107 protein-coding genes and 1 pseudogene (2 of these 108 cut by a window edge) are annotated in these 115,343 nt (G+C 38.6%); 82 read left to right on the forward strand and 26 right to left on the reverse strand.

Translation table 11 applies throughout. The features are described 5' to 3' along the window. The 10 genes from speB to ACIPK1_RS10580 all read left to right on the forward strand — a co-directional run. Positions 1–756: the 3' portion of an agmatinase gene (gene speB / locus ACIPK1_RS10535; RefSeq protein WP_400450781.1), read on the forward strand. Its footprint begins 156 nt before the window's first position; the window shows 756 of its 912 coding nt (coding positions 157–912); the start codon falls outside the window, past its left edge; the stop codon is at positions 754–756. Positions 757–811: 55 nt separating this feature from the next. Continuing rightward, positions 812–1,621 (forward strand): MerR family transcriptional regulator, encoded by an 810-nt coding sequence (locus ACIPK1_RS10540; protein ID WP_400450783.1) that lies wholly within the window; start codon positions 812–814, stop codon positions 1,619–1,621. A 560-nt stretch (positions 1,622–2,181) separates the two neighbouring features. Then, on the forward strand, positions 2,182–2,508 hold the full coding sequence (locus tag ACIPK1_RS10545; RefSeq protein ID WP_400450785.1) for an LPXTG cell wall anchor domain-containing protein: 327 nt from the start codon (positions 2,182–2,184) through the stop codon (positions 2,506–2,508). Next, positions 2,505–3,314 carry a WxL domain-containing protein gene (locus tag ACIPK1_RS10550; RefSeq protein ID WP_400450787.1) on the forward strand — a complete coding sequence of 270 codons (810 nt, stop codon included), beginning with the start codon at positions 2,505–2,507 and terminating at the stop codon, positions 3,312–3,314. Before ACIPK1_RS10545 ends, ACIPK1_RS10550 begins: the two co-directional genes overlap by 4 nt. Positions 3,315–3,409: 95 nt before the next feature. Beyond that, entirely contained in the window at positions 3,410–4,456 is a 1,047-nt protein-coding gene (locus ACIPK1_RS10555) for a DUF916 and DUF3324 domain-containing protein (protein ID WP_400450789.1), read from the forward strand. A 5-nt stretch (positions 4,457–4,461) separates the two neighbouring features. Further along, the gene (locus ACIPK1_RS10560; RefSeq protein ID WP_400450791.1) at positions 4,462–7,029 is read left to right on the forward strand and encodes a WxL domain-containing protein; all 2,568 of its coding nucleotides are present in this window, start codon (positions 4,462–4,464) and stop codon (positions 7,027–7,029) included. 63 nt (positions 7,030–7,092) lie between these two features. Then, complete coding sequence (locus ACIPK1_RS10565) at positions 7,093–7,494, forward strand: HTH domain-containing protein (RefSeq protein ID WP_400450792.1); 402 nt, start codon at positions 7,093–7,095, stop codon at positions 7,492–7,494. Continuing rightward, positions 7,485–8,387, forward strand: coding sequence for a hypothetical protein (locus ACIPK1_RS10570; protein WP_400450793.1), 903 nt, complete (start codon positions 7,485–7,487; stop codon positions 8,385–8,387). Before ACIPK1_RS10565 ends, ACIPK1_RS10570 begins: the two co-directional genes overlap by 10 nt. Before the next feature lie 36 nt (positions 8,388–8,423). After that, positions 8,424–9,884 (forward strand): helix-turn-helix domain-containing protein, encoded by a 1,461-nt coding sequence (locus ACIPK1_RS10575; RefSeq protein WP_400450795.1) that lies wholly within the window; start codon positions 8,424–8,426, stop codon positions 9,882–9,884. Between the two features lie 116 nt (positions 9,885–10,000). Then, positions 10,001–10,381 (forward strand): DUF7006 family protein, encoded by a 381-nt coding sequence (locus tag ACIPK1_RS10580; protein WP_400450796.1) that lies wholly within the window; start codon positions 10,001–10,003, stop codon positions 10,379–10,381. A gap of 805 nt (positions 10,382–11,186) precedes the next feature. Here the strand turns inward: ACIPK1_RS10580 and ACIPK1_RS10585 are convergent. Continuing rightward, a complete protein-coding gene (locus ACIPK1_RS10585; protein WP_400450798.1) occupies positions 11,187–11,864 on the reverse strand; it encodes a response regulator transcription factor in 678 nt (225 codons plus the stop codon). 26 nt (positions 11,865–11,890) lie between these two features. Then, positions 11,891–13,024 (reverse strand): cell wall metabolism sensor histidine kinase WalK, encoded by a 1,134-nt coding sequence (locus tag ACIPK1_RS10590; protein WP_061054530.1) that lies wholly within the window; start codon positions 13,022–13,024, stop codon positions 11,891–11,893. Positions 13,025–13,242: 218 nt separating this feature from the next. On the opposite strand from ACIPK1_RS10590, the gene ACIPK1_RS10595 reads away from it, so the two are divergent. The 5 genes from ACIPK1_RS10595 to ACIPK1_RS10615 all read left to right on the forward strand — a co-directional run bounded on the left by ACIPK1_RS10595 (position 13,243) and on the right by ACIPK1_RS10615 (position 18,368). Beyond that, positions 13,243–14,493 carry an efflux RND transporter periplasmic adaptor subunit gene (locus tag ACIPK1_RS10595; protein ID WP_400450912.1) on the forward strand — a complete coding sequence of 417 codons (1,251 nt, stop codon included), beginning with the start codon at positions 13,243–13,245 and terminating at the stop codon, positions 14,491–14,493. Next, complete coding sequence (locus tag ACIPK1_RS10600) at positions 14,477–15,151, forward strand: ABC transporter ATP-binding protein (protein ID WP_061054529.1); 675 nt, start codon at positions 14,477–14,479, stop codon at positions 15,149–15,151. Before ACIPK1_RS10595 ends, ACIPK1_RS10600 begins: the two co-directional genes overlap by 17 nt. After that, on the forward strand, positions 15,148–16,353 hold the full coding sequence (locus tag ACIPK1_RS10605; protein WP_400450800.1) for an ABC transporter permease: 1,206 nt from the start codon (positions 15,148–15,150) through the stop codon (positions 16,351–16,353). The genes ACIPK1_RS10600 and ACIPK1_RS10605 overlap by 4 nt, the downstream gene beginning before the upstream one ends. A 16-nt stretch (positions 16,354–16,369) precedes the next feature. Next, positions 16,370–16,924 carry a hypothetical protein gene (locus tag ACIPK1_RS10610; RefSeq protein ID WP_400450803.1) on the forward strand — a complete coding sequence of 185 codons (555 nt, stop codon included), beginning with the start codon at positions 16,370–16,372 and terminating at the stop codon, positions 16,922–16,924. A 1,240-nt stretch (positions 16,925–18,164) separates the two neighbouring features. Beyond that, positions 18,165–18,368, forward strand: a complete 204-nt coding sequence (locus ACIPK1_RS10615) for a hypothetical protein (RefSeq protein ID WP_061054526.1) — start codon at positions 18,165–18,167, stop codon at positions 18,366–18,368. Between the two features lie 75 nt (positions 18,369–18,443). On the opposite strand, the gene ACIPK1_RS10620 is transcribed toward ACIPK1_RS10615, so the two are convergent. Beyond that, positions 18,444–18,593: a hypothetical protein gene (locus tag ACIPK1_RS10620; protein WP_016612421.1), complete on the reverse strand. Its 150-nt coding sequence runs from the start codon at positions 18,591–18,593 to the stop codon at positions 18,444–18,446. A 295-nt stretch (positions 18,594–18,888) separates the two neighbouring features. Between ACIPK1_RS10620 and ACIPK1_RS10625 the strand changes: the two genes are divergently transcribed. From ACIPK1_RS10625 to ACIPK1_RS10655, 7 genes are all read left to right on the forward strand, one after another. After that, entirely contained in the window at positions 18,889–19,089 is a 201-nt protein-coding gene (locus ACIPK1_RS10625; protein WP_042890045.1) for a cold-shock protein, read from the forward strand. 67 nt (positions 19,090–19,156) lie between these two features. Then, a complete protein-coding gene (locus tag ACIPK1_RS10630) occupies positions 19,157–19,372 on the forward strand; it encodes a DUF2187 domain-containing protein (RefSeq protein WP_074934834.1) in 216 nt (71 codons plus the stop codon). Positions 19,373–19,458: 86 nt separating this feature from the next. Next, complete coding sequence (locus ACIPK1_RS10635) at positions 19,459–19,764, forward strand: hypothetical protein (protein WP_400450807.1); 306 nt, start codon at positions 19,459–19,461, stop codon at positions 19,762–19,764. 819 nt (positions 19,765–20,583) lie between these two features. Continuing rightward, complete coding sequence (locus ACIPK1_RS10640; RefSeq protein WP_400450809.1) at positions 20,584–21,003, forward strand: MerR family transcriptional regulator; 420 nt, start codon at positions 20,584–20,586, stop codon at positions 21,001–21,003. A gap of 76 nt (positions 21,004–21,079) precedes the next feature. Then, positions 21,080–21,946 (forward strand): aldo/keto reductase, encoded by an 867-nt coding sequence (locus ACIPK1_RS10645; protein WP_400450810.1) that lies wholly within the window; start codon positions 21,080–21,082, stop codon positions 21,944–21,946. Further along, positions 21,943–22,323: an NAD(P)H-binding protein gene (locus tag ACIPK1_RS10650; protein ID WP_400450811.1), complete on the forward strand. Its 381-nt coding sequence runs from the start codon at positions 21,943–21,945 to the stop codon at positions 22,321–22,323. Before ACIPK1_RS10645 ends, ACIPK1_RS10650 begins: the two co-directional genes overlap by 4 nt. A 77-nt stretch (positions 22,324–22,400) precedes the next feature. After that, entirely contained in the window at positions 22,401–22,565 is a 165-nt protein-coding gene (locus ACIPK1_RS10655) for a hypothetical protein (protein WP_258185864.1), read from the forward strand. A gap of 606 nt (positions 22,566–23,171) precedes the next feature. Here ACIPK1_RS10655 and ACIPK1_RS10660 read toward each other — a convergent pair. Next, positions 23,172–23,516 carry a Crp/Fnr family transcriptional regulator gene (locus ACIPK1_RS10660; protein ID WP_400450813.1) on the reverse strand — a complete coding sequence of 115 codons (345 nt, stop codon included), beginning with the start codon at positions 23,514–23,516 and terminating at the stop codon, positions 23,172–23,174. On the opposite strand from ACIPK1_RS10660, the pseudogene ACIPK1_RS10665 reads away from it, so the two are divergent. Together ACIPK1_RS10665 and ACIPK1_RS10670 are read left to right on the forward strand one after the other, a co-directional pair. Further along, positions 23,484–23,800, forward strand: a pseudogene (locus ACIPK1_RS10665) (DUF6176 family protein). The gene ACIPK1_RS10660 and the pseudogene ACIPK1_RS10665 overlap by 33 nt on opposite strands. A 445-nt stretch (positions 23,801–24,245) precedes the next feature. Then, the gene (locus tag ACIPK1_RS10670) at positions 24,246–25,580 is read left to right on the forward strand and encodes a reverse transcriptase/maturase family protein (protein WP_400450815.1); all 1,335 of its coding nucleotides are present in this window, start codon (positions 24,246–24,248) and stop codon (positions 25,578–25,580) included. A gap of 93 nt (positions 25,581–25,673) precedes the next feature. Here the strand turns inward: ACIPK1_RS10670 and ACIPK1_RS10675 are convergent, their stop codons facing one another. The 3 genes from ACIPK1_RS10675 to ACIPK1_RS10685 all read right to left on the reverse strand — a co-directional run bounded on the left by ACIPK1_RS10675 (position 25,674) and on the right by ACIPK1_RS10685 (position 27,755). Next, positions 25,674–26,114 carry a hypothetical protein gene (locus ACIPK1_RS10675; RefSeq protein ID WP_400450817.1) on the reverse strand — a complete coding sequence of 147 codons (441 nt, stop codon included), beginning with the start codon at positions 26,112–26,114 and terminating at the stop codon, positions 25,674–25,676. A gap of 201 nt (positions 26,115–26,315) precedes the next feature. After that, positions 26,316–27,509, reverse strand: a complete 1,194-nt coding sequence (locus tag ACIPK1_RS10680) for a tyrosine-type recombinase/integrase (protein WP_400450819.1) — start codon at positions 27,507–27,509, stop codon at positions 26,316–26,318. Between the two features lie 48 nt (positions 27,510–27,557). Then, positions 27,558–27,755 carry a hypothetical protein gene (locus ACIPK1_RS10685; protein ID WP_400450821.1) on the reverse strand — a complete coding sequence of 66 codons (198 nt, stop codon included), beginning with the start codon at positions 27,753–27,755 and terminating at the stop codon, positions 27,558–27,560. Positions 27,756–27,908: 153 nt separating this feature from the next. Between ACIPK1_RS10685 and ACIPK1_RS10690 the strand changes: the two genes are divergently transcribed. After that, the gene (locus ACIPK1_RS10690; RefSeq protein ID WP_400450823.1) at positions 27,909–29,129 is read left to right on the forward strand and encodes a hypothetical protein; all 1,221 of its coding nucleotides are present in this window, start codon (positions 27,909–27,911) and stop codon (positions 29,127–29,129) included. Positions 29,130–29,658: 529 nt separating this feature from the next. Here the strand turns inward: ACIPK1_RS10690 and ACIPK1_RS10695 are convergent. Further along, the gene (locus ACIPK1_RS10695; protein ID WP_231477818.1) at positions 29,659–30,318 is read right to left on the reverse strand and encodes a RadC family protein; all 660 of its coding nucleotides are present in this window, start codon (positions 30,316–30,318) and stop codon (positions 29,659–29,661) included. A 286-nt stretch (positions 30,319–30,604) separates the two neighbouring features. Next, the gene (locus tag ACIPK1_RS10700; RefSeq protein WP_010738891.1) at positions 30,605–30,925 is read right to left on the reverse strand and encodes a helix-turn-helix domain-containing protein; all 321 of its coding nucleotides are present in this window, start codon (positions 30,923–30,925) and stop codon (positions 30,605–30,607) included. 151 nt (positions 30,926–31,076) lie between these two features. Here ACIPK1_RS10700 and ACIPK1_RS10705 point away from each other — a divergent pair, with 151 nt between their 5' ends. From ACIPK1_RS10705 to ACIPK1_RS10755, 11 genes are all read left to right on the forward strand, one after another. After that, positions 31,077–31,700 carry a hypothetical protein gene (locus ACIPK1_RS10705; protein ID WP_400450825.1) on the forward strand — a complete coding sequence of 208 codons (624 nt, stop codon included), beginning with the start codon at positions 31,077–31,079 and terminating at the stop codon, positions 31,698–31,700. A 17-nt stretch (positions 31,701–31,717) separates the two neighbouring features. Beyond that, positions 31,718–32,638 (forward strand): hypothetical protein, encoded by a 921-nt coding sequence (locus ACIPK1_RS10710; protein WP_400450826.1) that lies wholly within the window; start codon positions 31,718–31,720, stop codon positions 32,636–32,638. A 177-nt stretch (positions 32,639–32,815) separates the two neighbouring features. Further along, a complete protein-coding gene (locus tag ACIPK1_RS10715; protein WP_400450828.1) occupies positions 32,816–33,424 on the forward strand; it encodes a DUF5710 domain-containing protein in 609 nt (202 codons plus the stop codon). A 543-nt stretch (positions 33,425–33,967) separates the two neighbouring features. Next, positions 33,968–34,237 (forward strand): ImmA/IrrE family metallo-endopeptidase, encoded by a 270-nt coding sequence (locus ACIPK1_RS10720; RefSeq protein ID WP_400450913.1) that lies wholly within the window; start codon positions 33,968–33,970, stop codon positions 34,235–34,237. A 388-nt stretch (positions 34,238–34,625) separates the two neighbouring features. Beyond that, positions 34,626–36,284, forward strand: coding sequence for a nucleotide kinase domain-containing protein (locus ACIPK1_RS10725; RefSeq protein WP_400450830.1), 1,659 nt, complete (start codon positions 34,626–34,628; stop codon positions 36,282–36,284). Continuing rightward, a complete protein-coding gene (locus ACIPK1_RS10730) occupies positions 36,281–37,291 on the forward strand; it encodes a thymidylate synthase (RefSeq protein ID WP_400450832.1) in 1,011 nt (336 codons plus the stop codon). Before ACIPK1_RS10725 ends, ACIPK1_RS10730 begins: the two co-directional genes overlap by 4 nt. Next, the gene (locus ACIPK1_RS10735; protein WP_400450834.1) at positions 37,281–37,730 is read left to right on the forward strand and encodes a TIR domain-containing protein; all 450 of its coding nucleotides are present in this window, start codon (positions 37,281–37,283) and stop codon (positions 37,728–37,730) included. The genes ACIPK1_RS10730 and ACIPK1_RS10735 overlap by 11 nt, the downstream gene beginning before the upstream one ends. A gap of 17 nt (positions 37,731–37,747) precedes the next feature. After that, entirely contained in the window at positions 37,748–38,386 is a 639-nt protein-coding gene (locus ACIPK1_RS10740) for a hypothetical protein (RefSeq protein ID WP_342081625.1), read from the forward strand. Positions 38,387–39,303: 917 nt separating this feature from the next. Further along, positions 39,304–39,777: a hypothetical protein gene (locus ACIPK1_RS10745; RefSeq protein ID WP_400450837.1), complete on the forward strand. Its 474-nt coding sequence runs from the start codon at positions 39,304–39,306 to the stop codon at positions 39,775–39,777. Then, positions 39,774–40,409 (forward strand): hypothetical protein, encoded by a 636-nt coding sequence (locus ACIPK1_RS10750; RefSeq protein WP_400450839.1) that lies wholly within the window; start codon positions 39,774–39,776, stop codon positions 40,407–40,409. The genes ACIPK1_RS10745 and ACIPK1_RS10750 overlap by 4 nt, the downstream gene beginning before the upstream one ends. Positions 40,410–40,813: 404 nt before the next feature. Beyond that, positions 40,814–41,752: a hypothetical protein gene (locus ACIPK1_RS10755; protein WP_400450842.1), complete on the forward strand. Its 939-nt coding sequence runs from the start codon at positions 40,814–40,816 to the stop codon at positions 41,750–41,752. Positions 41,753–42,881: 1,129 nt separating this feature from the next. Here the strand turns inward: ACIPK1_RS10755 and ACIPK1_RS10760 are convergent. Beyond that, a complete protein-coding gene (locus ACIPK1_RS10760; protein WP_086299077.1) occupies positions 42,882–43,190 on the reverse strand; it encodes a hypothetical protein in 309 nt (102 codons plus the stop codon). Between the two features lie 893 nt (positions 43,191–44,083). Here ACIPK1_RS10760 and ACIPK1_RS10765 point away from each other — a divergent pair. From ACIPK1_RS10765 to ACIPK1_RS10840, 16 genes are all read left to right on the forward strand, one after another. Continuing rightward, positions 44,084–45,778: a DUF2075 domain-containing protein gene (locus ACIPK1_RS10765; RefSeq protein ID WP_101698830.1), complete on the forward strand. Its 1,695-nt coding sequence runs from the start codon at positions 44,084–44,086 to the stop codon at positions 45,776–45,778. Further along, positions 45,741–46,076 carry a nucleotide pyrophosphohydrolase gene (locus tag ACIPK1_RS10770; RefSeq protein ID WP_034857870.1) on the forward strand — a complete coding sequence of 112 codons (336 nt, stop codon included), beginning with the start codon at positions 45,741–45,743 and terminating at the stop codon, positions 46,074–46,076. The genes ACIPK1_RS10765 and ACIPK1_RS10770 overlap by 38 nt, the downstream gene beginning before the upstream one ends. 482 nt (positions 46,077–46,558) lie before the next feature. Next, complete coding sequence (locus tag ACIPK1_RS10775) at positions 46,559–47,302, forward strand: hypothetical protein (protein WP_008377866.1); 744 nt, start codon at positions 46,559–46,561, stop codon at positions 47,300–47,302. A gap of 707 nt (positions 47,303–48,009) precedes the next feature. Then, positions 48,010–49,290: a PTS cellobiose transporter subunit IIC gene (gene celB / locus ACIPK1_RS10780; RefSeq protein ID WP_077453683.1), complete on the forward strand. Its 1,281-nt coding sequence runs from the start codon at positions 48,010–48,012 to the stop codon at positions 49,288–49,290. Position 49,291: 1 nt separating this feature from the next. Continuing rightward, entirely contained in the window at positions 49,292–50,191 is a 900-nt protein-coding gene (locus ACIPK1_RS10785; protein ID WP_140966202.1) for a WecB/TagA/CpsF family glycosyltransferase, read from the forward strand. A 178-nt stretch (positions 50,192–50,369) separates the two neighbouring features. Then, positions 50,370–51,188 (forward strand): MerR family transcriptional regulator, encoded by an 819-nt coding sequence (locus tag ACIPK1_RS10790; protein WP_101698831.1) that lies wholly within the window; start codon positions 50,370–50,372, stop codon positions 51,186–51,188. An 86-nt stretch (positions 51,189–51,274) separates the two neighbouring features. Continuing rightward, on the forward strand, positions 51,275–51,751 hold the full coding sequence (locus ACIPK1_RS10795; RefSeq protein WP_101698832.1) for an SAM-dependent methyltransferase: 477 nt from the start codon (positions 51,275–51,277) through the stop codon (positions 51,749–51,751). A 167-nt stretch (positions 51,752–51,918) separates the two neighbouring features. Continuing rightward, complete coding sequence (locus tag ACIPK1_RS10800; RefSeq protein ID WP_101698833.1) at positions 51,919–52,500, forward strand: GNAT family N-acetyltransferase; 582 nt, start codon at positions 51,919–51,921, stop codon at positions 52,498–52,500. Between the two features lie 344 nt (positions 52,501–52,844). Beyond that, positions 52,845–55,082: an excinuclease ABC subunit UvrA gene (locus ACIPK1_RS10805; protein ID WP_101698834.1), complete on the forward strand. Its 2,238-nt coding sequence runs from the start codon at positions 52,845–52,847 to the stop codon at positions 55,080–55,082. Between the two features lie 235 nt (positions 55,083–55,317). Next, positions 55,318–56,793 (forward strand): helix-turn-helix domain-containing protein, encoded by a 1,476-nt coding sequence (locus tag ACIPK1_RS10810; RefSeq protein WP_101698835.1) that lies wholly within the window; start codon positions 55,318–55,320, stop codon positions 56,791–56,793. A gap of 373 nt (positions 56,794–57,166) precedes the next feature. Further along, entirely contained in the window at positions 57,167–61,744 is a 4,578-nt protein-coding gene (locus tag ACIPK1_RS10815; protein ID WP_400450848.1) for a hypothetical protein, read from the forward strand. A 39-nt stretch (positions 61,745–61,783) separates the two neighbouring features. Next, positions 61,784–62,302: a hypothetical protein gene (locus tag ACIPK1_RS10820; protein ID WP_034871937.1), complete on the forward strand. Its 519-nt coding sequence runs from the start codon at positions 61,784–61,786 to the stop codon at positions 62,300–62,302. Between the two features lie 24 nt (positions 62,303–62,326). Further along, a complete protein-coding gene (locus ACIPK1_RS10825; protein WP_008377887.1) occupies positions 62,327–62,890 on the forward strand; it encodes a hypothetical protein in 564 nt (187 codons plus the stop codon). 34 nt (positions 62,891–62,924) lie between these two features. After that, positions 62,925–63,254 (forward strand): LPXTG cell wall anchor domain-containing protein, encoded by a 330-nt coding sequence (locus ACIPK1_RS10830; protein ID WP_008377889.1) that lies wholly within the window; start codon positions 62,925–62,927, stop codon positions 63,252–63,254. Positions 63,255–63,427: 173 nt separating this feature from the next. Continuing rightward, a complete protein-coding gene (locus tag ACIPK1_RS10835; RefSeq protein ID WP_086299089.1) occupies positions 63,428–63,823 on the forward strand; it encodes a hypothetical protein in 396 nt (131 codons plus the stop codon). A gap of 125 nt (positions 63,824–63,948) precedes the next feature. After that, positions 63,949–64,296 (forward strand): DUF7006 family protein, encoded by a 348-nt coding sequence (locus ACIPK1_RS10840; RefSeq protein ID WP_016611346.1) that lies wholly within the window; start codon positions 63,949–63,951, stop codon positions 64,294–64,296. A 373-nt stretch (positions 64,297–64,669) separates the two neighbouring features. Here the strand turns inward: ACIPK1_RS10840 and ACIPK1_RS10845 are convergent, their stop codons facing one another. After that, positions 64,670–65,413 carry an EAL domain-containing protein gene (locus ACIPK1_RS10845; RefSeq protein ID WP_061053741.1) on the reverse strand — a complete coding sequence of 248 codons (744 nt, stop codon included), beginning with the start codon at positions 65,411–65,413 and terminating at the stop codon, positions 64,670–64,672. Positions 65,414–65,549: 136 nt separating this feature from the next. Between ACIPK1_RS10845 and ACIPK1_RS10850 the strand changes: the two genes are divergently transcribed. The 3 genes from ACIPK1_RS10850 (at position 65,550) to ACIPK1_RS10860 (ending at position 68,052) form a co-directional block, all read left to right on the forward strand. After that, on the forward strand, positions 65,550–66,674 hold the full coding sequence (locus ACIPK1_RS10850; RefSeq protein ID WP_223273077.1) for a GGDEF domain-containing protein: 1,125 nt from the start codon (positions 65,550–65,552) through the stop codon (positions 66,672–66,674). Between the two features lie 459 nt (positions 66,675–67,133). After that, complete coding sequence (locus tag ACIPK1_RS10855) at positions 67,134–67,451, forward strand: hypothetical protein (protein ID WP_005232089.1); 318 nt, start codon at positions 67,134–67,136, stop codon at positions 67,449–67,451. A gap of 58 nt (positions 67,452–67,509) precedes the next feature. Beyond that, positions 67,510–68,052, forward strand: a complete 543-nt coding sequence (locus ACIPK1_RS10860) for a DUF3267 domain-containing protein (RefSeq protein ID WP_086299091.1) — start codon at positions 67,510–67,512, stop codon at positions 68,050–68,052. A 194-nt stretch (positions 68,053–68,246) separates the two neighbouring features. Here the strand turns inward: ACIPK1_RS10860 and ACIPK1_RS10865 are convergent, their stop codons facing one another. Together ACIPK1_RS10865 and ACIPK1_RS10870 are read right to left on the reverse strand one after the other, a co-directional pair. Further along, positions 68,247–68,666: a DUF2000 domain-containing protein gene (locus ACIPK1_RS10865; protein WP_005232083.1), complete on the reverse strand. Its 420-nt coding sequence runs from the start codon at positions 68,664–68,666 to the stop codon at positions 68,247–68,249. After that, complete coding sequence (locus ACIPK1_RS10870) at positions 68,659–69,492, reverse strand: AraC family transcriptional regulator (protein WP_101698837.1); 834 nt, start codon at positions 69,490–69,492, stop codon at positions 68,659–68,661. The genes ACIPK1_RS10865 and ACIPK1_RS10870 overlap by 8 nt, the downstream gene beginning before the upstream one ends. A 367-nt stretch (positions 69,493–69,859) precedes the next feature. On the opposite strand from ACIPK1_RS10870, the gene ACIPK1_RS10875 reads away from it, so the two are divergent. After that, positions 69,860–69,976 (forward strand): putative holin-like toxin, encoded by a 117-nt coding sequence (locus ACIPK1_RS10875; RefSeq protein WP_080646931.1) that lies wholly within the window; start codon positions 69,860–69,862, stop codon positions 69,974–69,976. 505 nt (positions 69,977–70,481) lie between these two features. On the opposite strand, the gene ACIPK1_RS10880 is transcribed toward ACIPK1_RS10875, so the two are convergent. Continuing rightward, on the reverse strand, positions 70,482–71,906 hold the full coding sequence (locus tag ACIPK1_RS10880) for a glycoside hydrolase family 1 protein (RefSeq protein ID WP_086299094.1): 1,425 nt from the start codon (positions 71,904–71,906) through the stop codon (positions 70,482–70,484). Between the two features lie 167 nt (positions 71,907–72,073). Between ACIPK1_RS10880 and ACIPK1_RS10885 the strand changes: the two genes are divergently transcribed. After that, on the forward strand, positions 72,074–72,787 hold the full coding sequence (locus ACIPK1_RS10885) for a GntR family transcriptional regulator (protein ID WP_086372609.1): 714 nt from the start codon (positions 72,074–72,076) through the stop codon (positions 72,785–72,787). A gap of 144 nt (positions 72,788–72,931) precedes the next feature. Further along, positions 72,932–74,260, forward strand: a complete 1,329-nt coding sequence (locus tag ACIPK1_RS10890) for a PTS sugar transporter subunit IIC (protein WP_400450854.1) — start codon at positions 72,932–72,934, stop codon at positions 74,258–74,260. A 206-nt stretch (positions 74,261–74,466) separates the two neighbouring features. Here the strand turns inward: ACIPK1_RS10890 and ACIPK1_RS10895 are convergent, their stop codons facing one another. Then, the gene (locus ACIPK1_RS10895; protein WP_005232077.1) at positions 74,467–75,219 is read right to left on the reverse strand and encodes a MurR/RpiR family transcriptional regulator; all 753 of its coding nucleotides are present in this window, start codon (positions 75,217–75,219) and stop codon (positions 74,467–74,469) included. A 145-nt stretch (positions 75,220–75,364) separates the two neighbouring features. On the opposite strand from ACIPK1_RS10895, the gene ACIPK1_RS10900 reads away from it, so the two are divergent. The 8 genes from ACIPK1_RS10900 to ACIPK1_RS10935 all read left to right on the forward strand — a co-directional run bounded on the left by ACIPK1_RS10900 (position 75,365) and on the right by ACIPK1_RS10935 (position 84,603). Continuing rightward, positions 75,365–76,690, forward strand: coding sequence for a 6-phospho-beta-glucosidase (locus ACIPK1_RS10900; protein WP_016619912.1), 1,326 nt, complete (start codon positions 75,365–75,367; stop codon positions 76,688–76,690). Between the two features lie 2 nt (positions 76,691–76,692). After that, positions 76,693–77,418, forward strand: a complete 726-nt coding sequence (locus ACIPK1_RS10905; RefSeq protein WP_034878070.1) for a glucosamine-6-phosphate deaminase — start codon at positions 76,693–76,695, stop codon at positions 77,416–77,418. Positions 77,419–77,432: 14 nt separating this feature from the next. Continuing rightward, the gene (locus ACIPK1_RS10910; RefSeq protein ID WP_086299097.1) at positions 77,433–78,695 is read left to right on the forward strand and encodes a PTS sugar transporter subunit IIC; all 1,263 of its coding nucleotides are present in this window, start codon (positions 77,433–77,435) and stop codon (positions 78,693–78,695) included. A 363-nt stretch (positions 78,696–79,058) separates the two neighbouring features. Next, on the forward strand, positions 79,059–81,098 hold the full coding sequence (locus ACIPK1_RS10915; protein WP_086299098.1) for a BglG family transcription antiterminator: 2,040 nt from the start codon (positions 79,059–79,061) through the stop codon (positions 81,096–81,098). After that, positions 81,095–81,376 (forward strand): PTS sugar transporter subunit IIB, encoded by a 282-nt coding sequence (locus ACIPK1_RS10920; protein ID WP_005227537.1) that lies wholly within the window; start codon positions 81,095–81,097, stop codon positions 81,374–81,376. Before ACIPK1_RS10915 ends, ACIPK1_RS10920 begins: the two co-directional genes overlap by 4 nt. A 16-nt stretch (positions 81,377–81,392) precedes the next feature. Beyond that, entirely contained in the window at positions 81,393–82,757 is a 1,365-nt protein-coding gene (locus tag ACIPK1_RS10925) for a PTS ascorbate transporter subunit IIC (protein WP_086299099.1), read from the forward strand. A 22-nt stretch (positions 82,758–82,779) separates the two neighbouring features. Continuing rightward, positions 82,780–83,637 carry a transketolase gene (locus ACIPK1_RS10930; protein ID WP_005232060.1) on the forward strand — a complete coding sequence of 286 codons (858 nt, stop codon included), beginning with the start codon at positions 82,780–82,782 and terminating at the stop codon, positions 83,635–83,637. A gap of 3 nt (positions 83,638–83,640) precedes the next feature. Further along, the gene (locus tag ACIPK1_RS10935; RefSeq protein ID WP_086299100.1) at positions 83,641–84,603 is read left to right on the forward strand and encodes a transketolase family protein; all 963 of its coding nucleotides are present in this window, start codon (positions 83,641–83,643) and stop codon (positions 84,601–84,603) included. Between the two features lie 112 nt (positions 84,604–84,715). Here the strand turns inward: ACIPK1_RS10935 and ACIPK1_RS10940 are convergent, their stop codons facing one another. Both ACIPK1_RS10940 and ACIPK1_RS10945 read right to left on the reverse strand, forming a co-directional pair. Further along, positions 84,716–86,185, reverse strand: a complete 1,470-nt coding sequence (locus tag ACIPK1_RS10940; RefSeq protein ID WP_061053748.1) for a PH domain-containing protein — start codon at positions 86,183–86,185, stop codon at positions 84,716–84,718. Further along, positions 86,175–86,666: a PH domain-containing protein gene (locus tag ACIPK1_RS10945; RefSeq protein WP_086299101.1), complete on the reverse strand. Its 492-nt coding sequence runs from the start codon at positions 86,664–86,666 to the stop codon at positions 86,175–86,177. Before ACIPK1_RS10945 ends, ACIPK1_RS10940 begins: the two co-directional genes overlap by 11 nt. A gap of 260 nt (positions 86,667–86,926) precedes the next feature. Between ACIPK1_RS10945 and ACIPK1_RS10950 the strand changes: the two genes are divergently transcribed. The 4 genes from ACIPK1_RS10950 (at position 86,927) to ACIPK1_RS10965 (ending at position 90,459) form a co-directional block, all read left to right on the forward strand. Further along, positions 86,927–87,631 (forward strand): ABC transporter ATP-binding protein, encoded by a 705-nt coding sequence (locus tag ACIPK1_RS10950; RefSeq protein WP_176285407.1) that lies wholly within the window; start codon positions 86,927–86,929, stop codon positions 87,629–87,631. A 1-nt stretch (position 87,632) separates the two neighbouring features. Further along, on the forward strand, positions 87,633–88,373 hold the full coding sequence (locus ACIPK1_RS10955) for an ABC transporter permease (RefSeq protein WP_016611321.1): 741 nt from the start codon (positions 87,633–87,635) through the stop codon (positions 88,371–88,373). 21 nt (positions 88,374–88,394) lie between these two features. Further along, positions 88,395–89,228: a MerR family transcriptional regulator gene (locus tag ACIPK1_RS10960; protein ID WP_016611320.1), complete on the forward strand. Its 834-nt coding sequence runs from the start codon at positions 88,395–88,397 to the stop codon at positions 89,226–89,228. Between the two features lie 388 nt (positions 89,229–89,616). After that, positions 89,617–90,459, forward strand: a complete 843-nt coding sequence (locus ACIPK1_RS10965; protein WP_400450857.1) for a class I SAM-dependent methyltransferase — start codon at positions 89,617–89,619, stop codon at positions 90,457–90,459. A 120-nt stretch (positions 90,460–90,579) separates the two neighbouring features. Here the strand turns inward: ACIPK1_RS10965 and ACIPK1_RS10970 are convergent, their stop codons facing one another. The 3 genes from ACIPK1_RS10970 to ACIPK1_RS10980 form a co-directional block, all read right to left on the reverse strand. Beyond that, positions 90,580–91,041: a GNAT family N-acetyltransferase gene (locus ACIPK1_RS10970; protein ID WP_005232035.1), complete on the reverse strand. Its 462-nt coding sequence runs from the start codon at positions 91,039–91,041 to the stop codon at positions 90,580–90,582. Between the two features lie 98 nt (positions 91,042–91,139). After that, positions 91,140–91,709 carry a helicase gene (locus tag ACIPK1_RS10975; protein WP_400450858.1) on the reverse strand — a complete coding sequence of 190 codons (570 nt, stop codon included), beginning with the start codon at positions 91,707–91,709 and terminating at the stop codon, positions 91,140–91,142. Then, positions 91,699–92,607 (reverse strand): YafY family protein, encoded by a 909-nt coding sequence (locus tag ACIPK1_RS10980; protein ID WP_086299107.1) that lies wholly within the window; start codon positions 92,605–92,607, stop codon positions 91,699–91,701. Before ACIPK1_RS10980 ends, ACIPK1_RS10975 begins: the two co-directional genes overlap by 11 nt. Before the next feature lie 93 nt (positions 92,608–92,700). Between ACIPK1_RS10980 and ACIPK1_RS10985 the strand changes: the two genes are divergently transcribed. The 5 genes from ACIPK1_RS10985 (at position 92,701) to ACIPK1_RS11005 (ending at position 98,550) form a co-directional block, all read left to right on the forward strand. Beyond that, entirely contained in the window at positions 92,701–93,117 is a 417-nt protein-coding gene (locus tag ACIPK1_RS10985) for an effector binding domain-containing protein (protein WP_086299108.1), read from the forward strand. 27 nt (positions 93,118–93,144) lie between these two features. After that, the gene (locus ACIPK1_RS10990) at positions 93,145–93,657 is read left to right on the forward strand and encodes a ClbS/DfsB family four-helix bundle protein (RefSeq protein WP_005232023.1); all 513 of its coding nucleotides are present in this window, start codon (positions 93,145–93,147) and stop codon (positions 93,655–93,657) included. Between the two features lie 273 nt (positions 93,658–93,930). Next, on the forward strand, positions 93,931–94,662 hold the full coding sequence (locus tag ACIPK1_RS10995) for a bifunctional 2-polyprenyl-6-hydroxyphenol methylase/3-demethylubiquinol 3-O-methyltransferase UbiG (RefSeq protein WP_176285388.1): 732 nt from the start codon (positions 93,931–93,933) through the stop codon (positions 94,660–94,662). A 366-nt stretch (positions 94,663–95,028) separates the two neighbouring features. Beyond that, positions 95,029–97,392 carry an HAD-IC family P-type ATPase gene (locus tag ACIPK1_RS11000; protein WP_086299110.1) on the forward strand — a complete coding sequence of 788 codons (2,364 nt, stop codon included), beginning with the start codon at positions 95,029–95,031 and terminating at the stop codon, positions 97,390–97,392. Positions 97,393–97,623: 231 nt separating this feature from the next. Next, positions 97,624–98,550 (forward strand): LacI family DNA-binding transcriptional regulator, encoded by a 927-nt coding sequence (locus ACIPK1_RS11005; RefSeq protein WP_008377949.1) that lies wholly within the window; start codon positions 97,624–97,626, stop codon positions 98,548–98,550. A 413-nt stretch (positions 98,551–98,963) separates the two neighbouring features. On the opposite strand, the gene ACIPK1_RS11010 is transcribed toward ACIPK1_RS11005, so the two are convergent. Beyond that, positions 98,964–99,152, reverse strand: coding sequence for a hypothetical protein (locus tag ACIPK1_RS11010; RefSeq protein WP_005227564.1), 189 nt, complete (start codon positions 99,150–99,152; stop codon positions 98,964–98,966). A gap of 954 nt (positions 99,153–100,106) precedes the next feature. Here ACIPK1_RS11010 and ACIPK1_RS11015 point away from each other — a divergent pair. From ACIPK1_RS11015 to ACIPK1_RS11030, 4 genes are all read left to right on the forward strand, one after another. After that, positions 100,107–100,631: a hypothetical protein gene (locus tag ACIPK1_RS11015; RefSeq protein ID WP_016619925.1), complete on the forward strand. Its 525-nt coding sequence runs from the start codon at positions 100,107–100,109 to the stop codon at positions 100,629–100,631. Between the two features lie 231 nt (positions 100,632–100,862). Further along, positions 100,863–102,170, forward strand: coding sequence for a DUF3440 domain-containing protein (locus ACIPK1_RS11020; protein WP_008377955.1), 1,308 nt, complete (start codon positions 100,863–100,865; stop codon positions 102,168–102,170). Between the two features lie 36 nt (positions 102,171–102,206). Continuing rightward, the gene (locus ACIPK1_RS11025; RefSeq protein WP_050790962.1) at positions 102,207–102,698 is read left to right on the forward strand and encodes a hypothetical protein; all 492 of its coding nucleotides are present in this window, start codon (positions 102,207–102,209) and stop codon (positions 102,696–102,698) included. Then, positions 102,625–103,158: a ParB/RepB/Spo0J family partition protein gene (locus ACIPK1_RS11030; RefSeq protein WP_005232014.1), complete on the forward strand. Its 534-nt coding sequence runs from the start codon at positions 102,625–102,627 to the stop codon at positions 103,156–103,158. Before ACIPK1_RS11025 ends, ACIPK1_RS11030 begins: the two co-directional genes overlap by 74 nt. 51 nt (positions 103,159–103,209) lie before the next feature. On the opposite strand, the gene ACIPK1_RS11035 is transcribed toward ACIPK1_RS11030, so the two are convergent. The 3 genes from ACIPK1_RS11035 to ACIPK1_RS11045 all read right to left on the reverse strand — a co-directional run bounded on the left by ACIPK1_RS11035 (position 103,210) and on the right by ACIPK1_RS11045 (position 106,695). Beyond that, positions 103,210–103,362, reverse strand: a complete 153-nt coding sequence (locus ACIPK1_RS11035; RefSeq protein WP_008377957.1) for a hypothetical protein — start codon at positions 103,360–103,362, stop codon at positions 103,210–103,212. Positions 103,363–103,855: 493 nt separating this feature from the next. After that, positions 103,856–104,731, reverse strand: coding sequence for a LysR family transcriptional regulator (locus ACIPK1_RS11040; RefSeq protein WP_086299111.1), 876 nt, complete (start codon positions 104,729–104,731; stop codon positions 103,856–103,858). A gap of 458 nt (positions 104,732–105,189) precedes the next feature. Further along, positions 105,190–106,695, reverse strand: a complete 1,506-nt coding sequence (locus ACIPK1_RS11045; protein WP_400450863.1) for a helix-turn-helix domain-containing protein — start codon at positions 106,693–106,695, stop codon at positions 105,190–105,192. Positions 106,696–106,992: 297 nt separating this feature from the next. Here ACIPK1_RS11045 and ACIPK1_RS11050 point away from each other — a divergent pair, with 297 nt between their 5' ends. Next, entirely contained in the window at positions 106,993–109,653 is a 2,661-nt protein-coding gene (locus tag ACIPK1_RS11050) for a bacterial Ig-like domain-containing protein (protein WP_086299112.1), read from the forward strand. A 166-nt stretch (positions 109,654–109,819) separates the two neighbouring features. Here the strand turns inward: ACIPK1_RS11050 and ACIPK1_RS11055 are convergent, their stop codons facing one another. Continuing rightward, on the reverse strand, positions 109,820–110,395 hold the full coding sequence (locus ACIPK1_RS11055; protein WP_005232006.1) for a recombinase family protein: 576 nt from the start codon (positions 110,393–110,395) through the stop codon (positions 109,820–109,822). Between the two features lie 180 nt (positions 110,396–110,575). Here ACIPK1_RS11055 and ACIPK1_RS11060 point away from each other — a divergent pair, with 180 nt between their 5' ends. After that, positions 110,576–112,066 carry a helix-turn-helix domain-containing protein gene (locus tag ACIPK1_RS11060; RefSeq protein ID WP_142437668.1) on the forward strand — a complete coding sequence of 497 codons (1,491 nt, stop codon included), beginning with the start codon at positions 110,576–110,578 and terminating at the stop codon, positions 112,064–112,066. A 196-nt stretch (positions 112,067–112,262) separates the two neighbouring features. Here the strand turns inward: ACIPK1_RS11060 and ACIPK1_RS11065 are convergent, their stop codons facing one another. Further along, complete coding sequence (locus ACIPK1_RS11065; protein ID WP_005232004.1) at positions 112,263–112,466, reverse strand: hypothetical protein; 204 nt, start codon at positions 112,464–112,466, stop codon at positions 112,263–112,265. Positions 112,467–113,126: 660 nt separating this feature from the next. On the opposite strand from ACIPK1_RS11065, the gene ACIPK1_RS11070 reads away from it, so the two are divergent. Beyond that, positions 113,127–115,343 carry the 5' portion of an immunoglobulin-like domain-containing protein gene (locus ACIPK1_RS11070; protein ID WP_144330646.1) on the forward strand. Its footprint extends 1,392 nt past the window's final position, so only the first 2,217 of its 3,609 coding nucleotides appear in the window; it begins with the start codon at positions 113,127–113,129; its stop codon lies off the right edge, out of view.

A 115,343-nucleotide genomic window follows, 5' to 3' on the forward strand; every position in this document is an offset into this window, starting at 1 on the left:
AATGCTGTAAGAAATATGTCTCGTTTAGTTTTCGGCTTTAATTATATGTGGGAAGGAGAACTTGATCTTGATGAAGTCTGTCCCAATATAATCGACTATGGCGATGTAGGTCAAGCCTATGGAAGTACAGCAGTAAACTCCATGATTGAAGAAACTTTTAATCATGCAGACAAAATTATTCAATCCGGTGCAAAACTTCTGACAATAGGCGGTGACCATACGATTCCTTATGTTCCAGTTCGTGCGGTACACAAAAAATACGGGAAAGTGGCGTTGTTGCATTTTGACAGTCATCAAGATACTATACCTAGTAATGGAATCATTAGTCATGCGAATTTTGCCTATGATTTAGTCGAAGAGGGCTGTGTAGATCCGAGTAAGTCAGTTCAAGCATGTATCCGCACACCACTAGATAACATTGGGTATAATATAATTTATTCTCGGGATGTAATGGAAATGAAACCCGAAGAATTAGCTGGAAAAATCAAAAATATTATCGGAGACACACCTGTATACCTAACCTTCGATGTGGATTCTCTTGATCCTGCTTATGCACCTGGTACAGGAACACCAGTTGTTGGAGGTCCTTCAACGCATTATATGCGGACTGTCTTAAGAAATCTAGCAGGTTTGAATGTAGTAGCAGGGGATATTGTGGAAGTTTCTCCACAGTATGATCATGCGGATATCACTGCTCTAGCAGCAGCTTCTGTTGCTCAGGATATTATGTGCCTAATGGCTCATACAAAGAAATAAATCAATTTGGTACAAAAGGGTAATTCATAAATACCGTAGAATCAAGGAGCTTACAATGGATGAGATATTGAGTATTACAAAATTAGCAAGATTGCGTAATATTTCGACAGAAACACTTCGACATTACGATAGAATTGGCTTACTAAAGCCTGATAAGATCAGTGAAACGTCCAGAGAACGCTACTATTCTATTTATCAATATGAAAAACTTGGAACAATAAAAGAATTAAAGCAAATGGGACTATCCTTAAAAGAAATAAAGGCTTACTTTGAGAATAGAAATATCGATACGACGAGGACGATCATTTCTGATGGGCTAATCTCTATTAATGAAAAGATTGAAGAGTTAACGCTTTTAAAAAAATCTCTTGAAAATAAATTAGATTTTTTAAATGGAATCGAGGATAAAATCGTCCAACCAGAAATAAAAGTCAAAATGATTTCTGAGGATCGGTACTATCTTGTATCTGATAATACTATAAGTAATGAACTGGAACTCAGCTACGCGGCGATAAAACTAGAAACTGCAGTCAGTAAGAATGAGCAGTTTCTACCAATCTTCGCATCCAACAGATTCATGGGGATCTATGTGGAACAAGATAATAATCCGAAGTTGTGTATTCAAGTAGAAAATATGTCGGAGGCAGATTTTGGGATGTTGAAGATTTCAAAAGGAAATTATCTCTGTTTGGCGTTCAAAGGAGAATTCTTCGAAGGCACTTCATATATAAAGAAGATAATGAACTACGCAAAAAGAAATGGGTTCATGCTTGAAAAATCAATACTTCAAGTACAGTGGTTAGATTATACGTTTATAGAGAATCGAAATGAAGTCATTTATGAAATCCAATGCAAATTATGTTGAGTAATTTTCAACGAGAGGGAGAATAGGAGTCAAAACTAATTTAGTTTTTGGTTCTTATTTTTTATTTAAACTCGTCAACAAATCATTATTAGTAAGAAATCTTATTTTTGAATTTCAGAATAATAATTGAAAGGGGTCAGAAACTTAACAGTTTTTGACCTCTTTTAAAGTTCCAAAATATAAAATCACTGCCAGGAAAATGTACTCCGGGGAAAATTCAAGCCATGAAAATATTTTTTATTGAACACCGATAAACAAAAAACTAACTTAAAATTTTAGCAATCCCAAAAAATATACATAACTGTTTAAGCAAGAAAGTTTAATGAAATAATTAATTTATCCAATCACCATCCCCTCTTTTATTTAGAGGGTTTCTAATTAACACTATTATATCAAGGTTTATTTGTGGGTTCACTACGATGTGCAAATTGTGGTTTCAAATTCAATTACGATTCAGGTAAGGTTATACGTGTCAGAGAGATAGTGTATAATCACTTCTCAATGAATAAAAAATTTCAAAACTGATGGATTTTGAACCACTTCACAAGAGGGGGAGGGAAATGAAACAACACACATGGCTTATCACAGGCTGTTTATTGGGAATCTTGATTATTGGTTCAGCGGTTAATACACAAGCGTCGTCCATTCAATCAGCTGATACCGAAGGAACCATCCACTTTTCAGGTCGCTATGAACCGATTGGTACACCAGATCCGCCGCCGACAGATAGTGTCAAGCCACCATCGGGAGGAACACTCCCACAAACAAATACGGTTATGCACTATCAGTGGATTTGGTTAGGTGGACTATTCACTGTTCTAGCGGTAACTATCGGTATCAAACGAAATACACTAAACTTAAAAAATGAAAGAGGGAATTACACATGAAATTTATTCGATTAGCAACTGTAGCTGCATTATCTACTACTATTTTTGCAGGAGGCGTCCAAGGCTTTGCTGAAGAAGCAGGAGAGTCAAAGGAAGTACGCGATACAACAACAGAAGGAAAGATCACTTTCACTCCCGGAGATGATGATACCATCGTTGACCCAGGAACAGAAGGTCCAGACGTAGAGATTCCTGTAATCACGGACCCAGACGGTAATAACAAAGGACCATTGACGATTTCCACAGTTCCGACAATGAACTTTGGTTCTCAAATTATCTCTACAACAGATGAGACATACAATATGGTTGCTGAAAGACAACAATTGATAGGGACAACGGGTGATGAAAACAAAGTCCCTTACGTGAGTATGGCTCAAGTTGATGATACACGCGGATCAAATGAAGGTTGGGTACTAAACTTAAGTTTGACTGAGTTTGAAGCAGCAACAGATACTCAAAACAAGGTTTTAAAAGGCGCACACATTAGCTTACATGATCCGTCAATTCGTTATAGCCTTGATGATGCTGCACAAATGCCAGCAGCACATGCGACTGGATTGAAATTGATGCCAAATGAAGCAGGTGTAGCGGTTATGACGGCGGCACCAGAAAAAGGCGCTGGGAAATCTACTGTTGAATGGGGCGATCATGCGGCACTTGCACAACAAATTGAAGATGGTAAAGAAGTAGTAGAAAACACGTCCATTAAATTATTTGTTCCAGGATCAACCGCAAAAGATGCTGTAACGTATACGTCTACTTTGACTTGGGAGTTAGAATCAACACCAGGTAACGAGGAAGAGTAAAGCGATACAATTCAGATCGATTTTCTAGGTCATTTGTATTAGGCAGCGTTACAGACCTCTGTAGCGCTGCTTTTTTTAAGAAAGGATAATGCTCGATGAATCGAAAAAACCAGGTACAGCCTCTTGTTTGGCTACTTACTGTCTTCTTCTTTTTTTTACCGATATCGGTTCAAGCGGAAGAAACGAGCTTGAACATTTATGCCACTCCACTTTTTCCAGAAAGCCAAGTAGAAGGAGGCAAAGGATACTATGATTTGAATCTAACACCGAACGAACAAGAAATACTAAAGATTGAAATTGGGAACACGAGTAATGATCCTATAAGGATCCAAGTCACCCCTCATACGGCATTTACTAATGTGTTAGGAAAAGTGGAATATGGCAAAGATGATTTGAAACCTGATCCAACGTTGACCCATTCAATGGCAGACTTAATCGAACCTTCCGGAGTAATTGAGTTAGCTGGGAATGAAACGAAAATTATCGAGCTTCCTCTACATATGCCGGAAGAAGCTTTTGAAGGTTTTTTAGCTGGCGGTCTGCGGATTGCCGAATACAAAGAAGATTCTGCAGAAGCTGACGAACCTGATGGCGAAGGTGTTGCGATCAAAAATGAATTTGCTTATGTGATCGGTGTAGTGGTAAGTAATTCACGCGATTCGGTTCAACCAGAGTTAGAGCTTTTAGATGTCTTTGCAGATCAACTAAATTACCGAAATGTGATCAGTGCAACTTTGCAAAACTTCACCCCGACTTTCGTTAACCAGCTAGCCGTAGAAGCAACTGTCAAGCGAGAGGGGGAAACTGAAGTTCTCTATGAGGCTAAACAGGAAATGATGCAGATGGCCCCAAATTCCAACTTCAATTTCCCGATTTCTCTAGAAGGGGATCGCTTCCGAAGTGGCAATTATATCTTAGAATTGACAGCTACTTCAGGAAAAAATGAATGGTCTTGGACGCGTGAATTCACCATTGAAGCAGATGAGGCGCGCAAACTAAACCAAGAAGATGTGATGATAGATACGAGTATCAATTGGTGGATAGTCGGTACAATAAGCTTAATCATAATTCTAATCGCACTTTTGCTCTACATTTTTGTAAAAAGAAGAAGTGAAGAAAAAAGGAAAAATAGTAAGGAGTGAGTATTGTGAAAAAATTTTGTAAAAATATAACTTATTTTTGTAGTATCCTACTTCTTATACAGTTAGTTCCATTTTCTTATCATTATTCTTATGCTGCCGAAGTAAATAAACCTGTAGACGAAAAAATGGTAAATTCCTTCCAGTCCCACAAACCCAATTTTATGTCTTTAGGAAATACAAATACTGAAATGCCACCCAGCGATCCGCCTGAAGTCGGTCAAGAATTTTCTTTTGTGGCAAAAACATTCCGAACGGTTGCTACACAACCGGTAATTGTACAATTTACGAGTCGGTTGGCTACAAATGAAGTAATCGTTCGGATTCCAGAAAATGGTAAAATTATGGAAGAATTTTTCTCGAATGGAGAATCGATTCAACATTTCTATGGAGAGTATTGGTTCATTCAAACTGAAGGAGATCAAACTAACTTTGAACTTCCGGTAGTATTTAACGAACCAGGAAATTACTTTTTGACGATTGATCAAGATGCGGATCATTTTTACTTAGAAGTTGACGAGGCAGTTCAAGAAATAGAGAATGAGATTAATCAAAGTTCTGAAGAGTATGATGTATCTGATGAAAATCAAGAGCCAAACAATGAGCAAAGAGAAAACAAAACCAGAAATTCTAACGCTATACAGCCAGTTAAAGCAACCGAAAAACATTTGACAATTTCATCAGAAGTTGTTCGATCTGAAGAAGAACGAATTTTGGAAGAAACACTAGATATTGCGACAAGAAGGTCTAGTTCTGTTAGCAATTGGTCCCAATTTAGAAGTGCTTGGAACGATTCAAGAACCACTGAGATAGTACTTACTTCAAATGTATCGTATTCAAGCTCAATTTTGGGAAGTTCATTAAATACAAGAAATTCTTATATAGGGATTAGCTCTGGAAATAACCATATTATAAATTTTAGAGGTAATGAAAGTCAGACAACTAATAATTTAGAAATGAGCGGAACGGCTAATTTACATATAACAGGGATTACACTGTCTCCTGGTGTTAGCACTATTCCCATTATTAAGCACAATGGAAGTGGTCTAGTTAGATGTAATGGGATTGAGGCTAGTTTCAATGGTAATGGAACAATAATTGAGGCTCAAAATATTGATCTAAGGGGACGCATTGAGCTTCGTGCTGTGCAATCGTCTTATTCGGCAATATCTGTTGTTCGAGGTGGAACTTTATCAATTACACCGAACTCTCAACGCGGTTTTATTTCTGCTGGAACCAATCTGAATAATTCAAAGCCTATTCGATCTGACGCCACAAGCAAAATCATATTAAATACAAATCGATTAACGATGGCAGATGGATTTAGTACTTCAATAAGTAACGGTACCTCATGGTTCAAAGTGAATGCTACACTTACAGGAGTAAATGGATCGCAAGTTGTAGATAGTGATTCGGATCCAAATGATTTTAAAGACAGGTATACCGAAAACTTTAATACTACATGGTACAATACTTTAGTATTTAATGGGAGCGGATCAGGTTTTGAACCGCCTATTCAATTAGGAACTGTGACGGCAAATTACATTGATATTTCAGGAAAAGAATTAGCTCCGTCTGAATCTCTTACAGGTAATATTGGAGCGAGCTATGAGACAGCAGAAAAAGAAATTGATGGATGGACTTTAACTGAATTACCTTTGAATGTGATTGGTGTCTTTACACAGGAGCCAATAACAGTGAACTATATCTATAAACAAACTGAACATCCCTTGTCTTTTCAAGTGAGCCCATTAACAGGGGGAGAGCCTGCAGCTGATAAGGATTTACTAGTTAATGGAGAAAGTACTACGATTCATGCAAATCCTAATGAGGGGTACCGCTTTGTTTCTTGGGAAATTCTTTCAGGAAAAGACGTAAGGATCGAAGATGAAAATTCAGAAGTAATAATGTTTACTATGGGTAACTCGGGAGCGGTTATACGAGCAGTTTATGAAAAACAAACATTTATTGTCAATCCACTAGACCCACTAGATCCGGAAAAAGAAGTCAGCCCTGAAAACCCACCCCAATTGCCAAACGATCAAGGATTGTTTAGTATCGATTTTGTCTCTCAGTTTTCCTTTGGGGAACAAGGAATCTCTACCCGCCTTATGCATTATCATGCGAACCCCCAGAACTTGTTAGATGCAGAGGGAACGGTGATTGAAAATGAAGAACGGCCAAATTATGTTCAAATCAGTGATCGACGAGCAGAAAATGAACGGCATGGCTGGGTACTTGCCGTGACACAAAATAGTCAGTTTAAAAATAGTCAAAATCATGAACTATCAGGGGCGCGACTACACTTGTCCAACCAACAATTTGCGTCAACACAGAATGGTAACGAACCCCAGCTGACTCATAAAGAAGGCGTCGTTTTGATTCCAGAACAAAAGACCGAACTACTTACTGCTAACGAAGATCAAGGAACAGGCACATGGATCTATCGGTTTGGTGATGGAAGCAGTGCCGGAGAAAGTGTCACATTGGAAGTGCCGGAAACTGCTGCACCTAAAGCTACCACTTATCAGACAACATTAACCTGGGAGTTAAGTGCAGTTCCGGAAAACAAATGATTAAAAAGAAAGGGAGGGATCTTCAGTTCTTTCCTTTCTTCATATAAAGAAAGGGTGTATGTAATGAATCCTTTGTTTGAACAACTGATTTATAAACCAAGGACCCGACGTCAGTTTACTCTTTTAGAAATTTTAGAACAAAATGAACATGTGACAGGTAAAACATTTGTTGAAAAAACACGATACACCCGCCGGACAATTCTAAAAGATATCAAAGACCTAAAAGCACTCTTTGGTTCGTCAGTCCTATGGATCGGTGATGAGACCGGCTATCATTTTTCCTTGAAAGACCCGTACGCTTATGAACAGAAAAAGCAGTCCTTGTTAGCAGAAGAGCCGCTCTTTGTTCTTATTGATCGCGTTGCTAGTGGGCACCGCTTGTCTAATACTCACTGGGCACAAGAAATGGGGGTATCCTCCGCCAGTTTTGGCCGGATGAAGCACACCAGCTCCAAATGGTGTTAAACGCATATTACAAAGTACAACTGACCCCTGAGACCAATGTGTTTGGAGGAGACGAGGCAGATATTCGCCAACTGCTCTATGACTTTTACTTTACCTTGCCAGTATATCCAGATAGTCTAACAGAAAAGATCAATCAGATGAGAAGAGCCCCCTTGCATGTTAAAATAGGGACATGGCGGATAGATAAGCAGCAATTAAATGAATGGGGAAACATTGCAAAGTTGCGAACGGAGCAAGGACATGAGCTACCACAAAGAAATGATTTCACTTCGCTTCAAACATCGCTTGCCCAAGCGTTCGATCGTCAAATTACTAGCTCATTACCCAATCCAGAAAAAGCAGCACTGTTTCTTTTGACTTTAGACGAGAATCAATTTCTAGATCCACTGATACAAGAGATGTTTTTGAGAAATTTTCCCATGACAGATGCCTTGTCCTTTTTAGTACGAGAAAACGAAGGAATCGCTTGTCAGTTTCTAGAGCATTACTTAGCTTTAATGCGCCACTTTTTTCGATTAACCCCCCTTTATAACAAAGAATGTGATAAAGAAATAGCCCAGGATGAATCACTGATTTTCACACAGCTTATGAATGAATTTCTATCAGAAAAAGAGCACTACAAAAGAGCGCTCTACATCAATTATCATTTAAAAGGCTCTACGGTACTAAAACGGTGGATTCAAGAAGAAGTCGAAGCAGAGCTGAGCAAAGCCGGCTTGGAGGTTGTTGAAACTCAAAAGATTGAAAAGAATCTATACCGTCAGCTGGAAGTAAGCAATTACCCTAGAACACAGCTAACGAAAGATACAGTAATCTTATCAAAAATCCCTCGGAAACAGGAGATCCAACAAGCACTTGGTCATTTTTTTAGACAAGAAGAGGGAGAAAATTAAAGATAGAAAAAAATTCAAACTAAAGGAGAAATAGCAATGCGTCAACTCCAATTGGATTTTATGATGAACTCTATGAATACTCGGTGGATTCGAATTTTAAATCATATCGAAAAGGAACCGAGTTTCACACTTGTTGCTTTGTCAGAAATATTGACTGTATCACAGCGAACGTTAGTGAAGGATGTTTATGGAATCAAACAATATTTTGGTAGCACAATCAACTTACAATCAAAACAAAATGGCTTCCAATTCGAAGAAGTTCATCATTTTAATTACATGGAAAAAAAAGCAACTTTATTGGAGTCAGAAATTTTGTTTGATATGATTGGCCAGATCTTCAAAGGAAAGTTAAAGTCGGTGCAGGACTTAGCGCACGAATACAACTATGGAGAAACTACGTTTCGCCGCTTTTTACTTCGGGCGGAGAAGGCAATAGATGAATATGGCTTAAGTTTTAGCTTAAACCCAGTCGACTTGATTGGTGAAGAAGAATGTATTCGAAAATTTTTTTATGACTTTTATTCTGGAGGGGATTACACGCCTTATACGATTCGTCCAACTAATACACTCCAAACGGTTATCCGTAACCAATTGCTTGGTCGAGGGAACAACTATGAAATCGGGACAGGCGCATCTGCGTCGGGATTTTATTTTCTTGTGTATCTCATGATGAATCGTTTCCAGGAAGGAAAAAAAGTGACCGTTTGCCCTCTGATCGTAGAGCAGGTGGAAAAAGAACAGGACTTCGATGTCCTTTATTCACTAAAGGACGCAATAGCAGATGAGTTTGAGGTGAGTATTCCAAAAGAAGAATTTATTTGGCTGTATTTGGTTTTGGTGACCCAACGTAGCATGAATCGGCTAGAACAAGAACGACTCTTTTATATGCGGTTTAATCAGTGGCCATCTACCACAGCAATCGCTGAGAAGTTCTTTTCTGATTCCCAATTTGAAGAATGGGATCAGTCGCTTCTCAAGGAGTTTATGGCTTCTTTTTTAGTCTCAAAAAGCTTAGCTCATGCTATTCATCCTGTCTGGAACAAGCAGCAAGCTGAAGAAAAAGAAATGGCGCTGAAGAGATATCCAAAAACTTATTATAAGAACTACAAATTTTTGTATCAGAACCAGCAGCTTCTTGGGCTAGGAGATCTATATTTTGAAGACGTTGTAGTTGCATTCACACTTTTTACCAATCTTTTATTAGAATCGTATCGTCCGAAAAAGTCGATTCTCTTTTTACTGGAAGGGGACGCGATAGTGGTCCAATCAATTCAGCATCAGGCTAAGACCCGTTTCGGGAGCCAGCATCGACTTCTTTTTCTTCAATTACAGGAATTAACCTCAGATCGGATCGCCAATGAAAAAATCGACCTGATTGTGACTAACTACCGACCGTACCTTTGGGATTTCCCTTTTGAAAAAGATTATTTTTTGGTGAATACCATCCCGAATGAAGCTGACTGGTCTCGTGTGAAGCAAGAATTAAATCATTCTTAGATTCGAGTACCTACTAATCAAGTATCTAAAGAGAACATAGAAACTGAAGTGGAGAAGCAAGTAGGTGTTGGAGAAGTCAGAATATAAAATACTAGATATGAGAGAAGGAAATATAAGTGGAAGATATAAAGACGATGCAAGAATACTTTACTTGCATAGATAAAAAATTTGGGCCAACATTTGCCGACCGATACCCTCAATTAAATGGGTACTACCAGGAATTGAAATCTGCTTGTTTAAAAATCAATCAAGACCCCAGAAAAATTTTTTTTGATTCAGTAAAAGAGCTTTTAATTTTGGATGCTCAGCTTCAATTGTTGCTTGAATATGAGAAACTGACCCAGTCAAATTTTCATGAGGTCTCAAGTGAAGAAGAGATGATTTCACAAATAAGAAAAGATAGTCATTCCTTCTATCGAGAGTTAGTAGGACTGAAAACTACATCGGAAATTCCGATTGGAATCATGTATCTAGGTGATCGCATGAATGAGTGTTAGTAAGCAAAATACTAATAAATAATATTATGAAAGACTGTAAATAGCATCTATTGCTTTACAATCTTTTTTTGACATTATTTGAATAATCAATCGCTTTATAGTTGCGTGTATGAGGGATCAGACGACGGACCGGTGACGATGAAATACAAAGATTTCGAAGGGAATCAACGATCTTGATTGGAAAAGTCGTTTTGCCATATTAAAAGAGATTCCAGATTTGTGTGTAGTAGAAACACCAAGAAATTCTCAGCAATACAAAAGATAACAACAATTCTGATGGTAATTTGCCAAAGACTGAAGAACAGATTCTTGGTCAATTAATTATGACTACTGCTGGAGCTTTATTAGTTACTCTTGCGTTAATAGTAGTTAAAAAACGCAGAAAAAGTAAGCAATAAAATTAAAAAAGAGTGTTCAGAAAATGACAATTTCTGAACACTCTTTTTAGATACCACAATTGGAGTGTATTACTTTATTTTTGTGCCCATAAACTCGTAAACAAATCATTGTTCATTTAAAAATTGGTTTAATAAGTATTAGGACAATTCTTTGGTGTGATCAGTAACTTAAAAGTTTTTGATTCTGAATTAAGTTAGATAATTTACTACCTTGAGACAAATTTACACCTTATAAACGGTGATCTTTCCATATAGTTGAGTGTTACGAGAAAACAAGGGAAATCTGGGGTATTATTTGTAGTTATTCTAATTTTCAAGAAATGTTATTGCAGGGGCGAATGCTGTCAATTAGTCAATCCAAAATGTCGAAGAGTCATAAAATATAGAAAACAAAAAATCATTTTATATCATATTTTATAGCCGATTCCCCAAACGGTTTTAATATAAGAAGACTTCTTGTGGGTATCGTGCATTTTTTCCCTTAGATTTCGGACATGGACCATGATGGTATTATTGGAAGAAGTATAATACTTTTCGCCCCAAACTTCTTGAAACATTTCCTCAGAGCTTACCACTTGGCCTTTTCGCTCCATCAATAATCTTAAAATGGAAAATTCAATGGGCGTCAAGGAGATTTCTTCTTCTTGCAAGAAACATTTTCGTTTATTGACATCTAATTCCAACTCCCTCACGATCAATTTGTTTTGATCTGAGCCATTGTATTGGGTCGAGCGGCGTATCTGAGCTTTCACCCGAGCGATCACTTCCAATGGACGAAAGGGCTTCGTGATATAATCATCAGCACCAATTGTCAAACCAGTGATCTTATCGATTTCCTCAGATTTAGCTGTCAACATAATAATTGGGTAATGATGCTTTTTTCGGATGATTTTACAAAGGTCAAAGCCTGTGATATCCGGCAGCATTACATCAAGAATTGCCAAAGAAAAGCTGTTTTTTTCAATCTGCACCTGAGCATCTTTACCATCTGCACAAATGATGACGGAAAAATTTTCGTTTCGTAAATAAAAGGCAATCAAATCTGCAATTTCTTTTTCATCTTCAACTAAAAGTATCTTTTCCACTCGTATAGACCTTCCTTTTCAGTTGGCTAACTTATTTCTTGATTTTGATTTGTCGCTAAAGGCAGTGTAATGACCATTTGAATCTCATTGTTTTTGCTAGTAGCTCGAATCGTTCCCTGATGCGCCAAAATAATTTCTTTAGCGATCGCCAATCCCAGACCTGCTCCACCTGTCTTGGTTGAACGAGCTTGATCCAGACGATAAAATTTTTCAAATAAAGCCTCCAACTGTTCTTGTTCGATCGGATCACTTTGATTCGCTAGGATGAAAGTTGCTGCTTGTTCGCCAACGGTTAGATGCATTGTGATCGTGGATTGATCAGGTGCATAGGCAATGGCATTTTTTAACAGATTATTTAACACTCGCGCCAACTGTTCACTATCGGCATTTAATTTCAAGTTCTCTGGTCCTGTGTAGCAGATAACTTGTTCTTTTTCTTTCAGCAGCGGATAGAATTCTTCTTGGATTTGTTTTAGTAAGAAGACGAAATCAAGGTCCCGTTGATACAATTGGATATCTTGCAGGTTAAAACGAGTAATATCGAAAAATTCATTCATTAGTGTTTCCAAACGCTCAGACTTTTCTAAAGCAATCGTTAAGGATTGCGTCATCTGTTCATTGGTCAAGTTTTTCGTATCCAACAATAGATTGAGATAGCCGATCACTGAGGCTAAGGGCGTCTTCAAGTCATGAGCCAAATACGTGATCAAGTCTTTGGTTCTTTGCGTTTCTTCCTTTAAAAGGGTCTCATTTCGGTTCATTGTCTCTTTTATTCTTAATAATTCATGATCGATCGCTAAGCTGCCAGTGGAACATTTTTCCGATTGAGAGAAAAAGAGCTGAATTCCTTCGGCGATCCTTGCAATTTTTTTCCTTGAAACATAACGATAGATAAGATAGCAAATCAAGGTAACGGCAAAAACTAGAAAGAGGGAGAATGCCAAGAACAATTGTTTAATGGGGCGCCAGTCGACAAATGTGCCAAGGATCATCCCGCCATCGCCATCGCTTGTTTCCACAACGCCATCTGTGACAAGGTTTGACAAAAAATTATCTAGCACCATCTGAATGATTCTCGATTCTTTTAATAACCATACGGCTCCTACCAATAAACAAAGACCAAGTAAAGAAATAATAAAAAAAGAAGTTTTCGTACGCATCAAACGGTCCTTTCTAAGTGTTCTCGATTCTTTTTGATTATAGCAAAGAGGTGAGGATACTAATAGGTTTTAACTCTTAAGAATTCTTTATAGGAAAGAAACGTATTGATTACAAACTCTCTATTCTTAAGGAATCTTCATAATATCTTAAGAGAATCGTTTTAAACGCTGCCTGAATCAATGATTAAATAAAGATGGTCAAACAATTAATCAGGAAGGTGAAATATTTGAGAAAACACATAAGAAAAACAAAATGGATCATTCCAATCATTAGTGTTCTACTGATCATCGGTAGTTTAGGATGGATAGGTGCTTGGGCATTTAATCGCCAAGATGAGCCCTTTATCACCCGCATACATTTACAAGATTTACAGCCCAAAAATGATTTTCAGTTAGTAGGATCCATTGAGCCAGCAAAAACTATTGAACTAAAAGTAGATAGCAAGAGAGGCGCTGTCGTTGAAAAGAAAGTAGAGGCAGGGGATCAAGTGAAAGCAGGGCAAGCTCTTTTTGTTTACTCTAACCCTGAGGGTGCTTTGGCCATCAAAGAAGCAGAACAGGCGACGGCTAATCGCACGAGAGCTGTGGAACAAGCAAGACGGCAAACGAATCAAAAATGGGAGCAATACAATAAGGTGACGAATCAGCTGGAAGAGACAAAACAAAAAATTGCCAGTGTGGAAGAAGATGAAAAAGAAGGGCTGGAAGATCGTAAAACCGATTTGGAAATGCAGCAAAGTCAATTGTTGCTGGAAGCGCAAAACTTGGAAAGCAGCATTGGCGATGCCGAATTAGAGCTGGAACGGGCAGAATTAGAACTACGTTCAGTCAAAGAGCAGCATGGCTCAGATGTCGTGGAAGCCGAAATTGACGGAATCGTTAAAGACGTGGATGAACGACAAATGAACATGAGTTCTAGTGAATCAGTTCCAGAAAATCCTTTTATGACAATTGTCGATACCAGTCGACTCTTTTTAAAAGGAACTGTGGATGAATTTCGCCGCAATCAACTTGAGCCTGGTCAAAAGGTTGAACTTAGAGACCGTAATGGCGGCAGTCAACGATGGACTGGAAAGATCACCCGAGTTGGGGATATGAAAGAGCCTTCCGTAGTGGTTGAAGAACAAGGCGCAAACCCCAATTTGTCGCAATTTAGTTTTGAAGTCGTTTTAGATGAAAGTGAAGAGCCACCTAGCATTGGCATCCATTGTTTCGTAGAAGGCATTGAGGAAGAGCAAACCGCGATCAAACTGCCCAAATCTTTCGTGTTTTATGAAGAAGATAGGCCCTTCATCTATGTCGTTGAGGACCATAAAATCAGTAAACTGTCCGTGGAAATCATGGAAGATGAAACAGATGAAGCCATGTATCTGTTAGAAAGTGAACTGGATATGCAAGTGGAGCTCGTTTTTCCAAGAAACGGTATCAAAGCGGGAATGGATGTGAAACCAAATGATCCAACTGATTGATGTCTGCAAAACGTTCCCGCAAGGCACTAGCGAGATTCAAGTTTTGAAAAAAATCAACTTAACAATCAATGCCGGCGAATTTGTTTCCATCATGGGCCGATCAGGATCAGGCAAGTCGACCTTGATGAATATTATTGGCTGTTTAGACACGCCAACAACGGGCAGCTATCTACTTGATGGTAAAAATACCAGTCAATTGAGTGAAGATGAACTGTCCGAGATCCGCAATCAAAAAATCGGCTTCGTGTTTCAAAATTTTGAACTGTTGCCGAAATTATCCGTTTTACAAAATGCTGCCTTACCGCTCTTGTATGCCGGTGTCAATCAGGAAGAACGAACAACTCGAGCCATTCACGCCTTAGAAAGTGTCGGATTGAGGGATCGGATCGATTTTAGGATCAATCAGTTGTCCGGGGGGCAAAAACAACGAGTAGCGATCGCTCGGGCATTAGCAGGAGAAGCAAATGTGATCTTAGCGGATGAGCCGACGGGTTCTTTAGATACCGCTAATAGTCATGAGATCATGGCGCTATTTACTAAGCTGAACCATCTAGGAAAAACAGTGGTTTTGATTACCCACGAACAAGAGGTTGCGGACTATGCAAAGCGGCAAATCGTCATTAAAGATGGTGAAGTTGTTGAGGAGGGCCAACTATGACCGAAAATATTCGCTTAGCCATTCAAGCAATCTACCAGCATCGTTTGCGTTCCTTGTTGACGATGCTAGGAATCATTGTCGGGATTGCCTCCATCATTTCCATTGTGAGTATCATCAACGGAAATACTGAGAACATGAAAAAGCAGCTAATTGGTGGTGATACTAACTCGATGCGGATCGAATATGACGCCAGAAGTGCTTTTTTAGCGGGCGAAAGCGGCAGAAATGATCGTTTGCCTGATTACGCCCCGCAACTATCAGAAGGAGAGCTGCAAAAGCTGCTGACCATTGATCACGCCAAGAACGTTAGCTTGTTCTATGAAGCCAATCTGACAGTTTTCCAAAGAGACCAGCAAACCGATACAACAGTGCTAGGCATGGATCGCGGGTTCTTTGAAATTTTGCCCCATACGATCCTTGCTGGCAGAGGAATGACTGAAACCGAATTGCAGACACAAAAACAAGTTGCGGTGATTACGAAAGATTTGGCGGAAATTTTTTTCTCGTATCGTGATCCTATTAATCAACTGATCGAAATCAATGGGGCGCCCTTTCGCATCGTTGGCGTAGCTGTTTCTGACACGGATCAACTGTCGGGGAAATATGTCTTCATTCCTCGAGGCAGCCAAAGTTTCGTCGAAGGAAAGCTCAACCAAAGGCCAACAGTGCTGTTTCAGGCGACGAATGCGGACGTCTTAGAATCAGCAGTCGTCCAAGCCAGCCATGAATTGACCAAGAGTATTCCGCCTTCAGATTTTGTTTTTTCCATCCGCAACTATGATGAAGTGAAGAAAATGACCGATGATATCAATCGATCGAATATGATTTTACTTGGGGGAATTGCTAGCATTTCCTTACTCGTCGGTGGGATCGGAGTAATGAATACGATGCTGGTCAGTGTGACAGAGCGTACCAGAGAGATCGGTTTGAAGAAAGCATTGGGTGCCAAACGTAAAGTGATTTTGCAGCAATTTTTGACAGAAGCAATCGTTTTATCGGTGATCGGCGGGCTGATTGGCATCTTCGTCGGTCTGCTCATCAGTCTGATCGCTTTGCGTCTGTTAGAGTATCCGATGACGATCTCATTGTTATCCATTCTGATCAGTGTGTCATTTTCAATGCTGATCGGTACCGTTTTTGGTTACTTACCCGCTTATAAAGCGTCGAAATTAAAACCGATCGAAGCATTACGCTATGAATAAAAGGAAGGTGTTTTTTATGATAAGAAAACAAACAGCAATTATCTTTTTTGTGGCATTACTTGGTGGTTGCGGTGTTGCTGCGAATGACCCACAGACAAACAACGACAACGTACCAATCAATAACCAAATCAATACGCCACAAAAGCAAACGAGTCAAAGTGGAGACGAGACGCAAAATAGTGACGATCAAACCGATCAGTCAGAAGCGCAACCTGTGACTCAAACAGATGCAGAGCGAGCGAATGAGGAACTGGCACAAGCAGATGAAACGGGCACACTCATTAGTATTGATGGTGATCGCTTTGAGATGGAGTTGACGAACATTTCTCAAGGAACAGGGGAAGACGGCGAAGTCTTTGATATGGCGATCGCATCTGAGGAAACATTATCCTTTATGATTACTAGCGAGACCGAGATAAAAGTGATTCAATATGATGTACAATCGCATAATTCTCGAATCGTGGAAGGGTCACGTGCGGATCTGCAGCTTGAACGATCGGTAAGTCTTTATGGGCAACGAGTAGGTGATACATTTATCGCAACAAGAGTTATCGTCATGCAAGTCAACTAAATATAATTTTAGCTATTTTGCAAATATAAGTGAAACCCGCTCATTTGAAATATAATATTTACTTCTAAAAAATATATAGAAATAAATAAAAATTAATCCGTTATCAAAATAGTTAATAAAATGTTGGTGATCAAAAAAATTAGTCTATATCTGTGGTAGCGATTGTTGTTTTTGTTGCGTAGATTTTTTTATAATAAAGATAAATGTATAGAAAGTTATTGATGAAAGATATAGATAAAGAAGTTGAATGAGTAATACCAAGGCGATGTACTCTTTCCAACTCAGATTATAACTGTGGAATTTAATCTTCATTAAACAGAAAAAAGATCTCTCTTAAATCTGAGAGATTTTTTTCTGAGGAATAAAGTATGGAAACGTACTGTGTCGATTAATAGTTCATAGGAAAAAACTCAAAGATTTTTTGGTCTTCTTAAATAATTTTCATGATATTTAAGCAATAGAAGAAAAAAATTTTTGGAGGTAGTCATTCTGGAGGAAAAATAGGCGCGAATATTTTAGATAGCTGCGCTTAACACATGAATTATCAAGATGCAAATGGAATAAGAGTTACTGATCATAAGAATGATGTCAGAAACTATATAACAATCAACGAGTGCGCAGTCAAGAAACGGTTGCGTCGAGTAACTATAACGAAGCACATTAAGAATAAAAGTTCAGCAAAAGATGGCAGAACATTTACTACTACATAAGTCTTTCATATTTGTCTGTTACGCTAAGCTTAGATCTACGTAAAATGTTGATGAACTGATGGAGAAGTTGAATTATGACGATAAGAATAGATTATGAAGTATAAACATCATGCTCTGCAAGGTAAACTGGTAAAATTATTGAGATTTACTTATACAGCCGGTTTAGTTACTAGTTAATAAAATAGATAATAGGAAAATAATTATTGCATTAGTTAGAACTGATAGTGACGATAAAATTCTATAATAATTGAATCTGTGGTCATAAACTTAATAGTTTTTGACCCTCTAATATTTTATTGATATACTTGGTTTTGATATGGATCAGAAACTTGTGTTCATAATAAATGATTTAAGCTGATTATTCACGAGTGATCAAAAATAATCAAGTGAATTTGAACAGCACTACAAAAATCGGAAGAATCAAGATCTGCTTATCAATTTAGGAATAATGAAAAAGGCACGCTAGAATCATTAATTAAATAGATTGGTTAGCTGGGTGTATGGTTGATCTTTATTTTGGAGGGATCGATATGGAAGAAAATGAACGCTTTGAACAACACTGGCTATCGGCATCAAGCGACCAACGTATGCGTTATGACAAACTTGTATCCGCCTATCCCAAAATCACTTGGACAGAGAAAGAAAAGACGGTATTGCTTTGGTTATGTCAGATGGATATCGATACACTAGAAACAATGGAAATCATTTTTGACAAATTTGCGCATACAAAATGAAAAAGGCAGCTACCTATAAGAAGGAATAGCTGCCTTTAGTATGAATAGAGCTTGGTCATTAGAGAATTTCACTCCTTATGCAAGTTTTTCTAATTCATGTAGCGCATTTTCAATTGTTGTACCAGTTGCGACTTTGGTTTCATCGTTTTTAGAAAAAACAATAAATAAGTTTAAGTTAGTGTCCAAAGTAACACGATAATCAATCGTTTTGTTAGTGAATGTCATAATACATTCTCCTCTCTCAAATAGTGACGAAAGGTAACGATAACGTTCATAGCGAAATTCTATATAGATAGTATAGCACATAAAATATAAAATAGTGTATCATGGGTGAAATGTTTATGAAAAAATAATATATTTATGTAAATTTGCAACATAAGGGTTTGTGTGGTATACTACTTGTAGTGATAACCTTTGAAACGTATTAAGAGTGCTATGCTTCCATTTATACTCTCCTTTTGCTTATCAAATAATTATTGCAACAAAACGCATTTTTAAAGATGCACTAGGAGGAAACAGTATGAATAAAGGTACAGTAAAATGGTTTAATGCAGACAAAGGTTTTGGTTTTATAACCGGAGAGAATGGACAAGATGTCTTTGCTCATTTTTCTGCGATTCAAGCGGATGGATTTAAATCTTTAGATGAAGGTCAAGCAGTTACTTTTGATACTGAAGAAGGTCAACGTGGCTTGCAAGCTGCTAATATCTACAAAGCATAAAAGTGTCTTTTAACCCGTCTCAACATGTGTGAGGCGGGTTTTTTCATACTTCAAAGGAGGGGTAAGAATGAGTTTTTCACAATGGAAACCACAACAACTTTCAATAGAAGGTCAAGCTTTTCATATAGATCAACAGGTCATATTTAGATATAGAAAAAAACAAGTAGCTGGAACAATTATAAAGCTACTCAGTAATTCGGCAGTTGTAACCCTTTCAAATTTAGAAGTGACGAATACTACAGAAAGAACAGTTATAAATTATAAAAATTTAATGGGTAACTGAAATCAATGAAGAATAGTTTGAGTTTTTTGATGACGTACTATGTATATGTAAACTAGATAGATGATTGGTTTAAGTGGAGGAATAAAATGAAAAAAGAAGCTATTCATCAGTTAATCGTAAAATTGAAACTTAACAAAAATTGGCTTAATGATCCAAGGATTGTTAATCAGGTGAAATATCTAGGAGATCAACTTTCTTGTACACGACGTTCTCCGATTAATTATAATCAGATTCAGGGAATCAATGTTTATTATCTGGATGGTTCTAAAAAAATGTATCCTTCTTTAAAAAGTTGCTGTGAAGGAGAAAAACTTTTTAAAGGAACCATCCAGAAATATATTTTATCTGATTCACCCATAGCAGATGGAAGATATTTCCGTATCATTCGATAATCTATAAACTTCTAAAACCGCCGCCATAAGTGTAGCGATAAATATTTCTTTTTATCAAGCAGATGAAGGGTGAACATATAGTTAATTAGATACAGATAAAAAAAACTAGCTATGATCAGCTAGTTAAATTATTTATACATAAGAGAGTTACATCTAGATTTAGCTTCCTCTAAAGTAGAAAATTTTTCGATATCAATATCGTAAATAAATAATTTGAGTTGAATATTGCGCAACTCTTTCAAATTTAAAACAGCAAATGACGTGATCAAAGGTGGTCTCGATTGAAAATCATATAAACTTGTTTTTGCTTTTGATGAATATAAACGGTAGTCCGAACTAAAAACTTCCACTGGATAAAAATTAGTATTCATATTTGAACACCTACTTTCATGGTACTTGTCCAGTATAGCACTTAAAAGAAGCCAAATGTAAAAATAGAAAAAACATAAGGGATTCCTAAGTATTGGTTCAACACCTTAATTGCTTGCAAAAAAAGAAATTATAACGTAGGCTGAATAAGCAACATGCATTAATCTAAGAAGAGTACCGGCACAGAAAACTTGGGGAAGTTTTTCTGGACTGCGCCGAGTACTCTTCGTTTTTTTATTTTAACATTATTCTTACTTAATAAACATTAGAATATGAAAAATTATATTCAACTAATTTGATCTATTGCTAAATCTTTTAAATGAATGTTTTTAAGTGTTTACGAAATACAAGTAGTTATTTTGTTTATTATTTTAGGGAGAAGAGTTTTCTGCTTGCCTTAGAGTTAACTTCAAGGATTATTATAAATAAGAGGAATGAGGAGGAGATTTGATGAATATAAAAAAAGCAGCGGAAATGTTTGATTTGAGCGTAGACACATTGCGCTATTATGAGCGTGTTGGTGTTATACCACCCGTTCACCGCAACGAGAGTGGCTACCGAGATTATACTACAAATGATTTGAATTGGATTTATTTAGCAAAAAACTTACGAAATGCTGGATTATCGATCGAATCTTTAATTGATTTTGCTCAACTAGCTCAATTACGTGAAACACAGAATGTAGAAAAAGCGCAGAAACAAATTTTATCTGATCAATTAGAAGAATTAGACAAAAAATTAGCGGAAATGCAGGAAGTCCGAGCTTTACTTATTTATAAGATCGAAACGTATGATGAGCACATCGCAAAATTTAAAGCCGGTGCATGGGAGCCTGATAAAGTTGAAAAACTATGGGAACGAAAAAAATAAAACTTTTTTCTTGCTATGGACTTAACTCCAAGGTATAGGATAGAACATGTAAAGAAAGTTAGAGGAGGAAAACACTATGCAAACAATCAAACTGAATAATGGTGTCACAATGCCGCAACTAGGATTCGGGGTTTATCAAATTCCTTTGGAAGAAACAGCTGAGGCGGTCTATCAAGCAATTAAAACAGGCTACCGTTTGATTGATACAGCTTCTATTTACGGAAATGAAAAAGAAACAGGTGAAGGAATCAAACGTGCAATCAATGAAGGGCTAGTCACTCGAGAAGAACTTTTTGTTACCTCTAAATTGTTTATCCTTCAAGCACCAGAAGAAAAAGCTGCGGAAACGATTGAACATTCTCTTAAAGTTATGGGAGTGGATTATCTTGATCTTTATCTTATTCATCAACCATATGGAGATATTTATGGTGCATGGCGATCAATGGTTGCTGCTCAAAAAGCAGGGAAATTACGTGCCATTGGGATTTCAAATTTCAAATCAGCTAAGATGATCGAGTTTGTTGGGTTGAATGAGGTGAAACCTCAAATCAATCAAATCGAAGTAAATCCTTGGAATCAACGAGTGGAAGATCAAGAATGGCATGGAAAATATGGCATACAAGTGGAAGCTTGGGCACCATTTGCAGAAGGTCGTCACGAACTATTTACCAATCCTGTATTAGCAGAAATCGGTAAACAATACGGAAAGACAGTAGGACAAGTTGTATTACGTTGGTTAATGCAAAGAGGGATTGTTGCTTTAGCAAAATCAGTTCGTCCCGAACGAATGGCTGAAAACATTGATATTTTTGATTTTGAGCTTTCAAAAGAAGATATTAAAAAGATAGCGGCTTTAGATAGGGAAGAATCTGCGTTCTTTGATCATGATGCACCCCAACAAGTAGAATGGTTTATGAATCGGATGTTGGAGACAGAAAAATGAGCAAAAATATCCTAATTATTGGTGCTGGTGGTCAGATTCCACAGGTATTAATCCCGCTTTTGCAAGAGCAACCTGATTTACATTTAACTTTATTTGGACGTCATGCCGCTGACTTGTCTTATACAAACGTAACAAAGGTTTCTGGAGATGCTGGAAATTTACCTGAGTTGATCAAGGTTATGGAAAACCAAGAGGTTATTTATATGAATTTTGATAATAAAAAAGTAACAGAGATTGTGATCGATGCGATGCATAAAACGGGTGTGAAACGAATCATTCAAGCAGGTGTACTTAGCGTGTATGGTGAAGTTGCAGAACCGTTTGCCGTATGGAATAGTCGTATGATGGAGGATCAGTCGCGCATAATCGAGGTGTAGAAGCACTAGAAGTAAGTGATTTGGATTACACATATATGCGCATGACTTAGCTCTATAATGGGACACGAAAGGACTATATGGCAAGTCCTAAGGGAGAACCGTTTTTAGGCGCTCAAATTACGAGACGTGCCCCTGCTCAATTTGTAATGGACAATGTCACAGAAAAAAGAAATGACATTCGAGCAAGTATGGAGTTGTGGGAACCTGGTTCAGAAAATAAATCAAAACTTGTTTTTTATTGATAGAGGGACATAAGTTTAACAATTTAGCCAAGATTTGGGAATATTGTCCATTCCGAAAAAATATTGACAGAAAGAATTTATTTCTACTGGTATTTCGACGTTTTCGCTATAAGTTTTTTGCATATTAAGATTTTATTCAAAATTATTCAAAGCTTATCCTTATTGGACCAGTTCAAAACAAGATCAACAAAACTAATAGTCATTTTAACCAGTTCATCTAGAGAGTCATTGGCTTTTCAGCAATCTACTTTCAGACTATGTTGATAAAACCACTTGCTTTAGAAGCTGTTTGATATCCTTCTTTTGATGAATCCAGTAGGTAAATCAGAAATAATTTTGTTAAATGCTTCATATACTGGTTCTAAGATTCAAGTAGAAAACCAAATAGTTGTTTCTGCTTTAATAATTTTATAGTTAAGAGCAAAATAGTTACGTGTCTAACAAACGCTGTATCCCATATTTACCAGTGGGTTCGGTGTATAAAGCTATAAAGCATATCTGATTTGATAAAGTAGATATTTACTTTATTCAATTCATCAGTCCTTATTGACAATCAGTCCCCCTTTTTAGGTTAAGAAAGGTCACTGTTATTTTTTTGGATAACAGCTATTCTAATAAGCTAAAGGTATTTTTTCTGTAATCAATCAACCGATCGTTTTTCATCTTTGCGAGTTCTCTGGAAAGAGCGCTTCGATCAACGCCGAGATATTCAGCTAACTCCTGACGTGAGATAGGGATGCTGAAGTGTGCTGCATTGTTCTTTCGTGCTTGTAGCTCTAAATAATAGAGAAGTTGCTCTCTTAAATTTTTTTGAGCGGCCAAATCGATTTTCTGATATAACGACTGGTTATTTAACAACAATAGATGGAATAGATTTTCTATGATCCGTTGTCGCAAAATACATGTCGTTTTCTCAGGATGAAAAAAATAATTTGTACTAATGATAAACATGTTAGAAAAGTTATTGACCTAATAAGAGATACAAATATAAACTTAGATAGTGGATGTAGGATAGAAGTTGAGACAATTTTTAGAGAACAGCTCAACGGGGAAGAATTTTTGTACTGGTATTCAATACAAGGAGAAGGTGGAATTTCTGTTGAGGATTCTGAGAGTTGGATTGATAAAAACATTTAGAATATTGGGATGAATGCATAGATTCTACATACAAAACAATCGATTTGGCAACTGAAGTGGTGATGATTCCTGAAAAAATACGTAGTAATATGAAATAAATATGGCTTCAGATTAAGCCAATAGATTTTATTGCATTTTTCTTTGTAATAGATTGAATATAGTGAATTTCAATCTAATATATTAAAAGGTATGTATGTTTTTTTGTCACGATGACAAATCAGATGAGATATGATAAAATTAGTCTGCTCTATATGTAGTTATAGAGGGATAATGTTTGCTAAAGTCAAGCACCAGCAATATTACAATAAGTAATAGGTCTGTGTGGTCCAAAGTTGACATAAGTCTGAACAGTTTCATAGCCGTCTCAGCTCCTTTCGTTAATCCAATGACTTTACCAATATTATACAGGAACAGTTTGATGTTCTTTGGGCGCTGTGAGTATAGAAATATACCACTTGTAAGGTTTGTGTGCAGGAAAAGTAGTATCCCATTGGCCCTAAATGGTACTTTTCCTCATCCAAGAAATAAAAAGGAGATGTAGGTTTGAAAGACTTTATCACAAAATCTTATCTTCATTTTGACTATAGAACAAGATATAATTCCGTAAAAGACTATGTAGAAGATCCAAAAAGGATTGTTAAGCATGGTTTTTTTCCTTTTATACACAAAAAAAAGGTGTTAGTAAAATATAAGGTTAACGATGTAGGGAGCAGGCCTGTCAAAATCAAACCGCGGGAACTTTACAGAGCTTCACATTTAGATTCTTGCATCTACAGATACTACGCAGATTGTCTAAACAAGGATTATGAAAAAGTAGCAGAAATAAGAGGAATTGATGATAATGTTGTTGCTTATAGGGTTGGAAAAGGTAAATCAAACATAGACTATGCGGCTGAAGCAATAGATTTTATCAAAAGAAGTAATGATGGCTGTTATATTTTTTTAGGAGATTTTGAAAAATTTTTTGATACTTTGGATCATGAATATTTAAAGTGCAAATTAAAAGAAGTCTTAAGTATGAGCACATTGGAAGAAGATTGGTTTAAAATTTTTAAAACAATAACTAGTTTTTCTTGGGTTGAACAAAAAGATTTAAATGATTTATTCGGTTCAGAAAAAGAACAATATAAGAATGGTTTAAAATCTTATTTTGATACGTGGGAAGAATTTAGAAATTTTAAAGCAGATGGTCATGTATGTAAAAATACTAACAGTTTTGGAATTCCTCAAGGAACCCCAATAAGTGCTTTGCTATCAAATATATATATGATAGATTTTGACGATTGGTTAAATAAATTATCATCCAAATATGGTGGGAAATATTTAAGATATGCGGATGATTTCATTTTGATACTGCCCTTTAGTACAACCTCTAAGGATATTTTTCTTGAAATTGTTCGAGAGATTCTGCAATACGCATCCGAGGTCACTAAGTTAAAAATTGAGAGAAATAAAACAGAGAAGTATCTTTTTACAAATGATACAGTATATTTGTTTGAGTCAAATAAAAATAGTACATCAAGTCTAGTAAAATCAAAATTGGATTACTTGGGATTTGTATTTGATGGAAGTCAAGTAAAGATGAGACAAAAAAGTGTTTCAAAATTTTATAGAAAAGCTGATAAAGCAATCAGAGCTGCTAGAGAAAAAAGTCGAATTAAGAGATCGAGTTATCTAATTGGTAAAAGGCATATTTATAGATATTTTTTTGATGTGGGTGTAAGGGATAGTAAAGGGAGTAAATTTGGAAACTTCATTTCCTATGCTAGAAGATGTCAAAAGAAATTTGATCAAATATCTCCTCTGACGGAGAATTTAATGATGGAACAAATAAAAAACAGACGTAAAAAGCTATTAAAGAAAATGTATAAGAACTGATAATCAAATGATATGCTCCTATCATAGTAGGCGTTAGAAAAAAATATTGATAATCTACTATGATGAGAATTTATCAAATCGTGACTTTCATATCTATCGTCCATTAACCGCTGAAACAAACACCAAGTAATTCGCGAAATCGCCAATCCGTTGTCGGTGGTCATTCACATCACTTCTTGTACGTTGTTCTTGTTCTTCTTGTAAAAATAAGCGTGATGTCCAAGAATGACTGTCCCAATGCTTTAATTGAAAGATGCGTTCCAATAGGATGAACTGGTCGATAATGGTATTGTGAATATTCGTTCGTTCGGGATCTTTTTCCAGTTTTTGTTCCCTAGAAAATTGAGGCCATTCTGCACGAATGACTGTATAACGAATAGCAGCACCCATTAACTCTTCCCAAATTTCGATAAAATCCTTATCATTCATATCAACATTTTTCAATATTTCTTGATAGATAGTGGTCATTTCAGTAAAAGATAACGCTTCTGGTTGTTGTAAATAATTTTCGTATGTTTGATTCAATTTGGACATTAAATCACTCCTTGAAATGTTTTTTGGTTTAACTAGTTTACTACAAGCAATAAGTTAGTGCATCAAAAGAAAAATAGGTAAGCATACCATTTTGGTAGTTTGTTCTCGTTGAGTTGGTAGAAATTTGATGAGACAAATAGGCTAGTATCACTTTATTCAGTGGTACTAGCCTATTTTATATCCAAAAATTTATGAAAATGATTAAAACAAATCTTTTTCTTGCTCAATAAATTGAGCAAATTTATCAGCACTTCGTTCTTCTCGTTCTGGATAAAAATAGTTGTAGACTTGTTTTGTCATTTTTGAATCTTTATGGCCAACACGATACATAATATCCTCTAGTTTCATGTCTGCCATTGCGCACAAGGAAACGTGAGTTTTTCTAAATTCATGAAGAGTTATCCGTTTTTCAAGCTGATATTTATTAGCGATCATATCATACCAATCATTTGGTTGGCCAGGACGACAAAAGTTATTTGAGCGATTGGGGAAGATTAGCTGTTTATTGCTTTGATGGCTTAAACCTAGTATAGAAAGCTCCTTTTTTTGACGTTGTTGCCAGCTTTTTAAAAGTTGTAAGGTTTGCCAGTCAAGAGAGATTGTTCTTTTCCCTGCACTTGTTTTCGCTCGATGACTAACAACTTTCGTTTTTTTAGTTGTTGGGTTCTGTTCAACTTCCGCAAGAGTTTTACTAATCGTTAGTTTATTTGTATCAAAATCGATGTCTTGCCATTCTAGTGCGAGAATTTCTGATTTTCGAGCACCTGTATAAGCAAGGACGCGAAAATAAGTTTCAATCTTCAAGTTTCCATGTAAGTGACAGCAAGATAAGAACTCTGATAATTCTTTCGGTGTGTAAACAGTGATCGTTTCTGTTGCTACCAAATTTTCATCAATTTCAGTTCTTTTAATTGGTGCGGTTTTACGCATAGCATTTTCAAGGATCAATTCCTGTTGCACCCCATATTGAAGTATTTGAGCGACAGCTCTTCTAAAGTAATAAGCTTGCTTGAATCCAGCTGCTATCCATTCGTCATTCAGACGTGTACAAAAACGAACGGTGATATCACTGATTTTCTTTTTGCCAATATAAGGTAGTGCATGATCTTCAATTGCTCGGCGTAAAATCATAATTGTTGATGGTTTGACTTTATTACGATAACTTTCCAAAAACTCATCATAAAGATGTTCAAAAGTCATATGACCGCTTTGACGATGCAATTTGTTATCGAAATTCATCTGGAGTTGTCTGTAGGCTTGTTGCGCTTCTTTTTTTGTTTTGTAGCCACTACGAGTAGTACGAACATCTTTTCCAAATTCATTCTTGCCTAAATAGCATTTAAATCGCCACAATTTTTGTTTTCGTTTGTCGTATTGCTCGTAGATGGCTGACATCATTTCACCTCTTTTCATAACAAACAGACGGTGGCAAAAGCAATTGGATTAATTCAATTTTAGAGTTGTTAGCACTTGCTTTAGCTCTTCTACATCATAGAGACGCTGACGACCAATAATGATAGGTTGCAGTCCTTGATCATGCAAATCTTTTAATGTATCAAATCCAATGTGCAATTCTTTCATTAATGTCTTTTGATTCAAATATTGTCCCAGAATCAAGGATTCGTTTTTTGGATTTTTCATACAAGGTACTCCTCTCTTTAGTTATAGTGAATTCTAATAGCAGAACAAAAAGTTCTTGCTATAAGAACACTATAAGCTAGCAAAAAAAGTGAGGGGTGGTATAATTTTAGTGGAAAAAAAAGAAAAATCTACTACATTCATAAAGGAGAAGCAATGATCAATTTTCATTATTACTTGTATAAAAGTATCGGAAATCGGGTTCGATTTTATCGGAAAAATGTAATAGGACAAGCACAAGCCGATTTTATTGAAATGTTGAAAGGAGAAGGATTGTTTATGGATAGACAGCGCCTTTCTCTCATTGAAAACGGTAGAAATATTGAGGGGAAAAATCCTTATTTACTTTCAGAGACGCAAATTGATTTATTTCAAAAGATATTTAAAATAAGCCGCACAAAACTGTTATTTGGTGAATATGAAGAACGTATGCGATTAATCAAATTAATTTTATTGTCTTTACTTATGAACGGGGTAAGTAATACAAAAACGAATCAACAGTGGCATCCTTTTTTTGTTGATCCGATTGAAGATGAGTCCGAATTTATACGAACCTCAATGCTTAATTTGACTAATCAATCCTTAAAAGAAGAAGCAACAATAGTATTTATTGGACATAATAGAGCGAAAACGAAAAAAATCGTAGCAAGAATCAGTGATTATCTGCATGAGGAATATCCATTCTTCTTCAATAAAACAAATAGAAGAGATTATCAATTATTGGCATCAGAGTATGAACATGAATTTGAGAAAAGTTCTAACTTGTTCTTAAAACTACTGTTTGGAAATTTGGATTACTCAATGGATTTTTTTGATAGTTTGTTGAACTTGAGTCAGCAACTGGATGAATATAAGCAAGCACCGACACAACTTTTATTAAATAGAGGTCAATATGGAGATTTAGCTATTGGCTGGTTAGAGATTCGTTTCCCACTTTTTATTAAAGCTTTTAATGAAGTTTGGGAAAGGCATGGTAAAAGATTTTGTGATTTTTTTCAATCCCAGTTGTTTGATTGCCGAACCGAACATTTTTCAAGCAATAATGTTATGAAGGATTTAACATCTGACTATGTCCATTCCTTATTGACTTCGGAAGAATTTATCAGTTTATTAGAAGAGTTGTTAACAATAGATGAGTATACAGAAGAAACAATGATTGGTCATAACTACGCTAGAAACCTTTTGCAAACCACGATCAATGAGAATTTAAAAGATAACCGCATCTATTCAAAAGATATCTATGATGAGGAAAAATATTTTTATGATGTCAGACAACTTAATTTTTTAGTAAAACAAAGTAACAAACTAAACGCAAAACAATCTCGTCTTGCGCTGTTTGCCTGCAACTATGTAGAAATAAAAAAAGTCAGTGAATGAGTTTGTCAAAATAAGTTATACTTGTTATATAAAGAAATAAGTGTTTTTTTTTCAGAGGGATAGGCGTCGGATAAATTTCTGTTTTTACTTCTAGCCAGACAAAAAAATAAACGAGTGGGCTCAGCTATGCTGAGTGGCAAAAATCATCGCAGATAATTTTTGTCATACTCACTCCTTATGCTCTTGTTGAGTGTCCCCTCGATATTACAGGAGATGGGTCCTCATTAATGAACTATAGTTGTTACAAGGGGTTAAGCGATTAAGAAATTGAATGCAACGCATTCATGAGGGCCCAGAGGGCCCTCGTTCGCCAAAACCACTTGTTGTTATCACGAACAGGTGGGCCCAAAATCATCTATCATCATTAATTAATGTATACCGAGGGCCCACTAGGTAAAGGTCGGAAAAAAAGTTGGAAAAAGATTTTGTTAAAGAAACATTGATGATTTCGATAGAATCTTTTGAACGGATCATTTTTCTTTGACATCTCTTTTTTTGTCGTTATTTTATTATGCGGATAAACAGAGTGCTATTGCAAATAATCTGTTTCTTCGGCATATGAGAAATAATGATTGTCACCGATAATCAGATGATCTAATAAAGGGATTCCTATTTCTTGACCGACAATATTTATTCTCTTTGTTACAGCATGATCATTTGTGCTGGGTGCGGGATGACCGCTAGGATGATTGTGCACACAAATTATACGCGCAGCATTATCTAGTAAAGCTTGTCGAAAAATATCTCGCGGATGAACAATTGCTTGATTTAATGTTCCAATGAATAAAGTGTGCTGTTTAATCAGCTTATTTTTTGTATCAAGAGTGAGCAAGAGAAAGTTCTCTTGTGTCAAATGATTCATTTCACCAATTAATCTTTGTGCTAGTTCAAATGATGAAGCGATTGGAGCGCTCTTTTTTAATGAACTCAGACAATAACGACGACAAAGTTCGAACATTGCTTGCATCTGAACAGAATTAGGCTTATCGATATCATCAATCAACCATGTGATTTCTTGGACATTGTTGATTGTAAGAGCGACTTCAGCAGCTTCAATTGGTGACAACTCTAAAGCAAGTTCAATGAGTTCTTTGTTCGATAATTGGTCGGCTGTCGCAGCTAATAAATGCTCTTGTGCATTCATTGCTTCATAGGATTGAATTCCGTCTTTAATTTGATAATTTGGCATTTTTATTCCTCCATTTTAGCAGTTATTTCAAGCTTTTTATCGGCAAACGTAGAACGTTTGCAATTTTTATAAACCTTGTTTGACACAGTTTGTCATATAACACTTGACGTTTCTTGACAGGAGGTTTAAAATTAATTTAACAAAAATTTTTATTAATTACGAAATTAATTCATGATACTTTGAGGTATTTATTTTTAAAATTGAATCGTGTATGATAGCTTTAGCCCCGAGGGTTAAGGCTTTTTTCTTGTTCAAAATAAAAAAGAATTGGCATAAGACCAATTCTTTATGGCTCAGATAGATTAACAATCTCTTGTGCGATAGAGGTTAATTGTTTTTGTTTAGGTGATTTTTGAATCTGATCAATTACCTTAACTAACTCGGGGTTATCTGATTCAAATTCTAGAAAGCCAAAGAACTGTGCAGGTGTCATGTGAAGACCTTTGATAATTTTCTCAAGTGTATTGAGGGTGATATTGATTTCATTACGCTCAACGCGTCCTAAATACGTATCATCAATTTCTGAGGTACGAGACAAGTCAGCTAATGTCATCTTTTTATTGATGCGATAATGACGGATTTGGTCCGCAACCATTTTGTTTAGCATAAATGCCACCTCCTTACTCTTTAATGATAGAGCTTTAAGGAGGAAAAAATCAGATGACAAATGTATTTTCGTTGTGTAAAATAATACATATATGTATTTGTGAATTTGCTGAAAAGATAGATAAGTATTTTTTGAAGAAAGAAGGATGAGAATGGTTTATGTGAATATGGTACAAAAAATGTTGGTAGTTCGAAAAAAATTTTTCTTAAATGTGGGTACATTGATTGCAATATTCTTTGTTGCGATGGGGATTTTAGCATTTATTGTAGGGATTCTTGAAACGCTCTTCACCTTTAGCATGATTTATAGTTTTGCAGAAGCTATTGCTCTAATTTTTCAGTTGGTTTATGGACTGTTAATTGCAATATATTTTCCTTTTGTGAAACTCTGGATCGAAAATAATCCTATGTATGATGCATTTTTTGCAAAGAAAAAAGTGTCAAAACATATCTCGGAAGTTTTAAGTGGGTGTAACCATATTGATCGGACGACAACTGACGATGTGAAACGAATGGTTTCTGGAACAGTTGATCGATTTGGTAACTTATATAATGCGGATCTCAATGAATATCGATCAAGAAAGACAGCGGAGATAAAAAAAGGTGAGTACACTGATATGTACATCCTTAGATATATGGTATTAAAACCAACACTCTTTCTGCTTTCTTGGTTATTGACGCCATTCATTGGATTAATTGCTGTTCCACGATTGAAAAAAATTGGATTAGAGAGTATTTTAGATGAACAATTGGAAAATGAGCATTTGACCAACTAAAAGGAGAGAATTTATAAATGAGAAGAAGATTGAAACACTTAGTTTATATGTTACCAATAACCGTATTGATTTTAGTAGCGGTTACAGGATGTAAAAGTAACAGCAAGAATGAACAAAATCAAGGCTCTCCAGTAGAGCCCATGGTTCAAGAGAGCGTATCCTATACGTTTGCTGACTATATGAATTATAAAGGTAAAGAGACAAAACTATGGTATGTTACAAAAAATGATTTTGGAAAAGATACAGCAATTGAGTCTGTTTTAGTATTTGATAAGGATAATAAAATTAGCAGATATAAGAATACTAAGTTAACTATCGGCGAAGTCTCTAAGATGACAGATGAAGAGATATTAGAAAAAGTTAAGCAAGATGAATTTGATTATCAATCAGTTAGAATTCAAGGTATACGAGAAGATATTGCAATGGCGGAGGAGCTGTTAGAGAAAAGCGACAGTTCCATAGTAAAATCAGGAAAAGAATTCCTATCCAAGATGAAATCAGATAATAATTTGAACCCAATTGATATCGAGCCATCAGATTTTTATTTCAATATTATCACTGATTCATCAGGAAATCAGACGGAGAAGGAAGAGTTTTCATTTATTATTCATGAAGTGAGTTACCCTGATTCTAGTTATACAGGATTATATAATGTGGAAGGAGATTTGTATGCGATTGGGGACAATTATGTAAATGATGAGACAATCAATGATGCAATCTCCAAAAAAGAATATCAAATGCGTACAGTGCAAAACGAGGTAACTTATGAAATTACGGCTCCGACTGTAGTGCGAGCACCCCAAGTTTATGAAAGTACGTATAATTATTTTCCTATTGATCCTCTGGGATGGTCTATAGCCTTCAGAACAAAAGATTTAGCCTCACTTAAATTTGATCAACCAGATACGGATATTGAGAATATTACCATTGATGAATAGTCTTTTGCTCCTTATTTTTTATGAATGAGGAGCTTTTTTACTTTTTCTACAAGAAAACGTATTTCTAAAATTATAGAATATATTTCCGCGATTTTTAATCGAAAAGCTGGAAAATAGACAGTGTGACTAAAAAAGTATGGTATCATAAGTGAAAACGCTCACTAAGGAGGTTGTATTATGCTTTATTTAACTGTTCCATTTGAACAAAAAGAGTTGGCTAAACAATTAGGTGCGAAGTGGGATCCAAAAGAAAAAAAGTGGTATGTTGAAAATCAAAATGACTATGTAAAGTTCACAGAGTGGGTTGATGGATGTATTATCGTCAAAGACAACTTTTTAATTGTTGAAGGTCAGCAGTCATGTTGGAAGTGTCATAAAAATACGAAGGTTTTTGCTGTAGGTGTTTTATCAGATAATATTATTGATTTAGATAGACCAACAGTTTCAGTTCAAAAAGATACTGGTTATGATCTCCAGTTATGGGCATTAAATGATGAAATTCCTAAAAAAATAAGAGAAGAACTTTCGACAAAGTTTGGATGTAAAATTAAATACTCCTACACAGAAAAGAGAAACTACTTTGCTAATGTTTGTTCTCATTGTGACAGCTTACAGGGAAATTTCTTTTTGTATAATGAACCAGATAGTCCGTTTGGATATATGAATGACAGCGAATTGACACTATATAAGTATGACTTGAAGGAAGATGTGGGCTCTTGGTTGATGTTGGATAGGAGCATTTCACCAGATTATTTTTATTTGAGACGATGTAGTTATGCAATCTAAATTTAGATTTGGTTGTTTTATATATTGAAAAAATAGTTTTTATGAGAAATAATGGAATAAGAAAATAAATTTTTGATTACAAGATATATCACAAATTAATTGATAGGAACTTTTCTTATCTTAGTCGAAGTGTGATATTTTCTGTGATATAGTTCGAATCTATAAAAGTAAGAATTACAATGAGTATCTTATATCATATGCTTGTAAAATTTTTTCATAAGTGGACTTTATATAATAAACTAGACAATAAATTAGGGAAAAGCGATTGGAATGTCAAGGCTTTTTTGGATAAAAAGATAAGAAATATGTTACAACAATTCGAGATTATTTTGAAGCATCTATTTCTTTTCCAGAGCTTATAGAAAGCCAAAATATTTCAGATTTAGATGATGTAGAGTCAATTACTTTGGAACTCCGTAAAAACTGGGGATTAGAGGATTCACCAATTGTCGATATTATGAGATTAATGGAAGAGAAAGGGTTTGTTATTTCGGTCGTAAAAATGATTATAATAAAGGCGATGCTTCAGGCGGAAGCGCCAATATAAATGATCGTGAAAACTATATTGTTATGATTGAAGGAGACGATTATTCATTCTATAGGGAACAATTTAGTTTAACTCATGAGCTAGGACATTGGATTTTAGATAAGGGGAACAACGATCCTGAAGAATTAGAAAAAGATGAGTACAAGGAAATGGAACAACGTGCGAATAACTTTGCTTCTTCATTTCTACTACCAAAAGATGCATTTATTAAAAGCGTTCAAGGGCTAGATTTAGCCAAAATTGAATCGTATCTAGGTTTGAAGTGAATATGGTTTGTCTCAATAGGTACATTAGTTATACGAGCTAAAGCACTAAAACTAATTTCTTCTGATGAGTTTGTAGTTTGTAAAGCTTCATAAATAAATTAATTATCGGAAATGGAGAAAAATTGAACCATATGACGATACTAAGCGAGCTATGCGACCAGTGGCATTAAAGCAATCACTGGATCGTTTAGTAGATAATGATATTATCAATCGAGATATTTAGGAAATATGGTGTTTTTTTGTCCAATGAGATTATCGAAAAATTTTATGGCCTAGAAAAAAATTATTTAGTAAACTCTGCTGGTGTTGGAGTGAAAATGGATTTGAAGTAAAATACTAGGCCTGACTATTAAAAAATGAAGTTAGTATTGAAGAAGGAGTAACTATTTTGAATGAAAATGGTGGTCAAATTTATATTTTTGAAGGAATTGACAACGTCGGTAAGTCAACAGTAATGGATAAAGTTTCAGAGAAGCTAGAGCTAAAGGGATATGATATTTCTAAATACAGTTTTCCTAGCAAAGAAGAGGGGACTTTAGGTAGCCTTGTCTACGATATACATCATGAACAAGGCAAGTATTTTAAAGAGGAGCTCAATCCTATCAGCTTACAAATTTTGCATATTGCTGCTCATATTGAGTTACTTCAAAAGAAACTTATTCCAGATTTGAAGAATGGAAAATTAATTTTATTGGATAGATTTTGGTGGTCGACCTTTTGCTATGGTGTAGTTTCTGGGATTGACAAAGAAGAATTAAATAACTTGTTAATTCCAGAGCTTAAATATTGGGAGAATATACACATAAACAAGGTATTCTATTTGGAGAGGAAGCCTTCTGAACAAGTTATTACCGATGAAAAGAAACGATTAATAGATGAATATAGAAAAATTGTTAGTAACTCCCAAGAATATTTGGTTCATAATATAAGTAATGATTCTACGATAATTCAGACTTCGAATAAAATCGTGAATGAGATTTTGAAAAATTGTAAAGGGTTACAGATGGATCTCTTTGGTGATATTGCTCCCAAAAAAAGTAAGACCATTAAAAAAATTCATACATCTTCTACTTTAATTAAATCACCAATCTACTCAGAATATTGGAAATTTACTGCAGAAAGGCAAAAAATTTTTTTTGCTCGATTTAACAATGAAAATTTTCCTTGGTCACAGGATTATATCTTGAGTAAATACAAATTTACCAACGTGTATAGAGCTTCAGATAGAGTAAGTCAGTATCTAATTAGAAATGTTATATACCAAACTGGACAGGCACATGATGAAGAGGATATTTTGTTTAGAATATTGCTATTTAAATTGTTCAATAAGATTGAAACTTGGGAAACTTTAGAAGGAAAATTAGGTAAAGTTTCATACAAAACATACTCATTTGACGTCTATAATAAAATCTTTCTGGATGAATTGAAACAAAATAAGAAAATATACTCCGCAGCATATATTATGCCATCGGGAGTTAGTTCTTTTAACCATTCTAAAAAACATCAAAATAACCTTAAATTATTAGAATATATGTTAAAGGATGATTTGTTAAATAAAGTCAAAGAATGTAATTCATTGGAAGAGTTGTATCATTTACTGTTAAACTACCCTACTTTGGGAAGCTTTCTTGCTTTTCAACTAGCAATTGATATAAATTATAGTCCAATTTGTGATTTTGATGAGATGTCTTTCGTGATAGCAGGACCGGGTGCCAAGAAAGGTATTGACAAGTGTTTCGAGTCTCGAGGTAATTATACCTATGAAGATGTCATTAAGTGGATGGCAGATAAACAGGAAAAAGAAATAAGTAGGTTAAACCTTGATTTTTCAAATTTATGGGGACGAAAATTACAATTGATTGATTGTCAGAATATATTTTGTGAAACTGATAAATATACTCGAGTGAAACATCCAGAATACAATCATGGGAAAAATACTCGTATTAAACAAATTTTTAGAGCTAGTAATAGAGAAAATATTGAATACTTTTTTCCACCTAAATGGGGGATTAATGAAAGTATAAAAAGGGAGAGGATGGATTGGTGAATTCTTATCAAGGGAAGACGGTAGATGATGTGTGGATTCAAGCAGAAAAAGAATTGAAAGAAACTCATAATAGTGTGAAAAGTCGTACTGGTGAGACAGCCGAACTTTTACATGTAATTATGCAAGTTGATAATCCGAAACAAAGATGGGTATCTAGTCGAGTACCTGCAATAAGCATTGGATTTGCTTTAGCAGAAGTGATTTGGATACTGGCTGGTAGCAATGATTCAGAGGTTATTAATTATTGGAATCCTGCGTTGAAACAGTACGCTGGTATGGGAGATACTTATTATGGAGCATATGGCGAAAGAATTAGAAAATCCTATGGTTTTGATCAGTTGAATAGTGCGTATGAGGCACTAAAAAATAATCCAGAAAACAGACAAACAGTGATTTCTATATGGAACCCTGATAGAGACTTCCCAGATTCTGATGGACAACCCAGGGCTGATGATATCCCGTGTAATGTCTGTTCCCTATTAAAGGTGAGAAATGGAAAGTTGGAGTGGACTCAGATTATGAGAAGCAATGATCTCTTACTTGGATTACCATATAATTTTGTTCAGTTTACAAGTATTCAAGAAATAATGGCTGGATGGTTAGGCTTGGAAATTGGATCATATTGTCACTTTAGTGATAGTTTACATTTGTATGATAGAGATAAAGAAAAAGTTGGTGCACAGATTCCTCTACATGTGAAAAATACAGATGACTTAAGAGTATCAAAAGAAAAATCAGATAAATTAATTTCACAAATTTTTGATAATATGAAACTTCTTACTCAAAAAAATCTAAGTAAGAAAAAGTTACTAGAACTTTCTGAGCTCAATCAACCAGAAGAAGGATACTGTAATATGATGCGCATTATAAGTTCGTATGTAGCTGATAAACTTGGATATAGTGAAATATGTGAGCATATTTTATCTAATTGCTCAAATGAATTGTTTGTAAAGCTTTGGGAAAATTGGAGCCAAGAAAAAAAGGAGATAAGAGAAGATGGGAAATAAAATTTTTGTAGCATATAGCAGAGAAGATAGAAAAGGTATCAATCAGTTGCCAAGGACTTTAGGCGTTGAACATACTTTTCGTAACAGTGATGAAGTCTATAGACTATTCTCTTCAAACGGTAATATTTCAGATCAAATGAAAAAAGTTATTGAAAAAAATGCAAAATGGTCTGATCTTGTTGTGGTATTAATAGGGAAAAATACTGCTGAAATTAAATGGATTGATTGGTGCATAGAAAAAGCAAGTATGTTAGGTAAAAAAGTTATTTTCATATACTTGGATGAAGCAGGTTCATTACCAGATAGCAGTAAGAATTTCGGATATGCTGCAGTTGGAATGGATAAAGCAGGAGAAGCTATTAACGGATCAACCCCTATTTGGGAAACTTCGACTGGAGAACCTTTTCCTAAATACAATATTGATAGATCAAGTTGCTAATATGAGGGGGGAAATGAATGAAATTATCGTATTATGTTGTAACCAGAGATTATGGATTCGCTCCAAATCCATTCCATGGTTTTTGTACTTTGGCTACGTGTAAGCCCACACTTAGGAAACATGCGAATGTTGGAGATTGGATAGTTGGCATGGGTTCTTCTAGAAAAGAAAGTATTTACAAAGGGAAAATGATATATGCTATGCAGGTTGAAGAAATATTGACTTTTGATGATTACTGGAACGATATTCGATTTCAAAATAAAAAACCAGTTATGAATGGAAGCACACAACTAAAGTACGGTGATAATATATACTATACTGATGAAAATGGTTATATAATTCAAGTCGATTCTCATCATAGTTTAGAAAATGGAAAGGAAAATCTTCTGAATTTGGAACGAGACACCCGAGGTGAAAAAGTTCTAATCTCAAAAAAATTTTGGTACTTTGGAAAAGATGCAATTGAGATTCCGGAATCATTAAGTACTTTAAAAAATGTTGGAAGAGGCTACCGAAATATACATGATCATAATAATCAAAAATTTATTGATAATTTTGTTGAATGGATATATAGTTTGGAAGGATATCAGTGGATAGGGCATCCTGAAAAATTTGAATCAGGATTTCATAGATATGATGGTCGAAGTAGTTTCTAATTCTTTTATAAAAAAACTAACACCCAAACTAGGACCAATCACGAAAAATTATCAGAATTTCATGGCATCGCTCAAAACAGCAGATGTTGATCTAATAACATTCAGAAGCTGTTAGAATTTGTAGAAGACACTATCCCTTTGCTGGAAGGTAGTGTGGGGTAACACCTATTATATGAGCTAGAACCCTTGATGTATAAGGATTCTAGCTTTTTTGTTTTGCCTTGATAGTAGAAATGACCAGCTTTTGATCAGCTTTTTTACTGATGAGCCATCATATCAGCAAACTCTTGACCAGTTTTCTTAGGGGCGCTGTTCGCAATATTTGTATAGATAGATTACGTTACTTTTCTAGTTATGTTGATGGGTCTATTCCAAATGATAGGCAAGCTATATCAGAAGCAATTGAACATCTGAAAGCAATTAGCCTATCTGTTCAGCAGAAGGTGGGAGAAGGAATTACAGTAAGCTTAAAAGAGCCGCTGGAAACGGAGTACACTTTTATTATAATTGATGGACAACCAACTCAAGCTAATGATATCTTTGGTAGGATGATACAAGGAATTGAATGAATAGGATAGAGAGCCTAACTCCGTTGTTATTTGACCGTAGTACTAAGGGTTACCCTTTAAGTGAGCTACAGTGCTCACTAGGGTACTTTTTTTGTAATTTGCAAAAGATTAATTAGTTTTGATACATGAAACGAAATGAAATAAAGCTTTATAAACATTGATATGCAAGGGTTTCTATATTTTATATGTAAATGAAACGAAAATTTTTTTTTGCTGAAAATCCTTGGAAAGTACTACATAGTTGTGGGAGTTATTGCAGATTAAACAGACCTATAAATGTTTCATATAGCTTCTATGTGGTTATCGTTGGCTAAAGAAGGATGATATAATAAGAAACGAGGTGATTGAATGGGAGATAAGATAGCTAAAAATGAAACTATACATGATTTAGAAGAAAGTATACAAGGAGCTAAAATTCTAAGCAGTATTTCCTCATTGTTTGGTATTAAAATTGATGAAGATTTTGATTTGCTAGAAAAATTGATATTAGAAATTAAAGAATTACCAGATAAGTTTAATGAAATATTTTCTTCTAGAGGATGGATTGCGCATGATTCTTTAGATGTTAAAGTAATGAAAGAGTGTGTGGAACAGGGAATAGATGGGGAAAGTCTTCTTATGAATTATTATGAAGGAAAACTAGAATGGCTAATTAACATATTATCTTATAGACCTATATTCAAAGAAAGAGCTGAGTTACTAAATTTGGCTAAAAAAGACTATTTTGAAGAAAGATATCATAGCTGTATCCCAATTGTATTAATGTTGGTTGATGGTATAGTAAATGACATTAAAACAACATACTACATGGTAGGGAATTGAAGTATAATAACAAGATAGTTGCTATTAAAACATTTGCCATTTTATTTTATGTGAATGACTGGATTCAGTCTTTAGAAAGTGAAGAAAAAAGAAGAGAAGAGTATTTAGAAGAGAAAAAGAAAAGTAAAGAAACAAGTTTTTTTGATATAGCTAGGAAATACACTGATCACAAAAAGAAGTTACGAAAAATGGATAAGCTACTTGAAGAATGGCAACCAAGAAAATTTGAAAATGGTTATGAGCACTTTACTATTAAAGATGGGACACCAGAAGCCAATGCTATTAAATTTTTAGAATGCATTAAGAAAGGAAACTTTGGTACACCAGTTAGTTTGTACTTTGAAAATATATTTGGAAAAGTTTCAGTGAAAGAAAAAGCTGGACTATTTAGAAAAGAATATGAGGATATCACATTGGATAGTTATTCTATAACTAAAATAGATGACAAAGGTGCGTCAGTGACTCATGTATATATTTCTATGGTTTATAGCCTTGATGGTGTATGCAAAAATAAAGAATTAGTTTTTAGGATGATATATGAAAAACAAGGAGAAGTTGAAAACAGGCTGATAGAGGGAGGAGAATGGAAAATAGTGAATATAGAAGGGATAATAGATCAATTGAAATCTTAGTACATTTTTTACATACTATATGTAGGGGGGATGATCTTTAATTTTTATGTTCAGAGGATTTGGTAGCGTTCTACAATTAATTTTTCGTATTCAATATATAGTTTGTTTACAATCTATATAAAAGAATGAGACACAATATATAGTGTTATAGATTTGACTGTATAAATACATTGTGATATTATCAAGTAATAGAAAAAAGGGCATAGATTGCAGTCTATCCCCGTGGTTGATATTAGTTAAACTAGTTGCAGACACAACACAAAAATTAATTACCTAACTAAAATGTTAACTCTTAGAAGTTTATCAAATGTTTTTGAAAATGTAAAGCTTTTTTGCTTAGAGTATCCAAGACTAGAATTAATTTCGACCTTTTCTATAAAATATTATAGATAGGGAATGATGTAATGGTAAAATTTAGCCAAGCTTTGTATTCAAAGGAGGGTGAATCAAGATTTATCGAAGTTAAAAGGATTCCGCATCAAAATAATTATGATGATTTCGTGAACCACTTGTTTTGTCCAGATGAAAATTGTGATGCGAAATTAATTTATGTTAGAACTCGTGAAGGCGGTTACTTGAAAAAACCACAAGGTTTTGAACATAAGGAAGAGTGTGATTATGCTGATGACTCAATTAGGGTTGTACCTGAAACTGTATATATTGAGATTAATGGAAATATATCAGATGATGGTATTTCTCGTAGAAATAAAAACATGGGTAAAAAGCTAAGAGATTTTTTAAATCCTCCAGAGGAAAAAAAAGTAGCCAAGTCAGATAAGAAAAAGACTACTAGGTCTAAAAAGGATTCAGATGATCCTAACTCCAAAGATGTCAAGACAGGGGTTAGAATAAAGTATGATCCCAATAGTATAGTAAGTAAAGAAGAATTAGATCAAAATGGTACAAAAACAAGAGAACCAGCGTTTATATCGGTTCTTCTTCACCAAATATCAGAGAGAGATTCCAATAAGAATCTGTCGACTGTTGGCTTAATTAAAAATGTAGTTCTTAACAAAGAACAATCATCTGCTTCTATACAAGTTGTGTTTGAAAATGTTAAAGCGACTATTTATCTACCACAAGCTTTTTTTAGTAATTCTATACGTGGACTATCTAAAGAACAACTTTTTGAATATGTTGAAATGTTGGGGAAATATATAAGGACAAATCCTGATAGTCTATATATAAACACCATGTGTCAGACTCATAAGATAGATATAGAAAATTTAGCTCTGTATGTGTATGACCCAGACTTTCCAAGTTTTATACTTGCTTCTAATACTAATAGAGAATTTAGAAGTTTAAGTGTGTTGGCTTCTATGATATCTACAAATGCAATTTAAACGAAATTTAATTGTGAGGAGAGAGGCTTTAATGTTTCTCTTCTTTGTTTCAATAATATGCCTTAAATTGGCAAATATATAAATACTTATGTATAAATGGGAAAACATTTCTGCTTGACAACGATATGAGACTTCTGAAAGCTTGAGAAGAGCATGTTACATTTTTGTTCAGGTAATGGTTACTATTATAAATAAACATTTAAAATAGCAAGAAAAATGTAACTGATTTTATTGAAGAAAACTGCGAATAAAAAAGTTGAATTCTTTAACAAAACAGCTTTTTAAATTGCTCCCAATAACATATACAAAATTGACCAGATTTTGACCATCTTAATTTGACAATCAATGATAAATATTGAGTCTCTAAACTACTATAAGAACTCTTAAAAACTTGGTTTTATAGTTAATGACACTGGTTGAGAAGCCGTTTCCTATATGGAAGGGTCTGTGGGGTAATAGGTGTATACCACTACTTTCAGAGCTCTGTTGACTTGACTAGTATCTTACTGTTTTCCATTAAATAATGAAAAAGGAGTACTCTAAGGAGTGCTCCTTTTTGTATCTTCTTTAGGCTTATTGTTATTAAATTCCTTCAAGAAAAAGGTAGTAATGTCCAACCTACAAAATATAGATTGAACATTACTACCTTTTTCTTAGAGTTTTATCAATTAATAGTTTTCCGAGTTCATATATTGCTGTTAAAACTGCGATACAAAAAAGTAGTGCAGTATATTGTACAAGAAAAACTATGTTGAACCATAGCCCATAGACCATTGGGAAAACGACTAAAAGACAAACATATAATTCTATTTTTCGTCTTTTTCTTATTTGGAACCATCTTTCGTCTGTCAAAACTAAAACCCCTTTAAGTTAAATTAAAACCGTTAGCCCGTATTCGATCATTGAATTTTTTGGTCAAGCAAGTGATGCCCTCAGCTAAGTATAAGAATAATTGAGAGCTACCAAATAAATATTACCTTATTATCTATATTGGAATAATTTTATCGCAAAAGAATAAATTTAGAATATTCGGACTGTTTTCTCGTCCCAAAATAAGTTGACAATCCGACGAAAAAACTGATTGATAACGGTATCAATCAGTAAGGGCGAAAAACGATCGAGGATAGTATTACTTAGCATCGTTTTCTTTAAAGTAGTCATCAATGTACGCCTTAATTTTTTCAAAGTCTTTAGTCAGAAAAAATTTTGAAGGAACTTTTATGATAGGGAGGTTATTTTCATTATCAAAAGGAGCGAATGGCTCAGGAAGGACTAAGTAATCAACAGTATCTTTATCTCTCAGATAATTGATTGAAACGTCGTAATACGGTGAAAAATAGTCTTTGAGGCTTGTGTCTCTTTGATAAAGAACACCTGGAGTTAATGGTGTGTAAGATAACCCGTTGCTCAACACTAAGACAAAACAAATTCTTTTCATAAAAAATCACCTTTCTTTTCGATTAGATACTAGCATTATTTCAACAGCGAAGGGTTCGTTATTCATCTGGTAAATCCATTTTAATAGACAAATGGATAAAAAAGTAGTGAGTAATAGAAAAATGATTCAGTTGTTGGGTAAAAGGGAACTAGCAATCACAAATTGTTCCTTTACTTTAAAAAACAAGAGATAAAAAAATACCAAGAACAATTATGATTAAGATTTCTAATGCTCTTTCCAGAAACAAATTGTTGCTTTTTAAAAATATTGTTTTCTTTTTATAAGGAAACCAAAATGACTGGTTTGCGTAGTCTGGCGGGTACACGAGATCTAAAATACCACTGATAAACAGTAATGGAATTGCTTCGAAAATATTGTCATGGACGGCTAAATAAATATAGTATGTTAACAAAGAAATTTGAGCGATCCGCAGATATCTTAGGCTGGTAACTGTATGGTCCATCAAATCATCCTTTCGTAAATGATTATCTCATATTGAATGATTTGGTCAAATTAAAATTATAAAATATTTATTTATTTTCAGATTGCAAAATAAATTCTTTTGATTTAATAAACAATTTATAAATATCCTAAACAGAGGATATTTGGTGAATTGTCAAAGGGGATTTTCAGCTATTTATTTTAGAACGTCTTAGAGAGTTTTCGTTTGAAAAGAGTTTCAGGATAATAAGTTAGTCTATTAAATCAGTAGCAAAGTATGCACGTTGGACGAAATTAGTAGATTAATCAATAGCGATTTTTTTAGATAATGGTTATTTTGCTAAAACAAAAAATTACCAATTTTGTCTTTAATGCTTTAAGAGCAAAATATGCAGTGATATACTAAAATAAATAAACTTAATGGAATAGACACTAAACGGAGACTTTAAAAAATGACCAACCAACTAATCATAGAAGATCATCATTTCAAGAAAGGTGAGCTATCTAGCATAACGACGGCATATATCGATCAGTACCCAGTCGTTTACATACTCTACAACCGAAATGAAAAGAAAAGGCCTGTTGCGTACATTGGTCAAACGGTTCAAGTGAACAAACGATTGAAGCAGCACTTGAATAACTCTAAGCGCAGAGAAATTAAAGAAGTCTTGCTGATTGGACATGAAAAATTCAATCAATCAGCGACCTACAATATCGAAACCAATTTGATCAATCACTTCATTGGGGATGAGCAGTTTCAGTTACAAAATGTCAGTCAAACAAGACAGGTGCAGATGCATCAGTATTATGAAAAAGAGTATTATGATGAAGTGGTCTTCCAAGAGTTATGGGAAGAATTGCAAAGGCGTCAATTGGCGAAGCACTCAATCGATACGATTCGCAACAAAGATGTATATAAATTATCCCCTTTTAAAGAACTGACGCCAGAACAGTTAGATATAAAACTTGAAATCATTGAGTACTGTAAACAAGCGATTCAGCAGGATGAGACACAAAAAGTCTTGATGATCGAAGGAGAAGCTGGAACGGGAAAGAGCGTCCTTTTGGCATCTCTCTATAACACCCTTCAAGACTATACAAAGTCAGAGCCTGTATTAAAAGGCACCGATAACTATTTGTTGGTCAACCATTCAGAAATGTTAAAAACCTATCATACAATGGCAGAAAGTTTGCCAAATTTAAAAAAGAATCATATGTTAAAGCCAACTTCCTTTATTAATAAAACAGATAATCAGAAGTTGCACCCAGACATCGTTATTGTGGATGAGGCCCATTTGCTTTTAACGAAGAAAGACAGCTATAACAGTTTTCACTATGAAAACCAACTAGAAGAGATTATTAAGCGAGCAAAAATCACGATTTGTATCTTTGATCCGAAGCAAGTATTGAAAATCAAAAGTTATTGGGATCAGGACAAATTGGATCAGTTTCAGAAAAGGTACAATGCTTCTCTCTTTAAGCTAAAAGATCAATTAAGAATGAAAAGTAGTCCACAAATAATTCAATGGATCGATGATATCGTAGAAAAACGTGTAACATCGATTCCAGAATCAACAGCATCTTTTGAGCTTCAGATTATGGAAACCCATGATGCGTTGAAGAATAAAATCTTTTCTCTCGATAAAAAGGAAGGTCTGTCACGGATCATCTCAACATTCGATTATGTTCATAAGAAAGACGGAGCTTCTTATCTTGTAGATCCTGGTGGGATCAACCTGCCTTGGAATACGACCGATACGAAGCGAACATGGGCGGAGCGACCAGATACAATCAGTGAAGTCGGTTCAATCTACACCGTCCAAGGGTTTGATTTAAACAATGTAGGAGTCGTCATTGGCCCTTCCATTGATTACGATCCAGAGACCGACCAGCTTGTCATCGATATCGATAAATATGAGGACAAAGGGGCGTTTACGGGACGTGACGATATGAACCAAGAATTGACGAAGAAAGCCAAAGAAACGATCATCCTTAATTCATTGAATGTATTAATGAAACGAGCAATCAAAGGGCTTTACATCTATGCAATCAATCCCAATCTGCGCCAAAAACTCTTAACCCTACAAAACGAAAGGAGCCAGGCCTACCATGCAAAACCAACCCTCTTCAATGGAACGGATCAATAAATTCCGAGATGATCGCAATTGGCGACAATTTCATAATGAAAAAGATCTAGCTATTTCTATCTCCATCGAAGCCGCCGAATTGTTGGAGATTTTTCAATGGAAAACACCTAAAGAAGCCACTCAAGATTTCGAACATCTAAAAGAAGAAATTGCCGATGTTCTGATTTATTCTTATATGCTGGCAGACAATTTGGGTCTTGATATTGATGAGATCATCAAAGAAAAGCTGGAAAAAAACAACATGAAGTATCCGGTGAAAGAAAGTAAAGATTCGAAAAAGAAGTATAATGAATTGTAACAAAAAAGAAGCAAGGACGCTGCAAGTTCTTGCTTCTTTTTTTGATGGGATAGGAGCAACAATGGCTTTCTGAATTCATCAGTGATTGGTTACGAACGTCAAAAATCTGACATAATTGAGAAAGTTGAAGATAACTTCAAATTGGTTACAATTTTTCGGAAATTTGAAGTTAACTTCAAATAAGCCCAATTTTTATAAAAAACGAAGTTAGACCTACTGTCTGCAAGAACAAAAACAAGATTATCCTTTCCTAAAAATGAAGGCAAGGTCATCGGTAAAAAATCGGCAATAATGAAGGTCGTTTTCTATCAAAAATATTTCTCCCCAAAAACCTAAAAAACCTATTGCCCCCCAAGCCCACTTACTGTATAGTAAACAAGAATATTTCATGAAAATAACCAAAAATAACTAATTAAAAAGACTTTGTTATTGAAAATTGCGATTAAACGATGCTGTAAACGGAATGTAAGAAGGAGAAAACAATGACGTATTTAACAAACAATTTTGTGAATTGCATGATCACTTTAGGGTTTATCTTCATCCATCTATTTTCAAATGTTATCTCATCCAGAAAACTAAACGTGCAATACATGAGCTCCTTTGCCGCTGGGGTAGGAATCTCCTATGCGATCGTTCATCTATTGCCCCATTTGGCGTATTTTCAAACGGTGTTGATTGATGAATTTGGCTGGGACTCGGGGATTTTTTATAGTCATGGGGTCTATGGCATCGTTTTGTTTGGCTTAGTCTTCAGTTACGTGATCTACAAAATCGATGAGCGGACGTTTATGGTGTTAGAAAAGAAAGACATCACCAGTGCCAAAAACGCCTTTTTTTGGTCGGATATCGCTTTTCATGTGATCTACAATATCATGATCGGCTATATCGTGATTGCCAATACGCTATCAGAGCGTTTTTACATTTTGACCTACTTTATTGCTTTTGGTTTGCATTTTCTCATGAACGATTGGCTGCTCTATCACCATCATGGTGCCCTTTATAACAAATATGGCCGCTTTGTGCTTTCCTTTAGTATTTTCGCGGGAGCGGCGTTCTCCCTCTTTGTTTCATTGCCCTACTATTTGGTGGTCATCATTGAAGCCTTGATCACCGGCGCTTTGCTGGTGAATATCATCAAATTTGAGTTACCTAATGAAGGCGAAGGCAGTATTCGTGGGCTATTGGTAGGCACGATCTGCTCTGGAATTTTATTTGTATTTGTCTAGCGCGAAAAGGAGGACTGAATCATGGATGATTCGGTCCTCCTTTTTTGATAAATACGCAAAGCAATTACTATTTTCTATTTCAATCGAACAAATCACAATAGTTTTTTATTTTTTTGACCATTATTTACAATTTTGTTGCAATGTTCGCTTGCTTTTCCCAAAGACATTCTATAGAATGTAAGCGAATAGAAACCAAAAAAATAGGCACCTCGTAATTCTGTTGGCGCAGATTTACGAGGCCCTGATCAGTCACACCCTTAAGACAGTTGACCAATCAAGTTGCCATAGTTGATCGCCAAAGGCATCAACGTGTTTATTGTACCCGATTTCCTTGTCGATTTCTAGTAGATTCAGGCAGGTTTTTGGGCAAAAACCGTGGGATGCTGGACGCTTATTTTGCTATGCCAAAGGCATTGGACAATCTTGTCCAATGCCTTTTTTGTCGTTTGAAACGGTTCATGCGCAGGATCGTTTGCGGCAAATAAAAGGTGTGAAGATCAGTTGAGGACAGTTGCAGGGAAAATAGGCAGTCATAGTTGAGAAATCCAATGCCTTGCTTTCTTACTGTATTCATAGCAATAGCGTTTTGGCGATCAGGACTTCAATCCTAGGTTCTTGAAGGTGGCAAGCCTTGGTTTCTATTCACACTTCGAAAAGATACCTGAACGCACTCTTTCAGCGATCTTTTAAGTTTAAGGAGGAAGCTTATGAAGGATTCGTTAAAGAAATTTATGGAAGAAAAGATGCTACCATGGGGAATGAAAATTGGCGGTGAAAAGCATCTAGTTGCTATCCGTGATGGACTTGTCACCACGATGCCTTTGATTATTATCGGTTCTATTTTTGTTATTTTATCCAACGTTCCATGGGAAGGCTTTAACCTATTTGTTACTAGTATTTTTGGCGGGGAATGGCGCAGCAAATTAGACTTTGTCGTCCAAGTGACCTTTGGTGTGATGGCGCTGTTCAATTCCTTTGCTATTGCGTATAGTTTAGCAACCACATACCGCGTCAGCGGTTTATCTGCCGGTGTATTGGCAGCGTCGGTTTTTCTTTTAGTCACTCCGATTGAAGACGGCGGCATTCAAATGTCTTATCTTGGTAGCCGCGGGCTGATCGTAGCAATCATCACCAGTTTGATCACGGCGGAGATTTTCCGATTATTCGTACAAAAGAATATCGTGATTCGCATGCCAGAAAACGTTCCCCCGGCGGTCAGTCGCTCCTTTATTGCATTGATCCCCTCATTCTTTTGCCTCTCGCTTTTCTGGGTGATTCGTTTATTAGTGGAATCATTCGGCAACACGAATGTTCATGATCTGCTGTACAGCCTTGTGGGACAACCTTTATCGATCATTGGCGGAGGCTTTATAGGTGGTCTATTTGCCATTATGTTTACGTCATTGTTTTGGTCAGTGGGCATCCACGGTTGGGACTTGGTCTTGAGCGTCCTGCAGCCGACATGGATTCAAATGATCGATGAAAATCGGATCGCTTTTCAAAACGGCGAAACGATTCCGCATATCATCAATTATACCTTTATGAATACCTTTGTCTGGATTGGTGGGAGTGGCGTGATTTTGGGCTTGGCGATCTTACTCTTAGTCAGAAGTAAAAGCAAGTATTTAAAAGAGTTGGGGAAACTCGGATTTCCATCAACGGTTTTTAATGTCAATGAACCCATCATGTTTGGGTTGCCCGTTGTCATGAATCCATTGATTTTGTTCCCATATATTCTGACGCCGGTCGTTTGCTATATTATCTCTTATACGACAGTTGCCATGGGGATCGTCCGACCTGCCGTCGTTTTGGTGCCCTGGTCGATGCCGCCAATCATCGGCGGTTATCTAGCTACAGGCGGACATATTTCGGGGGCAATCTTACAGCTGGTGAATCTGACGGTTTCTATCGCCATCTATTATCCATTCTTCAAAATGCTGGATAATCGGACATTAGCCAGTGAACTCGGTTCAGAAAGTGGGGCGTAAAATGAAGACAAAACGATTATTGAATTGCACGGCAGCTGATTTTAAATCATTTGATAAAGACCAGCTATTGGAAAGTATCCGAGGAAGTGCGGGACGGACGATCGTAGCAGAAAATGATGTCCAAATCGATCCGATGTCTAGAGGAATCACCAATGCTGAATTCGTCGCTGCATTTGGGGCGGATTTGATTTTGCTGAACCTATTTGATTGCGAAAACGGCACTATCAAAGGATTACCGACAACTGATGACCCCATTCGCTTTTTGCAATGCTTGACGGGGCGGCCTGTTGGGGTCAATCTTGAGCCTGTCGACGATTGTGCGGAGCAGATGGAACAGTTGACAACTATCGCTACAGGGCGTTTGGCAACAAAGAAAAACATGGCTCGTGCAGAAGCACTTGGATTTGATTTTATCTGTCTGACAGGAAATCCTTCCACTGGCGTTTCAAATAAAGAGATCACAGCGGCAATCAAACAAGCAAGAGCCGTTTTCTCTGGGATCATTATTGCTGGAAAAATGCACGGAGCTGGTGTCAATGAACCTGTGTTGGATGAAGAAATTGCGTCTGCATTCATTCAAGCTGGAGCCGATGTTATTCTTGTACCCATTGCGGGCACGATTCCTGGGCTGAGTGAACAACACATGAGTGATCTAGTGGCCTTTATCCACCAAAAAGGGAAGTTGGTCATGGGCACCATTGGCACTACACAGGAAGGTGCAGATACAGGTACGATCCGTGCCTTGGCATTGACTAGCAAACGTGCCGGCTGCGACCTTCATCATATCGGAGATGCAGGTTTTTCTGGGACCGCTGATCCCGAGAACATCTTGCAACTATCCATCGCCGTCAGAGGCAAGCGCCATACCTATCACCGGATGGCCGTCTCAGTGAATCGATAGGTGGAACAAATGGGCACATGCCTATGAAAGGCAAGAATTGTTAGAAGAATTTTTCGTTGAATGTTGAATAATGAAGCAAGACCGAAACAGAGAGTGAGTTCTTTGTTTCGGTTTTTTTATAGTGAGTAGCATTGAAGTGTGGATAAAGTGTTTTATAATACATCTATCGGAGGTGCATATGTTTAAGATAGGTGAATTTTCAAAGCTCTCTCAAGTGAGTATCAGAATGTTACGTTACTATGATGAGATGGGCCTATTAAAGCCCAATAGGATTGATACGTTTACTGGTTATCGACTATATTCGGCTGCTCAATTGCCTGAACTCAATAAAATACTCTATTTGCGTGATAGCGGCTTTAGTGTAGCAGAAATTGCGGTGTTGCTGAAAAACAAAGAGCAGGACTTCCTTGCAGAACAATTAGAAAGAAAAGGAGATGAGATTAAGACGACTATTGAAGCGGAAAAACAAAAATTAATCAAACTAGAAGTGGCTAAATTAGAATTGACGAAGAAACGAATAGAGCGCCATTATCAGGTTACAATGAAAGCAGTCCCGAGTTATCATGTGCTCTCCCTTCGCAAAGTCATACCAAATTATTTTGCTGAAGCGGAACTGTGGAGAGAACTAGCCACTTTTATGGAAAATCAGAAAATAAAGAATTTTGGACAATCATTTTCGATTTATCACGACCAAGAGTTTAAAGAAAAAAATGTCGATGTTGAATTGTGTGTGCAAGTGAAAGCAGGCCTGCAGGTAGATTCCAAAGTATTTTCCAGCTACGAAACGGAGGCAGTGCCAATTATGGCGTGCACGATGGTGTACGGTGCATTCTCCAACATAGCCAACGTCTATTTGTCCTTGGCTGAGTGGCTACAAGAACATCCTTATTACCAAATGGACGGACCAGACAGGCAAATCGTGCATCGCGGTCCTTGGAATGAGCAGGAAGAACGTAATTATTTGACTGAAATACAAATACCGCTCATAAAACGTTGAGTAGCAGATTTTTTCTGTTTTTTCTTGACTCTCACACTGTGTCAGGCACTATTCTGAGAGCACAAAGAGGAAATGGAGGAAAGAAAATGACAGAATATAAACTACAACCGATCGGGATCATTCAAAACAATGAGGACGGATGCTTGCTCAAGCTTAAGAAAGAATATATTCCAGCTTTAGCAGGGATTGAAGGATTTAGTCACCTTCAATTAGTATGGTGGTTCAGTGATTTTGCGGATGCAAAGTATCGAATGATTTTGGATGCTGAGCAACCCTATAAACATGCGCCTGAAAAAATGGGGATTTTTGCTACGAGATCACCCATCCGACCAAATCCAATTGCATTAAGTGTTGTTCAAGTATTATCAGTCGATGTTGAGAAAGGAATTCTTTCTATTCCTTATATTGATGCAAACGACCAAACGCCACTAATAGATATCAAACCGTACACACCAAGTTTGGATCGAGTAGAAGTGCCCAGAGTTCCTTCCTGGTGCCATCATTGGCCGAACAGTTTAGAAGAATCTGCTGATTTTAATTGGGAAAATGAATTTAATTTTTAGAGGATGAAAAAAATAGAGGAATCAATCGGAAGATTGTTGGCGCAACAATGAAAATTTAAGCAATGTCGATGTTCGATTCAAGTAAAGAAAAAACGCGGTTTGTTTTTAAGGGACATCCTCCGCTATAATTGGGGGGAACATTAGGAAGAGCGAAAGGAGTACACCACATGCTAACAGGCAACAAAGTCACTTTAATCCCTGCGGAAATCAAAGATAAAGAAGCGGTCTATCAATGGTGTTTTCACTCTGAAACCACAAAATATCATTCCGGACCACCTTCTTATCCTAATGCACCGATCGCCATTGAAGCAGAGTTTTTTGAGGACTATCAAGAGTATTACTTTACTGGTGCTCAACCGCAAAATGGCAGAGGCTTTTTGATTCTACATGCAGGTGAACCGATTGGCTTTATTAGCTACTCCTCGTTTCATCTAAAAGACGGCATAGCAGAACTGGATATCTGGTTGAACCGGGAAATTCATTGCGGCAAAGGATTTGGCACCGATGCGATCGTCACCCTCGGTGATCATTTACATGAAACATTCGGCATTCAAAAATTGATGATGCGGCCATCGAGAAAAAATATTGCTGCAGTCAAATCTTACGAAAAGGCTGGTTTTACGCAATCTTCCCAAGACCTTGCTGACTATTTGTTGGAAGAGTATCTTACTTTATATGCCGAAGGGGATTACGGGGCAGAAGAAACGGTAACATTAATCAAAACGTTTCCGTCAACTGCATTGAGTTGATCTATAATAGTCGGCTTTAAACGGTTAAAGGTTATTTCATGAAAACAGTCCATTTCACTTTGCAAGCAAGGGGAAATGGACTGTTTTTTTACCTTTTAGCAATTTAAGGTCATTCAAAATACTCGTTCTTCGCTCTGGCTTCTAACTTCGTTCGCACGCTAAATTCCTTCCTATGCAACAGTTATCGAAAAATTGCATAAGCCCTCTATCCTTGCTATTCCAACATTGAGAACAAAACATAAAATAAACATAGTTTTTTTGCAAAATTCCGAGAAACAGCGAGAATGTTTGTGCTATAATGGTCGCTCACTGTAAAAATTCAATAGAATCTGGGAGGGTATAGCATGCAGGAATACATTACGATCCACAACGCCAGGCAGAACAATTTGAAGGGCTTTGACTTGAAGATTCCCAAAAGAAAAATCACGATTTTCACGGGTGTCTCTGGTTCTGGCAAGTCATCGATCGTCTTTGACACGATCGCACAAGAAGCTGGTCGACAGCTGAATGAGAACTTTTCGAAATTTGTCCGCAACTTTTTGCCAAAATACAGCCAGCCCTATGCGGATGCCATCGACAATCTTTCGATGGCGGTAGTAGTTGATCAAAGCCGTTTAGGCGGCAATTCCCGCTCTACATTAGGGACGATCACGGATATCAACCCCTTGATCCGCTTGCTTTTTTCTCGTCTTGGTCAACCGTATTTAGGTCCTGCATGGAATTTTTCCTTCAATGACCCTCATGGGATGTGTCCCACTTGCGAAGGGATTGGGCGGATCGTCGGGTTAGATTTAGAAAAGGCACTGGATCTTGAAAAGTCCTTGAACGAAGGGGCGATCCTGCTTCCTGGCTACAAAGTCGGCTCTTGGCTACTGAAGTCCTTCACCAATACGGGCTTTTTTGACAATGACAAGCCGTTGGAAGAATATAGCGAAGAGGAAATGAACCGCTTTTTGTATGCCCAAGGAGAAAAAATCGATTCCTTGTATATGGAAGGCATGAGTTCCACCTATGAAGGCTTAGTCGCTCGTTTTAATCGCTCCAATATCAAAGGTGGCAATGAAAGCTCCGCTGCTACGCAGAAGAAAATCGCTTCTTTCATGAATGAGCAGAAATGTCCTGACTGTCAGGGAAAGCGATTCAATCCACAAGTACTCGCGTGTAAAATCGCGGGCTATTCGATTGCGGACGTTTTGGCGATGCAAGTGGATGAACTATTGACGGTTCTTCAAGAAATCTCGGAGGAGAGTGTCCAACCCCTGCTTCAAAACATCCAAGCGAGAATCACTGATCTGATCAATATTGGGTTGGATTATGTTTCCTTAGACCGTGAAACAACGACGCTTTCTGGTGGGGAAAGTCAGCGGGTAAAAATGGTCAAACACTTGTCTTCTAGCTTGAACGATGTGATCTACATTTTTGATGAACCGAGTATTGGGCTGCATCCAAGGGATGTCCATCGATTGAATGAATTGTTAGTCAAACTACGGGACAAAGGGAACACCGTCATCGTAGTGGAGCATGACCCAGATGTCATTAAAGCAGCCGATCACATTATCGATGTTGGTCCTAAAGCTGGAAAAAATGGCGGCTATATTACTTACGAAGGAACCTTTGAAGGTTTGCTGCGATCAGATACACTGACTGGCAAAGCCTTTGGACAGATGGTGGATTTCAAAGAAGCCCCTCGCAGAAGCCAACAGTTTATCGAAACGAAAAAATCGACGCTGCATAACTTGAAAAATACAGCACTGCGGGTGCCATTAGGGGTATTTACGGTGGTGACCGGTGTCGCTGGTTCTGGAAAGAGCAGTTTGGTAAATGGTGTTTTTGCCAAAGAATACCCTGAAGCCATTACGATCGATCAATCAGCGGTGGCGGGGAATATTCGCTCTAATCCTGCAACCTATTCAGGAATCATGAATGACATTCGCAAGTTGTTTTCGCAAGAAAACAAGGTTTCAGCAGGTCTTTTTTCCTACAATTCCGAAGGTGCTTGTGAAACGTGTAAGGGCCACGGGACCATCAAGATGGAGCTGTCCTTTATGGATTCCGTCGAGGTTTTGTGTCAGGCATGCGGCGGCAAACGGTTTAAAGAAGAAGTCTACCAGTATCGCTTGAAAGGCAAGTCGATCGATGAAGTCCTTGCCATGAGTATCACGGAAGCGGTGGAGTTTTTTGAGGAAAAAGCGATTCAAAGAAAACTAAAACAGATTTTGGCTGTAGGTCTAGGATACATGACCCTCGGACAGCCATTAAATACCTTGTCTGGCGGTGAATGCCAACGACTGAAGTTAGCAAAAGAATTAAGCAAAAAAGGCAATATCTACATTATGGATGAACCAACGACCGGATTGCACATGGCAGACATCAAAAGCATCTTGGCGATCATCGAACGATTAGTAGAAAAAGGCAACACGGTGATCGTGATCGAACACAACCTTGAGGTCATGAAAGCAGCGGATTGGCTGATCGATGTCGGTGTTGATGGTGGGATTCGCGGTGGTGAAATCTTGTACGAAGGAACCCCAGAACAACTGATCAATTGTCAATCGTCGATTACTGCGCAGTATTTATTTTAACGAAAAAGCCAAGACTAGCCGTAAGCAGCTCTTTTCATCGAGTGTTGCTTGCGGCTTTTTTTCATTCCATCGAAGAAGCGATTATAAGTTAGAAAATAAAATTCAGAACGCTATTTTTTTCATTATTAGTAGGTTTTTTGATAAAAATACTGTAAATTTGAGTATATAATTACCAAATAGTGGTCTATTTATGTAATAGTATAGAAAAGAATCTCTTGAAAAAGGAGTGGAGTGGATGAGAGAGCTGCAATTGGCCTTCATCAGCAACCGCACAACCGCGCGGTTGTTTCGGCTGTTGAGTACGATTGAGCGAGATCGGGTGTTTACGATTGGCGACTTAGCTGAGCGCAATCAGGTAACTCAGCGGACGATTGCCAATGATATCAAATACATGAAAGAATATTTTGGGGACAGTATAGTTCTTGTTTCCGGCAATAGCGGGTTTGTTTTCGAAGAGAAAAAGCCTACAGAATATCAAAAAAGAAAACAAAGTTTGTTAAAAAATGAATGCTTATTTGAAATTATCGGGAATATCTTTCATGGCAAGTTAGCTAAGGTGGATGAGCTAGCACATCATTACCATTTTTCAGAGAGTACATTTCGGCGCTTACTTAATCAGCGCAACCCTATTTTGAAATGCTATGGCTTACAATGGACCTCCAATCCTTTAACGATTGAAGGAAGCGAAGCCAACTTACGTAAGTTTTTCAAAGATTTTTACTATGAAGGGGTCGAAACGATCTATACATTGGTCCCAGACCAAGCATTGCATGACTTGATTTTAGGGCAATTGGATGACAAGTTCGGCTATTATGAAATCGGATCTGGGGCGACCCCCGCAGCGTTTTACTATACGTTTTATATTGCCATCAAACGCGCGAGCCTTGGCTATCATATCACTGTGCCCAAAGAACTGGTCAGGCAAGCGTATAAAGGGAATAGTTTCGCCAAACTTTATTCCTTGAAAAAAGGCATTGAAGAAATCTATCAGACCCAGTTGCCCAAAGAAGAATTTGCTTGGATTTACTTGGTCACCCTGTGTAAGCGAACCTTGGATCAAGGAGAACGAGAGCAAAAATTTTACCGTCAGTTTCATCAAGGTACAGCGATTGCAAACGTGGCCGAATTGTTTCTGCAGAACCATGATGTGCCCAAAGAGCAAGCCATTACGGTGGCGACGTTTTTACGTTCTTTCTTTTTATCGAGGAAAATAAACCATGCGATTGCGCCGGTTTTGAACAAGGAAATGGATGATATCAAAGAAGTGATCATGCGTTCCAACAGCGAGAATTATCAAAAGAACTTACAATTTCTTAAGGAGCAGAGCAAAAAACTCTCTTTGTCTAGTGCTTACTTAGAAGACATCTGTGTCAGTTTAACAATTTATAGCGAGTTGATTTTCGATTATTACGCACCAGCAAAAACCATTTATTTTCTCCTAGAAGGAGATCATTTTGTGTGCCAGCACATTCAAACTCGAGCAATCCAGCGGTTTGGCAGCAAGCACGAGTTGACCTTTGTGCAGCTGCAATATTTAACAAAGAAGACGCTAAATGGATCACATATTGATTTGATCGTGACCAATTACAATCGCTATCTCGTCGATTACAAAGTCAAAACAGATTATTTATTATTAAAATCTCTTCCAGATGATCGAGATTGGGAACATCTCGAACGGAAAATAAACCCGTATCAAAAACCGCTTTTTTAAACCCATTCCCGTACCTTTCACACAGTGAAAGAGGTAGGTTATTTATTCATCTATTTCAGGTGTTTATGAAAATAATGATTTTCTTTTGCTAAAGGACCACGCTATTCTTAGTTTAGTAAGGACCACGCGTGATACACTTACAGTTTTTTTCGTCTCAATAACCTTCGTTTTTAAGAAATCGGAACTCGTATGTAGATATTATTTTACAAAAACCCAATCTAACAACTTTCTTCAGACATTTGATTCGTCCAAATGTCTTTTTTTGTCGTTCCCCCAAAAACGAAGAATATTGAGACAACTTTGTGCGAAAAGGAGGAGGCTGTTTCTTAGCTTCAACCTTCTTGATGCACCAAAGACTTGAAGAAAGGAGGATATGATGAAACTACTTACATTGTTTTCTGCAGTATTCCTACTAAGCAGCACGGCGGTCAACACGACGCTGGCGTTCCAGCAAGTTGCTTATGCAGAAACAGAGTCACTTTCTGAAGAGACGCAACACTCCTCAACTGAGGAAACCACTAATTCTGCTGATCGATCGGAAGACCAAGAAACAACCGAAGAAAGCAGTGAAGAACAATCTTCTTCGGAAGCCACGGATGATTCCACGACAGCTAGCCAAGAAGAAGCAGAGGAAAATGAAGCACTGCCCGAAGCAGAAACGCCAGATAGCTCAGAAGATGAAGCGGAAACAGAAGCTGAGAATGAGCAAGTCGAAAGGTTTGATGCTGAAGCTTCAGCGGTCGCATTGACTGTAGCAAGTGAGGCGCAATTGCGGGCAATTTTACTTGGGGAATCCTTCACCGATGAAGATGGCACGGAGTATCATTACGAAGAAATCGCCAATGATCAATCCTTGGTGCTTACTTTTGCCAACAACTTGGCATTAACTGAGCCAATCAGTGGTATCCAACGGACAGACGTTACTTTTCGTAGTCAAGATACGCCTGTGATCCTTTCGCAGACGGCGGCAGAGAACCTGATGCAGTTTGCGGCACCCGTTCAACTGACTTGGCAAGGGGTGCAACAACAAGGCATTCAGTCGGCGCAAGGGCTGGCTCAAACAACTGGGGCATCAACGATCACTTTTGAAGATACCCAACTGGAGCTGACCACTACCGCAGGACGCGTGGTGAATAACAACCAAGCACATCTTCATTTCAAAGGAACCAATGTGGTGACGACAGCGACGTCTTCCATTCCAACGTTATTCACGGCTGAAGGACTCTTGGTCGAAGGGCAATTGACGGTCAATCATCGCTCATCAAATGCCACACCAATCTTTGAAATGAATCAAGTAGCAGTGGCTAGCCAAGCTGAAATTTCTGTCACCCGAAGTACCAACAGCAATACTGGCACTGTCTTTCACATGACAGGTACCGCAGCAAGCCTTGATTTTGGTCAAGGAAGTATGACCACGATTCGCCAATCTGGCGCAATGGTTTCTCTACCAAATGCCAATCAAGATAGTCGGTTGACGCTAGCAACCGGGGCAACACTAGATGTTGGCACGGGACAGGGGCTTTCTGGTAATTCCACCAGCACGCTAGGCGAAGTAAGGTTACAAGCAGGGAGTCAGTTAAAACTATCTGAGTACGGGACGGTCAGCGGGACGCCCGCCATCAATGTCGGACACCGCTTCATCGTTGAAAATAGTACCGCGGACCAACCTACCATTATTGAAGGAACGCGGACGGGCACAACGACCGGAGCTTTTATCCAGCTCCAAAGTGCAAATTCCTCCATCGATTTTGGGGAGAATACACAAACGCGAATATCGCAGCATGGACCGATGTTTACGGGTGTGGCTAGTACCACGATAGTGATTCAAGACCACGTGAAAATGAACAATCAGCATAGCAACGGGTTTAATGGCAACGTAGCAGTCAACAGTATTGCGATTGGTGATCAGGTGGATATAACCATAAGTGAACCTAGTAATGCCACTGTTGGTCAAGCGTATCGAACCTTTTTCGCAACGTCTTCGGTTCAAATCGGAAGTCATACAACAATTGACGTGCCGAGAACGCGAACGACCTCTTCAGCAAGTTCATCGAATGTCGTCATCGGCTTAGCATCAAGCAACGGGAAAATCACCATTGGTGACTATTCTGAAATAGCCGTGAACCAGCGAGGGGCGTTTGTCAACGCAAGTTTGTCCCATGTCACTTTAGGGAAATACTCAAAACTAACGGGCGTATTAGGGAATGGCTTTACCGCTGGAACGATGGTCGATCAATTTGAGCTGCTTGAAGGGGCTGAAATCAATGTTGCTGAGCATTCAACGAGCACAGCAGCCAATTCTTTTTCCGTGCAACGACGTTTCTTCCTAGGAGAAAAAGCAGCGATCAATTATTCTCGCACATCATCAGCAGCCAATCCTTTCATTGCACTGGGTTCAACGTCGACGGCTTCACAATTTTTGTCAGAAGCAAATGCAACCATCACCCTCAATCAAGTAGGACCATTGGTGACTGGTCGCAGCACAACAGATATCTATATTGGTGAAGCAAATACGATCAGCCTACAAACCGCACAAGGCTTTACCGGTGGTACCTCATCTGCTGCTTCTTCAACCATTCGCCGGTTGCATGTGGGCGATCACTCTGAAATCACCGTTTCTGGACGAAGCAATGCAAATGTTGATTTTTTCCGGTTTAGAGAAGAAATCAAACTAGGTCGTGAAGCGGAAGTAACGGTCAATCATACAACACGACAAGCTGCACGAGCCGTTTTTCGTTTAACCTTGGCGAATTCGAAATTTACGATGGAAGAAGGAAGTAAAGTCGAAGTTGATACTGGTGGACGATTTCTACAGGGAGTCGGAACAACAGATCTGTTATTCGGCGAAAATTCCTATACGAGAATAAACGCTGCTAGAGGAATGACAGGAAACACCACTGTTCGTTCAGTTACGCTTGCGCAACATGCTGAAGTGCATTTGACAGAGCCAACAACGACGGCGATTCAAAATTCAGCAACAAGTCAAAATTATTCCAGAATCCGAGTATCACAAAGAGTGGAGTTGCAAGACAATGCTACCATGACGTCAAGAAGAGATCGAACGACTTCAGATTCCCGATTTATTTGGTTGACTGCTAGTAATTCATTTGTTCGGATTGGTAAAGGGGCTACCCTCGACGTGGATCAATCTGGAGGAATCTTTAGAGTAACGACTTCCTCTAATTTCATTCTCAATGATGAGGCAACATTTAAAGGTGTTGCGAGAGGTTTAAATACTCAGGCGGGAGGCAATGCCTCAAGCAATCATTCGAATTCATTTGCGAATATCACAGTAGGGGCCAGAGCTAATTTTTCCATGACCGATAATCGGACAGGAATGGGAACATCGGCGGAATTTATCAATCGCCCGTTAGTCAATGTGCGGAATTCATTTTCGGCAGGAGAAGATTCTACGGTTGTATTGGAAACCATAAGAAATAAATCTGAAGTTCTTTATTTCAGACTTGCCAATGCACGATTGAATATAAACAATGTGAATTTGTTTGAAATTAGTCATCCTACGACAAGAACTGGTCAAGCCAATGCGCAATTGCAGCGTTTGATCCGATCTGCACAAAATACGGTTGCGAACGGTTTGAGAATCAATGTTGCGAGTCAAAAATTAGCAGTTTGGGAAAATGCTTCTTTAGATGAACCAACAGAAGAATTTATCAATATTTCCGGAACGATGCGAATCAATCGAAATGGGGGAAATACATTCCCTTATGGCGGCACAGGAAATGGCGAAGCGCGTTCCAGATTACTGAGTGGCGAGCAATTAGAGGGTTCTTTGGAAAGTCTGGAAAAACAAACGGACATTTACCAAGTGATTGCTAAGAATAACTTCAATAAGATTCGTTTTTCAGAACCAGAAGGCCTCATTGCCCGAATCGATGCATTGAGTGATCAGTCGACTGAAATCACTGGTTCCATGTACGAGGATACCGATGTCACCTTGATCTCCTATACAAATACCGATGGAGAAATCGTCGAATTGGACAAAAACTCTGAACGAATCGAATGGGGCGACTATCGGGATGAAAATCAGCTGTATCGCTATTTCCGCATTCCCTTAAGAGAAAATGAGCGATTGGAAACAGAGACAGAAGTGTCGATTTTCTTATCGAAACCTTCGATTGAGACCTATGTCGATGTGACCGCTCGTCAAACCGTGATTAAAGGTGTGAATTTTGAAGCATACAATATCACTTTAGATCGCTATAAAATTAATGAATTAAGCACGCAAGAAGAATTAGATGCTTTGATCCTTCAAGAAAGTCGCGCGCAAGCCGCAAATGTGTTGACGGAAGCGGATATGACGGATGACTTTCGCATCGTAGAAACGGATCTTACACGAGAAGTGGACGAAGACGGCAGTTACTTCGCTGTTCTTGAGGTGGGGAATAAAGCCTACCAGATGACTATCGGTATCGATGTGACATCGAAACTGGAGCATATGCGAGTGACGATCCCGACCAAAATGGTCTTTGAATCCTTGTACAATACGGCGGAATCGAATCGTAATTTTGAAAGCCAAGCGTATGAGATCCGCAATCAATCGCCAATTGCTGTGGATACCTATATCAATCAATTGGCGATCGATGATCCTGCCGGAATCGTCTTGTTAGAAGAGGGAGAAGATCCCCTCGATTACGCTGAAAGTGAAAGCGAAGAGGAAGACCCAACCCTTACTTATGACGATATCTCAACCCCGCTGTTGCGACTGAACCTAAAAACGGAAGAAACCCAGATTCAACTCTATGAAGCGATGGAAGAACAACACTTGGTTCGCTTAGAAGAAAGAAGCCGCGTGCCGATTTCCTTAACGGGGGATTTCTATGGGGACTATCCCCAGTGGGTCGTTGATTCAGAAGCCGATCAAGGCGGGTATTATGAAGACTTGCTTGTACCGAATTATCGCATCGTCTTACGCTTTGTTCCACGAGACTAAGAAAAAAAGATCGTACCAAATGGGAAGGAGGTGAATCCATTGGAGCAAACGAATCAAACCGAAAATAAAAAACGACGGAAATGGCTCTGGTGGTTGTTGCTATTGGCCGTACTTGCCGGTGGACTCGGGTACTATTTCTATCAATCAAAAGAAGCGGTTCCGTTGATCAGTGCAGACCTTTTGCCTGAATCTGGCGATGCCACCGATCAGCGATTATCTGAACGGGCGCAGGAAATTGCAGATGCGAATTATTTCACCCTGCAAATCAATCCAGAAGCCATTTTTGAAGATGGTCAAAGCACGGGATCCATCGAAATCGTTAATCCAGGCACCAATGTGTACCCAATCGCCGTGGATATCTCTTTACTGTCGAGCGGGGAAGTCATCTATTCTTCCGGTGCGATCTATCCAAATCAATTTGTTGAAAATGTCGCCTTGGCGACACCATTGGCAAAAGGCGAGTATCCTGCCAAAGCCACCATCAATATTTACGACCCTGAAAGCAAAGAAAAACAAGGGGTCACTGAAGCTGAATTAACGATTATCGTTAAGAATTAAAAAAGGAAAAGTGAGGAAATAAAAATGAAAAAATTTGTAGCAGCTATTCTAAGTACAGCAACGATCGCAGGAGTAATCGCAAGCGGCACCACCGCTTTTGCGACACAAACTATTGACGGACGTGAAGGCGATACGTCAGGAGATGTCCAAGTAAACGGGATCATCGGTGAATTCGATAATACAACACCTGGACCAAATCCCGATGATTTGAACCAATGGATCAATGTAACGATTCCAACGACTGCTTTGTTCTATACGACAGAAGCGTCAAGTCATACAGAGATCGTTTCGCCTACGTACACAGTGACAAATAACTCAGCAGTTGGTGTGATCGCTTCTGTTGCAGGTGTTGATACACCATTGAATATGTCTGAAGTAGACTTGTTAAACGTAAACGGGATTGAGTTGTTTGAAAACGGCACACCAACTGTAACAGAAACAGAATTGTTTACCCTTGAAGGCAACCAAGGAACGAATGAAGGGACGTTTGCGTTCACTGGTGAAGCAACTCCTGTCAATGCATCAGAAGAATCAAACCCAAGTTTCAAATTGGTCTTGAGTTTTGCGCCGGATGTAGAGGAAGACTAAAAACTGAAATCCCAGTAAAGAAGGGATCTATCGTATGAAAAAACGAAAAAGAATCATTTTTTTCATCGCTGCATTACTGGCTCTGACTGTCTGGGATCTATCAGAAACCGTTGTCGCAGAGGCGACAACAGGGCAGGTCACTGTGACTGGTCGAATTGGTGAAACAGCGAAGGAAGAGGAAGAAGCAGACGATGACAATAAGAAAACGATCGTCGCAGATGCTTCTCAAATCGGACAAGGGAAATTACCGCAAACAGGTTCTTCAAACACCACTCGTTTGATCATCCTTGGGTATGCACTCTTAGTACTGTTTGTCATTGCAGCGACAAGAAAAAAGAAGCACGGTGAAAGCGTCGCTCCTTAACTATCGTCATCGCTAGAAGCGTAAAGGAGAAACTGTGAGGAAAACTTACAGTTTCTCTTTTTTAATGAAAGAGTAGAGCGGATAAAAAATGAATCAAAAAGGTAAGCAGTCCTTAGTGATACCACAAACGCTGTATAAGTGAGGTCAGTGATAGTTTTGAAAGGATACAGAAGATGAAGATCAGGAAAGAAGCGTTTGAAAGAACCATCATAAATAGTGAATATATTGGCTACTATTATCATCTGCTGACTGCAGATTCTAGCCCCTATCCCGAAGGGGAACAAATAGATAAGATGCGTTACTTATTAGAAAATAATCACATAGAAGAAATAAAAGCGAATGCTCGCTATTTGTTCATTTTTCGTACGTATAAAGTACCTAGTGTCCTACAAAAAGAGTATCAGTTGTTGGAAGAATGCGTCTCGTACATCTCAAATTTGAACACCCATTTGTTGATGCCTCAAGAAGCAATTGAGCAAAGTCTTTCAATCAAGGCAGAAGATGAGGCGAAGGATCAAAAAGAGCATTACAAGCAGCTGGTCAGAGGGTTGCTGGATATTCTTCATTGACTACTGGACCTTGGTGTTTTTTCAGTAGCTAGAAAAAGTAGTGAATAGATAACGAAAAAGAATAGGCTGAGACTTAGGAAGAAAATAAGGGGGCTTGTTCCCCTCAAAGAAAGGAGCAAAGAAGCTTGACTGTATTTACTTCAAAGATAGAATATCTTGATGGATTTCAAAAGAAATTTACGGATTCCAATCGTGAAAATGGTGCCTTAGCCTCTTATGTAGAAAAGCAATTAACGTTACTTGATCAATTGGTAGCAGGGATTTCTCCAGAAACATTTTGGGCGATCACCCCAGATATTCTGGGAATCGATGCCAAACTGGTTTTAGTCACAGAAATGATGCGATTTGACGATTTTTCCGATGACGAGATCATCCGAATCGTCGAAAAAGATTATCGCTTTTATCTGAAAGAATTGTGCGGTTACAATCTAGGAATGGAAACGAAGCATTCTCTGGTTTTCAACGTGAGATAAATCAAGGAGGGGAATAGTCGGAATCACTTCTAGCAAAACGATTTGGTAAGAAGTGATGAGTATTTTTAATGTTTCTGCAATTAGTAAAGGTGTGCGATTGAAATAGAAGGTTTGTATCGAAAAAAAGGGTGAATAGACAAAAAGCATTCAGGAATTGGTTTCTTGAATGCTTTTTGTCTATTCATCTATCTGAAAAAGGTCTTTGCTTTGGTTTCTACTCCCTCTCATGTAAAATCACCGTTAAAACGATGCCGAATCAGTAAAAATTCTGCAAATAAAATTATTTGTGTTATATTTGAAGGGCATCTGTTCATTTTTTTAATATTCGTTTATTTTTAATCGCGTATAGTGAGAAAAATAAACGACGCGATGGCTATTTTTTTCGCATTAATTGATTAGCTGGGGAAGGTTTGTCCAAATAAAACCCTTGTTGAAGAAAAATCTCTTCTTCAAGCAAGTACTCATGGATATCCGAGGTTTCGACCCCTTCGACAATAAATTGGATTTTACGATTGCTGGCGATATTTCGCCAGAAGTCGATCAAAAAGAAAATCTCCTTTTGGGACAGCACTCGCAACGAGATAGGCGAAAATTTGATCACATCGATTTTATCCAGCATCGGTGCAATATTTGTCAGTGAATGAATGCCTGTCCCTACATCATCCAATGCGACAGAAAAGCGCATCTTTTTTATTTGGTTGATTTTGTTCATAAGAAAAGACTTGGGATCACAGGCGATAGAAGGTTCCGTATCGTCTTCGGTGATCTCAATCAAAATACGATCATGGTAGGGTGCTAAGTCAGCTAACATCAGAAAGGTTTCTGGGTAGCTGAGTTGTTGCGGGTGGATATTAAGACTGATTTTTGTTTCTTCATTCGGGTGAAGTAAGCTGAAAATTTCATTTCGGTACCATTGCAGTAAGCGAGTGTGTAGCTTTTTGTATTTGATCACTTGCTGGAAGAAGGAAAGGGGAAACCTATTTCTTTCGGTACTTCTCAATAATAATTCGTAGCCAATCACTTTCTGACTATCTGCTTTCATTTGAAAGATAGGCTGGGCATCAAAATATAATTGAGGAAATATCGATAAGAGTTCTTGTTCTATTTTCTCAGACATTGGTTTCTGCTCCTTTCTGGGGTAGTTTTATTTTTGGTTTCATGAAGTGCAGGAAAGGAAGATCGAGTTCTTTACCTGCATTGTTAAAGAATCGAGCCTTTCAAAATCATGGGCGAAGGATTTTAAAGAAAAATCTATGAAAGAAAGAAGGAATAGTGTGTTTGTCCATCTGATTTATGCTGCGATCTATTCTGTTTTAGTTGTAAGCTTGCTCATTTCGTATGATCTGTTTATCAAGAACTTCAAAGAATTGAATTTACGCTTGTCATTTAAAATTCTTATCGGTGTCGTTCTGTTCATTTCGCAAGTCTACTTTATTATATCATTTTCTTTGAACAGTATCGGTTATGTTGCGTATGAATATACGATTCCAATCTTTATTTATTATTTTGGTATCCTCAAAGAAAAAATATATCTGATTGGGCTGGTCCCCGTCATCTTGCTAACTTTTTTTGCATTGATCAATAAATTCGAATGGGGAGCCATGCTCTTTATTATCGGATTAAATTACATCATTTTAATCATTACTTGCTTATTAAAGAAAAGATTTTACGGACAGACAAATCATACTGTCTTTTATCTATTTTCGATTGTGGTTACGGTTGTCTCGCCGATGGTCAATGCATTGCTTTTTCATCGCCGTGAAGTTGGTCTTTGGGATGCTGTCACTTTAGGGATTGGATCAGTGGCAATCGTTTCTTTATGGAAGTATTATCTGCAGAATCAAAAAAACTTTCTCGAAAAAATCAATACGAAGATCATTGAGCGCAATTATGATGAGTTGACGAAGGTAAAAAATTTCCGTAGTTTGAACGAAGATATTTCAAAATTGGTGATAAACGAGAAGGATCAGCTGGTCGTGGTGATGATGGATTTAGATCATTTTAAGCAGATCAATGATCACCATGGACATCAAATCGGCAATCAAGCCTTAACCTTCTTTTCGGATAAACTGACGACATTTCTCTATCAAAAAAGTCCTTCCCATTTAATCGAAGTCTATCGGTATGGTGGCGAAGAATTTTTAGTCCTATTTAAAGAGAATACTTCCGTGTCAGTGAAAAAAATTATTGAAGAATTTCATTTGTTCTTAAGTAATGAACAGTTGAAACTAGAGGGAACACAACTGACCCTTTACTTTTCAGCAGGGATTTCAGAAGCAGGTCCTACGTTAGACATTTCAGAAATCTTTTATCAAGCGGATCAAGCATTGTACGAAGCCAAAAGGAAGGGCAGAAACCGCACGATCATATTTTCTTGAGACGCTTGCTTTTCTAAAGAAGGTTCTGCAGTCTTTTCTCAAGTAGATTGGGTGTTGTAGGAAACCAAAAGGAAAGACAAGGCCGTATGATTTTTTTAGACGAATGCTTTTCAGAAGAAGTTTTAATAAAGAGACAATGTTCGCAGGCTTCTTTGTCCAGCGTTGTAGCTTTTTCAAAAGGAAGAGGGGAAGCAATCTGGTAAGTATAATGGTTTACTAAACGGTTTCCGATTATCTTGAGAGGTTAAGCGAGGATAGAAAGGCAAGGAGAGTGCTTTTTAAGAAGTGGGAAGAAACCACTTCTTTTTTTGCACCAAGCATTGGGTAGCCGCACTTGGCAGCATCGAATTGGTTTTCTGCGTGTTTACACCCTTAGAAAGCAATGGTATATTTATTTGATAAGTAAATAAAATTATTTTTTTCCTGTGTGTAACGAAGACTGACTAAGGAGACTTCCCTATGAAACCAATTCGGCGATCACTGTACCAAAGTGCTTTATACGTAGCTATTCCTTTGATCGTGAGTCTACTGATTGGCTACTTAGCCAAATGCTCACTCCTGATTCCTGCATCCATTATTTATGGCGTTCTCTTGGTGTTTATGATCCCTTCCGACAGCTTTTTATCAAGCAGCGTGGACTACCAAACGAAAAGCATGAATCCAAGTTTTCGTCCTCCGCCATTAAAGAGAAGGATCGAAGGTGCGCCAGAAACGATCAATTTCCTCTTCGTTTTAACGGCACTGGTTTTGTGTTTGCTGCTCTTGTTGGTTGGGTAAAGGGAATTCATAGAAATTAAGTACTAAGAAGAATGTCGAAAAGAAAAGGAGAACAGCGATGAAATTACTCAAACAAATTAATTTAATGGATGATAAAAAAACAATAAAGAGATTGAATCTCGCGGCGATCCCTAGTTTTATTTTTTTCTATGTGTTCTTTACACTCTTTGTCTTAGGTGGTCATGGGTCAAATGCTGAAACTTCGTTTATTTTCGATCTTTTGCTCTTAATGGTTGCGTATTTTATTCTCATCATTGTTCATGAATTGATTCATGGTGCCTTCTTCAAGCTTTTTGACCCTAAAGGGAAGGTAAAGTTTGGGTTCAAAAATGGGGTAGCATATGCCACGAGTCCCCATTCCTTTTATTCAAAAGGGAAATTTGCCATCATTTTATTGGCGCCATTCATTGGCATTTCTGTGGGCCTCTTTCTATTATATTTATTTGGCTGGTTGACGGCATCTCTTTTTACCTTGATTGCTACCGCACATGCCGCTTCTTGTGTGGGAGACTTTTACTTTCTTTTTCTGATTGTTAAAGCACCAGCGAACAGTTGTGTAGAAGATACTGAAGTGGGGTTGAATATTTATCAAGGAGAGTAGTTTATTTTTTCAATTGATCTTGGCAAAATCAAAGAGCAAGAAAATGTATGCTAGAAAATCTCTTACAAAAAAACAAACACCTCAAAAGTGTTTGTTTTTTTGTAAGACTGTTTATAAATAACGTATATAGCAAGAAGACTGTTCGGCCGACAAAAAGAAAATTTGTTTTAAACGACCGTTTTCTTACTAGCGCTTTACCGATACAACGGCAAACTACCAGCGACTTTATTGATACTCTTTTTCTTGCCTTTTAAACAAAGACCAAAATAAGCCAGTGTTTCTGTGGGAATCGTCTCAAGCGTCTGACGGTATTGCTCGTAAGAATTGGTGGTCTGAGCAACGTCGGAAAAATCAATGATGGTTACTTCTGGATCTGCTTGCTGACTGATCGATTCACGAATGGTCTGCAACTGTTCCTTGTTCGTTTTTAAGATAGGAATGGGAAAGTTGACAATGCCAAGGTGTTTTCTGCCCGTCGAATCGTAAATATCTTCTCCGATTCCTTCGGGAAACAATTTGCCTAAGGTTGCGCCTAAAATTGCTGCAGTATTTGCAACTAAGCCAATCGGTAATTGTTCATCGATAATCATGACACATTTTTCTTGGTTATTCATACGTTCTCACCCCATCTTCTTGGTAAATTGTTTGGTAAGCTTTGGGGGTGACCCCAATCAAGCTTTTAAAGATACGGGTAAAATGACTTTGGTCACTAAAACCTGTCAGAAAAGCGACTTCTGCAATTGCTTCTTGTGCTTCCAGTCTTTTCTTGGCAGCACTGATGCGCACCGTACTTAAATATTGAAACGGCGACAGCCCATACGCTTTGGTAAATTGCCGAATCAAGACGTACTGATTCATTCCAAGACCGTCACTTAATTCACTCAAGGACAATTTTTCGGCATAATGTTGATCGATATAGGCTTTTGCCGCTGCGGCTTTATTTGAAACCGGATCTGTTTGTTCGTGGGTGAAATCCGCATACTGAACAAGCAGGTCGTGAAGGAGACAAGTAAAGCGTTCTTGTTTTTCAAACTCATCGCCGCGATCCGACAGCAACAGCTGGTGCACTGCATGAAATTCCTCTTTTTCTTTCACTTGGCGAATGACCGGTTCAGGAAAGTGCGGCGTCAATTGAGTGTTAAAAATTTTTTGTACTTGTACCGCCATGTTCTCCGGGGTTAAGTGGATATTGCGGTAAACCAGCTTTTCCTCCGTGAGTTGCTGGCAGCGGTGGGCAGCATTTGGCGGAATCAAAATCAAGTCGCCTGCTTCAACGATATAGCAGGTATTTTGACAGGTGAATTGACGCGTCCCAGCTTCCATCAAGCCAATCACATAATATTCGTGCCAATGGTTAGGAAACTCCTGCTGGATGCCGTTAAATAATAAAGCCTCTACACCAAGGGTGCTATCTTGAATGATTTTTCGTTCATTTCTCATCTGCATTCTCCTTTTTGTTACTATAACAAAAGTGGTTTTTGGTGAATAGAATGATATTGACTTTTGACTATTTTTCTTGATGGAGGCCCTTGATTGGGACTGAGAAAAGGGACTGGAGAATGTCGGGAAAGAGCGGATCAGCCTTGAAGAAAGAACAGCAGTATATTTTGACGATTCTATGGAATGAATCAAAGCAAATAGACCATGCACCGTGAAAAAAATAACGATAAATCCTTGGCATTTGAAAGTTTTATTGATGGAAGTAGGGTACCATTTGACTGCAGTAAAGTTTGTGACGGTGGCTATCTTTGAAAGGTGGTGGTGCTTATGAATGTAAGTACTAACTCTTCAGAAAGGAGAAGCCTTTTTGTCCACAGCGGAAGCAATCGGGCTAATGATCAGTTTTGGTACATTTACCGCCATGCTGATCTTTGGTATCCTAGCCGCAGTGAAAAATGACAAAAAAAATAACCGTCGACTTTAACAGGGAAACGGTTATCTTTTAAGTTAAAAAACCTGTCGCCGTCTTAAATGGCGCTGCAGAGGGGTTGTGGCAACAACTCCTCTTTACATAGTTAGTATAGCAAGAAGAGAGTGATTTTTCAACTTTAACAAGGATATTTTCAAACAAAATCGATAAGCGACATAGGCAAAACCTTATTCTCAATTGGAATAAGGTGTTCGATGTAGTCATTTTTGAAAAGTGTTCGAACATCTAAAAACGAATGCAATGTTTAAAGAAAAGGGAAGCATTATTATCGAAACTAGCGGCTAATAAGTTCCAGATAAATTCTGGTATATTTATTGCCGTGCTGCTCTTTCGTATCCTAGCCACAGTGAAAAATAACAAAAAAATAACCGTCGACTTTAGCAAGGAAACGGTTATTTTTTTACTAATAAAACCCTGTCGCCTTCTTAAAAGGTGCTAGAGAGGAGTTGTGGCAACAGGTTTCTTCTATACAGATCACTATCGATCATATTCGTGAATGCTAATCTACCAATCGCTCGAGATCGTAGGAAAAACCGTTTTGCTTACTTAGTTCCTTGTAAAACAAGCCACTTTTCTTTATTGTACGTTTCTGTGTGGCTAAATCTAAAGAAACTAAGCCGTAGCGGTTTTTATATGCATTGATCCATGACCAACAATCAATGAATGTCCATAGATGATACCCTTTTATATTACAGCCATCTTGAATTGCTTTCCATAAATAGGCGAGATGATCCTGGATAAATTCAATGCGATAGTCATCAATCACCTGTCCATTTTCATCCATGAACCGTTCTTCATTAGCAACACCCATACCGTTTTCTGAGATAAAGGATTCAATATTTCCATAGTTATTTTTGATGTCCATACATAAATCATAAATTCCTTTTTCATAGATTTCCCATCCACGATATTCATTCATTCGACGACCAGGCATAATATGCGGTTCAAAGAACCATTCTGGTAAGAATGGACTTTCTAAATTAACGGCAGAAGTTCTTGCTTTGACACGGCGTGGTTCATAGTAGTTTAGACCAAGTATCTGCGCGGTATTCTCTTCAATAATTTTTAGGTCTGTGTCATTGAAATCAACGGGTAATTGGTCATATTCTTCCAGCAAAGAGACTAGTTTTTCTGGAAATACTCCTTTGACCATGGGATCTAAGAAACTACGAGTATAAAAAAGATCCGCAATTTCTGCTGCTTTTTTATCTGCTGAATTTTGGCTTCTTGGGAAAGTCGGACTCAAATTGAGAATTACTCCGATTTTGCTAGATAGCTGGTATTTTTTAAAAGTTTGAATGGCTTTTGCATGGGCTAATATGGTAAAGAACGCTGCTTGAGCACCACGTTTAAAATCAATGAGATTTGGATAGTGAAAATCTTCTAAATAAGAGCCCAAGATTGGCCCCAAAGGTTCGTTAAAGGTGAACCAATGATAAACTAAGTCGCCAAACGCTAGAAAACAGGTATCAGCAAAATTTACATAAGCTTCAACAACTTCACGTGATTCCCATCCCCCTTTATCTTGTAATTTTGCTGGCATGTCAAAATGATAGAGATTCGCAAAAACTTTGATATTATTATTTTTCATTTCGGTAAAAAGATCTCGATAATAGGCTATCGCTTTCTCGTTCGCTTTACCACCCCCATCATTTGGAAACATTCGTGCCCATGAGATAGACACCCGAAATGAATTGTGCCCGGTTTGTTTCATCAATTGAATATCTTCGTGGTAACGATGGATATGGTCTGTCGTAATACTAGGTCCAATTCGTTTATAAAAACGATGAGGTTCTTCGTGAAACCACCGATCCCATACGGTCTCTGCTTTTCCTGTTTCTCCACGCCCTTCAGATTGTTCTGCTGACCAAGCGGATCCCCACCAAAAGTCATCTGGAAATGTTAACTGAGTATGTATTGACATTATCGTTTCCTCCTGTTCGTTTTTAACAGTGTAACATTGCTTTTGATATAAATAAATACTTTTTATTAAAAATATATATCTTTTTATGGTGGGTATGGTTTTAGCTGTAAAAAGACAATTTTTATGTTAAAGTATAAGTAATAGAGATGAGTATGAGGGAGTAAGTTATGAAGAAACAGCCAAAATATATGGAGGTTTATACGGAGGTAAAGAAAAAAATTGCCAATGGAACCTATCAAATCGGTGAAAAATTACCTACGGGCGATGAACTTGCGTATGAGTATCAAACAAGTAAGCTCACTGTGAAGAAAGGTATTGATATGCTAGTATCAGAGGGAGTTTTACGAACACGTAGTGGATTTGGAACGGAAGTTCTACGCAGACCAATTGATAATTCGAAAGTGTTTGGACCAAATGAAGGTCTTTTTGATTTAGTAGGGGAAGAACATGTGACTTCTGAAATCCATACGTTCTCAATTGAGTTGCCATCGAATGAAGTTGCAGAAATTTTAGAAATAAATCAAAAAGAGTATGTCTATAATATTATTAGAAGTCGTTTTATTGATGAACAGCCTTATTCTATTGAGCAAACGTTTATGCCGCTTTCTGTTATACCGGGGTTAGAACCAAAGCATTTGAAACGTTCTGTATATGGCTACATTACAAATGAGCTTGGTCTAGAGATTAAATCTTCCCATATTTGGATCAAAGGGGATGTGGCAAATGATTTCGATGCGGAAATTCTTTCTGTAAAACCAGGCGAGTTTATGATAGAGGTAGACAAAGTGGTGTCATTGTCTTCTGGTATACCGTTTGAATATTCTCTTTCGAGACATTTATACAAAGATTTTATTTTTGAAGCAGTTTTTGTTGAGAAGTGAAGACTAACGAATTTCGTTGGTCTTTTTTTGACTTTCAAAAAAGATATATAATTTTAAATAAAGATATTTACTTTTTGGAAGAGCTGGTGTATGATCATCCCATAAGCAATCGCTTACAACTAAAAAAGGAGACTGATTGGAATTATGAGTAAAAAAGATGCTATTTTTGAAAAGTTCGGAATAATAGCCACAAGGTTAGGAAACCAGATTCATCTTCGAACACTAAGGGATGCTTTCGCCACTTTTATGCCTTTTATGATGTTGGCGGGATTTGTTACATTGATCAACTATGTTATTTTAGAGCCAACAGGATTTATGGGAAATATTATTGATCCAGCAACATTAACGACGATTCAAGAGATCGGGACTTCCATCAGTAATGGAACGCTAAATATAACGACACTATTAGTTGTTGCGGCAGTTTCTTATCATATGTGTGTTAGCAGAAATTATACAAATCATATTGCTGCTGTTCTAGTCGCTATTTCAACGTTTATTGTTCTCACCCCTATGATGACGATGTTTACACCAGAAGGAAGTCAAGAAGCGCTGGAAGTAGGTGGGGTTATTCCTGTCACTCATACTGGTGCGTCAGGAATGTTCGTTGGAATTTTTGTGGGCTTAGCTGCTACGGAACTCTTTATTAAGTTATCTAATAATAAAAAGTTACAAATTCAATTGTCAGGAAATATCCCTCCAGCTGTGTTGAAGTCTTTTAACGTCCTTATTCCAATCATGATTACCGTGACTACCTTCGCAATTGGTTCATTTGCTGTCAATCAATTATTCAATATGGATGTTAATTCGTTGATTACTACTCTAATCACTGGGCCTTTAAGTAGGGTAACGACAGGTTTACCAGGGTTCCTCTTAATTACCTCAATTGCAAATCTCTTTTTTGGGTTTGGAATTCATCAAGCAGTGATATCAGGTTCACTTCTCGATCCGTTCTTGATTCAAAATATGCAAGAGAATATGGCTGCTTATGCGAATAGAGAAGATATTCCACATATCATAAACATGGCATTTAAAGATACGTTTGCTGTTATGGGAGGGTCAGGAAATACTATTGCTTTGCTAATTGCTATTTTTATCTTTAGTCGTCGTAAAGATTACAAAGACTTTGCAAAATTATCCGTAACTCCAGCACTTTTTAATATCAGTGAACCAATCATTTTTGGTTTACCAATTGTTTTCAATATTAGTTTGATTATTCCATTTGTATTGGCGCCGATTTTTTCCCTAACAGTTGCATATTTTGCGACAGCTGTTGGTTTGATCAATCATGTAGTCGTGCAGATACCTTGGACCACTCCTCCCGTCATATCTGGATTTTTAGCAACTGGTGGCGATTGGCGAGCATCAGTCTTGCAAATTGCGATCATTGCTGTGAGTGTTTTTATCTACTTACCATTTTTACGTATCGATGAAAAAGTTACCTCAACAATAGGAAATGAAGAGGCAAATGATTGAGAAGAGGAAACTTCACAAGATTTTTTGAAGTCTTCTCAAACCAAAGGGAAGAGAAACAAATAAATTGAACAAATTTGTATATCAAAAAGAGACCACATAGATACATGTGAGTCTCTTTTTTTTGTGGAAATATCGGTCGGTGAACTTGTGTTTAGACGGAAAGAATTACCTGAAGAATTTATTAGCAAGAATTTTTTTATACAAATCTATTGAGTTTCCATTCTATTTCTCACGGTTTTGGCTAACTTTTCAATAATATACATTGCCGGTATCTGGGTTGTAATATCAGCTTCATTAATTTTTTCTAGCGAAATATTATAGGTTATTGAAATATCAGCTAATTTAGAAAGTGTTGAATTAGAGCTGCTGGTAATTCCTATTACTGAGCTTTCTGATAGATTCAAATGATTTAAATATTGAATGATTTCTGTGGTCTCGCCGGAAACGGATAAAGCGACGATACACATTTTTTTTGCTAACTCAGTGGATAGGTAATTAATAGGATAATTACTAGGATCTTCAATGCGAATCGCCATGTTAAATAGTGACGAGAAATAAAGAGAACCATATTCAGCAACAACATTTGAGGAGCCTACGCCAATAAAAATAATCAGCTCTTTTTCCATCAATAAGTGAACTGCCTCATCAAATTTATCTTCAAAGAATTTGTCTTGTGTCCGTGCTAAAAAATTCAAGAGTTCACTCTCAAAATCAAGTGTTTTTACCTCTTTTTCTTCTTTAAGAGATTCGAGATACGCACTAAGGTAAATTTTAAATTCAGAAAAACCGGTACAGCGAAATTTTTTACAAAAGCGTAATACGCTGGCAGTACTCGTATGACTTTTCTCAGCTAATTCTCGAATACTCATGGAAGCAACTGCATTTACCTCTGAAATAATTGCTTTATATACCTCAATATCCGTTTCATTTAAGTCTGGTTGATAGTCAAGAAACAACATAGTAATCCCCTCCTGTTACAAATTGTAACAGGATTGTAACCGGTGTCAATCGTCTGTTTTTGTAACCGTTTACTTAAAAGCGGTATTTAAGGGGATAAAAATAATCTATACTGACCATGTAGTTAAGTTAAAGGAGTGTTTCAGGATGGATAAAGGAATAAAAATTGCAACAATTGGCGGTGGATCAAGTTATACACCAGAATTGATAGAAGGATTTATTAAACGATATGCTGAATTACCGATTTCAGAATTATGGCTTGTGGATATTGAACAAGGAAGAGAGAAATTAGAAATAGTTGGGGAACTTGCTAAACGTATGGTAAAAAAAGCGAACCTTCCAATGAAAATTTATATGACTCTTGATCGTGAAGCGGCATTAAAGGATGCGGACTTCGTTACGACGCAATTTCGTGTAGGTCTTTTGGAAGCGCGAGCGAAAGACGAGAGAATTCCTTTAACATATGACACGATTGGACAAGAAACGAATGGTCCAGGAGGGCTTTTTAAAGGATTACGCACGATTCCTGTTATCTTAGAAATAGTGAAAGATATGGAGCGCCTTTGCCCAGAAGCATGGCTGATCAACTTCACTAATCCAGCTGGCATGGTGACAGAAGCTGTCTTACGCCATAGCAATATGCGTAGAGTAGTAGGTTTGTGTAATGGACCAATTGGAATAGAACGTGGCATTGCAGAAACATTAAAAGTACCCAAAGAAGAATTATATGTTGAATTTACTGGGCTAAATCATATGGTTTTTGCGAAAAAGATTTATCATAAAGGGATTGATGTGACCCAAAAAGTACTTACATTGATGACGCAAGATACTGGCGATGCAGTTGGTCTGAAAAACATTGCTGATTTAGAATGGGAACCAAATTTTTTCCGAACACTTGGCATGATTCCCATCGGCTATTTAAGGTATTACTATCAAACAGCTACTATGTTGTCTGAGCAAAAACGATCAGCAGAGAAAGAAGGAACTCGTGCAGAAGTTGTGCAGAAAATCGAGCATGAGTTGTTTGAACTTTATAAAGATGAACATCTAGCAATCAAACCACCTCAATTGTCAGAACGTGGGGGCGCTTATTATAGTGAAGCAGCATGTAATTTAATTAATTCCATCTATAATGACAAACGTGATATTCAAACGGTCAATACAAGAAATAATGGTGCCATCAGTGATATCGATTGTGATTCAGCGGTTGAAGTAAATTGTTTGATTACAAAACAAGGACCGATCCCTTTGACTACAGGTGAATTACCTATTCCTATCAAAGGACTAGTTCAACAAATTAAGTCTTTTGAACGTATAGCGGCCCAAGCAGCTGTTACGGGAGACTATAACACTGCTTTATTAGCGATGACGATCAATCCCTTAGTTCCAAGTGATAGGACAGCAAAGCAACTACTTGATGAAATGCTTTTAGCACACAAAGAATATCTGCCGAATTTTTTTAAAGGAGAATGACAATGAAAGTAAAATACTATGTTGAGGCAAATTACCAAGAAGTCAGTAAGATCTGTGCAAAACTCATTTTAGATGTCTTAAAAGAAAAGCCAAATGGGTTATATTGCTTTGCAGGTGGTGATACACCCGTAGGAACGCTTAACATCATTGCAGAAGCAGCAATCAACAAAGAAATAGATTTATCCCAGGCAAAGTTTATTGAACTAGATGAATGGGTTGGAATCGATCCGAAAAATGAAGGCAGTTGTCTATCCTATTTAAAAAGAAACTTATTCAATCGGGTTCCTATTGACCTAAAGCAACTTCACACATTTGATCCTTTAGCCGATGATTTAAATGAGGAATGCAAAAAAGCTGATAAATTTATCGAGGAGAATGGAGGATTAACACTGAGTTTGCTTGGGGTTGGAGAAAATGGTCACTTAGGTTTTAATGAGCCTGGTTCGTCCTTCGAAGATAAAGCTCATATAGTGAACTTAGACGAATCAACCCAAAGTGTTGGGAAAAAATATTTTTCAGACGAGAAAGTTGATCGTACGAAAGGAATTACGTTAGGGATAGGACAATTATTACAATCTGGAACAATGATCGTACAAGCTAGTGGAGCAAAAAAGAAATCTGCGATACAACAGTTTCTATGCGGTACGATTACAAAAGAGTGTCCAGTTACTTCTCTATGGTTGCACAAAGATCCTGTATTGGTGGTTGATAAGGAAGTCGTGAACTAAAAGGAGGAAAAAAGATGCAGGTCATTGAGAACAAGGTATTGCCTATATTGCTGAAAATAGGCAATAGTAAACACTTAGTTGCTATAAGAAATGGGATTTCCATGACGATTCCTTTTACTATTGTTGGAAGTATCTTCCTAATCATTGGTAACTTTCCAATACAGTCATGGATGGATTTTGTGTCAAATTGGGGACCGCAGTTGAATGCACCAGTCAATGTTACGTTCGGAATCCTTGGACTGATATCTGCAATTGGCATAGGCTATCATTTAGGAAAAGAGTTTGGTGTTGATGCTATTTCTAATTCGATGCTCACAACTATCGGCTTTCTTCTAGCAACATTAAACGATGACTGGACGATAAATTTGGCTAATTTTGGTGCTAGTGGTATGTTTACCGCGATCATTGTTGGGGTATTTGTCACTCATGCTTTTAAATGGTTTGTCACTCATAATATTGTAATAAAAATGCCAGAAGGTGTGCCGCCCACTGTAGCAACTTCTTTTGCAACGTTAATCCCAGGGGCATTTATTCTGACCGTTATATGGATCGTCAGAACTTTATTAGGGGTTGATATCAATGAAATCATTACTATTGTTTTCCAACCTTTAATGCAAGGGATGGGAACACTCCCAGGCATGCTGTTATACACACTTCTCGTTTGTTTGCTATGGATATGTGGAATCCACGGAGACAATGTTTTGTCTGGAATTGCGACCCCTGTTTTCCTAAGTTATCTTGCTGATAATACGGCAGCTTTTCAAAGTGGTGCAGAAGTACCTCATGTTTTTGCCGATGGATTTTGGATTGTCTTTATGTGTTTAGGCGGAACTGGAGCAACACTCGGTCTAGTGTTAAATATGCTCCATTCCAGAAGTAAGATGTATAAGTCGATTGGACGATTATCTTTGCCGTCAGCTATTTTTTGTATCAATGAACCGGTTATTTTTGGTTTGCCTATTGTGATGAATCCTGTAATGCTTATTCCGTTTATAGCAACGCCTATGGTCCTATGTATCGGTACGTATATCTTAATGAATATTGGTATAGTAGGACCGATTGTTATTCAAGTTCCATGGACTATTCCTCCTATTATTGGTCCTTATTTAGCTACTAATGGTAGTATTGGAGCAGCCGTTTGGTCTTTTGTATCGATTTTCATTTCATATTTTATTTATATGCCATTTTTCAAAATATTGGAAAAGCAGCAAGTGAAAAATGAAACCGCAGAGGCGCAAGAAACGGGAACAACGATTCCTTTGAGTATAAGTGAGTAGATAGAAGAAGCCTATTTTCCATCATTCATTAAGATAAGTATTTTTAGGTATTAGAAAATAACTTTAAAAAAGTATATTGGAAAAAAGACGATTGTCCTTCATGATTCTGATAGTTTCAATAATAAAACAACAAATAGCATCATTATCTAAGCGAATCAGTAAATGATTCGCTTTTTTTAATGTTGTATTTTTTATCATTTGCTTCTATCAATAAAACCTTCTCGAATACTTTATTGGATGTTATGGTAATCCTTGAAATCTCCTCTTCGGTCCATCGTTTAAAAAAAACGGAGTTTCAGTTGTGCCGAGAAATGATGGCGATTTCATTTTGTGCAAGCTATAGTTTAGGTGGGGGTAGCAAATATGATTCATTTCAAATTGACGTATCTGTTTTCAGAACCAAATATTGAGGCGTTTCTTCAGTTGACGAAGTGGAGGGATGAGGAATTTCTGGCGGAGATTGCCAAGATCAATCAAATCACTGAACAGCGGTTGAATCAACGAATCACGATGCATGAGGGAGAAGTTTTGATTCCTTCGCTGATTCAACGAAAATGGGCGGAAATTCTTTTCGATGTCCAGAAGAACACGTTGTTTTTTTCGGAAGAAGAGCGGCGGTCCTTGATTTATCTTCTGACTTTTTCAGCAGAGAAAGACTTATCCGTCTACCAGTTTCAAGAGCTGTTCTATGTCAGTAAAAATACGATTTTGAAGGATTTAAAGGGGATCAGAGAGGAACTTGCAGCTTTCAAGATTCAACTATTGTACTCTCGAAAATATGGCTTTTATCTAGAGGGAGAGGAATATCAGATTCGCGCTCTTGCTTTTCGAAAAGTCAGTGCGTTATCCAATACGAAAAATGGGAATTTGCTTTTATTTGAGGGAATCTATGAGCAGAATAAAACGATGTATATTCAAATAAGAGATCGTTTGTCCGCAACATTGACTGCCTTCAATCTGGTGATCGTACCGAGCCGCTTCGAAGAAATGCTTTATTTTCTTAATTATTTATCCTTTCGGATGGCAGAAACGTCTGTTTCTTTAGCGGAGACAGAAACATCGCTGCTACAGTCGCTGCATGTCCATCAAGTTAGTCAGCAGTTTTTAGCAGAATTTCCTGCCATCAAAGATCGGAAAACAGAAGAACTTTATGTAACGATCCTGTTGAAAACGATTCTGCAAGGAGATATCGAAGATACTTCATTAGAGTTTTTATTGGAATGTGCCAGTAAGATCATTCATGAAATGGAACGGCTGGCAGCTATCGAGTTTGTGGACTATCGCACCCTTTTGATGAACACATTCTATCATCTTGTCCCGGCGTATTTTCGAATCCGCTACGGTTTTCCACTGGAGAATGTACTGATTGAAGAAATCAAGCTGCAATACAATGAGTTGTTTGAACTGACGAGACGAGCACTGGGTTCTTTAGAAGACCTAGTCGGTACGATCCCTGATGAAGAAATCGGTTATTTTACGATTTTGTTTGGTGGAGAAATCAGTAAACAAAAGGCCAAACGTGATTACTTCCAATTGAATGCATTAGTTGTCTGCCCAAGCGGCATCAGTTCATCCTTGATTTTGGAATCAGAATTAAAGGAACTGTTTCCCCAGATCCATTTTTTTCCGGCTCGTTCGATCGAAGAGTATGAAAATGTTCGTTTCAATGACGAGATTGATCTGATTTTTTCCAGTGCCCCGATCAAAACCAAACGACCATGTTATGTGATCAATCCGATTATGACGCCCATTGAGAAGGATGAACTGCTTAGAAACGTACAAGCGGCATTCTTTCCTTCAAAAACTGGTTTGCATTCCATTGACGATGTGTTAGAAGTGATTTTGCCCTATGTTGATTTAAAAGCAGGCATCAGTAAGCAAAAGCTGAGAAAAATTTTGCAAAGAAAAATCAATCGAGAATTGAATAGAAGGGAAGACCAACGTCCGATGTTATCAGATTTATTAACAGCAGAAACCATCCAATTTACTGAGGTGCCGCTGACTTGGCAAGAAGCCATTCGAGAAGCTGCTGCGCCATTAAAAAAGACCAATAAAATTGAGGAACAGTATATAACCGCCATGATCAATAAAGTGGTAGATCACGGTCCTTTTATCCATATTGGAAAAGGCATCGCTTTGCCCCATGCGCGTCCAGAAGATGGGGTCAATGCGATCGGGATGTCGTTATTAAAAGTCAAAGAGCCAGTGCTTTTAAATGATGATCCGCAACACCCCATTCAAGTGTTTATATGTTTGGCGGCGGTTGACAATGAGCTCCATCTAAAAGCGTTAGCGAGTTTAACAAAAATTTTGTCGAATAATGAAAAACTAACTGCGTTACTTTCCGCAACCACTGCGGATCAAATAATTGAAGTGATCAGAGAAGGAGAAGATGAAAAATGAAATTTGCAGCAGTGTGTGGGTCAGGATTAGGATCAAGTTTTATGGTGGAGATGAATATCAATTCTGTTTTAAATGAATTGGGTGTCTCAGGTGTGGAAGTGTCCCATTATGATTTAGGAAGTGCCGCACCCGATATGGCGGATGTTTTCTTTGTTGGTGGCGATTTAGCCGATAGTGCGCAGCATCTAGGTGAGATCGTGGTGTTAGACAGTATTATCGATCTCGATGAATTGAAGCAAAAGGTTCAAGCCGTTTGTCAGGAAAAAGGATTACTATAAAAAGGAGTAGACAGTCATGAACGAATTTTTAGATATTCTTGTTGATATCGCGAGTACCCCAGCGATCTTAGTTGCGCTGATCGCCGTTTTGGGGAATGTGCTGCAGAAAAAAGACATTGCCACGATCGTCAAAGGGGGCATCAAAACCTTTGTTGGGTTTCTCGTGGTCACTGCCGGGGCTGGGGTGATCGAAAGCTCTCTGGCGCCATTTGGGGAGATGTTCCAAGCAGCCTTTAACATGCAAGGGGTCGTACCTAATAACGAAGCGATCGTTGCGCTAGCGTTGACGACATACGGCACCTATACCGCACTTATTATGTTAGCCGGAATGGCCTTCAATATTTTGATTGCCCGTATCACTCGCTTTAAATACATTTATTTGACTGGGCATGCCACGTTGTATATGGCTTGCATGATTGCGGTGATTTTGAGCGTTACTGGAATGAATACTTTTAATCTAGTTTTATTTGGCGGCTTAGCGTTAGGGATCTGTAACACGATTTTCCCAGCGATCGCACAACCGTTTACTCGAGAAATTACTAAAAATGATTCCGTCGCATTGGGGCATACGGGGAACTTCGGCTACGCATTGAGCGGGTTGATTGGGAAATACGTCGGCAATAAGGAAAAATCTACCGAAGACATCAATTTTCCGAAAGGCCTGTCTTTCTTGCGGGACTCTACTGTTAGTATCACGATTACGATGGCTATTGTATACGTGATCGTAGCAATTTTTGCTGGGAGTGAATTTATTACAGAAAATCTTAGCAATGGCACGAACTCGATCATTTATTCGTTGCAGCAAGCTGGTTCGTTTGCCGCTGGTGTCTTTGTGATTTTAGCTGGTGTCCGTCTGATTTTGGCAGAAATCGTACCAGCCTTTAAAGGGATTTCCGAAAAGCTTGTTCCTAATGCGATTCCTGCATTGGATTGCCCGATCGTCTTTCCTTATGCGCCAAATGCTGTTCTGATTGGTTTTCTAACCAGCTTTGTCGGTGGGATCGTTAGTTTGATCATCATGGTCTTCACAGGAACAACCGTTATTATTCCAGGTGTCGTGCCCCATTTCTTCTGTGGCGCAACAGCAGGTGTTTACGGCAATGCAACGGGTGGTGTGCGAGGCGCCGTGATTGGTTCCTTTATTCATGGGATCATTATCAGCTTCATGCCGATCTTGTTGATGCCAGTCATGGGGGATCTTGGGTTCCAAGGATCAACTTTCTCTGATACCGACTATGGAGTTGCAGGGATCTTCCTAGGAAACTTAGCCAATATGGGCGGTCAAATCGCCATCTTCTCAGGGATAATTGCGGTAGTCGCGGTCTTGATCGGATTGACGATTTTCAAGAAAAACAGCCGGGCAAAATCTGTTTCTGAATAAATAGAGGATGGAGGGATAAATAGTGGCAATCAGTGAACAAGAATACCACGAACTCGAAAGATTAGCGGCAAAGATTCGTTTAGATACCCTTTGCAGCATCAAGAAAATGGGGCAAGGCCATCTGGGCGGTTCCTTTTCAATTGTTGAATTATTAGCCGTTTTGTACGGCAAACAGCTGCGGGTCAATCCACAAGATCCACAGTGGGCGGATCGTGACCGACTCGTTTTATCAAAAGGACATGCTGGCGCCGCACTGTACAGCGCATTAGCAAATACGGGCTATTTTGATCGGTCGTGGTTATGGACGATCAATGAGGGCGGCACGAGACTGCCTTCCCATCCGGATCGCTGGAAAACGCCGGGGGTTGATGCCACCACAGGTTCACTGGGGCAGGGGACTTCAATGGCTGCCGGGATCGCGACGGGTCTGCGCTTGGCAGGGAAGGACAATTTTGTTTATTTGATCGTCGGGGACGGCGAACTAAATGAAGGACAGTGCTGGGAAGCCTTCCAATACATTGCCCACTTCAAACTGAATCACTGTATCGTCATTATTGATGACAATAAAAAACAGCTAGATGGGCCAACCAAAGACATTCTTGATCCCTTTGACATCCAGCAGAAGATGACTGCATTTGGCTTTTATACAGAAAAAGTTCCAGGAGCAGACATGCAAGCCATTGATGAGGCAATCGAGCGCTGCAAAGCGATCGAAGACCAAGCGGTTTGCATTGTCTTGGACAGCGTGAAAGGACAAGGCATTCCTTTCTTTGAAGAATTAGATGCCAATCACTCCGTGAAGTTTACCACGGATGAAATCAATCAAGCGGCAGAAGCGGCAATCAAAGAATTGACGATAAAAATCGAAGGAGGACGCTAAGGCATGTTTACATTAAGCAAAACCACTGCTGCTGGTAAAGAGCTGCGAACATGTGTCGTTGACACATTGGTGGAACTCATGGATGAAAATAACCAGCTAGTTGCGTTGGATGCCGACCTTGGCTCTGCCAGCGGCTGGACAGCGATTGCCAACAAACATCCCCAACGCTTTATCAACATGGGGATCGCGGAAGCCAATATGGTTGGCGTCGCTGCTGGCTTGAGTTTAACTGGCTATACACCTTTTATCCACACTTTTGGGCCATTTGCAACGCGCCGGGTATTCGATCAGCTGTTTATTTCTGGCGGCTATGGCGGCAATACGATCAATATTTACGGTTCTGATCCGGGGTTTGCAGTCGGACACAACGGCGGCACCCATACGACATGGGAAGATGTGGCTTTAATGCGAATGATTCCCCAATCGATCGTCTGCGATGCAGCGGATGAAGTCCAAATGGCGTGGATCATAAAAACTTTTAGCCAATTATCAGGCATTCATTACGTACGAGGCAATCGGAAAGCGGTTCCGACGATTTATGAAAAAGGCTCGACCTTTGAACTAGGAAAAGGCAATGTTTTAAGACCAGGCGATGAACTGTTGTTGATTGCCAGTGGCCAACTGGTTTCTGAAACACTGCAAGTGGCAGAAGAATTAGCAGAAATAGGAATCAGCTGCGAAGTGATCGACATGTTCACCATCAAACCGATCGATAAAGAATTGATCATCCGCGAAGTTCAGGGAAAACGGCAAGTCATCACCATCGAAAATCATTCTATCACCGGTGGACTAGGGAGTGCCGTCGCCGAAGTGCTTGCTGAAACTGGCAGTGCTGTTCCCTTAAAACGTATTGGTGTCAACGAACGATTTGGCCAAGTCGGCACACCCGATTTCCTGCAAAAAGAATATGGCTTAGATGCTGCTTCAATCAAGCAGCAAATAGTTGAGGGGAAGGTCAGGGAATAGAAAAAGGAAGCATCAACGAATCAATGGTTGGTGCTTCCTTCTCATTTATTTCAGGACTTGCAAAAAACGTCAAACAACGCGTCAGTTCTGCTGTTTGACGTTTTTTTATGAACTACGACAAAAACCAGCGCCGTAACTTTTCTGCTTCGGTTAATGGGAAGTAGAAAAGCTTACTTTCGGTGAAGGTATCTTCGGTTTTGATGGTCAACTGTGACTTGCCCAGACCTTTTTTGTGCTGCCAATACGTCGTGGTGACGGTGAAATCTTGGATTTTATTTTTCTTCAGATAAGCGGTCACCTTTGTTAAGCCGCGAATCGTTTGACACAACAATACATGGTTATCTAAAAATTGATACCCTTGTATTTTGCCCCGCCAGATGCTTGATAACACGAAGGAGCCAAAGAACACGAAGAAAATCAGCGCTAACCACCAGAAAAAGAAGGCGGAGATTCCTACAACAAGCAGCCCGATAAGCAGTGGCCAACGGCAAAAGTACCAAAAGTTGGGTCGCGGATTTTTCACTAGAGCGGTTTGTTGAAACGACCATTCAGGTAAAAAGCGGGCCAATGTTTCGGTCAGCTGCGCCTCTTTCAAAATGGGGAACAGATAGACCGTATCATCGCTTTCTGAAGAACTGCCAGCAGCCAGCAGTAACTTGACGGAGCTTAGATGAAAGATTCGGCGATAAAGATTTTGTTCGACACTTAGCCCTTGGATCCTAGCGAGGGGTATCGTTTGGTGTCGTTTAGAAAACAAGCCTTGCGTGATCAGCAGCTGTTGTTGGTTCGTTTCCACCGTAAAGCCATAATAGCGGAAAATATTTCTAGCAATCGCAAGAAAGAAAAACAAAATTAACAGCCCCAGCAAAAGCGCAGCACCAAATAAAAGGCCGAGTTGCTGCAAATCCGATGCATAGGCAAAGAGATTGGGAATGTTGTCGATCACGTTGTAGCCGATGACTAGAACCAAGGTGAAAACAGAAAAATCAGTGATAGAAAACAAGAAAATCTCCTTGAATTTCAAAGTGAATGTTTCTAACGGCGGATTTGCTGTTTCCTCACCCGAAAAAACAGTAGCGTAATTATTGGTTGGTTCTTCTCCACTAGCTGCTTGGGCAGTCGGCTCTTGTGGTGTCGCAGCTGCTTTTTTTGACGCTTCGATGGAGGCAATGAGAACCAGCGGCAACGCTGGGAAAAGAATTTCGGCTTCGCCACTCGAACTTGCGGCGCTTTCCAATTTCACTTCAGCTAGTTTAAACGGACGTAAATAAAAGTAATGATTCTCTTGAATGGTTTGGATGCGTTCAAACGGCAAAATCGTTTGTTTTTGGATAAAGAGTCCTTTGTTGACTAGCACACTCGTTTGATCGATTTGAAAGGTAAAGCGGGTGTATGACAGTACCGCAAAAATCAAACAGACCAGTAAAAATAGCAGAATGCCGCCCAGAATCATTGGCAAAGAAGGGGCGTCGTTGAATAATTTGAATACAAGCAGAAACGCTAGTACCAGAAAATTTTTGCAATTTTTGAACCAATAAAGACCGATACACAGCAACGGCAGTCGTTGTTTTTCATAGATCATCTTTGACCACCTCGACTAAAGTCATAATGGTTTCTCGCAAGCGTTCGGCTTGCGCCACTGGTAGGCCTTCAATGGTGTGGTTGGTGGCAGCCGTATGGATCTGTAAGGAGACTAAGGAGTATTTTCGCAAAAAGATCCCTTGGTCTGTTTCGATATGCTGGATTCGGCGGATCGGAATATACGTGGTGCTGCGGAATAGATAGCCGTGTTGAATGGCGATATCATTTTCTTGGATCTCGTAGCGATGGAATGTGTAACGGTAGCTCATCAGCACAAAAGAAAGCAGATGGCTGATCAAAGTCAGCGCCAATAAGCTTGACCAAAGGGTGATCACCCAGAAATGCAGCCAGTTTTGCGTGGCTAGAAACCAAAAAGAAGCAGCGAAAATCAGGCTGAAAATAATCAGTGACGTAATCCTTCGCAACCGCCAAACACGAATGATGGTCTGAGGCATTTGTTCATTTAATAAGGGATAATTCATGGGAAACATCCTCTCTACATAGAAATAAATAGGGTTACCCACAAATATAGTGGAGATAGAAGAAAAAAACAAGCTTAGAAATTAAAAATAGTTAATTGTGATTTAAATAGTGTAGCTCTATCGAACAAAAAGAAAAAGCCGCTTTTAGCTAACCAATGAGTATGGGGTTGTTCGTCATGAAAAAAGGCAAGTAGGCTATTGACTCTCCCTCAAGAGGAGACAGTATGCTTTAGTAGAAAGGGGCGATTGCTGTGGAAAAAATGATTGAGGTTGCCGAGCTATCTAAGAAAATCAACGGTCGGAAAATTATTGATCAACTTACCTTCACCGTAAAAAAAGGCGAGGTGTTCGGCTTATTAGGACCAAATGGAGCAGGAAAAACAACAACGATTGAAACAATTTTAGGTATCAAAACACCAGAGGAAGGTTCTGTCAAAATTCTCGGATCAGATCCTCAAAAAAAGCGGCGTGAGGTATTTGAAAAAGTGGGGGTTCAGCTTCAATCTTCAAGTTATCAGAACAATATACGCGTCGGAGAATTGTGCAAAGAGATGACGCTCTTGTATCGACAGCCTCAAGACTATCAAGAGCTTTTGCGTTTGTTTCAGCTGGAACCATTCGAATCGCAATTCATCGACAAACTTTCTGGTGGGGAAAAACAAAAGCTTTCAATTGTACTCGCCTTGATCCCGAATCCCGAGGTGATTTTTTTGGATGAATTAACAACGGGACTGGATACAAAAGCACGGAGAAGTGTCTGGCAAACGCTCCTCAAACTAAAAGAAGCGCAAATGACGATTCTATTGACGACCCACTATATGGAGGAGGCGGAGATTCTTTGTGATCGGCTATGCATCATCGCTCATGGGCGCAAGGTAGTTGAAGGCAGTACGAAGGAGCTGTTAAAACGAAGCGGTCAGCAAAAACTCGAAGAGGCATATCTTTGGTTTGTAGGGAGGAGATAGAATGAGCAAAGTAATGAGACTAGCAAAAATTGAAGGAAAGATAGCGTTACGAGGAATTGATGGGATCGTCTTTGGTATTGGCATGCCGCTGGTCGTCCTGCTTTTGACGAATATGATCGGTGGAGAGAAAGTGATTGGTGCTGCTTCTTATACATTTCAAGAGGGCAGTTTTGCTTCGCTGCTGGTGGTGGGGATTTGCGCAACAGCCTTTATGGGGATTCCGTTAACTATCTGTGATTATCGAGACAAAAAGATTTTGAAACACTTTTTTGTTACCCCAGCTTCTCCAGTTCATCTGATTGCAGCTCAAGTGGTAGTAGCTGCAGCGACTGCACTACTCTCAGCGATAGGTGTCGCATTCGTGTCGGTGGTATTTCTCGACTATCAAATGAAAGGCAGCTGGATAGGATTGATAGCTAGCTATTTTTTCGTTATGATTGCCATGTATAGCCTAGGACTATTGATTGCTAGTTTGTGTAAAAATATCAAGATTGCCAATCTCGTTTGCACAGTGGTTTATTTTCCGATGTTGTTTCTTTCTGGGGCAGTGATTCCCTTTGAGCTATTTCCAGAAGGTGTGCAAAAAGTCGCTAGTGTTCTGCCATTGACACAAGGTGTTAAATTGTTAAAGAGTGTGAGTCTCGATCAACCAATCGGTGACCCTCGATTCATTCTTTTTCTATTGACAGTGGTGACGATCGTGGGATTTGGTTTGGCAGTTAAGCTTTTCCGTTGGGAATAACAGGAAACGGAGGAAAGAGTTATGACACAAGAATGTGAAAAAACACCAGATAAGCTGTATCGAATCGGCATGTTTTCTAAAATGAATCAAGTGACGATAAAAACACTGCGTTATTATGATGAGGTGGGGCTGCTTAAGCCCCATTTTATCGATCCAGATAATGGGTATCGCTATTATATCTCTAGTCAGTTGGCACCATTGCATCGGTTATTAGCTTTACGCAGAATGGGGTATAACATCGATGAAATCAAACAAGTGCAAGCAGGAGAAAGCGAAAGGCGAATACTGCATCGCAAGAGACAGCAACTGATGAGAGAGATCACGGAACGGATGGCGATGCTCACGCAGATCGAAGGGTATTTGCAACAGGAAGAAGCCAATTACCAAATGATCGTTAAACGTTTGCCAGCGGTTATCGTCGCTTCAATGAGAATGGTCGTGCCAAGCTTCGATCGGTTGTTTTCTATCATCCCAGAAATGGGGCTGCAGATGGAAACAGCTGGTTGCGTCTGCGCATTGCCCGAATATTGCTTTACTATCTATCATGACAATGAGTACAAAGAAGAAAACATTGATGTGGAAGTTTGCGAAGCGGTCACAGAAATGAAAGATAATCAAGGGAATTTGACCTTCAAGCAGATAGAAGAAGTACCAGAGGCAGTTTGCACGGTCCATAAAGGAGCCTACACTGAGTTTCCGAAAGCCTATGCTGCGGTGATCCAGTTTGCTGAAAATAACGGCTATCGAATCACAGGGCCTTTTCGTGAAAGCTATATTGATGGTATTTGGAATAAAGAAAGTGAAGAGGAATGGCTGACTGAGATCCAGCTTCCTGTTGAAAAAATCAGCAGGTGAAGGGAAGCAAAAAATCAGCGTTCTTGCAAAATTTCTACTCCGTAAGGCGTGAATTTCGGCAAGACCATCTTTTAATCGAGTGTCTACAGTCAATTCCCATTGACAAATCGACTAGCGCCTTCTAAACTAAAAGCAGAAAAACAAGAGAAAAAGGTGATGGCTCCGGCCTATCTGCTGTTATTCCTTCGTTAACAGGGGTAGGACTGGAAAAGAGTAAATAAAATCAATTTCATAGGCAAAAAATTGACTGCATGCAGTTTTATTTGAAGTGCCTATCATTGATTTTATTTTACTCTTCGCTTTTTGATCTTCATCGTTTGAAGGTTGACCGCAGAGTGAAATCTGCGGTCTTTTTTGTTTTTCAATTATTTTGAAAGGGGAAAATAAGATGTACCAAGAATTGAGAAAGGCAATCGAGCGGCCACCGCTCTATAAAAAAATGGCAGAGGCGTTTTGGGACGATGCGTATATTTCCAAGCAAATGTTAAAGGCTCATTTGGATCCTGATTTTGAGGGAGCTAGTAGAAAGGTTGACTTTATCAACGAATCCTTTCGATGGATCAGTCGCCTTGTTCCGCCAGAAAAACAGACGCAACTTCTTGATATCGGCTGCGGACCAGGGATCTACGCGGAAAAATTTGCAGCGCTGGGCTATGAAGTGACAGGCGTTGATTACTCCAGAAGATCCCTTGCCTATGCGAGAGATTCTGCGAATAAGCGGGAACTAAATATTACCTATCTATTTGATAACTATTTGGAGATGGCATTGCCTCAGCAATTTGATTTTATTACCTTGATTTATTGCGACTATGGTGCCTTAAATCCAGAGGAACGCAAACTACTGCTAAAAAATGTGCTGGCGCATCTAAAACCGGGTGGCAAATTTTTGTTCGATGTATTTACGATTGCACAGTTTTTAACGCTTAATGAAGAGCAGACCTGGGAAAGTCACGAATCAGAAGGGTTTTGGCGGGGGGAGCCCCATCTTGTGCTGAATCAACGATGGAAATATCCTGATCACGTCTTGCTGGAGCAAACAACGATTTTAGCAGAAGATGAGGTCATAAATTATTATTTATGGACGACCTATTTTACAAAAGATGCATTGATAAAAGAAGCTAGGGTTGCCGGTTTTGATATTTGTGAGATATTCGGTGATGTCAAAGGCAGTCCTTATAGCGAAGAAGGCTCGACAATGGCGATGCTACTGAAAAAACCATTCCCTATCTGAAAGAGTGGTTTTCTGTAAATAGAAAAAAGAAACGACGATTTTCTGTCGTTTCTTTTTGTTTGGCTCCGGCACTGATCAATCAATTTTTTTGTTCTAATGATCGGGCCTATTCAACACTACTCATTCAGCGAAACGTCGAACCATCGTAATATCTGTTTCCAAATAGCCCATTTTTTTGTATAGCTGATACGCAGATTGATTATGGGCAAAAACGTGCAAGCCGATCTCAGTGATGCCTTGCTGGATCGCCCACTTTTCCAAAGCTTGTAACGCTTTGGTTCCATAGCCTTTTCCTCGCTGGTCTTCCTCGATGATAAAGTCATAGATGAAGGCTTTCTGGGCAGCTGTGTTGATCCAAATCACCCCGATCGGTTCACTAAAATCAGCTGCAAATAAAGAAAACAAGTGATTGTTTTCAGTGGCAGTCCCTTGAGGAAGTAAAGAAGCAAAGCTTTCTTTGGCGAGGGAGAGGGCCTCGTCTTTGGCCCATGTGCCTGCTTGGACTTTGTCATTGGCGTATTCGAAAACAGCATTGGCTAAGTAGGCAGCGTAGTCGCTGTCTTTCATTGGTATTAAGTTCATCTATTTCTCCTTTCGTCCTTTTGGATTCTCCCTATCTTGCAGAATGATTGCAGTAAGGGGAAATGGGGACGCTTGATTGGTAACTATTTGTTCCCCCTTCAGTTGAAGGTCTCTGACAGCGGGTCTCGTCGTTGAAACAAAAACAGGTCATCCGGTGCAAACTGGTAGCGTGCATCGCAAGTATAGCCTCGCAACCAGTCACAACCATCGATGCGGCGAACGTAGAATCCTTTGGGGAAATCGTCGGTTTTTTCCAAAGGCACAGAAGCGATCGTGATTGCGGCAGCTGGCACTTTTCCTTGGGATTTCAGTCCGGTGCTATTTGCCAGTTGATGATAACTGAGGCGAAAGTGTAAGGCCATTTCCAATGTACAATCGGTCAGTCCATAAGAAGGTGCAGCTGCAAAAATCTCCGTCAACGAGCCACCTTGTGTGAGTCCCAGTTCTTTAAGGGAAACAATCACACAAGTAGTACGCTGTTTATCGGCACTGAGGGAGAGGTGGGGATGGCGCAAGAGCTGGTTGGCATACGCGTTTAAGTGAATCTGCTGTTCTTCCAACTGCTGGCAAAGGCGGGCTAGCGAAACCCCGCCATAGTCTACGATCACTTCTTTCAAATCAAACACTCCTTTCAATAGGGATCCATTTCTTGAAAAATCAGTTCGCACCCTCGTTCTCAGTCAAATTGGCATAAATCGCAGCAACTTCTTCTTGGTAACGCTTCTTTAGTCGAGGGGGACTTAAAATGCGTAGGCTTTTTCCAAAAGAGAACAAATAGGGCACCACCCAGCTTTCCTCGGGTAAATCAACGGTAACCACAGCAGTGCCTTCCTCCGTCAAAGTAATATCCTGATGATCGAACTCATCATATACCCGATAAAGAACGTCGGCTTGAAAGAATAGACGAGCGGGATAGGTGTCAACAGTCAATTCAATGGCAGAATTAGGCGCAGTGACCGGAAAAAAATGCTGTTCAGTGACGTGGACCTGACTCATACGGCTGATTTTAAATGTCCGAAAGGCATTCTTTTGCTGGTCGAAGGCTTGCAGATACCATGCTTGCGAACGAAAAAGCAGTTTGTAAGGCTGACAGACGCGTTTTTGCGGTCCCTGTTTACTGATATAGTCAAAGGTGATCACGTGGTTCGTTAAAATACTCTTTTTTAATAAATCAAACATGTCGTTGCCGTTTTCTCGCCGATGCCAAGTGGAAAAATCAACTTCTAGCCAGTCTGCATCGTTTTGCTGGAATAAGGATTGCAGTTTTGCCAATGATTCTCCGCTGATCTGTGGCGTCAGCTGGCGAATCCCTTTCAACGCCAAAAGCAGGTTTTTCCGTTCTTCCTCTGATAATAACACTTTATCCAACACAAAACTGCTTAACAAATAGACGCCGCCATTTCGACCCGTTTCGGTATAGATGGGTACGCCAATACTGCTTAGGGTATTGATATCTCTGGTGATGGTGCGAGTCGAGACTTCAAATTGTTTGGCTAATTCAGAAGTGGTTGCTTTTTCATGATTCAACAGGTGGTAGATAAGGCCGAACAGGCGTGTCGTGCTCACTGGGGTTACTCCTTTTATAAAAAGATGATAAAACACTGACAGAAGGTGTCTAGGTTTCTATCGTATCATAAAGACAAAGAAGGAGGAACTCCAATGAAATTTTCGATAATGGCAACGGAAAGAACCAATAATTTTACTGATCCAGCGATTCAAGCAAAAATCACTGGCTTATGGGAGAAAAACAGCGAGGCGGTCAAGAAAGCCGCAGAAAAAGGAACGGTCATCGCTTGCGTTTACCACGAGTATGAGTCAAACTATCAAGGAGACTATGCCGTTTCGCTTTGTTTCGAACAAACGGAGCAAGCAGACTTTGATACAGAAAAATATACTTGGAAAAAGTATCCGGTCGATCGGCGCGATGCGCAGGGCATTCTGACAACTTGGCGTCAAGTCTGGTCAGAGGAAGAAAACCAGCAGTTGCAGCGCAGGTATTCCTTTGATTTCGAACAGTATGCGCCAGACGGCGAAGTAACGATTTTTATCGCCATTGAAGAAAGCGACAAAGAGTAACCATTTTCCTGAATAGGAGGACAGTCAATGAGACAGTACGAAAGCAAAGCAGACTTGATCCAAGAGATCACAGAACGTTACCAAAAATTTCGCCAAGAATTTGTTGAAATTCCCGAAGCGTTACGAAATCAGCGAACAGCTGGGGTCGATAAGACGCCTTCAGAAAACTTGTCTTACCAAATCGGCTGGGTCAGTTTGTTATTGTCATGGGAAGCACAGGAACAACAAGGGATGAGCGTTCACACACCTGCTGAAGGGTATAAATGGAACAACCTTGGCGGATTGTATCAATCCTTTTATCAGACATATGGCAGTTTGACCTTAGCACAGCAGCAAGAGCTCTTAGACCAAAAAGTGACGGCCCTTTGCCAGTGGATCGAGGGCTTATCCGATCAGGAATTGTTTGAAGCAGGGCAACGGGATTGGGCAACCACCAAAGCACAGTGGCCAGTCTATAAATGGATCCATATCAATACAGTAGCACCGTTTACCAATTTCCGAACGAAAATCCGAAAATGGAAAAAGGAAGCACTGCATTGATCAATAGAGAAATGAATGAATCGAACAGGAAAATCACACCCTTTTCATAGTGTGATTTTTTGCTGTACATAAAAAACGGTTTATTGAGAAACAATGGCAAAGAAGCGCCAGCGACTTGCTATCAATTGTGAGAGACTGAAAATCGTGCTATGATGGCGTTAATCAGAGCAAGGAGGAAAAAGCTGATGTGTGGTGGCATTATTTCCCAAAAAATTGCCTAAGCCCATGTAGATCAAGACCAGCAAAAAACGATTTACATGGGAGGAACAAATGATGAAAGAAAACAAATATGATGACCAAACGTTTTTTACTAAATACAGTGAAATGACTCGTTCACAAAAAGGCCTGCAAGGAGCTGGAGAATGGCAGACGCTAAAACAAATGTTGCCGGATTTTAAAAAGAAGCAGGTGCTTGATCTAGGTTGTGGGTATGGATGGCATTGCCAATATGCTGTAGACCATGGAGCGGCAGCAGTACTAGGAACTGACATTTCTCAACGGATGCTTGAGGAGGCCAAGAAAAGGAACCCTGATCCGAAAATAACGTATCAATGTGTCGCAATGGAAGAAGTGACACTTCCTCCAGCCACAATAGACGTTGTTTTAAGTTCATTGGCGTTTCACTATGTGGCAACGTTCGAAACATTGATCAAAAGCATATCGGTCTGTCTGAAACCTGGTGGTGTACTCGTATTTTCGGTGGAGCATCCGGTTTATACTGCGGAAGGATCGCAAGATTGGCAGTATGATAGGCAGGGGGAAATCCAGCATTTCCCAGTCGATCATTACTATTATGAAGGCAAGCGGGAAGCGCAATTTTTAGGTGAAACGGTGACCAAATACCATCGTACCCTGACAACCTATTTAATGACCTTATTGCAAAACGGCTTCATTTTAGAAAAAGTGATTGAGCCGCAGCCGCCAGAAGAATTACTGGAAGTACCGGGAATGAAAGACGAAATGCGCCGACCGATGATGCTGCTAATAGCTGCTAGAAAAAGCTGACTTAAAGAATTGTTAAACAGTTGATCTGTGAAGATCAGCTGTTTTTTTGTTTTGTGTCATCGTAAGAAACAACCGATGAAGCCTGTGATCGCTTGATGTGTAGTGGGGTGAGTTAACAAAATAAACTGTTATTTTAATTCCTAAAGTGACGCGAAGGTGACAAAAATGAAACGCCATTACTTAAAAGGGTATGCTATATTTTAGACAGTACTTGTTTTTTTACGGAAAAAAGCCGATAGATGATGGCGTAACTTACGCAATCGCCGCCAATTGGTTTTATAGAAAAAACGCAAAACCATTACCTAGTCCGATGCACGTTTGCTGAATATTCAGCAAACGAAAAGTAAATGACTATGATTAGAAAGGGTGAGGATCATCGAAAACAACCAAACCATTGGCTTAACGTCAGGGGAAGTCAAGGCGCGGGTGCAGCGCGGTCAAGTCAATAAGACAAAAAAGGATACGACGAATACGTACCCGAAAATCCTGTTTACCAATATCTTTACCTTTTTCAATTTAATCAACTGTGTCCTATTCTTTCTCGTCTGTTTGACGGGTTCTTATCAAAACGGTTTGTTCGTCTTTGTTGTCTTCAGCAATGTGATCATCAATCTCTTTCAAGAAGTTCGTTCCAAACGAACGCTAGATAAGCTGGCACTGCTAAAAGTTGCCAAAGCCGATGTTTATCGGGATGGTAAGCTGGAGAATTTGCCGATCCACAAACTCGTAATGGATGATGTGTTACGACTGAAAAGCGGGGATCAAGTGCCGACGGATGCCAAAGTCATTCAAGGATCTTTAGAAGTCAATGAATCCTTGCTGACTGGTGAAATGGATACGATCCACAAACAGCCGGCAGACGAGTTGTTTTCTGGCAGTTTTATCACTGCTGGTGAAGCGTTGTGCCAAGTGATCCACGTAGGCGCTGACAACTATATCGCAAAAATCAACAAAGAAGCCAAGACCATCAAACGACAAAAATACTTGATCCAAGGCAGTTTGAATAAAATCATTCGTTGGATCAGCTTGATTTTGGTACCGTTATGTACCCTCTTGTTTGTCAAACAGTTCTATTTCTCTCATGCGGCTTTCAACACCGCCATCTTACGGACGGTGGCGGCAGCTGTAGGGATGTTCCCCGAAGGTTTGTTTTTATTGACCAGTGTCACATTGACCATCAGTGCCGTCTATCTGGCGCGCAAAAAAGTGATGGTGCAGGAATTGAACTGCATTGATGCTTTGGCACGGGTCGATGTTCTTTGCTTAGACAAAACCGGCACGATCACCGAAGGCAAGATGACGGTGGAAAAGACGATTTCCTTACAATCGGAAACACCGTTGGCAGAAATCACCGGCAACTTAATGGCTCAGCTACCCGATCAGAACCCAACGGCAATGGCGCTACGAACCTTTTTTTCAGAAAAAACGACGTACCAGATGCAGCAAGTCGTCCCCTTTTCATCTGACCGCAAATTCAGTTGCGTCACGTTTGAAGGGCAAGGCACTTATTTCATCGGAGCTGCGTCGATTTTACTGGGAACCAACCATGAAGCTGTCTTAAAACAGGAAAGACAGCTGGCAGAAGAAGGCTACCGGGTGATCGTTTTGGCGCACAGTGCGCAAGGCTATGAGGAGGCAGGACTGCCGACGGATATTGAACCGTTAGGATTTTATTTACTGTCAGACACGATCCGTGAAGATGCCAAAGAGACCTTGGAGTATTTTCGTTCACAAGCAATCCAATGCAAGATCATCTCTGGCGATGATCCAGTGACAGTCAGTCAAATCGCGAAAAAAGTCAATCTACCAGGGGCTGCTGAGTTTATCGATGTATCAAAATTAACTGCAGCCGAATTAAAAGAAGCTGTCAGCAACTATCAGATTTTTGGTCGAGTGACGCCGCAACAAAAGAAAGAAATGGTACTCTACTTGAAAGAACAAGGGCATACTGTCGCGATGACTGGCGATGGCGTCAACGATGTTTTGGCGCTGAAAGAAGCCGACTGTTCCATCGCGATGGCTTCCGGTGTCGATGCTGCGCGTCAAGTATCAAATTTGGTGCTTTTGGAAAATCAATTCGATGCTTTGCCATCGGTCATGGATGAAGGCCGCCGAGTAATCAATAACATTACTCGCTCAGGTTCATTGGTGCTAGTGCAAGTCTTATTCTCCATCATGATCACTATGGGGACGTTGTTATCAGGAACGACATATCCTTTTGAGCCGATCCAATTAACGATCATCAATGCCTGCTTTGTCGGCATTCCGACCTTCTTTTTAAACTTTGAACCAGACTTCAATCGGATCAAAGGGGAATTTATGACAACGATTTTCAAAAATGCTTTTCCAACAGCCTTGACGATTACGGTAGGAACTCTGCTGATCATCAACTTTGGCTATTGGTTCAACAGTAGCAGCAAAGCTCTATCGATCATGAGTATTATTTTTACCGCTTGGAACTATCGCTTGATCCAGAAAAAAGTCTATCCAGCTATCAACAGCTATCGAACGATGATTTTTTTCAGCACCCAGATCTTGTACTTTGCTGCCTTGATCGTCGGTCGTGACCTCTTTAACCTAGGCAATACCAGCTATCTCAACCTCATTCTCTTGATTGCCTTGTTGAATTTTTCCGCCTATATGCAACGCTTTGCGGATAAGGGCATCGAGTTACTGATGCGAAGGTATACGAAGAAACGTAAAAGCTTATCAAAAGAAATGATTCAGTAAACAGTAGAAAAACTGATTGCTTAAGTAGCGCTTGTAGCTTGCTAAGCAATCAGTTTTTGTTTATAAATAAATTTCTTTTATTTTCAAGGAGTCTAAGTCTTGCTATGAAACTCGTTTCATACCGTACAATCAACCAAGGGACCTTTTCAGAAAATTTGTCGAAAGTGAATCAGTAAATTTTCTATGGTAGACTTAGGTCAATCGTAAAACAAACAGATAGGAATGAAGGAAATGGCAACGATACGCGATATAGCAAAAATCACTGGTTTTTCGATCACGACAGTCTCTCGTGTGATCAATGGCCATCCTTATGTCGATGAGCAAAAGCGAGCAGCGATTTTGGCGGTGATGGAAGAACTGGATTACAAACCGAATAAGATCGCCCAAAAGCTTAGCTCGGGGAAAACCTATAATATTGGGGTCATCGTGCCGTTTGTCAATCACGCCTTTTTTGATGGGATTCTAAATGGCATTATGGAAGAAGCCTTTGCTAAAAAATACAAAGTGACGTTATTGCCGACCAATTTTGATCGGAAATTGGAACTAGAATATCTAGAAGAATTCGCTGCAAAAGGGTTTGACGGATTGATCGTCATTACCCGCGCAAATCATATCGAGACGTTTTATCCCTACATGGAAAAAGGACCGATCGTTTTTTGTGAAAATTCGACCGGTACTGCTGTTCCTTTCGTTGCGATCGACTTGGTCGGCTCTGTGACAGCTAGTATCAATTATTTAAAAGAACAAGGCGTAAAACGTTTGGGACTGACGCTCGGGCGCAGCAAACGTCTTAGCTGCAATTCAGTCAATACCATCGCAAAAGCCAAGGAGCTGTTTCCTGCTTTTTCGGAAGCCGATATTTATTGGGATTGTATCAAAGCACAAGACGGGATTTCCGCAGCAGCCTTTTTTAAAGAACGAGGAATCGATGGGGTGATCACAAATGGAGACGAAATCGCAGCAATGATTTTGAATCAATACTCCCACGGGACAGCACCCATCGTGATTGGACAAGAAAACCTGCTTATCAGTCAAATGCTGCATTTTTCTTCCGTTGAGTTTCATCTGAATCAGTGCGGCAAAGAAGCCTTTCGCTTGTTTCAAGAAAGAAAACAAGAACAGATCATTCTGCCTTATGAACTTATTATTCGTGAATAATCATTGTCAAAAAAAGAACACACCTTATTACGAGAGGTGTGTTTTTGCCTGATTTTTAAAGGGAATTTGAGGAGATAAAATAAAAAAATAAAGAAAAAATCAATTTTGAATGCTTGCTTTTCACAGAGTAAAGGGCTACCATTGGTCTGTGGCTTTTTCGCCACAAAAATAGGAAACGTATCAGACAAGAGTACTTGGGGAAGATTCTCTTGGGGGAAGCCTGATACGTTTCCTTTTGTTCATTCTAACACTATTTATATATAAAGTAGAGAGATATTGAGTAGATAAATAAAAATACTGCTGTAATTGATGAATAGGAAAAGAGCAAGCTCACAAAGGACTACTTTCAAATCGTTTTCCTACAACATGTTGGATGGCAAATGGCTCCTCATGTTTTGGTTAATAAAAGAGGATCAACTAACTAATTGTGTGGCACCAACTAGAAAATTACATAGCTTAGCAACACCTGTTTCAGCTGTTTCTTTGATTAGAACAGTTGCAGTATTCTCGTAAACATGAATCACACTAACTTCTTGTAAACCGGTAAAGCCAATAACATTTGCCTGATAGTTTTGACCAGGGAACACTTGGTATTTTTCCATGTTTTTATCTCCTTCATTATTCTTATTTCAAAAGAATAATAATTAAAATTTAAGAAAAAGTAAAGTGAAACGATTTTTCATTCAAAAACACAGCCCTTTGGCGTTTGTCTCGAGTAGTTTCGATCTTTTTCTGCAATTTTTCATTATTTTTTTCAATAAATATGCGGTGGCTTATTGAACTTTATTCAAGAATATGTGCCTCTTTTTTTAGCAGCAACCACAGATTTCATCTAAACGAATGGGAGAAAACAGCAGCTGAATTGTTTGTTTTGTACCGGATTGGGGCTTATAATAAAAATAGGAAGAAGGATCGACGTCACCGCTTCCTAAATCAATTGAAAAGGGCGTGGAAGTTATGGAAAACGTATACCGAAATAACTTTGTCAAAAGAACTATTCAACTGATGTTTGCACCAAAAAAAATCAGAAAGCGTCCACCAGAACAATGGATCAAAATGCCTACCGACCGAGGTATTCGGAGAAAGGACGCGTGATCCAGCATCTCGCAGCTATGCGTGAAATAGTATTTGAAGAGAAAAGAACGTTAGGAAGTCCCGAACGCGGGACTTCCTTTTTTGTGTCAGTGACATTGGGAATTTAACGAGAAAGTAGTTGCCAGCAGGTTCTCTTGTGAAGGGCTCCTTTCAGAAAAGGATATAAAAGGAAGCTTGCACTTTTCCTAGCGCTCAATAGACGAACGGAAGAAATCAATAGATAGCAGTGTTAGTGGATAAAGGATCGAAAGGATTCTTTCCAGCTGTTTTCAATTTTAAATTGGGTTTTCCAAAAAGTATGATATTCAAAGTGGCGTTAGTCTACCTACATTATCAGAATGGATGATTGATAAAAGAAGGGGAATATAAAAGCCACTTTTTTCGCACATAGATTCTGTTAAAATAAACTTAGAGGTTCAAACCTGTAAAATAATCTTATAATTTTTAAAGAAGGTGAAAGCATGGACTACCCAGAAATCGCAGGTCATTTCCAGACAACATCCTTTGATCCCCAACCGTTTGTGCAAACGGCGATCGATGATCGAAAGGTAAGAGAGAGGCTAGTGGAGAATATCGTTGATGGTCAAAATCATATCAATGAGTATTTTAATAGTTATTTGATCATTAAAGAAGTAGCCGTTAAAAACCCTGAGCTGATTTATGATGAATGGGAACGGATCTGGGCATTGCATACCCATAAAAACTCCTATCATCGGTGGATCGCTCATGATTTGATCACTCAACTTTTGGTGATTGATCATGAAGACAAGTTTGAAGGGATCAAGCAAGAGTATGTACTGCTGCCTAAAGGAGAAAAAATTAGTAATTTCTTGAAAATGACTGAAAACATCCAGGAAGCCAGTCGATACAAAGACCTTCAGCAAGAGATTCAGCGTTTACTTGCGGATCAAGAATGGCTGTCCCACTTCAATGAAAAACAAGTGAAGCGTATTGAAAAAGTCCTTCAAACCCTTTTGGCTGAATGAATCAAGAAAAGCAATAAAACTTGTTTCAGAAGGAATTTTTCTACTATTTTTCTTGATTACTAGGAATAGTAGTGAGCAATGGGGAACACATTGCAATGATAGCTAACAATTATTTGCATGTATCGAATACAAAATCTCCCTTAAGTCCTTGTAAGAAGCTAAGTGAAACTTTATACTAGAATGTAATACTTATTCAAAAAAAGGACAAATAAAATGAGGACATGAGCTTTTATGAAGAAATATTGTAAGGATAATGTGCTGGAAGCGGCGATGACGCGCCTGGAATATATTTTTGATACCTTTCCCCATGTTTATTTCTCTTTCAGTGGTGGAAAAGATAGCGGTGCCATGATTCAGTTGGCTGACCAAGTCGCCCGACAAAAAAAGAAAACTTTTGATCTGCTGATTTTAGATATCGAGGCAAATTATGATGCTACGAGAACGTTCATGGAAAAAATCAAAGCGTTACCAACTATCAATCAAACCTTTCACTTCTGTTTGCCCTTTTACGAGGACAACAACACTAGCGTATTTCAGCCACAATGGCTGATGTGGGATGAACAAGAACGTGAGAAGTGGGTACAGATGATGCCAAAAGATGCAATTTCACTTGCTGATTTAGATGAATCATTGATGGAAATCTATCAGAGTGCAAATATGAATCCAGATAAGTTCTTACGAAACTTTGCTCACTGGTACGCAAACTATCATCAGTGTGAACCCGTTGCTTGTGGCGTTGGCATCAGAACACAGGAAAGTCTATACCGATATCGGTCGATAACTTCGCCAAAGTATAACTTTCGGAAGCAATGCTGGATCAAACGGCAAGTAGCAGATTCCATGGTCGTCAATTTTTACCCCATCTATGATTGGAAGACAGAAGATGTCTGGGGCGCCTATGCCCATTTTGACTGGCCGATCAATGGCTTTTATGAAAAATTATATGATCATGGCGTTCCGATTCATCAAATGCGAATCTGTCAGCCTTATGGTATGCAACAACGAAAAGGCTTATACCAATATGCTCTGGTGGAACCGGAAACGTGGGAACGCGTCGTCAACCGCGTGTCAGGAGCCAATTTTGGTCGATTGTATGCCCAGACGGGATTATTGGCGCATTACAATACGAGAAAGCCAAGTCATATGACTTGGCAAGAGTATGCGGTCTTTTTACTGGAATCAATTGGACTTTATTCAAAGAAATTACAGGACCATTATTACCGCAAAATCACAATCTTGATTGATCATTATCGAGAAAAGCACGGGATCGAAGTGGAAGACATTCCCGATGTGACCAAACGTAAGGAGTGGCTGAAAAACGAAGTACTCTGGCATGACTGGAAAGGGATCGCTCGTGCGTTAGAAAAAAATGATTTTTCTTTGAGCACGCGACAATACAGTCTGACGAAAAAAGATGAGACGGAATTGTATGAGTTGGCGGTCGATTTTGGGGCGGCGTTGGGAATCGAGCATTTACCCAAGTATCAGTTAAAAAAATTGAATGCCAAATATGAGTATTTAACGAAAAAAATCACCTAACGATGGACGAATGTGTCCCTAGAGAGGAAGGGTTTTGTGAACGAACGATTGGTTTTATTTTTTCCACCGTATAAGAAAAGCCAATTCTATCAATTGATGGGGGCATTTTTTGCGGAACGGGTGTATCAGCAGCAATTTCCGTACTTAGTCAATGATGAGAACTGCTACTGGTATGTGATTCTTGATGACGAAAAACGGGTGACCGCTTTTTCTTATTATGAAAAAGGCGTCAATAAAGTGGAGCTAGGGGAATTTTATGAAAAAGATCCAACTGCTCAATTTAAAAAGTTTCTTTTACGGAAAATGTTGGTGGATATCAGCCGCAACTACCCAGAAGCAGAGATTCTCGCTTCTAGTAACCAGCCTAGTGAAATTGCACTTTTGGAGTCAAAAGGGTTTGCGGTCTATCGACAAACAAAAAATTATTCATTTCTAAAAAGGAGTGTAGTACCTCATGAGCGATATCGATTTTCCAGTGTTAGCGGCGAAGCTGATCCCAGTCAGCAAGATTCACGCGAATACGTATAATCCCAACACCGTGGCTGCTCCAGAGATGGATTTGCTGGAACTGTCGATTCGGGAAGATGGCTTTACGCAGCCACTGGTTTGTTACCACGATAAGGAGCAGGACAAGTATATTTTGATCGATGGGTTTCATCGGTATGTCGTAGCAAAAGATCGCTTAGAATTGCCAAGCGTTCCGGTCACAGTGATCGATAAGCCTTTTGAGAATCGCATCGCTTCAACGATTCGCCACAATCGAGCACGTGGTACCCATGGCATCGAGAAGATGGGAAACATCGTGCAGCAGTTGGTCGCTAACGAGTGGTCGGATGAACGAATTGCCAAGGAATTGGGGATGGACCGCGAAGAGGTCTTTCGCTTTAAGCAGCGCTCAGGCTTAAAAAGTGCCTTTTCCAACCATGAATTCAGCAAATCTTGGATTGAGTTTGAAAAAAGATACTATAAAGGCAAAAAAGAGACCTGAGAGGTTGAAAAAACTATCTAAAAAAGCTATCTATTAGAAGACAGCGATTCGTTAATAATTCTTTTTAAATTTTGAATAGGTGTTTTTTACAACGATAACGATCAGATTGATCACCATCGACAAACAAAGCGTCCCTAAGAGAATGGCCAGGATCACACCTAATGTGTCTCTTAGAAAGCTGAAGATCGCTTCAATGATAAACATAGTTTTTCCTCCTTTTCTCATCGTCTATTTTTTCTGACAATTGCAAAAATAGGCTCCTTGAGCAATAACTGCCTGCTACTAAAAACATGATCGAACGGTTTTCAAGTCCAGCCTTTTTTGGTGATTGTTCTTTTCCAAAGTAGAGTATACATTGGAAAGGATGAAAGAACGTTTCTATTTTTTATAATCGGTAAAAAATTCTGAAATGTAAAGAACAACAGTGGCTTTTTTATCTCCTGCGGATAGCATGAATAATCGTACCAGTTTGCATAAAAAAAGTAAAATGATAACAAAAAGTGAGTGGCGAAACAAGAGGTAATCATCTGATTGAATAATAATAAGCGAAATGAAAAGCTATGCTGCACAACGTCTGTAGAACAGAAAGAGGTTGTGCGGCTATTTGTTTTCACGCTGCTTCTTTGCTGCTAGAATAAATACTATCATTTTTTTTTGAAGAATAACTGCATAAAAATCGATCTTGATCAAACTGGTTTTATAACAATGACAGTAAGCGCATTTTTAACTCAAAGACAAACTTTTTTGTAATATTCGGGAAAAGTGTCAATGGTTGCTTTGACAGTAAGCCAATCGTCATGCGGAGATTCGGTAAAGGCAGTGATAAAATTTTTACTTGAGCGCATGTTTGATCAATGATCGAACGCGGGACTAGACCGCAGAAGCCTGTTTGTTCAATCAAATAAGGAATCGTCGTGCTGCTGCTGACATATTCCCATTGGAGCGAAGGTACACACTGGTCAAGGTAGCCCTCGATATTTCTAAGTGCAGGACAGTCACCGCCGGAACTGTATAGATGGATTCCTGTAAGGTCGGCTAATTCCTTAATGATCAATGGGTTCGTGATCGAAGTGATGCAGCAGATTTCTTCTTGTAAAAGTTCTTCATAGACAAAGGAATCTTCGTGAGGAAGTGAGCATAACGCAAAATCAATACGATTTTCTTTTAATGCATCGGCTAATGCCAGCGTGGATCCCACCATGATCTCGAATTTTATTTTTGGGTATTGGTGGGAAAATACATGGAGAAGCTCCGGTAAAATCAACATGTCATAAGGGGGGACGATGCCCATCCGTAAAGAATATTCGACTGTGTTCGAAGCATTGAGCAACTGTTCTTTGACCTCCTCCCACTGAGCGATCAGACCAGGAACCGCCTGTTTCAACAATTCACCTTCCAACGTGAGTACATTGCTTTTTCCTTCCAAAAATAACGCTACTTCTAACTCTTCTTCTAACTTTTTGATATGGTTCGTAACCGTCGATTGGGCATAGTTTAATTTAGCAGCAGCTTTCGTAAACGTACCTTCTTCAACGATCGTTTTAAAGGAGTGCAGCTCTTTGATAAAATCCACATTGGTCCCCCTCTCTTTTTACCTATTATACAAAAAAGGAGCGGGGAGAAGATTTCTTTTTTTTCTAGTAAATAAAAAAAATAGATACAAAAGTTATTTAAAACATGCAGTCTGTTTTGATCGTATGTTTCTTTGCTTTTAAAATAACGCTTTTCACATTTGGGGCTAAGAGTAGCTGCTAAAATTTCTATCATAAAAAATACACCAAACATCCCAACTTTTCAGGGATTACGAGCAGCACACGAAAACAAGACAATGAATTTTTACGCTGCGCTTGAAAAGAAAAGCGTTTGTTAGGAGAGGAATCTTGAAAAAAGGTCTGATTTTTTTCGGATGTGAAAAAAATAGACACGCTAAGAGAAAAGAAAAATGGATACTTAGGAAAGGACTAAAATAGCAAACCATGCAATGAAAAAACTGACGGCGCTTCCTTGAAGAAGGCCGACAGTTTCCTTAGGTCAATGAATCGGTGTGATTCTTGGCTGAATCAGCTGTTCAATCGTTTTGTGGATGATCGTCCAGTCCGAAAGGGTAGGAACATTGGAAATTCGTAGTTGCTTAAATTTGGGGTTGTTTTTCAGATGCAAGTCAAAATTGCTAACGATCAAATCAATTTCTCGATGGAACAATTCTTGTTCATCAGGAGCCACTTCAAAAAAATAACTGATTTCTGTATGGTCATTTTTGAATAGCTCTGTTGATGCGGCTAAAAAGGCATCTAATCCTGCACCACCTTGAAAAGCAAAGGCCACTTTGAGATGTTTTTTCAGCTGATTGCTAGAAGAAAGTTCGCTTAACAAGGTCAACGTAACTGCGACATGCTCTAAGTGAGTAAACGAAAAGAAACGACTTTGTTCATTAAATTGTTTCAACCATTTATTCCAAGCAAGGTAGTCCGTCTTGAATGTCGCTTCAACAAAGGTTTTGATCTGGGGATCGGCAAATTCGTAATTCGCAGAAATCATCGTTAACAAGCGGAGATTTACGAGATATGCGATGATTTTGTGTGATGCTGCAGGAAGGATAGCTATTCCAGGTTTCTTTAAAAAGGCAGCAACTTCTGCGAGAATTTCTGGTTTCTCTGTATGGTGAAAAATGTAATCCGCCTCGCTTTCCCCATTAATATCCATCGTACTATACGAAATGCAGTGGAGAGCATTGAGGAAGATCCAAAGGAGTTCTTGTTGCGGCAAGTGGATGATCCGATATTTTTTCAAATAATGTTCGTTTAATATTTTTGAGAAAACAGCGAAGCGTTCTTTCTCTAATAGATTGCGTTCTAAAGACGGTGGCAATGTCAAAAAGTAAGAATAGCGCCACCTACGCTTGGCAATACTTAGCCATAGGGCAAGTCGATAATGACTGTAATGCAAATCTTTTTTGTTGGCTTCTTTTGCTTTTTGGACCAGAAGACGCGCATCTGCAGGGCTGTCTTTATCTAAGATCGTGCTATCGCCATAAGCGGAGAAAAAGACAAACAGACAAAAGCGAATATCGGCTTCGGTACCGATAAAATCAAGATGATTCGTTGCGATGGTCACAGAATAGGTTTGTAAAGATTTGTTCATATAACTGATCGTTCGCAACAGATGACTGCGGGAATAGCCAAATTCGATCGTTGCTCGGTGAATAGAGTATTTTTTATTATCAATGATACTAGACATGATTTTAAACTCCAACGTTTCCATGCCCAAAAGCTGAATGGCAGAATTGATTGAAGCATTTGGTGCATACTCAATCGAAACGATGTTGGATCCAGAAAGTTTGATCTTGACCAGATCTTTCGGCAAACTGTCGCTTAAAATACTTAATTCTTTAGAGACTGTAGGCAAGGAAAGTCCCAATAATGTCGCCAACTCTTGCGGGTGATACCCTGCGGGTGCTGCATTTAGCACTTGCAGAATTTTTACTTGACGAGAAAATGCCTTATCTCGATGTAAGTTGATGGATAAATTTTCTAACATTGATGTCACCACCTCTTTCAAGACCCTGTGGGAGCGATCAGCGATCGAATATAAAAACCATTCGTTTTAAGTAAATTATATAATACTCTGGGCCATTCAAGAAGTCTTATCCCTTGAAAATTGAAGGAATTCATGTTAAAGATGCGGCGCCCACATATTTTTGCGAAGGACAGTCATTTAAGGAATTTATTTTATAGAAAACACCCCTGCCAGTTGCAGTCAACCAAAATTTGGACAGATTGGAACGGAAGTAAGTGTGAATAAAGTTTGGAAAAAGAAAAAGGAGAAAAAGTAAAAATGAAAAAACGCGTAGTTATAATTAAGAGAGGTTTAATAGGGATGCTGATTTTAGGGACAACCTTTCCAAGCACATGGCCGATCGCTCAGGCAACAGAAACACAACAAACAGAGCAGCAAACACCATTCATAGACTCATCGGTTCCCTTGCTGGCAGATTCATCAGGAAGCATGAACACAGGAGAAAAGACAGATACCCAAGAAGGAAATGCTGACGTCATATCTTCTGAAACAACCGAAAGTGAAGTGGTGACCACCACTTCAAACTCAGAAACAAATCAATCTAACGCAGCTGATGTTGCAGAAAAAACTCAAATTTCAGTTACTGCCCCATCTGCTGAAACCAATGTAGAATCTACGGATAGTCAACCTCTCGCTGCAGAATCAACGAAGAGTATCGAGAGTTTCAACTACGATCTGACTGTAGAATATGATCCGATCAAGTATAAAGCACTGGTTTTGGATTTGCCAATCCCGGAAAAATACGCACACCAAACACTATACCAAGACCCGCAGCTGACAGAAGATTTTTATGTCTACAAAACGGATAAGGTATACATGCTAGTGGGACTATGGTATACAAGTGAAGTGACTGGTACCAATCAATTAAATATATCTTGGACAAGCTTCACAGGTTTTACGATCAACTATTACGGTTTAACAGCGGTTTTAGAATATACCGACGCTAACGGTAACCTTTTGTTTACAGCAACATATAATATTCGCTTTACAAATAGCCATCTGACCATTAAATATGTGGATGAGACTGGTATGGAAATCTATCCTTCCCAAACGATCAATGATAGTACCAATGAGCCTTATGATGTCTCTACAAGTGCGTTTATTCCACAAATTCCGGGGTACATCCTTGATACCAGTCAACTGCCAACGAATGCAAAAGGTGTTCTTCCTCGTGGCGAAGTAACGGTGACGTACGTCTATCAAAAAGCACCGACTGACTATACCAATCTGACCGTGAAAGATACCACGATTTATGAACAGGATACATGGACAGCGGCGGATAATTTTGAGCAAGCTATTTCAAAAGAAGGCAAAACTTTGACTTATGAGGAATTTATTGCTGAGGGTGGTCGTGTTTCCGGACAAGTAGATACTAACAAAGCCGCTACGTATAAAATCAGTTATCAATTGAATCATGTGAGTAAAGAAGCAACGATACTCGTAAAACCACGATTCACTGCGATTAAGGTTCATGATTCTTCGATATACGTCGGCGATGACTGGGCCGCAGAAGATAACTTTGATCAAGCCGTAGATCGGGATAACAACCCAGTTTCGTTTGCGGATGTGAACGTTGAAGGAAGCGTAGATACTAAAAAAACGGGGTCCTATGAGGTAGTTTATCGTTATGATGGAGTAGCATCAAAAGCTGTGATCACCGTCAAAGCTGACCAAACCAAGGTGACTGCCCATGACAGCGAGTTGTACACAGGGGACAACTGGAAAGCTAAGGATAATTTCGATAGTGCAACAGATAGAGATGGTTCATCTGTTGATTTTGGGGATATCACTGTCACGGGGACTGTCGATACAACGCAAGCAGGAAAGTACGAGGTCACTTACAGCTATCACGGCGTAGAAAGCAAAGCCACTATCACCGTCAAAGCCAACCAAACGGCAGTCAAAGTCCACGATAGTGAGTTGTACACAGGGGATAACTGGACAGCTAAGGATAATTTCGATAATGCAACAGATAGAGACGGTTCATCTGTTGATTTTGGGGATATCACTGTCACAGGGATTGTCGATACGACGAAAGTAGGCGAGTATGAAGTTATATACAGCTATCATGACTTAGAAAGCAAAGCCCTTATCACCGTCAAAGCCGATCAAACTACAGTCAAAGTCCACGATAGCGAGTTGTACACAGGGGAAAACTGGACAGCCAAAGACAACTTCGATAGCGCAACAGATCGGGATGGTAAACCTGTTGATTTTGAAGATATCACCGTTACAGGAAAAGCAGACACAACGAAAGCAGGCGAGTACGAGGTCACTTACATTTATCGTGGTGTAGAAAGCAAAGCCACTATCACCGTCAAAGCGGATGAAACATCCCTAAAAGTCCACGATTCAACGATCAAGCAAGGCGATGAATGGTTGCCAGAAACAAACTTTGATTCTGCCACCGATCGTGATGGCAAAAAAGTAGCCTTTTCAGAAGTAGAAGTCAATGGCACAGTGAACAACAACATAGTCGGTCAATACACGGTTTCCTACCATTACGGAGCAGTGATTGCCCATGCCGTGATTACTATACAAGCAAAAGTCAGCGAAACACCTGACGAAACGCCAACAGAAGTACCAGAAGAAAATCGCCCGGAAAGTGAGTCGCCTGGGACTGAATTTCCTGAAACTGAAGCGTCTGATCCAATAACAGAAGAACCAATTAAGGCACGTCCTGAGACAGAGACGTCAGAAACAAACGATGATGAGAAAAACGAAAAACGTCCATCAGAACAATCAGACAACCCCTCAGCAACAGGACAGACAACACCGATCAAAGCAAGCAAACAATCCACTGTTAAGCAACTGCCAAAAACAGGAGAAACAAGCAGTGTTTTGCTAAGTGTTACAGGTATCCTATTCTTAATCGGCGGGTTGGTGCTCTTGTACCGTAAGAAATCATGGAGAAAATAACAATAGGATCGACAAAAGAGCTAGAAGAATAAAACATACAGGACGAACAAGCTGGATGAATTGCTTTAAGAGAGAACAAAAAAGCAATCACAAACATCAGCAATGTTCGTCCTGTTTATTTATATAGTGAGCAGCCGAGAGTACTAAGTTTAGCCAGCACTTGTATTTATGAAACGATCTCCTCTTTTTCCAGACTAAGATAACGATAAAAAGTTGATCGTTTTAACCCTGTTTGGGCACAGATATCCACAACAGCTTTTCCTTCTTTTTGATAAAGGTTCAATGCGTGTTGAATCAGTCCAGGATCGATTCGTGGGCGACCACCGATATTTCCTCTAGCACGAGCGGATTCTAAGCCTTCTTTGGTCCGTTCGACGATGATGTCTCGTTCGAATTGGCTAAAGGCTTGGAAAACAGTCATCATCAATTTCCCTTGTGGGGTTTGCGTATCAAAATTTTCTTTAATACTGATAAGCTTTACTCCTTTTTTTTCAAAAAAGTAGACAAGATCAATGAGATCTTTGGTACTTCTTCCTAGTCGCGAGAAACTTTCAATGATGATTTTATCGTTTTCTTTCACTCGTTTTTTTAATTTATTTAATTCAGGACGATTCGCACGAACACCACTGATCTTTTCCGTATAAATTTTATTGCACTCATACCGGTCAAGTAAATCTAACTGACGCGAGAGATCCTGTTGTCTTGTGGAGACACGTGCGTACCCATAAACCATATTTGTCATACGAATTCCTCCAGTTGCACAAAAATAAGTCTACATAGAGAATACCTTGTTTGTTCACTTAAGTACACATTCAAGAAGCTTCTTAATGTGAATTTGGGAAATAGGAAGGTTTTTTTATGCACCTAAATATTGTACTATAGTAAAGACACTAGTCGGTGAGGAAGAAACACGGAGGGGAAAATGAGAGAATTGCAGTTAAATTTTATGCTAAATAAGACGACCGTTCGCTGGCTTCAAATGTTAAATACTTTTGAGCGAGAACGGACTTGTTCCATCGCAAGTTTAGCAAACAAACTTGATGTGACCCAACGGACGATCAGCTCGGATATCAAAGAATTGAAAACCTATCTACAAGAGGCAGCCGAATTTTCGCTTGTAGCCAATGGCTATCATTTTAGGGAAACGAATCCGAAAAAATACTTGTCCCAAAAAAAGGAGCTTGTTGCAGAAGAAGGAATGTATCAAATCGTGGAAGCCATTTTCCACGGTGAATTCTGTTCGGTTGAAGAGTGGGCGCAGCGCTTGTATGTATCAGAAAGTACGATGCGTCGTTATTTGAATACTGCTTCTGTGACGTTGCGAAAGTATCATGTGGAGTGGATCTTGCAACCGGTTAATTTGAGTGGCTCCGAAGCCAATATTCGCAAGTTCTTTAAAGATTTTTATTATGAATCAGATGTCACCCCTCATACGCTCTTGCCCCCCAAAGAACTGATTGCACTAGTCAGTGATGTCTTCTCAGAAATTCCCGCAGAGCTGGTGAATACAGGCGTTTCTCCGAGTGATTTTTATTATAGCTTGTATATTGCGATCAAGCGTTACCAATTGGGAAAGACGGTTCAGATTCCTCAATCGTTGGCAAAAATCATCGAAACCCATGAGGCATTTGCCGTAATGAATGACTTAGCACCTAAAATCGAAGCGCTATACCGAGTAAGACTGCCGCAACAAGAAATTATGTGGCTTTATTTAGTGACCGTGATGAAACGGACTTTGACCGAGCCTGAAAAAGAGCAGCAATTCGTTGCATCGTTTGGACTGTATCCTGAACTCGAAGAACTGAGTCAGCGCTTCGTTCAAGAATGGGGCATTTCCTTTCAAGAGCCCCAACGGGTCAAGACGATGATCCACGCCTTTTTCCTGTCAAAGAAAATCAATGAGCAACTGGCGCCCGTTTTAAATCACTTGCTAACAGAAGTAAAAAATGAAGCGCAGAAGCATCGTTCTGCCGCTTATCAAAGGAATCTGGCATTTATGAAGCAGCACCAAGCGATTCTTGGGATCAAGCAGGAGTATCTGGTAGATATTTGTGCGGCACTGACCCTTTACAGTGAAGCAATCAGGGAGCTCTATGCTCAAAAAGTCAGACGGATCGCATTGATAATAGAAGGCGATCTCTATGCCTGTCACACGATTCGTGCGCGCTTTTTGCGTTATGTCGGCAATGATCATCTGGTATTTTTTCCAAAAATCAATGAATTGACGACCGATTATTTGAAGGGAAATGCCATTGATCTTGTGGTTACAAATTATAGTGAATATTTATCAGAGTTCATCTTATCGACTGATTATCTTTTGCTCAAAGCAATCCCCGATCATCAAGATTGGCAAAGAGTGATTGAAAAAATCGATCCTCAGTTAGGGCAAGCGTTAAACGCTCCCACAGCCTAATATACGTGTTGAAAAAGAGCATGACGAGGACATGTGTGGATAAATTAAAAGGAAAAGCCGCAACCGTTGCGATCAACGGTTGCGGCTTTTATTCGTTCATCTAATAAAAAAGGGAGTTATCTGAAAATAGGCCCACTGTTCCTGAATACCAAAAGATTGGGTTATTTTGGTGAAAGAACAGCCTACGTTGAAACAGTTAGTTGGCATTTACTAGTTTATCAAAAATTGCTTCAAAGGTTTTGAACGTATCACTATCTAACTGACAAAGCCATAAAAGGTAGCTTTTTTCTTTGAATGTCCATTCGATCGAAGGGTAAGAGGCAATCAAGGCATGGTATTTCTCTCGTTGTTCACTGGTAGCTAATAACCACCGCTTCTCAAAAATCTTTTTCTCTTCCATTTTTATCTATCCCCCATAAAGAAACGTTGCCTGAAACTTCACTAACGGGCAACGTAAATCTAATGATATGCAGATCTATGTTTAGTATACCAAAGAAAAATGAATTTTTTTAGAAGATGTGTAAAATTACATACAATTTCTTTTATTTTGCTTTTTTTGGGACCTTTTTTGAAGAAAAGAAGCGTTCTGTTGAAAGGAACTGTTGTTAAAAATGTTTGTGATAATACTAAGAATTAGTAGGCAGAAACCTTGTATCCATCGTATTGAGTCAAGTAGTTACAGGTAATAACAAAAATGGACGATCCTTTTTAAATGATAAGGAATCGTCTTTTTTTATAACACTTTTTTTTGCACAAACTTTTAAAATGCCTTATTTAAAAAGAAAATGAAAATCAATTTATTCATACAGGTTTGCAAATCTTGATTTATCGATTGATAATCAACCATGGTAAATTTAATCTCGTTAAAAACGATAAAATTTCGTCAAAAAAGCATTATTTTATAGCTCTAATTTAGGTTTTTAGAGAGTTTGTATCGAATAGGTTGTTCCGATAAGAGCTATAACTGATTTTTTTCGAGGGAGTAAGAAAGGGTGACTGATAAAAACGTGAAATGAATCTTTAAAGTACAAGAGAAAGAATAGAGAAAAAGGAGTTACTTATGAATAACAAATTTAGTAAAAAAGTCACAGGTTTATTGTTGATTAGTCATTTAACTTTATCGGCGTTGCCAATAAATGCGATGGCGACAGAAAAAACTGATAATTCTTCAGGAGTGACACAAGAGAGAATAGAAGCTCCAAATTTATTATCAGATAGTGAAGCAACTCAAAGCACAGAAAATGACCATACAGCAACCAATGAGCAAGCAGTTCAGGAAACAGAGGGTTCTCCTACTGAAAGTGAAGAAGCTCAAACAGAAGTTTCTACTGAGAACTCTTCAGAAAATAATGAAGTCGCAGAAAATGATGAACAAGCGGATGCACCAAATGAAGAAACCTCAGAAAGTAATTCTAACGAATCATCAGAAGACGCTGCTGAAACCCGTTCAACAAGGGCAAGTGTCCAAGTAACATCTGATGCTGAATTACGGACAGCGTTAGCCAATGCGACGGTTACACAAATCAGCTTAGCCAATAACATCACGATGACCAGTAGTGTGACATGGACAGGGACGACCAAAACGATTGAAGGTAATGGTCATACGTTAACCTTCGGGAATAATGTTCGGTTGTATGGAAATACGGTAAATCAAGGATTAAGTATCAGAAATGTGAGAATCGTGGCTCATGCAACAAATACGATCTATCAAAATAGAACGTCCAGTGTTTCCTTCACAAACGTTACTCATGAAAATAGTCATGCAACGGGGCGCTTACTCTATTTAGCCGCTAGCAATTCTTCAGCTAATTTCTTTGGCGAAAACCGATTAAATGCAGGTTCCTTGATTTGGGCTACTTCGAATGTCCGAATGAATATCGGCAGTGGTGCTTCTGTAGTTGCAAATAACAATGGAACAGCTCGTGCGATTTATCTTGCAAGTGGTGGTCGAATTGATTTAGGTGAAGGCAGTTTATTAGACGTTACTCAAAACAATCCTTCAAATACAGCAAAAGCAGTCTTGATCGAAGGAAGTGCCTCAAGCGTAGTAGTTAATTCGAATGCAACGTTTAAGATCACAAGTGCGCCAAATACGCAAAAAACACAAGAAGCATTGGGGTTGCGAGGTGCTTTGACCGTATTATCTGGGGGAACACTGGATGTCGTGGGAAGAAGCACGTATTCAACGGTAAACGTTGGACAATCAAGCACTTTCCACGAAGGATCAAATGTTCGAATCCAAAACAATCATACGAATGGAACCGCAATTGGGTCCTATCCAGGAACAACGAACTACACGATCCACTCATCGACAGGAATGCAAACTTGGAGAAGATCAGCTGATTTTTCAGGAGAGCCCAGCTTTAATTATCCAGAGTTTAGACAAGGTTCTTTCTCACTAAATACTTATACGAACAAACAAGTTACTTCGCGGATTGAATCCAATGACTCAATCTTCAACGCAACATTCAATAGTTCTCAAATCGGAAAAATCGCTTTTGGTGACTTTGTGGATACCGCAACGATTCAACAAACGACCATTGACGACTTAACCACAAGCTCAACGCACATTACGGGGCGAGCTGAGCCAAATGCCGATTTAGCAGTCACTATTGAAGGACAAGGAAGTTTAACGGGACGCGTTGCAAGTGATGGAACTTATCAATTTGCGATTCCGAACGCACCATTAGCAGTTGGAACAAAAGTGACTGTTACCGCAACGTCCAATGGTATTCAATCGGTTGCAGAAACAGTTGTAGAGGATAGTGAAAAAGAAACGATTGCCGAAACAACGATTTCCGAGCTAAATACTGACTCCACAAGTGTGACGGGAACGGCTGAGCCGAATGCTGAGATTACGATCAAAGCCGGTGACACGATCATTGCGAATGGACGAGTGGGTAGTGATGGCATCTATGCATTGACGATTGAGAAACAACAAGCTGGTACGGTAGTTACCGCCCAAGCAACCTTAAATGGCATTTCATCAAATATTGCAGAAACCATGGTTGATCGAGCAACGATCGCCGAAACAACATTGAATGAGGTGACAACCACATCCACTACCGTTAGCGGAACAGCCGAACCAGATGCACATGTGGAAATTACTATAGGCGATTCTGAAACGAAAAATGCCACTGTTGACAGTGATGGCAATTTTGAAGTAGAGATTGATCAACAAGCAGCGGGAACAATTATTACTGCTCAAGCAAGCATCGATGGATTGCAATCAAATATTGCTTCAACGATCGTTGTCACTGATCCAGCAAACACTGAA

Source organism: Enterococcus sp. NPDC086594 (genome assembly GCF_044746145.1).
GTDB classification, from domain to species: domain Bacteria; phylum Bacillota; class Bacilli; order Lactobacillales; family Enterococcaceae; genus Enterococcus_D; species Enterococcus_D entomosocium.

Excerpts from the sequence above, each read along its gene's own strand:
- ACIPK1_RS10965 (WP_400450857.1), top strand. The coding sequence starts at position 89,617 with ATGTACCAAGAATTGAGAAAGGCAATCGAGCGGCCACCGCTCTATAAA.
- ACIPK1_RS10545 (WP_400450785.1), top strand. The coding sequence starts at position 2,182 with ATGAAACAACACACATGGCTTATCACAGGCTGTTTATTGGGAATCTTG.
- ACIPK1_RS10605 (WP_400450800.1), top strand. The coding sequence starts at position 15,148 with ATGACCGAAAATATTCGCTTAGCCATTCAAGCAATCTACCAGCATCGT.
- ACIPK1_RS10610 (WP_400450803.1), top strand. The coding sequence starts at position 16,370 with ATGATAAGAAAACAAACAGCAATTATCTTTTTTGTGGCATTACTTGGT.
- ACIPK1_RS10540 (WP_400450783.1), top strand. The coding sequence starts at position 812 with ATGGATGAGATATTGAGTATTACAAAATTAGCAAGATTGCGTAATATT.
- ACIPK1_RS10825 (WP_008377887.1), top strand. The coding sequence starts at position 62,327 with ATGAAAAAATTTGTAGCAGCTATTCTAAGTACAGCAACGATCGCAGGA.
- ACIPK1_RS10685 (WP_400450821.1), bottom strand. The coding sequence starts at position 27,755 with ATGAAAAATCCAAAAAACGAATCCTTGATTCTGGGACAATATTTGAAT.
- ACIPK1_RS10860 (WP_086299091.1), top strand. The coding sequence starts at position 67,510 with ATGAAATTACTCAAACAAATTAATTTAATGGATGATAAAAAAACAATA.
- ACIPK1_RS11030 (WP_005232014.1), top strand. The coding sequence starts at position 102,625 with ATGAGCGATATCGATTTTCCAGTGTTAGCGGCGAAGCTGATCCCAGTC.
- ACIPK1_RS10590 (WP_061054530.1), bottom strand. The coding sequence starts at position 13,024 with ATGCGTACGAAAACTTCTTTTTTTATTATTTCTTTACTTGGTCTTTGT.
- ACIPK1_RS10795 (WP_101698832.1), top strand. The coding sequence starts at position 51,275 with ATGACAGAATATAAACTACAACCGATCGGGATCATTCAAAACAATGAG.
- ACIPK1_RS10655 (WP_258185864.1), top strand. The coding sequence starts at position 22,401 with ATGGCAAGTCCTAAGGGAGAACCGTTTTTAGGCGCTCAAATTACGAGA.
- ACIPK1_RS10905 (WP_034878070.1), top strand. The coding sequence starts at position 76,693 with ATGAAAGTAAAATACTATGTTGAGGCAAATTACCAAGAAGTCAGTAAG.
- ACIPK1_RS11020 (WP_008377955.1), top strand. The coding sequence starts at position 100,863 with ATGAAGAAATATTGTAAGGATAATGTGCTGGAAGCGGCGATGACGCGC.
- ACIPK1_RS10635 (WP_400450807.1), top strand. The coding sequence starts at position 19,459 with ATGAAAAAAGAAGCTATTCATCAGTTAATCGTAAAATTGAAACTTAAC.
- ACIPK1_RS10565 (WP_400450792.1), top strand. The coding sequence starts at position 7,093 with ATGAATCCTTTGTTTGAACAACTGATTTATAAACCAAGGACCCGACGT.
- ACIPK1_RS10945 (WP_086299101.1), bottom strand. The coding sequence starts at position 86,666 with ATGAATTATCCCTTATTAAATGAACAAATGCCTCAGACCATCATTCGT.
- ACIPK1_RS10740 (WP_342081625.1), top strand. The coding sequence starts at position 37,748 with ATGAAATTATCGTATTATGTTGTAACCAGAGATTATGGATTCGCTCCA.
- ACIPK1_RS10615 (WP_061054526.1), top strand. The coding sequence starts at position 18,165 with ATGGAAGAAAATGAACGCTTTGAACAACACTGGCTATCGGCATCAAGC.
- ACIPK1_RS10810 (WP_101698835.1), top strand. The coding sequence starts at position 55,318 with ATGAGAGAGCTGCAATTGGCCTTCATCAGCAACCGCACAACCGCGCGG.
- ACIPK1_RS10845 (WP_061053741.1), bottom strand. The coding sequence starts at position 65,413 with ATGTCTGAGAAAATAGAACAAGAACTCTTATCGATATTTCCTCAATTA.
- ACIPK1_RS10745 (WP_400450837.1), top strand. The coding sequence starts at position 39,304 with ATGGGAGATAAGATAGCTAAAAATGAAACTATACATGATTTAGAAGAA.
- ACIPK1_RS10570 (WP_400450793.1), top strand. The coding sequence starts at position 7,485 with ATGGTGTTAAACGCATATTACAAAGTACAACTGACCCCTGAGACCAAT.
- ACIPK1_RS10650 (WP_400450811.1), top strand. The coding sequence starts at position 21,943 with ATGAGCAAAAATATCCTAATTATTGGTGCTGGTGGTCAGATTCCACAG.
- ACIPK1_RS10830 (WP_008377889.1), top strand. The coding sequence starts at position 62,925 with ATGAAAAAACGAAAAAGAATCATTTTTTTCATCGCTGCATTACTGGCT.
- ACIPK1_RS10675 (WP_400450817.1), bottom strand. The coding sequence starts at position 26,114 with ATGTCCAAATTGAATCAAACATACGAAAATTATTTACAACAACCAGAA.
- ACIPK1_RS10770 (WP_034857870.1), top strand. The coding sequence starts at position 45,741 with ATGCAAAACCAACCCTCTTCAATGGAACGGATCAATAAATTCCGAGAT.
- ACIPK1_RS10715 (WP_400450828.1), top strand. The coding sequence starts at position 32,816 with ATGCTTTATTTAACTGTTCCATTTGAACAAAAAGAGTTGGCTAAACAA.
- ACIPK1_RS11050 (WP_086299112.1), top strand. The coding sequence starts at position 106,993 with ATGAAAAAACGCGTAGTTATAATTAAGAGAGGTTTAATAGGGATGCTG.
- ACIPK1_RS10630 (WP_074934834.1), top strand. The coding sequence starts at position 19,157 with ATGAGTTTTTCACAATGGAAACCACAACAACTTTCAATAGAAGGTCAA.
- ACIPK1_RS10735 (WP_400450834.1), top strand. The coding sequence starts at position 37,281 with ATGGGAAATAAAATTTTTGTAGCATATAGCAGAGAAGATAGAAAAGGT.
- ACIPK1_RS10620 (WP_016612421.1), bottom strand. The coding sequence starts at position 18,593 with ATGACATTCACTAACAAAACGATTGATTATCGTGTTACTTTGGACACT.
- ACIPK1_RS10960 (WP_016611320.1), top strand. The coding sequence starts at position 88,395 with ATGACACAAGAATGTGAAAAAACACCAGATAAGCTGTATCGAATCGGC.
- ACIPK1_RS10890 (WP_400450854.1), top strand. The coding sequence starts at position 72,932 with ATGAGTAAAAAAGATGCTATTTTTGAAAAGTTCGGAATAATAGCCACA.
- ACIPK1_RS10885 (WP_086372609.1), top strand. The coding sequence starts at position 72,074 with ATGAAGAAACAGCCAAAATATATGGAGGTTTATACGGAGGTAAAGAAA.
- ACIPK1_RS10865 (WP_005232083.1), bottom strand. The coding sequence starts at position 68,666 with ATGAATAACCAAGAAAAATGTGTCATGATTATCGATGAACAATTACCG.
- ACIPK1_RS11065 (WP_005232004.1), bottom strand. The coding sequence starts at position 112,466 with ATGGAAGAGAAAAAGATTTTTGAGAAGCGGTGGTTATTAGCTACCAGT.
- ACIPK1_RS10805 (WP_101698834.1), top strand. The coding sequence starts at position 52,845 with ATGCAGGAATACATTACGATCCACAACGCCAGGCAGAACAATTTGAAG.
- ACIPK1_RS10690 (WP_400450823.1), top strand. The coding sequence starts at position 27,909 with ATGATCAATTTTCATTATTACTTGTATAAAAGTATCGGAAATCGGGTT.
- ACIPK1_RS10870 (WP_101698837.1), bottom strand. The coding sequence starts at position 69,492 with ATGAGAAATGAACGAAAAATCATTCAAGATAGCACCCTTGGTGTAGAG.
- ACIPK1_RS10880 (WP_086299094.1), bottom strand. The coding sequence starts at position 71,906 with ATGTCAATACATACTCAGTTAACATTTCCAGATGACTTTTGGTGGGGA.
- ACIPK1_RS10835 (WP_086299089.1), top strand. The coding sequence starts at position 63,428 with ATGAAGATCAGGAAAGAAGCGTTTGAAAGAACCATCATAAATAGTGAA.
- ACIPK1_RS10660 (WP_400450813.1), bottom strand. The coding sequence starts at position 23,516 with ATGTTTATCATTAGTACAAATTATTTTTTTCATCCTGAGAAAACGACA.
- ACIPK1_RS10995 (WP_176285388.1), top strand. The coding sequence starts at position 93,931 with ATGAAAGAAAACAAATATGATGACCAAACGTTTTTTACTAAATACAGT.
- ACIPK1_RS10625 (WP_042890045.1), top strand. The coding sequence starts at position 18,889 with ATGAATAAAGGTACAGTAAAATGGTTTAATGCAGACAAAGGTTTTGGT.
- ACIPK1_RS10550 (WP_400450787.1), top strand. The coding sequence starts at position 2,505 with ATGAAATTTATTCGATTAGCAACTGTAGCTGCATTATCTACTACTATT.
- ACIPK1_RS10775 (WP_008377866.1), top strand. The coding sequence starts at position 46,559 with ATGACGTATTTAACAAACAATTTTGTGAATTGCATGATCACTTTAGGG.
- ACIPK1_RS10760 (WP_086299077.1), bottom strand. The coding sequence starts at position 43,190 with ATGAAAAGAATTTGTTTTGTCTTAGTGTTGAGCAACGGGTTATCTTAC.
- celB (WP_077453683.1), top strand. The coding sequence starts at position 48,010 with ATGAAGGATTCGTTAAAGAAATTTATGGAAGAAAAGATGCTACCATGG.
- ACIPK1_RS10920 (WP_005227537.1), top strand. The coding sequence starts at position 81,095 with ATGAAATTTGCAGCAGTGTGTGGGTCAGGATTAGGATCAAGTTTTATG.
- ACIPK1_RS11005 (WP_008377949.1), top strand. The coding sequence starts at position 97,624 with ATGGCAACGATACGCGATATAGCAAAAATCACTGGTTTTTCGATCACG.
- ACIPK1_RS10790 (WP_101698831.1), top strand. The coding sequence starts at position 50,370 with ATGTTTAAGATAGGTGAATTTTCAAAGCTCTCTCAAGTGAGTATCAGA.
- ACIPK1_RS10850 (WP_223273077.1), top strand. The coding sequence starts at position 65,550 with ATGAAAGAAAGAAGGAATAGTGTGTTTGTCCATCTGATTTATGCTGCG.
- ACIPK1_RS10800 (WP_101698833.1), top strand. The coding sequence starts at position 51,919 with ATGCTAACAGGCAACAAAGTCACTTTAATCCCTGCGGAAATCAAAGAT.
- ACIPK1_RS10855 (WP_005232089.1), top strand. The coding sequence starts at position 67,134 with ATGAAACCAATTCGGCGATCACTGTACCAAAGTGCTTTATACGTAGCT.
- ACIPK1_RS10705 (WP_400450825.1), top strand. The coding sequence starts at position 31,077 with ATGGTTTATGTGAATATGGTACAAAAAATGTTGGTAGTTCGAAAAAAA.
- ACIPK1_RS10700 (WP_010738891.1), bottom strand. The coding sequence starts at position 30,925 with ATGCTAAACAAAATGGTTGCGGACCAAATCCGTCATTATCGCATCAAT.
- ACIPK1_RS10900 (WP_016619912.1), top strand. The coding sequence starts at position 75,365 with ATGGATAAAGGAATAAAAATTGCAACAATTGGCGGTGGATCAAGTTAT.
- ACIPK1_RS10785 (WP_140966202.1), top strand. The coding sequence starts at position 49,292 with ATGAAGACAAAACGATTATTGAATTGCACGGCAGCTGATTTTAAATCA.
- ACIPK1_RS10710 (WP_400450826.1), top strand. The coding sequence starts at position 31,718 with ATGAGAAGAAGATTGAAACACTTAGTTTATATGTTACCAATAACCGTA.
- ACIPK1_RS10950 (WP_176285407.1), top strand. The coding sequence starts at position 86,927 with ATGATTGAGGTTGCCGAGCTATCTAAGAAAATCAACGGTCGGAAAATT.
- ACIPK1_RS10765 (WP_101698830.1), top strand. The coding sequence starts at position 44,084 with ATGACCAACCAACTAATCATAGAAGATCATCATTTCAAGAAAGGTGAG.
- ACIPK1_RS10990 (WP_005232023.1), top strand. The coding sequence starts at position 93,145 with ATGAGACAGTACGAAAGCAAAGCAGACTTGATCCAAGAGATCACAGAA.
- ACIPK1_RS10985 (WP_086299108.1), top strand. The coding sequence starts at position 92,701 with ATGAAATTTTCGATAATGGCAACGGAAAGAACCAATAATTTTACTGAT.
- ACIPK1_RS10925 (WP_086299099.1), top strand. The coding sequence starts at position 81,393 with ATGAACGAATTTTTAGATATTCTTGTTGATATCGCGAGTACCCCAGCG.
- ACIPK1_RS10935 (WP_086299100.1), top strand. The coding sequence starts at position 83,641 with ATGTTTACATTAAGCAAAACCACTGCTGCTGGTAAAGAGCTGCGAACA.
- ACIPK1_RS10695 (WP_231477818.1), bottom strand. The coding sequence starts at position 30,318 with ATGCCAAATTATCAAATTAAAGACGGAATTCAATCCTATGAAGCAATG.
- ACIPK1_RS11015 (WP_016619925.1), top strand. The coding sequence starts at position 100,107 with ATGGACTACCCAGAAATCGCAGGTCATTTCCAGACAACATCCTTTGAT.
- ACIPK1_RS10680 (WP_400450819.1), bottom strand. The coding sequence starts at position 27,509 with ATGTCAGCCATCTACGAGCAATACGACAAACGAAAACAAAAATTGTGG.
- ACIPK1_RS10640 (WP_400450809.1), top strand. The coding sequence starts at position 20,584 with ATGAATATAAAAAAAGCAGCGGAAATGTTTGATTTGAGCGTAGACACA.
- ACIPK1_RS11010 (WP_005227564.1), bottom strand. The coding sequence starts at position 99,152 with ATGGAAAAATACCAAGTGTTCCCTGGTCAAAACTATCAGGCAAATGTT.
- ACIPK1_RS10915 (WP_086299098.1), top strand. The coding sequence starts at position 79,059 with ATGATTCATTTCAAATTGACGTATCTGTTTTCAGAACCAAATATTGAG.
- ACIPK1_RS10600 (WP_061054529.1), top strand. The coding sequence starts at position 14,477 with ATGATCCAACTGATTGATGTCTGCAAAACGTTCCCGCAAGGCACTAGC.
- ACIPK1_RS11035 (WP_008377957.1), bottom strand. The coding sequence starts at position 103,362 with ATGTTTATCATTGAAGCGATCTTCAGCTTTCTAAGAGACACATTAGGT.
- ACIPK1_RS10575 (WP_400450795.1), top strand. The coding sequence starts at position 8,424 with ATGCGTCAACTCCAATTGGATTTTATGATGAACTCTATGAATACTCGG.
- ACIPK1_RS11045 (WP_400450863.1), bottom strand. The coding sequence starts at position 106,695 with ATGTTAGAAAATTTATCCATCAACTTACATCGAGATAAGGCATTTTCT.
- ACIPK1_RS10955 (WP_016611321.1), top strand. The coding sequence starts at position 87,633 with ATGAGCAAAGTAATGAGACTAGCAAAAATTGAAGGAAAGATAGCGTTA.
- ACIPK1_RS10555 (WP_400450789.1), top strand. The coding sequence starts at position 3,410 with ATGAATCGAAAAAACCAGGTACAGCCTCTTGTTTGGCTACTTACTGTC.
- ACIPK1_RS10970 (WP_005232035.1), bottom strand. The coding sequence starts at position 91,041 with ATGAACTTAATACCAATGAAAGACAGCGACTACGCTGCCTACTTAGCC.
- ACIPK1_RS10895 (WP_005232077.1), bottom strand. The coding sequence starts at position 75,219 with ATGTTGTTTCTTGACTATCAACCAGACTTAAATGAAACGGATATTGAG.
- ACIPK1_RS10645 (WP_400450810.1), top strand. The coding sequence starts at position 21,080 with ATGCAAACAATCAAACTGAATAATGGTGTCACAATGCCGCAACTAGGA.
- ACIPK1_RS10755 (WP_400450842.1), top strand. The coding sequence starts at position 40,814 with ATGGTAAAATTTAGCCAAGCTTTGTATTCAAAGGAGGGTGAATCAAGA.
- ACIPK1_RS10815 (WP_400450848.1), top strand. The coding sequence starts at position 57,167 with ATGATGAAACTACTTACATTGTTTTCTGCAGTATTCCTACTAAGCAGC.
- ACIPK1_RS11055 (WP_005232006.1), bottom strand. The coding sequence starts at position 110,395 with ATGACAAATATGGTTTATGGGTACGCACGTGTCTCCACAAGACAACAG.
- ACIPK1_RS10910 (WP_086299097.1), top strand. The coding sequence starts at position 77,433 with ATGCAGGTCATTGAGAACAAGGTATTGCCTATATTGCTGAAAATAGGC.
- ACIPK1_RS10940 (WP_061053748.1), bottom strand. The coding sequence starts at position 86,185 with ATGATCTATGAAAAACAACGACTGCCGTTGCTGTGTATCGGTCTTTAT.
- ACIPK1_RS11060 (WP_142437668.1), top strand. The coding sequence starts at position 110,576 with ATGAGAGAATTGCAGTTAAATTTTATGCTAAATAAGACGACCGTTCGC.